The following is a 115,343-nucleotide window of genomic DNA, read 5'->3' as shown; positions in this document are numbered from 1 at the left end:
CATGAAGGACGAACGTTGCGATACGGCGCAGGAGGACAGATTGTCCGCACCGACGGCCGCCTGCAGTTCCGCAAGCGATGGTGCCGCAGTCACCAGGTCGGGTATGCCGTCAGCGTTCAGATCATTGCAAGGGATGTTGCCATTCTTGATCTTCCCCAGCGAATAGCTGGCGGTCAGGCCGAGGGTAAGGTTACGCGTGACATCGACGCTCAGTTCGCTTTCGATGCCGTTCACTTCGACCGGCACGGCACCGACGAAGTTGAAGGATGCGACCTGCTGCGCCGTCCCGGTGACCTGGCCCGCACCATTGCGGACGGCGACGGTGTTCACATAATAGACGCCATTATTGGGGACGCGGAACGGGAAATTCTTGTAGGTCTGATGGTAGGCGGTCATGTTGAAACGTGCCCGGCCACCCATCAGGGTGCTTTTGAAGCCCAACTCATAGGATTTGGAGGTTTCAGGCGGCAGGTTGAGGAAGCTGTTTTCCAGCGCCGACTTCACGATGTTGAAGTCGCCCACGACGTTGAGACCAGGCCGCATCGAGCTGCCGGTGGCGGCATAGACCAGAAAGTCGGGAGAGAAATTATGCTTCACCGACGCGCTGTAGATGAGCTTTTTGAGATCCTGGGTATCGTTGGCGATGACGTTGCCATTGACGCCCAACTGACTGAGCGAGTCATATTTGATCTGGCGCAGGCCTCCGGAGATTTCCGTCTTGTCGCCGATCTGGGCGGTCAGGTTGCCGAAGAAGGATTGTTCATGCGTGTCGTTGGCGCGCAAAATGTTGGTCGTCACGATCGACGCAATCCCGCCCCCGAACGCCGTGGGAAGACGCACGGGCGTCAGCTGGCTAAGGGCCGTCGGCGAATCGAGCTTGCTGTCAAAGAAGCCGATCACATAGTCGAATATGCCAAGAACGCGCTCCTCATTCTGGAGCCGGATTTCATGCGACGTCCCCTTGGCGATCGTGTCGGTGAGCTGGTTGATGTCGCGACCGATGAAGAAATTGCCGCGGTCCAGATTTTCCGTCGATAGATATTCCTGCTTGCTGTACTGGCCCTGATAGATCAGCCGCTGACCCCACTGGGCGAGTTCGGCGCGCCAGTTGAAGATATCGAACCGCTGATTGATGATGCGTGGCTGTTCCTGGATCGACAAGCGATCCTTCGCCGTGATCAGCACCGGGCTGGGCGCGGCCGCCGGATTGGCTTCGCTAAAGGAAATCGACTGATCATAGGTCCGCGCGTCGCGGTCCATATATTGATAGGTGCCTTCCAGCCTGATCCAATCCGCCGGTTCGATGAGACCGACGACACGATAGCTCTTGGTCCGCGAATGCGGGTCCGGCGCGCCGGCGCTGCGCACCAGCGGACGGACGCGATCGACTTCATTTTCGTCCCACACGCCCGACACGCGGATGCCCGCAATGCCTTCGATGACGGGGATGTTCAGCGCGCCCTTGAAGTTAAGGGTGCCGATATCATTGGCGGTCCAGTCCGCATAGCCGCCAAACTGGTTGAGATCAGGCTTGCGCGTCGTGATGGTGATCGAGCCGGACGGCGAAGCGCGACCGCGCAAGGTGCCCTGCGGCCCGCGCTGCACTTCGATCTGGCCGATGTCGTACATCTGCTGAATGACCACGCCCGGCGAGATTGGCGCGTCATTGAAGTAGAATTCGACCGTGCCGTTGTTGCCGGACGCACTGGCGTCGAAATTGACGCCGCGCAGGCGGGCATTGCCGCCGATACCGTTGGGGTTGGAGGTCAGTTCAAGGCCGGGTGCCAGCGATTTGACTTCGGTGAATTCGCGGAAGTTGAGATTGTCGATGGACTGGGCGGTCACGGCGTTGACGACGGCGGGAACGTCCTGAACATCCTCGCCGCGACGGCGTGCTTCCACGATGATGGTGGGCGCATCGAAGCCATTTTCCTGCGGTGCTTCCTGCGCGATGGCCGGCATCGCCAGGGTGAGAACCGCCAGGCTGGCGCTCATACTATAATAGGCTGTCTTCCGCATCCGAAAATCCTCCCCAATTTGGCGCCTCACCCGATCTAAGGCCGGGAACGGCGTGGTCATCATTGTCCTTTTGTGAGTCGCGTTATGCCCGATTAGACTGTGGCGCGAAGCCCTTAACCAACAGGGGTGTTTATATATCGCTGTCGCGATTCCGGCCTGATCGTCGCGGGTTGAGTGCTGGCTTATGAGTGGATCAGGTGTCGGGTGGCCCGTAGCAGAAGATGACGAGCTTGTTGCCGTCGAGGTCGCGGAAATAGGCACCATAGAAGCCATTGGGGTCATCGCCCCTAATGCCGGGCTTGCCTTCGCACTGGCCGCCAAGGGCCATTGCCCTGGCATGGACGGCATCGACCGTTGCGCGGCTGGCGGCCTGGATGCCGACCTGGTTGCCGTTGCCGGGCGATGCGTCGCCCGCGAAAGGCTTGCCGATGAGGAGCATGCCGCTGTCGGGGGTTTTGTAGGCCACGACGTCCGGGCGGTCGAAGGCGCGGACGGCCCCCAACAGGGCGGCCAGTTCGTCGTAGAAACTCTTGGCGCGATCGAGGTCGCGGGTGCCGAAGCGGGCCAGGCTGATCATGCGGTGCGTCCTCCCATGGCGGCCCAGCGTTCGGGGGCCATCCAGACATATTCACTATAGTGGCCGAGCCACTTGCGGGTATCGAGATAGAGGAACTGGAGCATGCCCGGCGTTCCGCCTTTCAACGCAACGGGAAAGGGCTGCCGGTCGACCTGCGCCAGGAAAGCGTTCCAATCATCGACGCGGTGGCAGACATGATGGAAGCGCAGCCGGTCGTCGGCTGGCAGAGCGTCGCGATAGAGGGCGAGGACGTCGCCCTGCCCCGGTTGGATCAACTCGATTTGCATGTCGCCGATCCAGAGGAAGGCGAGCTTCTGCGTGCCGATGCCTTCGCCATGGGGTGTCCAGAGAGTGACGGAGATTTCGGCTTCGAGGAGCTGGCGGATGTCGGCCCGCTCCTTAAACTCTGCCACGGCCTGGTCGATATTTCGGGTCACATAGGCATTTTGATAATGGCGTCCGACGATCATCCTGCCGCCCTCTCCTGCTGATGCGTTCTGATTATGCGTACAGCGACTAGGACAATGGATTGCGGTTTTTTCAAGGCAGATACTATCGTAATCAAGCCATTATATAGATAATCAGCCAGAGAATGGGGGCGACAGACGGCGCTGACGAAATTGGCGGGGGGTGGAGCCGGTCGCGCGGCGGAAGGCGTAGGCGAAGCTGGAAGGGGAGGCAAAGCCGAGCGCGAAGGCGATTTCCTTGATGCTTTGCGGGGTGGCGAGATGACGCTTGGCCATGTCGATCCGGGTCTGGGCGATATGGTCGCCGATCGAACAGCCCCGCGAGGCGCGAAAACCGCGCGTCAATTGGCGGGGGGAGAGGTTGCACAGCGCCGCCAATTCGCCAAGCGTCGGGGGTGGACCAAGCATGTGCAGCCGTTCCTCAATACGGCGCAAACGCCAGGAGGACAGACCCCCGCTGACCGGGCCTTCGCCGATCGCCTGGCAATAGCGGGCCACTTCGATCGCCAGTTGCCGGGCGATGAGTTCGGCGAGGATCGCGCTGCCGGACCCTGGATGACGGACTTCGTCGGCGAGCCGCAACAGGCAGGCGCGCATATGGGGATGGGTGATGTCGAGGCCAGCGGCGAGGCGCCGGTCAGTCCAGTCGATGCCGCCATCATCGAGCCAGCAGTTGATCGCCGCGGCCGGGATTTCGCAGATGACCGAAGCCTGCCGACCGCCGGTTTCGCTGCGGATATGGATCGCTTCGCCGGGCGGCACGAGGAAGATTTCGCCCAATGGTTCGTAGCGATGCGGTCCCCAGCGGTCGCGATAGCAGCCGCGCGCCTTTTCAGGGCGCGGGGTCAGGCACAGGTCGAGCCAATAATGGTCGGTGCGGTAGAAGAGCCGGTCGGTCGGCTGATCGAGATGCAGGCGCATGATGCGTATCAGCGCGGACGGCACGATCAGTTCCGCCTCGAACAGCGATTCGGCATAGGTTTCGGCTGGCGGCACGGGCGCTCCGGGGCATAGATGTCTTGGCTCGATATAGCGGTTATGGCCTGATCTCTACAGACAGGTCAATTGCGGCCTGTCCCATGCTGATCGACAATCGCGCGCAGCAAAGGACCGCCGTCGGGCGGCGACATTTCATAGGAGAGCGATAGGTGGCGGGTCTTTTCGACTGTTCGGACAAGGTAACGCTGGTGACCGGCGGCAATGGCGGCATTGGCCTGGGCTTTGCGCGCGGCGTGGCGAAGATGGGCGGCAAGATCGCCATCTGGGCGCGCAATGCGGACAAGAATGCAGCGGCGAAGGCCGATTTGCTGGCGGCGGGCGCGGCGCGCGTCGAAACCTATCAGGTGGAAGTGGCATCGGAGGAAGCGATCATTGCGGGCTATGCGCAATTGCTGGCCGATTTCGGCCGGGTCGATTGCGTGTTCGCCAATTCGGGTCGCGCGTCGCGCAGTCGGTCGGTGCTGACGCTGGACGCGGCCGAATGGCATGACTTGCTGGCGGTGAACCTGCACGGGGCTTTCTTCACCTTGCGCGAAGGCGCCAAGGCGATGGTCGCGCGCGCCGAAGCGGGCGAGCCGGGCGGGAGCCTGGTCTATTGCGGTAGCCTGTCGATGTTCCACGGGATGCCCGGCATAAACAATTATGCGGCGTCGAAAGGCGGCATGGGCGCAGCGGTGCGCGGCATGGCGGCGGAACTGGGCAAATATGAGATCCGCGCGAACAGCATCGCACCGGGATATGTCAAGACCGGCATCGGCGGCGATCAGGGCATGAGCGAGGAAATGAAGGCGCGCATGGCGGCGGTCGACGCACATTTTTCCGCCAAGACGCCGATCCATCGGCCCGGTGCGATCGAAGATTTCGAGGGGATCGGTGCCTATCTCTGCTCCGATGCATCGCGATTTCATAGCGGCGATACGATCGTGATCGATGGCGGCAGCCTGATCTATCCCCCTTACGCCTTTTGATCGGGAGCCGCCCCATGCGCCTGCTCACCATTCATGACGTCGATGACGTGCGATTGGACCCCTATGAACGGCCCGAAGCCGGGCCGAAGGATGTGGTCGTCAAGATGAAGGCCTGCGGCATTTGCGGCAGTGACCTGAGCTACATTAAAAATGGCGGCATCCCGACGCCGGGCAGGCGGACGGCGCTGGGCCATGAGGGCGCGGGCGAGCTGCTGTTCGTGGGCGCGGACGTGACCGGCGTTTCGGTCGGGCAAAGCGTCATCATCAACCCGATGATGACGCCCAGCTATATCGGCAGCGGCGGGCCGGAGGGGGCGTTTACCGAGGAATTGCTGGTGCGCGACGCGCGGCTGGGCGACAGTTTGCTGCCGATCCCTGAGGGTATATCCTATGATGTCGCGGCGATGTGCGAGCCGCTGTCGGTCGCGATGCACGGGGTCAATCGGGCGCAGGCGAAGGCGGGCGACAAGGTCGTGATCTTCGGCTGCGGGCCGATTGGCCTTGGTATGATCCTCTGGGCGGTGGACCGGGGGTGCGATGTGATCGCGCTCGATCTGGCGGAGGAGCGGCTGGAACGGGCGCGGGCGCTGGGCGCGCAGACGATCAATCCAGCGCGCGAGGATGCGATCGCGCGGATCAAGGCGATCCATGGCACGGTGATTGTGTTCGGGCGGGAGAAGGCGCTGACCGACGCCTATATCGATGCGGCAGGTGCGCCGTCGATCTTGCGCGACGTGGTGACGCTGGCCAAGACGCATGCGCGGCATGTGATTACGGCGGCTTACCTCAAGCCCATCGAACTGCCGGCCGGGCCGATGCTGACCACCGAGATGACGATTACGACGGCTGTTGGCTATCCGACCGAAATGCCCGATGTGATTGCGGCGATGCCGCGTTTGCAGGACAAAATTGCGGCGCTGATCAGCCATAGATTGCCGTTCGATCGGGTGATCGAGGGGCTGGATATTGCCGCACAGCCGCAATCGGCCAAGGTGATGATCGAATTTGCGGACGACGCGGCATGAGCGACACGCCGCAGACGCCGCTTGGCGCGCTCGTCATGGGCGGACAGGGGCAGACCGACGCCGAGCGGATCGGCGAGGGCATCTTCATGGTGAAGGATATTTCCAACGCCTATCTGGTGACGACGGGCGATGGGGATTTGCTCATCAATACCGGCTTTCTGGGCAATGGCGCGCGCAACAATGCGTTGTTTGCCGCGCATCGCCACGGGCCGCTCAAGCGTATTATCGTGACGCAGGCCCATGCCGACCATTATGGCGCGCTGCCCGACCAGATGGAGGACGGCACGCAAGTCATTGTCGGGTCGGGCTTTGGCGAGACGGTGGACTATTTCGAGCGGCTGGCCCCTTTTCTGGGCCGCCGGTCGGGCAAGCTGTGGGCGTCGATGACGCGGCGCGACGGGCCGCCGCCCAAGCCGCCGGTAATCGTGCCGGATGTGGAGGTCGCGACCAGCCTTGCCTTCGCGCAGGGCGGGCGCGCGTTCGAGGTGGTCAAGACGCCGGGGGGTGAAAGCCTGGATTCGGTGTTCGTGTGGATGCCGCAGGAAAAGACCGTCTTTACCGGCAATCTGTTCGGCCCGGTGTGGCGGGCGATGCCCAATCTGGTGACGATGCGCGGCGACAAGCCCCGGCTGGTGCGCGCTTACTTGCGCTCGGTCGAGCAGGTGCGGGCGCTGGGCGCGGAGCTGGTGATTAGCGGCCATGGCGATCCGATCAGAGGGGCGGCGCGCATCCGCGCCGATCTGGACGCGATGCACGCGGCGGTCAGCTATCTGGAGCGCGAGACGATCGCGGGGATGAATGCGGGCAAGACCGTGCAGGAATTGATGCGCGAAATTGCATTGCCCGATGACCTGAAGATCGGCGAATTTCATGGCAAGACCAGCTGGGTCGTGCGCGCCATCTGGGAAGAAAATGGCGGCTGGTTCCATTATGCCGATGGCACGACCGCGCTCTATGGCGTGCCGCGTTCGGCGGTGAGTGCCGATCTGGTCGAACTGGCTGGCGGTGCAGGCGCGATCGTGGGGCGGGCGCATGGGCATGTGGCGGCGGGGCGGCCGCTGGAAGCGCTGCATTTATTGGACATCGCGCTGGAAGCTGTGCCCGATCATGAAGCGGGATTGAGCGTGCGCAAGGCAGCGCTGGCGCAATTGCTGGCGGCGAGCGGCAGCACGAACCTGTCGGAAACCATGTGGCTGAAGGCGGAGATCGCCGAGACGGAGAAGCGCCTCGCCAGCCAAGCAGAAAAGGGAGAAGGATGATGACCACCACCATCGCAGGGCTGGACGCTGACGCGCTGATTGCGGCGGCGCGCGAACAGACGGGGCTGACCGATCTGGGCGATGAGGCGATATTGGAAGGGCTGTATGTCCTGATCGATGCGATCAATGGCGAGGCGAAGCTGACCGAGGCGGCGCAGGGCCGTTGGGCGCAGCAGATTACTGCCACGCTGGCGAACCGCTTGCAGGTCGAGGATTATCTGGCGAAGCATCCTGCGTTGCTGGATGCGCCGGTGGACAAGCCGCTGTTCGTATTCGGGCTGCCGCGGACCGGCACGACGCTGACGATCAATTTGCTCAATGCCGATCCGGCGCGGCGGTGCTTCCTGCGCTGGGAAGCGTTCAACAGCGTGCCGCCAGCGGCGAAGGGCGCTCTGAGCAGCGATCCGCGCTATGTGGCGGAACAGGCGCGGCTCGACATGATGCTCAAATATGCGCCGCATATTTCGGCGATGCATCATGAGGATGCGGACAGCCCGACCGAGTGCCAATTTTCGATGGCACCGTCCTTCTGCGCACAATATTATGACTCGGTGCTCAATATTCCGAGCTATCAGAAGTGGTTGTTTTCCACGAGCTACCTGCCTGCCTTCCGCTATCAGAAGCGGTTGTTCCAGATGTTGCAGGAGAATGAGGGCGGGCAATGGACGTTGAAAAATCCTTGGCATCCGTTGTTTCTGGATGATCTGACGACCGTCTATCCCGATGCGCAATTGGTGATGACGCACCGCGACCCCGCCGATGTCGTCGCGTCGGCGTGCAGCCTTGTTTATCAGGTGCGCAAGATGTTTAGCGACGATGTCGATCCGGTCGAGGTCGGCAAGTCGCAGCTGCGCACCTTCGACCTGATGATCGAACGGATGCTGGCCTATCGGGAGAAGCATGGCTGGGATTCGATCCACGATATTCAGTATGACGCGCAGGTGCGCGACCCGATCGGCGAGATGCGGCGGCTCTATGCGCGGTTCGATACGGCGCTGACGGCGGAGGCGGAGGCTGCGATGCAGGCGATGCTGGATGCCAATCCGCAGGGCAAGCATGGCAAGCATAGCTATGATCTGGCGGATTACGGGCTGGATCGCGCGGGTGTACATGCGCATTTCCGGGATTATACGGCGCGGTTTGGGATTGCGTGCAGGGCATAAGTGACCGGCCTCATCTACCCCGTTCGGGCTGAGCCTGTCGAAGCCTTGCCCTTCTGTTCAAGAAGTGCGGCCCTTCGACAAGCTCAGGGCGAACGGAGGAAGGAGGCGAAGGCAAAACGGCGAACACCTCCGTCGCGCAAAGATGAGTTTACCCCGCTCGCGCCATCTCAAAGCAATAGCGGAGATGGTCCATATGGCCGTCCGGCACGGGTGCGAAGTGGAGGGCGTTGTCGGTGGCGCGGATGGTGTCGAGATTTTCGGCGATCTGTTCGATGGTCCAGTCGGGGCGAAACGCGCCTTTGGTTTCCATCATATAGGCGCGGGCGACGCGGCCGGCCATGGCGATGAGCATTTCGCCGGTCACCGCGCACTCCTCATGCGCCAGATAGCCGACGGTGGGGGCGACAAGGTCCGGGTCCATCGGCGGGTAAGCGCTGGTGTCGAGGCCGTCGGCCATGCGGGTGACGGCACCGGGCAGGATGATGTTGCTCTTTATATTGTGCGCTGCGCCTTCGATCGCGGCGACGTTGGACAGGCCTGTCATCGCGGCCTTGGCCATTGAATAATTGACCACGCCCGCATTGCCATAGAGGCCGTTGAGGGAGCCGGTCAGGATGATGCGGCCATAGTTGGCGGCGGTCATGTGCGGGAAGGCGGCGCGCACGACGTGGAAGGCGCCGCGCAGATGGACGTCGAGGACCGTTTCGAAATCCGCATAGCTCAGCTCATTGAGCGAGCCGCGCCGGACGATGCCCGCATTGTGGATCAGGATGTCGATGCGGCCATAATGGGTGATGGCGGTGTCGATGATCGCCTGGCCGCCCTGCGACGTTGCGACGCTGTCGGTCGAGGCGACGGCTTGCCCGCCGGCGGCGCATATCTCGTCCACCAGTGTCTGGGCGGGACCGGCATCGCCCCCCTCCCCCTGCATCGATACGCCCGGATCATTGACGATGACCTTGGCACCGCGCGCCGCCAGCAGCAGCGCATAGGCGCGGCCCAGGCCCCGGCCTGCCCCGGTGATGACGGCGACCCGGCCGTCGAAGCGCATCTCGTCCATTCTACGATCCTCTCTCTCACTCTGGCCCGATCCTAGCGGCGGGCGCGCAACGCAAAAGGGCCGCCGCCGCATATCGCTGCGGCGGCGGCCCTCCTCTCCTACCCCGTTACAGGATCAGGCTGGTTTGCTCGGCAATTCGGCGATCGAGGTGCCGAAGGCGGAGACTTCGCCGCGATGGGTGGTCGCCTGCTGCTGGATCTCGACATATTTCTTGCCGCTTTCCTCGAACTTGCGGATGACACTGCCGTCGATGTAGATCGCGTCGCCATCGGGATTATGACGGCGGATCTGGCACTTGCTGCGCGTCAGGAAGCCGTCGTCACCGATCCAGTTGGTGATGTGATGGGTCAGCCAGCTGCACCGTTCCGGGCCATAATCATAGGCGCCGGGCGCGCCGACTTCGAGCGCGAAGGCTTCGTCCCAATGGACCCGCTCCGGGCAGTCTGGCACGTTGAAGCGGTTGCGGATGCCAAGGCCCGGATGCGCCTGCTGCATCTGATTGGCCAGCTTGTTGGCGCGAATATAAAGACCGCCCCAGCCCTGCGCGTAGCAGATGAAGCCGGTGACCGTCATCGGCCCCTTCATCATGCGCGGCAGTTCGTCGCCGACTTGCACGTCTTCCCAATAGCGGGGCACCGAGCCGCGAATTTCCTCTTGGCTGTAGAGGCGGGTGAATTCGGCGAGTTCTTCCTCGGTATATTGCTCCACGCGGCCACGCGCTTCGGTATATTTGGTGCCGCGTTCGCGGGCTTCGTCGCGGTCGGTGCGGAATACCCAGCTGTCGCCTTCGGCCACCTTGTCGCCCGACTGGTTGAAGAAGTCGACATGGTAGATCTGCTGGAAGCTGCGGCCAGCGAACTTGGTATTATGTTCGACCAAATCCTTGAGATAGGCTTCGGTGCGGATCGTGTCGTTGCGCAGCACCGGCTTGTGCCAGGTCCAGTCGGCCCCCGCCCACATGGCATGGACGCCCGACAGGCCGCCGCAATAGCCCGAAATGATGCGGCTGGTCGTGAACAGGAAGCTGGGCAGCGCAACGAGCGAGCCATATTTGGTCTTTTCGGCATAGGCCGGATCGCACCACAGGGGATTATCGTCGCCAATGCCATGGGCATAGTGACGGATCGCGTCGCGGGTCGCTTCATAATTCCAAGGTTCGACCGTATTTTCGATCTTAACGCCAATGCGCTTGCGCAGGTCGTCCAGGCCTTCTTCGGTGATCTTGGGGAATTTATTGGTGGGGGCTTCCGCCAGTGTTGCCATGTCTTTTCTCCTGATAATGCATAATTTTAATTCCTCCCCGGCAAGGGGAGATGGATGGCCGCAGGCCAGACGGAGGGGTGTTCCCGTCTCGATAGGGTGACACCCCTCCACCGGCTTCGCCGGTCCCCCTCCCCTTGCAGGGGAGGGTTTTTTAGATCGCGGGTTCGACCAGTTTGGCGGCCTCGCGGTCTCGAAGGATTTTGCGGTGAACCTTGCCGGCCGGGGTCTTGGGCAGGTCGGTCACGAATTCCACGACGCGGGGGAATTCATGCTGGGCGAGTTTTTCGCGGGTGAAGGTCTGGAGTTCCTTCACCAGCGCGTCGCTGCCGTCGCAATTGGCGATGACGAACGCCTTGACCACCTGGCCGCGTTGCGGGTCGGGGACACCGATGACCGCACATTCCAACACCACGGGATGTTTGAGCAGCGTGTTTTCGATCTCGACCGCGCTCATCGTCCAGCCGGCCGAAATGATGACGTCGTCGGCGCGGCCGCAGTGATAGAAATAGCCGTCTTCGTCGATCTTCGCGCGGTCCTTGGTGGTTTCCCACTTGTCGCGCCGCCACAGCATCAGTTCGCCGATCTCGCCGGGGGTGGACGGTGTGCCATCAGGGCGCTGGACTTGTAGCTTCTGGCCGGGCACGGCTTTGCCGAGCGAACCGGGCTTGACGGTGAAATCATCGGCACCCGGATAATTGACCAGCACCACGCCGATTTCGGTCGTGCCGTACATGGAGCAGGCGGGCACTTTGAAATAGGTATCGATGAAGTCGAGCGTTGCCGGGTCGATCGGTTCGCCGGTGTAGGATAGCTTCTGGAAGTGGAAGGCAAAGTCCTCCGCCTTGCCGCTATTCTTCATCATGCGATAATGGGTCGCGGCGGCCGACATATTGGTGATCTGGTAATCGTCCAGCGCTTGCATGAGGCGGACGGGATCGAAGCGACCAGCAAAGGTGCCGGTGGTCACGCCCAGCCCCAGCGGGGCGAGCGTCCCATGCCACAGGCCATGCCCCCAAGCGGGCGAGGAGGGGCAGAAAAATTCGTCGCCCGGCCGGATGCCGGTGCCGTAGAGCGCGGCGAACATCAGCGTCACCAGCGCGCGGTGGCTATGCTTGACCGCTTCGGGTAGTTCGCGGGTGGTGCCGGACGTATATTGGAATACCGCTAGGTCATTCGCCTTGGTCTTGGGCGTATAGGTCGCGGGATATTTCTCAATCTCGTCCAGCAAGCCGTCATCGGCAACGACGACGCGGGGGCCGTTCATGCTGCGGGCGAGGTCTGCCTTTTCGCTGTTGGTGATCAGGATGGTCGGCTTGCAGTCGTCGACGCGCAGGCGCAGCGCATCGGGACCGAACAGGGTGAAGAGCGGCACCGAAATTGCACCGGTCTGCATCGCCCCGAACAGGCAGACATAGAAGGGCAAAGAGGGTTCGAGCATGAAGGCGATGCGTTCGCCGGGTAGAACGCCCTCTGCATCGAGCCAATGGGCAAAGCGCGCGGCACCTGCCGAAATTGTATCGAAGCTGAGAATTTCATCGCGGCCATCGGCGTGGGCGATGCGGACGGCGGCGCGGCCGCCGCCATCGGCGTGGCGGGTGATGCATTCATGCGCGATGTTGAGATGATCGCGGTCGCCGTCGAACAGATCCCAGGGGGCGTCGGACGTCGCATGCGCCTGCGCATCGGCATAGCTGCTATAGTCGGTGAGTTTGGCCATCCGTCCCGTCCATTCACTCTGTCGAATGGCGGAAGAGCCGCCTTCGTCATGATGGGCCCTGCATGTCATGGCGACTCATTCATTGTAAATCGCGAACAATGTTCTATATATTGAACACTCTGCTCCATCGCCGGAGCGATGGAGGCCTGTTGCATGAGTGACCTGATCCGCGCGCGTTCCCCCTCCCCCGTCCGCAAGGTCGCGGCGGCGGTGAAGGACAGTAAGGCTCCTGCCATAACCCGCGCGGCGGCGATCCTGCGGTTATTGGGACGGAGCGACCGGCCTTTGGGCGTTCAGGCGATCGCCAAGGAATTGGGGCTGGTGCCGTCCACCTGCCTCTATGTCCTGCGCGCGCTGGCGGAGGAGGAGCTGGTGTCGTTCGACGCAGACACCAAACGCTATGCGCTGGAGGCGGGCGTGCTGACGCTGGCGCGGCATTGGTTGCGGCGCGATCCGTTCAACGATCTGGCGCAACCGCTGCTCGACCGGCTGGCGCAGCGTTTTGGCCTGACCATGTTGGGGGTGCAGGCCGTGGGCCTCGATCATATGATCGTCGTCGCCATGGCGCAGTCGGGCAGCGGGTTTCAGCTCAGCACCCGGGTCGGCAGCCGCTTCCCGGCGCTGATCAGCGCGACGGGGCGCTGTATTGCGGCGTTCGGCGATTATCCGGTGGCGGAATTGAAGGCGCGGTTTGACCAGTTACGCTGGGACGATCCGCCTGCGTTCGACGATTGGATGGCGCAGTTACGCCAGACCCGCGCGCAGGGTTTTGCAGTGGATGAGGGGCAATATATTGCGGGCGTGACGGTGGTGTCCGCGCCGGTGTGGAAGGGCGCGGGGCGGCCGGTTCATGCGCTGGTGGCGATCGGCATTGGGGCGGCGCTGGGGCGGGAATTGGGGGCGTTGCAGGATGCGCTGGTGGAGGCGGCGGGGGCTCTGTCCGGGCAGTTGGGCGGTGGGGCGTAACACACTATCCGTTCGTTTCGAGCGTAGTCGAGAAAACGGAGCGCGCCTGTGTCTCGACTACGCTCGACACGAACGGGGTTTATTGGGCGGGGCGGAGGGCCAGGACGCTGCCTTCGGCGTCGCCCGACAGGTAGAGCGTGCCGTTCGGTCCTGCGGTCAGGCCGCAGAAATTGATCATCGGTCCAGCCATGTCGCCGATCGGGCCGAGATAATGCGGCGTGATGCCGATCGGTGCGCCGACTGGGAGGTTGGTGGCCAATATGTTCCGATCGCCGCCGGACAGGTCGCAGCCGACCAGCGATTTGGTGCCGGTATCCACCACGAACAGGCGGTTGCCGATGATGGCGATGCCTTCGGGTTTTTCCAGCCCGTCGAGGACCGTTTCGATACGTCCGCTGATCAGTTTGATCACTTTGCCCGTTTGCGAGGCGTAGAGGATGCCGTTGGCGTCGATAGCGACGCCCATCGGCTTGTGGAGGCCTTCGGCCAGCGTCTCGGCCGACCCATTGCTGGCCGAAAGCAGGCGTCCGCTGCCCTGTTCGGCGAAGACGACTGCGCCGTCCGGGGCGAGCGCGACGCCCATGAGGCGGTCATGGCCGTGGGAGAGGAAGTCGCTGGCCCCCTCGCCCGGCCGATAGCGTGCGACGCTGCCGGTGCCGGTGGTGATGATCCATTCGCCCGATTGCGATCCCGCTGCAACGCCGCGCATATAGCCGGGGCAGCCGGGGTAGAAGATCATGCCCGCTAGTTGCGGCGCACCGCCGGGGCGGAGCGTGTAGCCGAACGTGCCGTCCGCGACGAACAGCGCGCCATCCGCACCCATGGCGAGGCCGAGCGGCCATTGCAGCGCGCGCGGGACGACCGAGCGGACCTTGCCGTCGCCGAGCAATTCGGTGATTTCGCCGGGGATGCTGGAGACGAAGATGCGATCGCCGATGAAGCTGACATTGTCGAGGCCGGGGCCAAGATCGGCGAGGATTTCGCGCGTGCCGCTGATCGGGTCGATGCGCAGCACCTGGCCGCTGGCGACCTGGGTGGTGACGATGCGGCCCTTGCTGTCGAACTTGACCGAGTCCGGCACGCCAAGGTCGCCTGCGACGACGTCATGCGCGCCGGTTTCCATGTCTACGCGCCAGATTTCATTGGCGCCCATGACGGGGACATAGAGTTTGCCGTCCGGGCCGACCTGAAAGGCGTTGGCCATGGGGATATTGTCGAGGATGAGGCGGGGCGCGCCGCCGTCGCGGTCCAGTTCCATGATGCGCGCGCCCATGCGGCACTCGCCTGCGATCAGGCGGCCCTGATGCCAGGTGATCGGGTTGGCGACGGGCATGTCGCCATAGATGACGCGCGCTTCCCCGCCGGGCGTGAGCATCGACACGCGGCCTTCGGTGATTTCGGTGAGGTAGAGATTGCCAGCATCATCGAACACCAGATCGTCGGGCGCGACGATCGCGCCGCCCATCGGGCTGATGGTCGAGATGGTGCCTGTATCGACGTCGATCGCGCTGACCTGGCTGCCGCCGACCTGGGCGACATAGAGGCGGCCGTCCGGGCCGGTGGCAAGGCCGTTCGCGCCGTAGAGGCGGCTGGGGGGTGTGAGGCGTTCGAGGCTCCACCCTTCCGCCGCGGTCATGCCGCTGGGCGCGATGCGGCTATCCATATCAGGCGTAGCCGAGCATGGATTTGACTTCGAGATATTCGTGGAAGCCATACTCGCCCCATTCGCGCCCATTGCCGCTGCGCTTGTAGCCGCCGAACGGGGCGTGGAAATCGAAGCCGCCATTCATGCTGACCCAGCCGGTGCGCAGGCGACGGGCCACGGCGTGGACCTGGGCGGTGTCCAAACCGTTGACGTATCCCGCGAGGCCGAAGGGGCTGTCATTGGCGATGGCGACGGCATGGTCGATGTCGTCATAGGGGATGATGACCAGCACGGGGCCGAAAATCTCTTCGCGGGCGATGAGCATGTCGTTGGTGCCGAGGAAGACGGTGGGGCGAACGAACCAGCCCTTCTCGATGCCTTCGGGGCGGCCGGGGCCGCCTGCGACAAGGGTGGCGCCTTCTTCGGCGCCTTTGGCGATATAGTCCTGAATGATATTATATTGCGCCTTCGACACGACCGGCCCCATGGCGACGTCGCCTGCCGGGTCGCCAACGGTGACGGCTTGTGCGGCCGACTTGGCGGCTACAAGCGCTTCGTCTAGGCGGGATGCGGGGACAAGCAGGCGCGATCCGGCGCTGCAGGTCTGGCCGCTATTGCCCATCATGCCCGCGGTTGCGCCGGTGACATTGTCCGCCAGCGCTGCGTCGTCCAGCACGATGAAGGCGCTCTTGCCGCCCAGTTCCAGGCCGACGCGCTTGACCGTGGTGGCGGCGTCCTTCTGGATCTGCACGCCGACGGGTTCGGAGCCGGTGAAGCTGATCATATCGACATCTTCGTGGGTCGAGAGCGCGGTGCCGATGACGCTGCCCTGCCCCTGGATCATGTTGAACACGCCCGCAGGCACGCCCGCCGCGTCGATGATTTCGGCGAGGATCTGCGCGGAGAAGGGCGCGAGCTGCGGCGGTTTGAGGATCATGGTGCAGCCGGTGGCGAGCGCGGGGAAGACCTTGACGCAAGTCTGGTTCATCGGCCAGTTCCATGGCGTGATGAGGGCGCAGACGCCGATGGGTTCGCGGCGGATCAGGGTGGGCCCGCGCAATTCCTCGAACGCGAAATTCTCCAGCAATTCGATCGCGGTCTGGAGATGACCTGCGCCGAGGCCGACATGGAAGCCGTTGGCAAGGACGGATGGTGCGCCCATCTCCTCGCGGATCGCCTCACCCAGGTCGGCCATGCGGCGTTGATATTCGGACTGGATGGCCTTGAGCAGATCGAGCCGCTGTTCGCGCGTGGTTTCCGACCAGGCGGGGAAAGCGCGGCGCGCGGCGGCGACGGCTTTGTCCACGTCCGCAGCGGAGCCAAGCGCGATATGGCCTGCGACAGCTTCGGTTGCGGGGTTGATGACTTCGGCCGTCTTGGGCGCGACCGGGACTACCCACTGGCCGTCAATGTAGAAGTGCAGATGGTGGCGCATGATTGTTGTCCTCTCCTTCGTTAAATCCTCCCCCATTGGGGGAGGGGGACCACTCCGAAGGAGTGGTGGAGGGGTGTCGCCCTATCGATGGCGTGACACCCCTCCGTCTGGCCTGCGGCCAGCCACCTCCCCTCACAGGGGAGGAATTTCTCCGGCTTACTGCGTGCCTTCCGCGTACCAGGTGCGGAATTCGGCATATTTGGGCATTTCTTCCGAATTGGCCTTGGGGTCGATGACGACATGAACAACGCCGACCTTGCCGCTGGCATAGGCGCGTTCGATCGCGGGTTTGATGTCCTCGGCGCGGGTCACATATTCGCCGTGGCAGCCAAAGCCTTCGCCGATCTTGTCGAAACGGACGTCCTTGCTCCAATGGGTGCCGGTTTCTTCGGTGCCCTGACCGAAGGTGCGCTTGTAGACGCCCACTTCCAGACCCCAGGCATTGTCGACGCCGACGACGCAGACCAGCGGCAGCTTGCAGCGCGCCGCGACTTCCAGTTCGCCGATATGGAAGAGGAAGCTGCTGTCCGAGGTCAGCAGCATGGCCGGGCGCGAAATGCCGGTTGCCGCCTGGTCCGCCAGCATTGCGCCGGTGGCGTAGGGGATGCCCGTGCCGATATGCCCGAAATTCTGGTTCCAGATCACGTCATGCGGTTTGCACTGCGAATAGGTCCATTGGAAGATGACGCCCGCGCCGCCATCGCGGATCATGATGCCGTCCTTGGGGAAGGCCTGTGTCGCTTCGACCGCGAGGCGCGCGGGATGGATGGCCACGTCGCCAGTGCCGTCGCTCTTGGTCAGCGATTCCGCCGCCAGTTCGTCCAGTTCCGCCTGACCGTCGCGCATGAAGGCTTCCAGCATCGGCGCCGGTGCGCGCGGCGTGTCCTTGAGCGCGGCGACAAGCTGCGGCACGACGCCGCGCAGATCGCCGACCAAGGGCACGTCGATCGGGCGGTTGACGCCGATGGCCGAGGCATCCTGTTCGACATAGATCCATTTGCGGATCGCTTCATTCTTCTGCCAGTAGCGCCATTTGCCGAAATGAACCGGTTCGCCGAGTTCAGTGCCGAGCGCCAGCACGAGGTCGGACTCGGTGACGGCCTCGATCGACGCCTTGGAGAAGACATATTGGAAGGTGCGGTCTTCGAGACCCTTGATATAGCTGGTGCCGCCCGATGTCTGGATGACGGGGCAGTTCATCAGATCGGCCAGTTGCTTGACCGCTGCGCCGGTGCGTGACGTGTGGACGCCATGGCCGACGAGAAGGATCGGGTTCTTGGCTTCGCGGATCAATTTGGCGGCTTCGTGGACCCGGTCGATGTCCGCGCCTTGATTGACCAGGCGATAGCGCTCCGGCACCAGTGGTGCTGGCAGGTCCAGCTCTTCCAGAATGATGTGGCTGGGATATTCGATATAGACCGGGCCAGGGGTGCCGCCCATCGCCTTGCGGATGCCTTCGCGGATCACTTCGTCGGTCTGGTCGGCATATTCGATGGATGCCGCATATTTCACCGAATTTTCGAACAGCGGCATTTGCTTGACGAACTGGATGCGGCCACGGCGAACGCGCTGTTCGGTGACGCGGGCGCGCTGACCCGACAGGAAGATGACGGGCGAATGTTCGACCAGCGCGCATTGGATGGCGGGCGCCATATTGGCGATGCCCGGCCCCAGCGTGCCGATGGCGACGGCGGGCTTGCCGGTGATGCGCGAGGCGGCTTCGGCCATGAAGCCTGCGGCGGCTTCATGATGGGGCGCAACCACGGTCCAGCCGCGCCGTTCGGCCTCCAAGAACATATGGACGAAGTTCGGGTCGGGAATGCCGAACAGGGTGTTGATGCCTTCGGCCTCGAACAGATCGAGGACGCGCTTATAGACTGGCGTGCCTGGCGTGTCCGATGCGGTTGCAGCGGTGGCAGGTTTGGGATCGTCGTAGCTCATTTCAATAGCCTCGGTGCGCCCGTACCCATGTACGCGGCGAGGTTGCGGTGGAAATTGGTGATCTTGCGTTCCTGGTGCGGATTGGGCAGCGGCCCGCGGAAACCGCGCGACTTCATCCCTTTCTGCACCCATTTCATGTTCGAGAAGTCCTGCGCGAGGACGGCGCCCCACCCTTCCGCCGTCGGTTCGGCATGTTCCCATTCAGTCGCCGGTTCCTGGCCTTCGGGGAACCGTTCGATCGCGTAGGATTCGAAGATGCACATGTTCGGATCGTCGCCGAAGGGCCGCGCGCGATAGCAGAGCGCGAAGGTGATCCCCTGCAACACCGACATGTTGGGAAAGACGTGCCAGGCGAGGCCGGCCTCGGCCATGACCTCTGGCGGAATGTCGGGCCAGAAGACGCCGCGTGCAGCGTCATCCGCCCGCGCCGATTTCAGCCAATGGGCGATGACGTCGGCGGCCGCCGTGCCTTCGGGCAATTCATCGACCAGACGACTAGCCGCATCGACCAGCGTTTGCGTGGACGCGGCATAGTTGAGCGTCTCGTAATTTTCCCGGATCAGCTCGTAGGTCGAGCGGCGCGGGTCGTCGCCCTTGCCTGCGCGGGTGACGCTGCTGCTCTGGCTCATGGCGAAGGCAGGATCGCGCTGGTCGAACCCGCTGACGCCGTGCAGGCCATAGGCCGCGCTATAGGCATAATAGTCGCCATAGGCGAGCAGCTGGCTATGCGTGCCCGCGACATGATAGGGTTCCATGAAGGCTTCGAGCGCAGTCTTCCAATTGGATGGATAAACCACCCATTTGCGCCATTTGTAGCGCATCTTGTCCATCTCGAAATAGGACAGGATGCGCCCGGCATCGCCCAGGAACTCGGTCACGGGTTCAGCATCCAGATCCATGTGAATCCAGATCCAGCCGCCCCACAGATCGACCTTCACTTCGGAAAGATGCGTACAGTCGGGCGTCAGGGCGCCCTGCCAGTCCTGCGGATCGAGGATATAGCTGTTATTGCCGTCAATATCGAAGGTCCAGCCGTGGAAGCCGCAGATGAAATTGCGACGCTTGTTGCCGTTGGCCGAGTGCGCGCCTTCGGGCACATCCACTAACTGCCGCCCGCGATGCGGACAGACATTGTGATAGGCCTTGAGCCGATCGGGCGCGACGCGGATGACGATGATGCTGTCGTCGCAAATATCGTAGGTCAGCCAGTCGCCGACGTCCGGCAATTCCTCGACCCGCGCGGCGACCTGCCACACTTTGGGCCAAAGCTTTTCCTTTTCGGCCAGCGCATAGTCGCGCGACAGGAAGGCCTCGACCGGATAGGTCAGCGGCTTGGTCAGATCATCGACGGTGATGGTGGTCGGGCTGTTCATGCCATGCTCCCGCAGCCTGTTCCCTGACGTTCGATTATCGCGAACAGCCGGGCCAGCCCAAGCGAAAGCGGGCAGCGCGGCGACATCATCCCCCCGGCGATCATGACCGCAATTCCATGCCCGCTAGGTCACCGCGCGCGCGCCAGTCCTGCAACAATGTCTGGAATGCGCCCCAGCCGGGGCCGTAGCTGCGGAACAGCGCCCAGGGTGCTTTTACCTGGCCTTCGTTGGTGAAATAGCTTGGCGTACATTCGATCTGGAAGGCGGAGGTGTCATATTCCACGTCGTGGAAATGCTGGACATAGGCGTCCTGTGCGTCCGCCGTAGTTTCGACCGAGGCCGCGCCCTTTGCCATTGTCGCCTGGATGATATGGGCGATATGTTCCGCCTGCCGCCCGAATTGTTCGGTGACGCTGGCGTTGAGGCCGCCCTGAATATAGCCGATGAAGAACTGGTTGGGGAAACCATGGGTCATGGTGCCGTGCAGCGTCTTTGGCCCGTTCGCCCAATGATCGTAGATGGACAGGCCATTGCGCCCCTCCACCACATCGATGCCCCAGCGGCGCTTGAGGTCGCTGGTGACTTCAAAGCCGCTGGCGAAGATCATGCAGTCAACGGCATAGTCGACGCCGTTCGAGACGAAGCCGGTCTCCGTCATCCGCTCCAACCCCTTGGCGTCGGACACGTCGACCAGTTTGACGTTGGGCTGGTTGAAGGCGGCGTAGAAGTCGTTGCTGGAGAGCGGGCGCTTGCACAGGAAGCGATACCAGGGCTTGAGCGAGGCGGCCGTCGCTTCGTCCTTGACCATTTCATCGACGCGGGCGCGCAGCCGCTCCATGACGCGATAATCCACCACTTCGCGGCGGGCCATGAATTCTTCGGGCGACAGTTCCGGCCAGCCTTCGGCTTCCAGTTCGGCGTGGAGGTTGCGCGCGATTTCGGTCCAGATGTCGCAGATCAGATCCTGCTCACCGGGCAGGAAAAATTCCATCGCGGCGCGGTGGAAATTGGCCTGGCGCTCGGCCTGCCAGCCCGGTTGCAGCGATTCCGCCCAGTCGGGATCGGTCGGCGGATTGGGCCGTTCGTCCACGGTCGATGGCGTGCGCTGAATGACGTAGAGCTGCTTGGCGTAGCGGGCGAGATGCGGGACGGCCTGGATCGCGGTGGCCCCGGTGCCCAGGATCGCGACACGCTTGTCGGCAAGCTTGTCCAGCACGGGATTTTCGTAGCTGCCGCCGGTGTAGCCATAGTCCCAGCGGGCGGTGTGGAAGATCTTGCCCTGATAGCGGTCTATCCCCTCGATCCCCGGCAGCTTGGGCATGTTGAGGACGCCGCAGCCCATGATAACGAAGCGGGCGCGGAAATGATCGCCGCGGCTGGTTTCGACATGCCAGCGCTGGAGTGTATCGTCCCATCTGAGCGCGGTGACGAGGGTGTGGAACTGGGCGCGATCGTGGAAGCCGAAGCGCTGGGCGATCTGTTTGATATAGGCTTGAATCTCCGCGCCGTCGGCGAATTTCTTGGACGGCATGAAGCCGGTTTCTTCGAGCAGCGGTAGATAGCAATAAGCGTCATTGTCGCACTGGATGCCGGGATAGCGGTTCCAGTACCAGACGCCGCCAAAGTCGCCGGCATGGTCGATATTGCGGAAATCGGTGACGCCTTGCTTGGTTAGATGATAGCCCGCCAACACCCCGGCAAAGCCTCCGCCCAGCACCAGCACGTCGAGATCCTCGACCAGCGGGTCGCGCGGGGTGACGGCCATGTGCGGATCGACATCATAGCTGTGGGTCGTGTCGTCGGTGGTCGGCTGATACTGCGCCTGCCCGTCACCACGCAGGCGCTTGTCGCGCTCCTCGCGATATTTTGCGCGCAGCGTCGGGATATCGAATGTATCGGGCGCTGGCGTCCGGGTGGGAGTGCAGCTCATATCCGCTCCATGACAGCTTGTTGTTTCCGGCAACTAATCAACAACACTGTTCATTTGCAATGCGGTCTGCGCGGTTAGCGCGGGAGCGATGTTTCGCTTTGCCCTCTGTTTAGGGCTTGGCCGCGCGGGCTAGGTTGAGCGCGTAAAAAGTGGGATGAGGATGTCGGACATGGCGCAGCAATTGATGGATTTCACCGGCCGGACGATCATCGTCACGGGCGCGGCGGGCGGCGGCATCGGCACCGCGACGACGAAGATGCTGGCGCAGGCGGGCGCGACCGTGATTGCCGCTGGGCGCACCCAGGCCAAGTTCGACGCGCATATCGCGCCGCTGATTGCGCAGGGGCTGGCGATCGTGCCGGTGATCGCCGATGTGGGAACGGACGAGGGCGTGGCGAAGGTGATGGAGGCGGCGGTGGCGGCCCCCGGCACGCTTCATGGCCTGGCCAATGTCGCGGGGGGCGCGGCTCCGCAGACCTGGATGCGGGCGGAGCGGGTGACGCGGGCGGACTGGCGGGCGCTGTTCGAGCAGAATCTGGAGACGATGTTCTTCATGAGCCAGGTGGTGGCGCGGGAATTGCGGGCACGGGGCAATCCGGGTGCGATCGTGGGAGTTTCCTCGATCAGCGGGATGAACAGCGCGCCCTATCACATCGCCTATGGCACGGCGAAAGCGGCGATCGTCGCGGCGACCCGCACGCTGGCGACCGAATTGGCGCTGGACAATATCCGCGTCAATGCGATCGCGCCGGGTATGACGATCACACCGGGGTCGGGCGCTTACATCGATGAGGATGTGGCGCGGGACCAGGCGGCGATCGCCATGGGACGGCGTGCCCAGCCGGAGGAACAGGCGGGGGCCATCGCCTTCTTATTGTCCGACCTGTCGAGATATATCACTGGGCAGACGATATTGGTGGATGGCGGGCTGAACCTCAAATGGACGCATCTGGGCGCGGACAATACGTCGCTATTCCTGAAGAATGAGGATTTCCGTGCAGCGATAAAGGCGTAACAATGGCTGGCATGAGCGCGATTGAAAGACAGACATTGCGGGGGGCGGACGTAGACCTGGCCGCCGACGTCACCGGGCCGGTGGATGGCCAGCCCATCCTGTTCCTGCATGGCAGCGGGCAGACGCGGCAAAGCTGGGGCAAGGCGCTGGTCGAGGCGGCGCGCCATGGGTTTCGCGCGCTATCCATGGATTTGCGCGGCCATGGCGACAGCGGATGGTCGCCCGATGGACGCTATGATCTGACCGTCTTTGCCGATGATTTGCGCGCGGTGCTGGCGCAATTGGACCGACCCCCGGTGGTGGTGGGCGCGTCGCTGGGTGGGATCGTCGGCATGATCGTGGCCGCCGCCGATCCTGCCGCGATCCGCGCGCTGGTGCTGGTGGACATCACCGCAACGGTGGACATGGAGGGGGCGAACGAGGTGATCGCCTTCATGAACGCCGGGTCGGACGGCTTTGCCTCGATCGAGGAGGCAGCAGCGGCGGTATCGGCCTATCTGCCGCATCGTGACAAGCCGCAGAGCAGCCGGGGGCTGGCGAAGAATTTGCGACAGCGGGGCGCACGCTGGTACTGGCATTGGGACCCGGCTTTCATGACGATGGGCGTGGATGCCAAGCAGGAGGCGGAAGGACCGACCGTGCTGGAGACGGCGGCGCGGGGGCTAACCATTCCCACCTTGCTGATCCGGGGCGGCCGCAGCCGGATCGTGACCGAAGAGGGGGCGCGCGCCTTTCTGGAGATGGTGCCGCATGCCGACTATGTGCATATCGACGGCGCGCATCATATGGTGGCGGGCGACGCCAATGATGCGTTCAACGATGCGGTGTTCCGATTTGCCGATCGGCAGGTGGAAGGATCATCGCAGGCTGACGGGTGACGCACAAAAAAAAGGCGACGCCGGAGCGTCGCCCTTATCTGGTGCGTACTGACACTTGTTAACTGCCAGACCGCGATCTCTGAGGTTTTGAGATCGCACAGGCGCCGACCGTCGTCAATAGTGACAATGATCGACAGACCCATTTCGGCGCAGAATTTGCCTTGACCTTAGCCAAGTAACTTGGCCCATTGGATTTTCTCTTCTGGGGGTCGATTGTCATGACAGGCAAAAAGCATATATATTGGCGCTTGGGCGCTGACCTGGGGGCCAATTCGCTGGGTTGGGCGGCGATCGAACTCGATGCGCGCGGATTGCCTAGAGCTATCCTCGCGGCCGGTTCGCGTATTTTCAGTGATGGGCGCGATCCCAAGTCCGGGGCGTCGTTGGCCGTGGATCGGCGCGATGCGCGGGCGATGCGGCGGCGGCGGGATCGCTTTCAGCAGCGGCAGCGGGCGTTGCTCAAATATCTCGTCGCTGACGGGTTGTTCCCTGAGGTGAAGGTGAACGCAAGGCGCTGGCCGCGCTCGACCCCTATGCGCTCCGCGCACGGGCGCTGGATGAGGCGCTGTCGCTGCATGAATTGGGCCGGGCGCTCTTTCATCTCAACCAGCGGCGCGGTTTCAAATCCAACCGGAAGGCCGATAGGAAAGCGGATGACGACGCAGGCAAGATCGCGATCGGCGTTGATCGTGCGCGTGAGGCCATGGCCGAGAATGGCGCGCGTACCTATGGCGAATGGTTGCACCGACGCCGTGCCAGCGCGACGGACGCCAATGCCATTCCCCCGGTCCGGACACGACTGCGCCCTGAAAGCGGCGAAGACGCCAAGGGCGATGGGTATGATTTTTACCCTGGCCGCGACCTGCTGGAGGAGGAATTTGCGGCCATTTGGGAGGCGCAAGCGGCGCATCATCCCGACGTGCTGACTGACGACGTGTATGAGCGCCTGTTCGAGATCGTCTTTTACCAGCGCCCCTTGAAAGCACCGCAGATCGGCATGTGTACGCTGATCGCGGGTGACCGGCGGCTGCCCAAGGCGCATCCCTTGTTCCAGCGCCGCCGCTTGCTGGAAGAACTTAATGCGCTGATGATCGTGCGGCCGGGCGAAGTCGCGCAGCGTCTGACGCGCGAGGAACGCGATACGCTGTTCCTCAAGCTCAAGGATCGCAACAAGGTCAGTTTCGAAAGCCTGCGAAAGACGCTCAAGCTAGACCCCGACGCGCGTTTTAACAAGGAGAGCGAAAACCGCACCGAGTTGAAGGGCGATGAAGTCGCGGCGGCGATGGGGAGCAAGACGCGCTTCGACAATCGCTGGGTGCATTTGTCGATCGAAGAGCAATGGGCAGTGATCGAGCGGCTGGGCGATGTCGAAAGCGACGCGGAGGATGCGGCTTTTCGCGCCTGGCTGGCCGAGCGTTACGAGTTAACGCCGGAACAGACGCGAGCCGTCACCAATGCGCCGTTGCCGCAGGGCTATGGTCGGTTCGGCGAGACCGCGACACGCAAGCTGATCGACGCGCTGCGCGACGGCGAGAAGGATGGTCGAGTGCTGGTATATAGCGAAGCGGTCACGGCGGCGGGCCTGGGCCATCATAGCGACCGGCGCACGGGCGAGGTCTTCGAGGACGAAGAGGGGCGACCGCAATTGCCCTATTATGGCGTGGCGCTGGAGCGGCACATCATGCCGGGGACGGGAGATCCGTCCGATTCGGATGAAATGCGCGTTGGTCGGCTGACCAATCCCACCGTCCATATCGGGCTCAATCAGTTGCGGCGGATCGTCAACCGGCTGATCCGCGCCTATGGCCCGCCCGCCGAAATCGCGATCGAGCTGGCGCGCGAACTGAAGCTGACGGATGAGGACAAGAAGCGGATCAATAAGGAGAATAACAGCAATCGGCTGGATGCGGAACGGCGGTCGGAAAAGCTGTTGGCGATCGGCAAGCCCGATACCGGTGCGAACCGGGCCTTGCTGAAATTATGGGAGGAACTGAATCCGGCCAATGTACTGGACCGGCGGTGCATCTATAGTGGCGTGCAGATTTCCATCGACATGCTGTTTTCCGCTGCGGTCGAGGTCGATCATATCCTGCCATTCACCGCGACGCTGGACGACAGCAATGGCAACAAGATCGTCTGCACCCGCGAGGCCAATCGGGAGAAGCGCAAACGGTCCCCCTATGAAGCGTGGGGGCATAGCGCCCGCTGGGAAGAGATTGCCGCGCGCGCCGCGCAATTGCCGCGCAACAAGCGCTGGCGGTTCGAGCCGGATGCGATGGAAAAGTTCAAGGATGACGGCGGGTTTCAGGCTCGGCATCTGATCGACACCCAATATCTCGCCCGGCTGTCGCGCGAATATCTGGCGACGCTCTATCCCGACAAGGGCGAAGGGAGCGGCCATATCTGGGTTTCGCCCGGCCGCCTGACCGAGATGGTGCGGCGCAAGCTGGGCCTCAACGACCTGTTGCCCGATCATAATTTCGGCGGCGGCGCGGATCAGGCCAAGAACCGGCTGGATCATCGCCATCATGCGATCGACGCGGTGGTGGTGGCGATCGTGGACCGGGGAATGCTGAACAGGATTGCGCGGGCTTCGGGTCAGGAAGGCGCGGAAGGACGCGAACGGATCATCATTCCCGAACCGTGGGAAGGATTCCGCGATGATCTGCGCACGGCCGTCAATGCCATTACCGTCAGCCACCGTACCGATCATGGCACGGCGTCGAAAGCGGGCCTGCCCAAGGGCAAGGACGCGACCGCCGGGCGGCTGCATAATGACACCGCCTATGGCTTTACCGGGGAAAGCGACGCCAAGGGCAACAGCATCGTGGTGCGCCGGGTGCCGTTGTCGAGCTTCAAGAAGCTGGCCGACATCGACCGTGTGCGCGACCCTGAGTTGAAGGCTGCGCTCTACCAGCATCTCGACGGGCTGGAGGGCAAGGCGTTCGAGAAGGCGATTGGTGAGTTTGGCAGTCGCGAATGGCATCCCTATGGTGGCGTCCGTCGCGTGCGCGTGACCGAACCGCTGAGCGTCATTCCCATTCGTGACCGAAATGGACACATCTACAAGGGCTATAAGGGCGATTCCAACTACAGATATGATGTGTGGGAATTGCCGGGAGGCAAGTGGGTGAATGAAGTCGTTTCCATGTTCGATGCGCATCAGCCGGGCTGGCAATCCGCCATCCGCGCCGCCAACCCCACCGCGCGCAAGGTTTTGAGTTTGCATCGCGACGATGTGCTGGCGATCGAGCGAAATGGTGCGGAGCGGGAACTGGTGCGTGTCGTGAAATTTTCCGAGAAGCAATTTGCGGTCGCGCCACCCAATGAAGGCGGAGCGTTGAAGGCGCGCGATGCCGATAAAGGTGATCCGTTCAAATATAGCTACCCCTCGCCCAACACGCTCAAGGCATTGCGCGCGCGCCAGGTTCGGATCGACGAGTTGGGCCGGGTGCTGGACCCCGGCTTTCCCGCGCGTACGAAGCAGCGCAAGACACGCAAGCCGAACTGAGCGGGCGCGGCGACAGACATGGACCGAATCGTCGATATCGCGACCGACGGCCGTCATCTGTCGGCCTATCGCGGTTTCCTGATCGTGTCGCAGGATCGGGAGGAGGTCGGCCGGATACCGCTGGACGATGTCGCCGCGGTCATCGTCCATGCCCATGGCATAAGCTGGTCCACCAATCTGATCGTCGCGCTGGCGCAGCGGGGCGCGATCATGCTGTTGTGCGGCAGCAATCATGCGCCGGTCGCCGTCTGCCTGCCGCTCGACGGGCATCATGCCCAGAACAGCCGCATCCGCGCGCAGTGGGAGGCGGGCAAACCGCTGTCCAAGCAGCTATGGCGGCGGATCATCATCGCCAAGATCCGCTGGCAGGCGGCGATTTTGGAGGCCAATGGCGTGTCTGCCTCCGCGTTCGACCTGCTGGCCAGGCGGGTCGGGTCGGGCGACCCGGACAATGTCGAGGCGCAGACGGCGCGCCGCTATTGGCCTTTGCTGATGGGCGAGAGTTTTCGTCGCGACCGGGATGCGGAGGATATCAACGCCCTGCTCAACTATGGCTATACCGTGCTGCGATCGCTGTGTGCGCGCGCCGTGGTAGCATCCGGCCTGCATCCCTCGATCGGCGTGCATCATGCCAACCGCACCAATGCCTTTGCCCTAGCCGACGACCTGATCGAGCCTTTTCGGCCGCTGGTCGATGGACTGGCGGTGCGGATGGCGGCGCGTGGCATCGATAGGGTGACGCCCGAAGCCAAGCGCGCTTTTGCCGGGCTGATCGCGCTCGACCTGCCTGGAGCGGACGGCGCGACGACGGTGGCGGGTGCCGCCAACCGGGCTGCCCAAAGCCTGGCGCGGGCGTTTCAAAGTGGGCTGGCGACCGACATCATTCTTCCGGCCCCGCCTTCTGCCCTGGAACTGGCCGGGCTCGACGCGCTGCTCCCGTGAGCGCGAGCCAACTGAGCGGATATCGCCTGATGTGGATTTTCGTGATGTTCGACCTGCCGGTGGGCACCAAGGAACAGGCCCGTGCCGCTACCAAATTCCGCGAGTTCCTGCTGGACGAAGGTTTTGAGAAAAGCCAGTTTTCCGTCTATGCTCGTTTCTGCAACGGCAAGGAACAGTTTGAAACCTACATGCGGCGAGTCGAAGCGAAGCTCCCCGATAATGGCGACGTCCACATCCTCAGTTTCACGGACCGGCAATATGAAAATATCGTGCGATTTTCAGGGCAGCGGCGCAGGCGGCAGCGGAAAAACCCCGATCAGCTGGCTTTGTTTTAGCGATTCGGGTCGTTTTGAAGGCGGGCGATCCGTCATTATCGCTTTGGTTTTCAATGCGATAATGACGGATCTATTATAACCGCTCAGAGATCGCGGTCCAGCGGCAACAAGGCGATGTCGCTGTCAAATTCCTGGCCGATTATAACCGCTCAGAGATCGCGGTCCAGCGGCAACTGACCGCCGACCCGATCGAACCTCCGGGATATTATAACCGCTCAGAGATCGCGGTCCAGCTGTGTCTATGGCTGCTTTGGTTGCATGGCCAATCCTGCCAGACCCGTGGCCGCGTCGGTCATGAATAGATAGGCGTCGGTGCCGGGTTGCCGATCCTTGTTGATCGACTTTGCCGGAACCGCGCCGCTTTTGTCCTGATGGGTGGCCAACCATTTTTGCGCGCGTTTTAGGGCGGTTGCAGTCGACGGATCGCCTGTTTCTCGTAGAATGACGGCGACCGATGCGGTGGCGTAGCCGTCGCTTTCCTGTGGCAAACTCGTTCCATCGATGCGCTGCCATGTCGACAGGCTCGGCAGGTTCCAGCCGCCATCCGGTCGCTGGCTTGCCATCAGTTCCGCGAGGATTTCGGTACGTTGCTCTGGAACCAACACATCGTCAAGCTGGCTGTCCGCCCATAGGATGAGGGATCGGGAATAGAGCGATCCGCCGCGGATGCCGCTGCGCAGATAGGCGCGGAGCGCTTCGATTTGTGGCGCAATGGCCGGGTTTGCGGCATAGCCGTCGGGCGCACGGGCAACAGCGAGCGCCGCCAGGGTTGCACCCCAATATGACGCGCTGGTCGATTCAAAGGGTTCGAGGCGGAAATTGAGCCAGGTGAAGCCGCCCTTTTGATCCCCCGTCTTCATCTGGACGCCCCACATGTTGGCGAAGGCCTGTCGCGTATCCGCGCCAAAATGCCCGCTTGCCTGATCGCGGGTGGCGAGGATCAGGGCGTTCAGGACCGCTTCGACGCCGCGGGATTCGGCAGATTTGGGCACGCCGCGCGTCTGATCAGGGTAGAAAGGCTGGACCGCGTCCCACAGATAAACGCGTTTTACCACGTCATCGAACATGGCCATTTCATCGATGCTGGTCGTGTCCCAGGAGGTGGTGTAGGTTTTGAGGGTAGCGAAGCTGACCGGACGCGCGCTCATCGATAAAGCGCTGTAGCGGCCGGTCAGTTTCGCGGGTGGTCACCGGCGAACTTCGGATAAGTTTGGGTTGCGAAGCTCAACTTACGGAGACCTCCGATGACCAATGACAAGATGGACCTGCACGCTCTGGTTGGGAAGACAGCCGACGGCGATTTTCTACGCGACATGATCGGCTTTGCCGCGCAGCGGCTGATGGAACTGGAAGTGGGCGGTGCGACCGGCGCTGCCTATGGTGAAAAAGATCCTGAGCGCCTCGCGCAGCGCAACGGCTATCGGGATCGGGACTGGGAGACGCGAGCAGGGACGGTCGAGCTGCGGATCCCCAAGCTGCGCAAGGGAACATATTTTCCAGGGTTTCTGGAGCCCCGCCGTATGGCAGAGAAGGCACTGACGGCCGTCATCCAGGAAGCTTATATCCAGGGGATCTCGACCCGCTCTGTGGACGATCTGGTCAAAGCCATGGGCATGAGTGGGATCTCAAAGAGCCAGGTCAGCCGACTGTGCGTGGAGATCGACGAGCGGGTGAAGGCCTTTCTCGATCGTCCGATCGAAGGCGACTGGCCCTATCTCTGGATGGACGCGACCTACATCAAAGTGCGGCGAGCCGGTCGCATCGTCTCTGTCGCGGTCATCATTGCCGTTGGCGTTAACAGCGATGGCCGGCGCGAAGTGCTCGGCATGGCGATCGGTCATTCCGAAGCGGAGGTCTTCTGGACCGAGTTTCTACGCAGCCTTGCTCGTCGCGGTCTGCGCGGCGTGAAGCTGGTGATCTCAGATTCCCATGAAGGCATAAAAGCCTCCGTCGCCAAAGTGTTCAGCGCCACCTGGCAGCGATGCCGGGTTCATTTTATGCGCAATGCGCTGGCCCATGCCGGCAAGAGTGGACGCCGGGTCGTGTCGGCATTCATCGCCACCGCTTTCGCCCAGGAAACTCCAGAGGCCGCAAAGGCCCAATGGCGTAGCGTCGCCGATCAATTGCGCCCTACCGTGCCAAAACTCGCTACTCTGATGGACAGCGCCGAGGAGGATGTGCTGGCCTACATGACCTTCCCAGCCCAACACCGCACGAAGTTGCACAGCAACAATCCGATCGAGCGGCTCAATGGCGAGATCAAGCGGCGCACCGATGTTGTCGGTATCTTCCCCAACGAAGAGGCGATTACCCGTCTCGTCGGCGCTATCCTTCTGGAACAGAACGACGTGTATGGACCACCCCCACCTTGCAAGGCTTTTCAACAGATTTCGACGATTTCGGATCTTGCGGTCGTGTATCCGGCCTTGTTGTGCGGCATAACACGCCGCAGGCCCCTATGGTTTCCGCGGATCGACGGCCGGACAAATGGACGAACTCAAATTGGTTCGCATCATTTCAGTGACCTTTGTCGATCCCCGGTGATACCGGTTCGCCATACTCTGTCGTTGCCCTCGCAAGTCGGCACCATCACATCGGCGCCGAACTGGTTAGGCCGCCATCGGCAAAGGCGATGGACGGCGGTATACCTCATTCCTGGTCAACATGGCCCAGATCGAGCGAGCCGTCTTGTGAGCGACGGCTGTTGAGGCTACATTCACGGGCCTCCTGTCGACCAAAGCTTTAAGCCAGGGCCGAGGTGTCACGTCCTTGCGGAACGTTGTTCCTACAACGGCCCGAGCTCCATGGATCAAGAGCGTTCGGAGATATCGATCGCCGCCTTTGCTGATCCGACCAATCTTCTCTTTTCCCCCGCTCGCTCGAATCCGTGGCGTCAGGCCAAGCCAAGCTGCAAAATGACGGGAAGACTTGAACTGACTGCCATCGCCGACGGCTGCCACAATCGCTGTCGCCGTAATTGGGCCCACGCCCGGAGCAGTAGCCAGACGCTGGCTGTCCGGGTTTGATTTGTGCCAGGCGACGATCCGCTTCTCCATCTCGCCAAGCTTATCGGTTAATGTGTCGATGTGCCGGAAAAGACATCGCAACGCTTCTCGCGCTTCGTCCGGGACGACGGTCTTGTCCGAGGTTGCAAGACGCTCGCTCAATATCGCGAGCTGTCGCACGCCCTTGCCCGCGATAAGCCCGTATTCGCCCAGCAGTCCGCGCAGTGCATTGATCGTCGCCGTTCGCTGTCGGACCAACAGGCTGCGGACACGATGCAAAGCCAGAACCGCCTGTTGCTGCTTCGTCTTGATAGGAACAAACCGCATGTTCGGCTTGGCGACGGCCTCGCATATGGCCTCCGCGTCGGCGGCGTCCGTCTTGTTCCGCTTCACGTACGGCTTAACGTACTGAGGTGGAATGAGCTTGACCGTGTGGCCGATCTCCACAAGCAAGCGCGCCCAGTGATGCGCGCTAGAACACGCTTCCATTCCGACTAGGCACGGCGGCTGCTTTTTGAAGAAGGCCGCCATATCGGCCCGAGAGAGCTTTCGGCGAAGCACGGTTAAGCCGGCCTCATCTACACCGTGAACTTGGAAAACCGTTTTGGCCAGATCAAGGCCAATCGTAACAACTGACATCGCGCTTCCTCCACTTTAATGGCACCATATAATATGATCGTTTGCATGGGGGTGGTCCATGCCATCAAATGGGCCGTCCAACGCTGCCGCTACATGACACTTGAGAGCGTCTCAGGTTTAAGCGATAATCCCATCATCACGTTGCCTGCCATGGCAGCATGATCAATCCGGCTTAGCCGGAGGTCGCTGTGGCTATCCCAGCGAACCTACACCACGCTGTGGGACACGATCTCGATGCTTTGTCGATGTTCGCCAGATTGTGCGCGCAAAGCGGGCATCGCCAGAACATGCGGCAGCGAGGTATGACATGATACGCAGCGCGTGCCATGATCCCGTTCGGATTTGGGCCATTGCCGCCACCAGGTCAGGCGACTTTCAAGATAGCGGGCGGCCGCTGCATTATCCCAACCAGGTGCCTGCGCAGGCGCGGCCTGTCCGCGCGACATCGCTGCCATCGCGAGAAGGGCGGCAGAAGAAAAAAGCAGCCAGCGGATCATGCAGCATCCTATCAAACATGCGAAAGGATAGGTGGAAGGCCTTCGCAGGCTATGGGTCGAATGACGTAGAAGTCCCTGCGGAATGGCGGTGCGCTGCAATCAGGGCGGTTTTGCGCTCAGTCTTTTTCAAGAAGCGTTCGGCAAGCGGCAGTGGATCGCGGCGCGCCATTGTGCCTGTCCAGTTCGTCCAGGGTTGCCAGCGCCATCGCCTTATAGGGCGGCAGGAGTGTCGGGCATTGTTCGCCCAGCGCTGCGAGATGTTTGGCGATCGTTTCGTCGTCGCCGCGCAGCAGCGGGCCGGAGAGGCCTGCCATGCCGTGATCGAGACTGGCGTCCAGCGCGGCGCGTACCAGGGGGGCGAGGAGTGCCGAGGGTTCGGCGACACCGGCGGCGGCGAGTGCCTGGCAGGCTCCGGCGATCAGCGTGACCAAATGGTTGGCACCGTGGCATAAAGCGGCGTGATAGAGCGCCCGCTGCGCCTCTTCGACGGGCACCATGATGCCGCCCAGCAAGGTTACGAGCTTTTGGGCTGCCGCGTTGGCTTGTTCAGTCGATCCAGTGACGGCGAAGCGGGCGCCGATCATATGTTTGACTTCACGCGTCGGGTTGCCGGTGAAGGTCATGGCGGGATGGATAGCCGCCGTCATCGACGTGGCGCTGCGCAGTGGGTCCAATATGGTCGCGCCGCTGCGCCCGCTGACGTGGAAAATGAATCGTGGCTGGTCGGTGGGTTCAGCCTGTGCCAGAGCGACGACGATGTGTGCGAGGGCATCGTCCGCGACGGCGAGCATGATGAGATCGCAGTCGCGCGCGATCTGGGCCATATCTTCGGTCGCCTGCGCCCGTCCGATGACGGCGACAGCCTCGGCGCATTTCTTAGGGCTCCGACCCCAGATTAGAAGCGGGTCTTGGGAATGGTCGGCCAGCGCGAGGCCGATGGCGGACGCGACCCGGCCTGTGCCGATGATGCCGATGCGGCGGTAGGGCGATGTGCTGACCATGATTGCCACCCTAGCCCAGGGAGGATGGCCCGTCATCGCATGGATGACGGGCCATCGCCATTTGTCAGCCGACCGCGCGGCTCATCAGTCGGTCGAGCCGGTCAGAGAAGGCGCGCGCGTCGGTGGGTTGTTCGCCATCGGCGATGCGGGCCTGGTCGAGCAGCAAATGGGCGAGGTCGGACTTGAGACCATCCGCATCGTCGCTCGACGCCAATTTCTGGATCAGGGCATGACGCGGATTAATCTCCAGCACAGGCAACGCCGCCGTCGGGAGCTGGCCTGCGCTGGCGAGCAGCTTTTCCAATTGCCGGTCCATGCCGCTTTCGGGCGCGACCAGGCATACAGCGCTGGTCGTCAGCCGGTCCGACGCGCGCACATCGGATACGGCATCAGCGAGGGTCGTCTTGGCGAAGGCGAGGAAGTCGGCGACGGCTGCATTTTCCGGCTCGGTGGGCTTGTCCGCGCCTTCGACCAGCGGAATGAGGCCCAGGTCCGCGCCGCCCTGCGTCACCGACTTGAACGGCTTGCCTTCATAATCGACGCCCATGGTGGTCCAGAAATTATCGACCTGATCGGGCAGCAATAGCACCTCGATGCCGCGCGCGCGGAAGCCTTCAAGCTGTGGCGAGGTGGACAGCCGGTCAAGGTCGCTGCCGGTCGCATAATAGATGGCGGTCTGGTTTTCTTTAAGCTGCGCGACATAGTCCTTGAGCGAGCGCCAGCCTTCACCCGATGTGGTGCTTTTGAACCGGGCGAGGCCAAGCAGCGCCTCGCGCCGTTCGAAATCCTCATACAGTCCTTCCTTGAGGACGGGGCCGAAATTTTCCCAGATGCGCTGATAGGCCTCCGCATCATTGTCTGCCAGCTTCTGCAAGTCGCCGAGCAGACGGCCGGTCACGCCTTTCTGGATGGCACCCAGCACCGGGCTGTCCTGAATCATCTCACGCGACATGTTGAGCGGGAGGTCCGATGAGTCCACCAGGCCGCGTACGAACCGCAGATAACGGGGCAGGATCGGCGCTTCGTCGGTGATGAAGACGCGACGAACATAGAGTTTGATATGCCCTTTGCGATCCGGGTCAAACAGGTCGAACGGCTTGGTTTCGGGGATGAAGGTCAGGACCGAATATTCATAGCGGCCTTCGGCCCGGTAATGGACCGTGTGTGCGGGCTTGTCATATTGGCCGGCGACGCTGCGATAGAAGTCGGCATAATCCTCTTCGCTGATCTCGGACTTGGGCTTAAGCCACAATGCGGCGCCATCGGCGATGTCGACGCCTTCCGCATCGGGCTTTTCGAACAGCATGATCGGGACCGGGACATGGCCCGACTGTGCCTTGATGATGCGCTCGACCGTATAGCGTTCGGCATAGGATTTGGCGTCTTCCATCAGGTGCAGGACGACGCGGGTGCCACGCGTGGGCGCATCGGCCGGGTCTACGGGGGCGATGGTGTAAGTGCCCTGCCCGTCCGAGGTCCAGCTGGCAGCCTCGTCCGATCCGGCCCGGCGCGAAAACACCTCGACCTGGCTGGCCACCATGAAAGCGGAGTAGAAGCCGACGCCGAATTGGCCGATCAGTTGCGAGCCTTCCTTGCCCGCTTCGGCGGCGAGGCGTTCCATGAACGCCTTGGTGCCCGACCGGGCGATCGTGCCCAGCGTCTCGCCCATTTCAGCCGCGGTCATGCCGATGCCATTATCTTCGATCGTCAGGCGGTTCTGGTCTGCGTCCAGCAGAACGCGGATGCGCGGTTGCGGGTCATCGCCCAGCAGAGATGGCGTGGCGATACCTTCATAGCGCAGCTTCTCGCACGCATCGGCGGCGTTGGAGATGAGTTCGCGCAGGAAGACGTCACGGTCGGAATAGACCGAATGCACCATCATGCGCAGCAGCTTCGAAACATCCGCCTCGAAAGCATGGGTTTCGGGCGCGGTAGCGGTTTCAGTCGTCATGGCAGGCTTACCCTTTGAATACGTCAACGGCGCGGCAAATGGCGGCTCGTCGTGCATTTTGCAAGATCGGTGCTTGGCCTTTCCTGACGCGGGCGGGGTGGCTCGGCCCCTTACTCTATCGATTGCACTTCATCGGTATGGACGTCGAACCGGACCAGATTGGCGGGGCCGAAAGCGGTAGTCAGGGCGACGTCGGTCGCATCGCGTCCCCGCGCCATGAGGATGCGGCCGATGCGGGGGCGGTTGTGACGGGCATCATAGGTGTACCAGTTGCCGTCGATATAGACGTCGAACCAGGCGCTGAAATCCATCGGCGCATCGACCGGCGGGATGCCGATATCACCCAAATAGCCGGTGCAGTAGCGCGCCGGGATATTCATGCAGCGGCACAAGGTGACAGCGAGATGGGCAAAGTCGCGACATACGCCGCGCCGTTCCTGATAGCCGTTCCAGGCGGTCTTGTCCGACCGGGCATAATGATAGCCGAACTCGATATGATTGTGGACAAAATCGACGATCGCATCGACCCGGTCGCGGGCCGAGGCATAATGGGCGAAATTGCCCCAGGCGACATCCATCAGCCGATCGGTTTCGCAATAGCGGCTGCCAAGCAGGAAGGGCATCACCGCGTCGGGCAAATCCTCGACCGGGATTTGCGGGCCATCGGGGGCGCGCACATCGGGCTCGCCACTGTCTTCGATCACGAAATCGCAGGACAGGGTCACGCCGCCGGGCGGGATCGCGAAGCGGGTGGCGACATTGCCGAACCCGTCCTCGAACTGATAAAGCGGAATATCGGGGCTGGCCATCAACCGCTGAGGCGTGCGCAGATCCTGATGCCGCGAGGGATGCACGCTCAACAGCGCGACCATCGCGGTCTTCGCATCGGTATTGAAGGCAATATCATATCCGCAGCGGATCAGCATGGACGGGTACTTTCCTTAAGCGCCGATATGTCGGCTGTTGATGGCACCATGGTTGGTCGAGGGAAACAGGCTGGGGTCGGCACGCAGCACATCGACCGACACATCCATGTTCAGGAAGCTGCCGGGCGGGCCGAACCATGTGCCCGACAGGGGCAACGCCTGATAGGGATCGCGCGCGACGGCGACGCGGATGAGGCCGCGATTGCCGATAATGCCGTTGGTGGGATCAAATTCGACCCAGCCGGAACCAGGCAGGAAGATGCGAACCCAGGCATGGGTGTTGCCGCCGCCCACCACATCTTCGGATCGCGAAGGATTATACACATAACCAGAAACGAACCGCGCGGCGAAACCCAGAGCGCGCACCGCCTCGATCATCAACACGGCAAAGTCGCGGCAGGTGCCCTGGCGCAGCTTGAGCGTTTCTATGGGCGACTGGGTGCCCTTTTCATGGCGGGGGACATAGGTGAATTCGCGCTGGATGCCCGTGGCGATTTCCGTCAACAGCGCGATCGTGCTGGTATTGCCATGATTGCTGACAAAGCTGCGCGCCCAATTATCGACGATGCGTTCGGGATCATGATATTCCCGTTCGATCGACCGAAGCAGGTCGGGCATGTCTTCCGACGAATAAGTGAAGGGAAAGAGGCGGGCATAGGGTTCAACGTCCACCTGCTTCTGCGCGAGCGGGGCATGATCCAATGTGGCTTCGCTATTGACGACCAATTGCGCAGCCCGCGCCTTGAATGTGGCGATGGCGACGGAATTGCCGAAGACGTCATGCAGCCAGCGCAATTCGCTGGGCGCAGGATCGATGTCGAGGCGTGCGGACAGCAAGCGCTGGTCAAATGCCTCGCGAGGGCGCATCATGATGCGATGTTCACCCAGGGATACCGGCTGCTGATAGTGATAGATGGTGCTGTGTCGAATGGTGAGCAACGGCATAAGGTCATGTCCTGATGGCCGGGCGCACGGCAGAAAATCTCTTGGGTCCGGGCGATCCGTTGCCGTTCGGGCTGTTCAACGCAGAAGGCGGCTCCCCGTTCCTGCTGATCGGCGATCATGCGGGGGCGGCTATTCCGGGGACGCTGGGGGATATGGGGTTGAACGCGATCGATCTGGTGCGCCACATCGCCGTCGATATCGGAGTCTATGGGCTTGGCCATGCGCTGGCGCGGCGGCTGGATGCCCCTTTTCTGCATCAGAGCTATTCGCGTCTGGTTATCGATTGCAATCGTGACCCGGCGCATGCCGAGGCGATACCCGCTTTATCCGATGGCACCGTGATTGGCGGCAATGCCGATTTGGATATGGCGGAGAAGACAGAGCGGGTGAGAGCGATCCACCGACCCTATCATCAGGCGATGGCGGACCTGATCACGGCCCGGACGGCCGCAGGACGCGAGACGGTCCTGTTGTCGTTGCATAGTTTTACCCCGGTGCTGAACGGTGATGTCCGTCCCTGGGACATCGGCATATTGCATTGGCAAGGGCGGACGGATTTCGCGCTGTCGATGCTCGACCAGTTGCGGTCGGTTGCCGGTGTCGTCGTCGGTGACAATGAACCCTATGCGATGGATGCCACCGACTATACGGTGCCCTTTCATGCTTTTCCCAACGGATTGCGCTATGCGGAAATCGAGGTGCGGCAAGACCTGATCCAGGATGCCGAGGGGCAGATGCTATGGGCCGAGCATATTGCCAGCGCGGCACAGGGGTTCATCGCTTAACGTTCCGCCTGAAAGACCCGGCCATGGAAAAAGATTCCAAGGGAACGTCCGCACTTACCGCGCATTAGCCTCCCCGATAGGAGGCCTCATGATTTATAGTGACCGTATGACCCTATTCGCGCGCATCGGCTTTGCAGCGCGCGGACTCGTCTATATCCTGATCGGCTGGTTCGCTTTGGATGTCGCATCGACGGGCGGCGAGGTGAAGGATAATCAAGGTGCGCTGGGCAGCATGGTCGATGCGCCGCTGGGCCATGTGCTGCTGGCCATCTGCGCGCTGGGGTTTGCCGGTTACGCCATATGGCGACTGACCGAAGCGGCGATGGACCCGGAAAATTGCAGCCGGACGCTCAAGGGGAAATTCAAGCGGGTGGGCTATGCCATGAGCGGCATTTCCCATGTCATCCTGGCGGTCGCCGCAGCGCGCTTGGCCTTGCGCCAGACATCGGCGCAGCAGGGCAGTCCGGGGGACGCGAGCGCCGAAAGCTGGTCCGCCTGGCTTTTGTCCCAGCCGGGCGGCGTGTTCCTTCTGGTACTGGTTGGCCTGGTTCTCTTTGCGGTTGCCGCGACTCAGGCGATCAAAGCCTATAAGGCGGAGTTTCACGAACTGGATGGCGATACCCCCGCCCCCGACTATGTGCGTTGGATCGGACGCTGTGGTTATGCCGCGCGCGCATTGATATTCGCGCTGATCGGCTGGTTCGTCATTTCGGCCGCGCTGAACCATGATCCCGATCAGGCGGGTGGGCTGGGCGAAGCGCTCAAACAATTGCGGGCACAGGAGGAAGGCACCATCATTTTGAGCGTCGTGGCCTTTGGCCTGGGGCTGTTCGGGGTCTTTAGCCTGATCGAAGCGCGCTATCGCCGGATGCGTGTCGCCAAGCCCGATTTCCTGCGATGAACCACGTGATTTTGGTTGATGTCCGGTCATGTGAACAGCCGTTCATGGACCAAAATCGCGATCAAATCGTTTCTGAAACAACCGGCTCCCTGTGAGCGCAAGAGTTTGAGGACGATATGACGGATCTGGCCACCGATGACCGCAAGGTGACGATTTCCACCGGCATTGCGGACCTGGACAATATTTTGGGCGGCGGGCTGACGGCCAATCGCGCCTATCTGCTGGAAGGAACGCCCGGCAGCGGCAAGACGACGATCGCGCTGCAATTCCTGCTGGAAGGCGCGCGCCAGGGAGAGCGCGGCCTTTACATCACCCTGTCTGAAACATCGGCGGAATTGAAGGAAGTCGCGCGCAGCCATAATTGGGTGCTGGACGATATCGACCTGTTTGAACTGGTCAGCGGCGAAGGGCTGGACCCCGACGCGGAGCAATCCATTTTGGAGCCGTCCGAAGTGGAATTGGGCGAGACGATCCAGGGCGTGATGGAGTGCGTCGATCGCATCCGGCCGGTTCGGGTGGTGTTCGATAGCCTGTTAGAAATGCGGTTGCTGGCGCAAAATTCGCTGCGTTATCGCCGCCAGATCCTAGCACTGAAGCAATATTTCTCGCAGCGCCATTGCACGGTGCTGATGCTCGATGATCGCAGTTCCGATCCCAACGACCTGCAGTTGCACAGCATTGCCCATGGCGTCATCACGCTGGAACAAGCGGCGCAGGATTATGGCACCGAACGCCGCCGCCTGCGCGTCGTGAAGATGCGCGGCGTGAAATATCGCGGTGGCTATCATGATTTCGTGATCGAAACCGGTGGTGTGGCCGTCTTCCCCCGTCTGGTCGCAAATGAACATCATGGTCAATATGTCCAGCAGTTGGTTTCCACCGGGCTGGAGCGCATGGACCAGATGTTGGGCGGCGGCATTTCGGTGGGCACCAATTTGCTGTTCAATGGACCTTCGGGCGTCGGCAAGACGACGACCGCGGTGCAGTTTGGCCTGAGCGCCATCGCGCGCGGCGAAAAGGCGGCCTATTTCCTGTTCGATGAAGGACGGCCGACGATGATCACCCGTGCCCGCGCCATGGGCATGGATTTGCAGCCGCATCTCGACAGCGGCGCGCTGACCGTCACGCAGATCGACCCCGCGGAAATGTCGCCGGGCGAATTTGCGAGCTGGGTCCGCCGCGCCGTGGAAGAGGATGGCGTTCGCTTCGTGGTGATCGACAGCCTGAACGCCTTTCTGCAGGCCATGCCGGGCGAGAAATATCTGGTGCTGCAGATGCACGAGATGTTGAGCTATCTGAACCAGCAGGGCGTTATCACCGTCCTCATATTGGGGCAGCATGGTATCATCGGCGAGGTCCGGTCCGACGTTGACCTCAGCTATCTGTCCGACACGATCGTCCTTTTCCGCTATTTCGAGGCCAAGGGCGAAATGCTCAAGGCCGTGTCGGTCGTGAAGAGCCGCACCACGCCGCATGAGGCGACCATCAGGGAATATCGCCTGGGCCGCAACGGCATTACCGTGGGCGAGCCGCTCAAGGATTTCGACGGCGTTCTGACCGGCGTGCCCACCTATAGCGGCAAGACGCCCTTGCTGGCAGCAGAGCCGGCGGCGAGCGAGACATAAGGATGGAAGATCGCATCCTTGTTCTGGCGCAGAGGGGTAGAGACGCGGCAGTGATGGAAACGCTGTTGGCGAAGCAGGATTATGCCTGCACGACCTGCACCGATGCGCGTGCGCTGAGCGACGAGCTGGTTCAAGGCGCGGCTACCGCGATCATCACCGAGGAGTCGCTGGCCGGGGCGGATCGTAGCGCACTCGACGCCTGGGTCGCGCAACAGCCGCCATGGTCGGACTTTCCCTTCATCCTGCTCGCCACGCGGCGGGCCGGGCATCGGCCCCGCGACGCCATGCTTGTGCTGGAGCGGCTGGGCAATGTCATCGTGCTGGAGCGGCCCATCCATAGCGAGACGCTGGGCAGCGCTGTGCGGTCTGCGATGCGGGTGCGGCGACGACAATATGAGGCGCGCGAGCGGCTCGCCGCGCTGCAACTGGCCGAAGAGCGGCTGACACACCTCAACGCCAATCTCGAAACGCGTATTGCCGAGCGCACGAGCGAATTGTCGCGCGCCAACAATATGTTGATGGAGGAAGTGGCCGAGCGCGAGCGCGCGCAGACGGCGCTAGTCCAATCGCAGAAGATGGAAGCGGTGGGCCAGTTGACCGGTGGTATCGCGCATGATTTCAACAATCTGCTGACCGTCGTATCCGGTAACCTCGAAATGATCGAGCGGCGGAGCGACGACGAAAGGATATTGCGCCACGCCCGTTTCGCAGCGGAGGCGACCGATCGCGCGGCGAAGCTGACGCGCCAGCTTCTGGCCTTTTCGCGCACCCAGCAATTGGCGCTCGCGCCGCTCAGCCTCAATGCGCTGGTGGAGGGCATGAGCGACCTGCTGGCCCGGACCATCGGCCCGCGCATCGACCAGCGACGGTCGCTGGCGGCGAGCCAGCCCTGGGTGATGGCCGACATGCATCAGCTCGAACTGGCCGTGCTGAACCTGGCGATCAATGCGCGCGACGCGATGCCGGAAGGCGGCATATTGACGATCGAAACGGACGCCGGGCCCTCTGCACCGGAGGGCGTGAAGCCCGGACGCTATGGTGTGGTGCGGGTGCGCGACAATGGTGTGGGGATACCCCGACCGATCCTGTCCAAAGTGTTCGACCCCTTTTACACGACCAAGCCACTGGGCAAGGGCACCGGCCTTGGCCTGAGCCAAGTCTTCGGGATCGCCCGGCAGTCAGGCGGGATCGCGCAGATCGACAGTGTGGAGCAGGAGGGTACCACCGTCAGCATCTGGCTGCCGCTCGCCGAGCAACCAGTGGTCGATACGGAGTTGGTCGCGCAAATCTCGCCGTCGGACCGGGTCCGTGCGAAGCTCAACATCCTGGTCGTGGACGATGACGAAGGCGTGCGCCGGTTCGTTGCCGAAGGACTTGAGAGTTTTGGCTATCATATCACGCAGGCGGCGTCCGGCGCGGAGGCGGTGACGATGCTGGATGCCGAGCTTCCAGACGTGATGATCGTGGACTTTGCGATGCCGGGCATGACCGGGATCGAACTGGCAGAAGACGCGCGACGCCGGGCATCCGATCTGCCGATCATCATGGTGACGGGCTATGCCGAAGAAGGCGTGTCGGCGGACACGAGCCTGATCACCCACATAGTGCGCAAGCCCTTCAAGATCGATGCGCTCGTAGGCGTGCTGGACATGTCGACGGGCATGTTGGCCAGCGCGCCGGATTGAAGGTTTGGGCCGGGGTGCCGGTTTCCGGCCGTCAGGCGACGCTGTCCAACGGTCGGGACACCAGCAGCCCCTGCATCGCGGCGAGCAATTCATCGATACGGAACGGCTTGCGCAACATGACGGCATTGCCGCCCGTGACGGAATCAATGGCGTCAGTATCGGCAAATCCGCTGGCGAACATGACGGGCAGCGACGGGCATTGCTGTGCGATCCGGGCGGCGAGTTCGGCGCCATTCATACCCGGCATGGCAAAGTCGATAACGGCGATGTCGAAGTCCTGCGCATCGAGCTTGATCAGGGCGCTGGCGCCATCAATCGCCTCGACCACATGATGGCCATGGCTTTCCAAGGCGCCCGCGACGATGGTCCGCACGCTGTCATCGTCATCCACGAGCAATATGCGCGCCGCGTCTCGCTCCGCAGCAGGCGCAAGCGCGGCAGCGGGCGACGCGGCGATGGGCTGCCACGTCGTGCAGGGGAGTAATACGCGAACGGTGGTACCTTCGCCCAAGATGCTTTCGAGGCGGACGGTCCCGCCCGCCTGTCGCGCGCTGCCATAGATTTGCGCGAGGCCAAGGCCCGTGCCCTTGCCCACCGCCTTGGTCGTGAAGAAGGGTTCCATGGCACGACGGCAGGTGACTTCGTCCATGCCCGTGCCGGTATCGCGCACGGCGATTTCGACATAGTCATTGTCGGCGATTTCGCTGTCGCCGCTGACGGTGCGGACATGGGTAGAGATGGCCAGCGTTCCGCCATTGGGCATGGCATCGCGGGCATTGATCGCCAGGTTCAGCACCATCATTTCCAGCTGGGTCGCGTCCGCCAGGACCGGCACGGGATTTGGGTTGAGCTGAAAATCGAGCCTGATCATCGGCCCCAGGGTACGCGCGAGCAGGTCGTGCAATGGCCGGATAACATCGCAGACCAGGAGCGGTTGAAGCTGGATGCGTTGCGCGCGGGCGAAGGCAAGCAGTTGCGCGGTCAGCTTGGCACCGCGTTCGGCGGCGTCGAGACCACCCTGGGCATAGCGACGCACACGATCGAGGTCGTCGGGACGGCGCAGGATCAGGTCATAGGCCCCGACGATCGCCGCCAGCACATTGTTGAAGTCATGCGCCATGCCGGACACGAGCTGGCCGATGGCTTCGAGTTTCTGGCTGTGCAGCAAGGCTTCCTGCGCATCGCGCAATTCCCGCGTGCGCGCCTCGACCCGTCCTTCGAGCGTCGCATTGAGTTCGCGCAACTGTTCCTCGACCGCGGCGCGTTCGATGACCAGCCGGGTGCGTTCGGCGATCTCCTCCATGAAGGCGGTATCGTCCCGCTGCCAGGCGCGCGCGTGGCGGTCATTCAGATAGACGATGGTTTGCAGGCGGCCGTCGCGGATGAAGGGGACGACGAGGATCGCGCGGGTATCGACCGATTTGGCGTCCGCGTGGAGGCGGGTGTCATTACTGAGGTCAGAGTGAAACAGATCATCGATGACGACCGTCTGCCCTGCCTTGAGCGCGGTGACGATTTTCGGCCCGAAGGTCTTGGCGGGGTAGCGGCCCAGCAAGGGCGGCGCAGCCCCGTCGGTCCAGCAGATATCATAATGGAAGATGTCCTCGACCGGGTCGAGTTGGCCATAGCCGGTACGGGCAACGCCGAAATGCGCGCCCATGAGCGCCGCGACCTCCTGTAAGGCTTCCTCTGTATTGCGGCCACGCAGCACGTCGGCGATCTTGAGGCGCAGCGCGATGCGCGCCTCCCGCCGGGTGATATTGCGGAACAGCCGTTCCAGCCCGGCGGCACCCAGTGCCAGCAGCAGGATCAGCACCGTCACCGCGCTGATCAACATGGCCAGATAGGTTTGTCCTAGGTTTCCGCCACCGCCGGTCATGGTCAGGCCCGTCTTTGCGGTGAAGATCGCCGCGCGCATGCCCGCATAATGCATGCCGGCGATCGCCACACCCATGATGGCGGCCGCGACCAGCCGATGCGACAATTGATGATCGCGGGCGGCGAGCCACATAGCAGCCGTCGCGGCCCCGACGGCGATCAGAACGGACAGCAGCAGCCAGAATGGATCATAGCGGAGCGTTGCCGCCATGTGCATCGCCGCCATGCCGAGATAATGCATGCCAAGCACGCCAGCGCTGATCAACAGGCCCGCCACCGCCAAGCGCAGCGGTGCCATGGCCGACCGGCTCAACATCCAGAATCCGGCCCAGGTGAAGCCCAATGCCAGCGCCAGCGACAAGAGGGTGAGCGCGAGGTCATAGCGCATCACCATGCCCGGCATGGTGAAAGCGAGCATGGCGACGAAATGCATCGACCAGATGCCGCCGCCCAGGGCAATGGCGGCGGCCGTCACCCACATATGCTGCATCCAGCCGGTCGATGCCCGCATCCGCGTCGCAAGGCTGAGCGCCGTGAACGATGCGAACATGGCGATCAGGATCGACAGGATAACCAGAGACATGTCGTGGGTGCCGCGCATCATCATGGGAGTGCTAGTCTCACAGCCCGACAAACAGCGCAATAACATGGATTTTCATGCCGACCCAAAACGTCCGGTCGCGGCCATTCTTATGTTCCGTCAAATTTCTGCCGACAACGCGTGAATGGGCAACAGCGCCGCGCCCAAGGTGATGGGCGAACTGCCGAGATTCGAGACCTGCACCGGCGGCCTGCGATGATCGAACATGGTGACCAGATGGGCGCTGCGCAGGCGATCGGCCAGGCCATCGAGAATGGCGCGCGGCAATGCCCCCGCCAGCATGATCGCGCCCGGATCGAACCAGGCAAAGGCGGAATTGCAAACGATTTCCAACTGCCGCGCGGCGCGGTCGAGCCAGGTTTCGATGATCGGCGCCTGGTCTGTGGCATCAAAATCGATTTCGGCGACGGAGGAAATATCGCACCCGCCTGCGCGCAGGACGGCGAGCAGGTCGAGCGGGCTGGGACGCGGCCGGTCACCGGGAAACAAGGCCCCGATCTCGCCCGCCGCGCCAAATTGCCCGCGCACGAGGCGGCCGTCCACGATGACGCCAGCGCCGATGCCAAACCCAAGCAGCAATATGACCATGGAGGAAAAATCGCGGATGAGGCCGCCGAGATAATATTCAGCGATCGCCGCGGCGTTGGCGTCATTTTCGATCCACAAGGGCCAGCCCATTTCGGCTGAGAATATGTCGTGCAAGGGCGCGTCCCGCCAATCGGGCAGGACATCGACCACCGCCCAACGGTCGCCCGCCAAGGACAGCGCCGGGCCAGGGACCGCGATGCCGATGCCCAGCATCCTTTGCCCCAGCAGGCCATGGCGATCGACCAGCATATGGGTGATGCGGCGGATCTTGTGCGCGAACGCCCTGGGATCGATCGGCTCGGTCGCTTCATGATGGATCGCGATCGTGGTGCCGGTGAAGTCCACCAGCGCGATCTCGATCAGCCCCTTATGCGCCGTCGCGCCGACCGCATAGCCGCCGCGCGGAGCGAGGCGGAGGGGGATGGCGGGCCTGCCCCGCCGCTGCACATCGACGTCGGGCATTTCCTCGACCAGCCCGAGCGCGAGCAGATCGCGGGACAGCCGGGTCAGTGCCGTGCCGCTGATTTCCAGCGCCGCCGACAGCGCGGATCGCGACAGCGGGCCGGACTTGCGCAGCCGTTGCAGGATGCGGCGCTGGTCCTTGTCGATGGAGGGAAATTGCATGGCCTTGGCCCTCGTCATACCGGCTCTGTCGCACGATGAGCGCCGCGCTAGGCGGATTTATTTATTTTCACAACAATAATTAAAAATGTCATGTTCATCGACCACGGGCCGCTCGACCACCACAGAGGGGCTTTTCATGATCAAGACCGTTTTTGCCACCGGCACCGCCCTTGCGGCGCTGTGTTCCACCTTCCTCACGCCCGCCTTTGCGCAGGATGCAGCCCCCGCCGAGCAGGCGGCCGAACTGGGCGGCGAACTGAACAGCGAACAGGGCGACATCATCGTCACCGGTTCGACCCGCGCCCAGCGTCGCTTCGACGTATCCTATGCGATCAACACCATCTCGGCCGAAGATGTCGAGAAGATCGCCCCCGTCAACTTCGCCGATCTGATCGGCCAGCTGCCCGGTTTCCAGACCGAAATCACCGGCGGCGAAGTGCAGAACATCTATCGCATCCGCGGCCTGCCCAATGATGGTGGCTTTGTCAGCTTCCAGCAGGACGGCCTGCCGCTGTTCCACGAAAATGATGGCGTCTTCTTCCGGGGCGACGCGATCTTGAAGCAAGACCTGATGACCGACCATGTCGAGGTCGTGCGCGGCGGCCCTGCCCCGGTCTATGCCAGCTATTCGGGCGCAATCATCAACGCGATCACCGTGACGGGCAGCGATACGCCGCGCGGCAAGGCGCAGGTGACGCTGGGCGATACCGGCCTCTATCGGCTGGATGCCTATCAGGCCGGACCGCTCGGCGAGAATACCTATTATGCGATCGGCGGCTTCCTGCGCCAGCATGACGGCTATCGCGACAATGGCTTCCCCAACGACAAGGGCGGCCAGATCCGCGCCAACATCAAACATGATCTGGACAATGGTTCGATCAAGCTGAGCCTCAATTATGTCAACGATCACAACGTTTTCTACCTGCCGATTCCTACGGCGGACCCGCGCGACCCCAGCGTTTCTCTGAACAAATATATCGACTTTTTCGAAGGGACGATGAACTCACCCGCGTTGCGCAACGTCAATCTGAAATATCGCGATGGCGCAGGCGTGATCCAGAGCGGCACCAGCGGCCTGGCTGATGGCCGCCACATGCAGATGATCAATATCGGCGCGCAATATGAGGCCGAGTTCGACGGCTGGCTGGTGTCGGCCAAGGCCGGTTACACCCAGGGACAACTGGATTTCACCGCTTTCTATTCAACCACCAATCCCACGACACTGACCGCCTTCCTCGATTCCGGTGGCGCCAACAGCATTCGCAACCGGGCGAACAGCGCGTTCGGGACGGCCAGTCGGTTAGGCCTGACGCTGGCGGGGACCAACACCATCTATGACCCCGACGCCGCCTCCGGCCTCATCATGCAGGGTCAGTATCGCGATATTCATTCCAAATATTATTCGGCGCAGGGCAATTTCTCGGTCGCCAAGAAGTTCGAGACCGGCATTGGCAGCCACGACATTAAGCTCGGCCTCTACACCAGTGCCTATGGCGAAAGCAGCCGTACCACTTTTCAGAACTATCTGATCGAAGTGGCAGGCCAGCCGCGCACGCTCGACCTGGTTGCCTATAATGCGGCGGGTGCGGAAATCGGCCGTGTCACCGACAATGGCGTGCTGAACTATGCCGCGACGCTGAGCCAAGGCGATTCGGACGCGACGATGTTCGCGCTTTATGCCAACGACACCTGGGAGATCATTCCCGGCCTGCGCATCGACGCGGGCGTCCGTCATGAACGCTACAGCTATAAGGGCTGGGCCGCGCTGACCGAGCAGGTCAATCTGGGCGATGCCACGACATTGGCCGACGACACCACGCGCGGTTTCACCGGCGTCATCGTCAATTCCAAGCGGAAGCCCAACGTCACCAACTGGACGGTCGGCGCCAATTACGACTTCAGCCAGAATGTCGGCGTCTATGGCCGCGCGTCGCATCTTGAAACGCCGCCCAATGTGCAGACGGTGATGAGCATCAATCCCACGATCATCACGACAGTCGCCGACCAGTTCGAGGTCGGGCTGAAGCTCGCTTCGGGTCGTTCCTACCTCTATGTCACGGGCTTCTACACCAATTTCGATCCGCTCAACGCCTCGTTCCTCGCCTTCGACCCGACGACGGGCCGCAACGATGTGAACATTCCCTTCATCGGCGAAGCGCAGGTGAAGGGCGTGGAGTTCGACGCGTCGGTTGCGGTCACGCCGTGGTTCTCGCTCAACGGGGCGCTGACGATCAGCGATCCGAAATATAAGAATTTCCAGAGCGCGACCGGTGCCGACCCGGAACAGGCCGAGGGCAACCAGATCGTCCGCCAGCCGAAAATCTATGGCAATATCCGTCCGAGCTTCGACTTCCAGACGGGCGAAACGGATATCTCGGTCTATGGTCGCTATACCTATATGGGCAAGCGCTTCGTCGATCTGTACAACAACACCGCCCTGCCCGCTTATGGCACGATCGGCGCGGGTGTGACGGCGCGCCATGGTAGCTGGCAGATGCAGATTGTGGGTGACAATCTGTTCAACGCCCATGGCCTGACCGAAGGCAATACTCGTACCGACTCGCTGAGCGGCCAAGGCAGCGCGGAAGCCATTTACGGTCGGCCGATCTTTGGCCGTAACTTCCGCCTCGTCATCAGCAAGTCCTGGTAATGATGCGCACCGTGGCACGGATGGCGACCCTGTTCGCCACTATGGCTGCGGTTGCGATCGCGACGGTCCCGGCACAAGCCGGGGCCGTTCGCGATGTCGTGACCGAACGGCTTTCGCAGCGGCTCTTTCCGCTTTTCGACGGGATGGCGCGCGACCCGACCGCTGTTCGGACACTTGTTTCCAAGGCGGACATCGCTGCCCTGTTGGACAGTCGGCAGCGGCGCGTCGCTGGCTGCGCGCAGGATATGTTCTGCGTGGCGCAGGCGCTGATCTGGACGGAAACGGACATCGACGCCGTGGCCAAGTCGGTGGCTGCGCCTGCTGGCCTGACCGCCCCCGATGATGGGGTGGCCGCGCAGGCCAAGCGCGAGATGGAAGGCATCAACATCATCTTGCGCACCTATGGCCTGGGCGCGCCAGCCGCCTATGCGCAGATCGACGGGGCCGGCACGATCGATCCGCAAGAGCGCCAGGCGCGGCTTCAGGCCGCTTATTGGCTGTCACGCACCCCACGCGACACATCGGCGCAGGCGCTGGACCCCAGCATCGACTATGCACTGGCGCTGCTGGACGGTAGCGATCGCGCCGATGCGATCGGTTTCGAACCGCTGACCGGTGGCGCGAATGCGGCCGCCATGGCGCGCGCGACAGGTCTCGATTGGAGCCGCTATCGCTATTCCGCATTGATCGTCACGGGCGTCGGGCCGGAAGTGCCGGACATGGCGATCAGCCCCTTTGGCAAATATCATCTTCGGCTGGCCGCCAGCCGCTTCGCGCAGGGCGACGCGCCCTTTATCATCGTGACCGGAGGCAAGGCGCATCCCCGCGCGACCCGCTTTGCCGAGGCCGAGCAGATGCGCAACGCGCTGATCGACCGCTATGGCGTGCCGGCCGACGCGATCCTGATCGAACCCTATGCCCGGCATACGACCACCAATTTGCGCAATGCGACACGCCTGTTGATGGCGATGGATGCGCCGATGGATCGCGATGCCGTGATCGTCTGCAACCCCGGCCAGAGCGCTTCGATCGAAAGCCCGCAATTCGCCACGCGCAACCAGCGGGAGCTTGGCTATCAGCCGGGGCAAGTCGGTCGCCGCCTGTCGCCAACCGAATTGCTGTTCCGCCCCTCCCGCGTATCGGCGCGGATCGATCCGCGCGACCCCCTCGACCCCTGATTTCGGAGTTCAGACGATGCGAACCCTCCTCCTTGCCCTCACCACGATAAGCGCACTGGCGTTGCATCCGACCGCCGCCCATGCTTGGGGCCAGACCGCCCATGCCGTGATTGATCGGGCGGCGATAGAGGCCATTCCGGAGGATGGGCCGGTCTTCCTGCGCAAGCATGTCGATTATATTGCAGCCTCGGCCTCGCTGCCCGACAGTTGGCGCGGAGACGCGGAGAATTTCTCCAAGATGGAGGAAGACCCCAATCATGGCTGGTTTCGGGAACAGTTCACCTTCGTAAAACCCATCCCGCGGTCGCGCCATGAATTCGTCCTGGCGCTCTACAAACAGTATGAGGCGATCAAAGATAGCGACCCGCAGACGGCGCAGCGAACCAATATACGCTGGACCGGCACCCTGCCCTATGCGGCGATGGAAGCCTATGAACGGTTGATCACCTGCATGCGCTACGTTCGCAAGGCCCAGGCGGAGGGCGGCGATGCGTCGATCCCGGAACAGCATTGCGCTTTTCAGGTCATACGGCTGGGCCATTATATCGGCGATGGGGCGCAGCCGCACCATGACTCGATTCATTCCGACGGATGGCGCGGCGACAATCCCAAGGACTATACCACCGACCGGTCCGTTCATGGCCGGTTCGAAAGCCGGTTCGTCGACGGGATGGGCCTGACGGTAGCGGACATCGCGCCGCGCATCGGGACGCCGCGCCGCCAGAGTGGCGACATGTTCGATGCGGTGCTGGGCTTTCTGAACGAAGCGGGCGACCTGGTGGAAAATCTGTACAAGCTCGAAAAGCGCAACGGCTTTGCCGATTTTGCCGACAAGGATGTGCGCGCGTTCGTCTATGACCGGACGAGTGCCGGCGCCGCGATGCTGCGCGACATGCTGTGCCGCGCCTGGGCCGAAAGCGCGACGCCGCCCGCCAAAATCACACCCTCGCCGCTCGACGCCAACAATCCGCGCTTCAACCCGGAAACCGGATCGGCACCGAGCTGAGCGGATTTCACATTCATATCGAACACTATGCCATCAATTGCAGTTAAAGCGTGATATTATTAAAACGATTTTGCCATATTCGATATATTCATTAACTAATTTGGCGCATCATTCTGACAGCGTAATAATCTGACAGCGTAATAATATGTCTTCGGATATGGGGTTAGATATGAGGGGGTGGGATTTTTTCTACTTTTCGCGCCGCAGCCGAAAGCAGCGATCAATGGCTATCACCGCGCATTCTCCAGAATGCGAGATGACATATTCTCTTTTAGCGGAAGAATATGCGGACCAGGCCTCACTCGCGATGGTCTGCGAAAAGGCGATCGCGGCACCGCCGTCTAGCACCATCTTTGCTGGTCGCCTTGAACGGTTCCGCAGATTGATGAAAAAAAGCCTCGTCTAGCGCGGACCGTCCTTGATCATGGAAACGACACCATGCCAATCCGACTGGCTTGGACGCCTCGATTACAGCGCTGATAAATGCCATCCTACTCCAACAACAGCCGATTTGCTGGAGATAGCTGCGCTATAACGCAAACATCGGATGATCCAATTCAAGCTGTCGGTTGGCATGGCCTCTCGAAGTTACCAGGTAAGAGGATGCACATAGCGCGCAACTTCGCCGCTGCCGGTCGAATGACCGATGTAGACAGCATCCTCAAACCGAGATGTTCGACGACGGCAGACCCATCCGCAGCATAATGGTCCATGTTGTGCCCCGTGGCGACCTGCGCCGAACGGCCAGGACCGCAACGATCATGCGCGACAAGGCGATAGTTATTGGCCAAGAAAAACAACATCTGCGCATCCCAATCATCCGACGACAAAGACCAGCTGTGATGGAACATGACCGGCTGCGCGTCCTTTGGACCCCAGTTGCAGTTATTTGCCGGTTGCCGACCGAACGACCCGACCTGGTCGGTGGAGCGTCTGCGCTTGGGGAACGAAAAGCTGGCTTTGAGTGAACGGCGGGGAGTGAAGATGGGCCTGGACTTTCACCGATAGCTTTGGAACGGAGCCGCCGATACCCCGACGGCTCTGGTCGCGCTGGTTTCAGGCCAGGATGTCCGCGCCACCAAAGACAATCTGGTTGCGAACTTGCGGTTGAAACAGCCCATAGAGAAATTTCCCACTGTCTGCGCTGACTGCATCGAGCGCCGCAACATGCTTGTCTGACAAGTGAAGCTTGAGCGCTGAGATATTGTCCGTCACCTGTTCGGCACGACTGACGCCCATCAAGGTTGTCAATCGGCGTGCAAACGGGACCCCTTATCGGCGCGCAAAAGGGACCCCCTGTCAGGATGGCGGAGCGTTGATGTGACGGGCTTCCTTGCGCTGCGCGCGGCGTAGGGAGGGCGTAGCCCGACCGGAGGCGCGCGCAGCGCAAAACATCTTCTAATTGATCGGTGCTGGGGGGGATCAGCTGCGGTTTTTGAAGCGCCAGCTGTCATTGCCGGTCTCGACGATGTCGCAATGATGGGTGACGCGGTCGAGGAGCGCGGTGGTCATCTTGGGATCGCCGAACACGGTGGGCCACTCGCCAAAGGCGAGGTTGGTGGTGATGATGACGCTGGTCTGCTCATAGAGTTTGCTGATCAGGTGGAACAGCAGCTGGCCGCCTGATCGGGCGAACGGCAGATAGCCCAGTTCATCGAGCACGATCAGATCGAGGCGGGATAGCTGGGCGGCGAGAGCGCCACTCTTGCCGATCCTGGCCTCCTCTTCGAGGCGGGTCACCAGATCGACCGTGTTGAAGTAGCGGCCTCGGGCGCCGGAGCGCACTACATTGGCGGTGATGGCGATGGCCAGATGGGTCTTTCCTGTGCCTGTGCCGCCGACCAGGACGATATTGCGCCGTGCGGGCAGGAACGCGCCGCTGTGCAATGAACGCACAAGCCCCTCGTTGATCGGGGTACCCTCGAACCGGAAGGCATCGATGTCCTTTACGACTGGCAGCCTGGCAGCGGCCATCCGGTATCGGATCGACGCGGCATGACGATGCGTCGCCTCCGCTCGCAGGAGATCGGTCAGTATCTCCATGGTGGTGCGCTGGCGCTGAAGGCCGGTGATGACGGCATCGTCGAACGCGCCCGCCATGCCCTTGAGTCCAAGCCCGCGCATGGCCTCGATCATATCATGCCGCTGCATCGAAGGTCCTCAGCTGGTCGTAACGGGCACAGTCGGCGATCGGGGGATGGCGCAGAGCGCTATCCTCGGAGGTGATGATCGTCAGCGGACGCGGCGGTTCCCGGCGTCGTGCCAGGATGTTGAGGATCAGGTCGTCGCTTGCCGTGCCCGTCGCCAGTGCCTCATGCACAGCGGCTTCGACAGGCTCCAGGCCATCGGTCAGTACGGCCGACAGTACACGGACGAACCGGCGATCGGCATCGTCGCCATTACCCAGCTTGCGGCGCAGGCGGGCAAGCGCCGGTGGCAGATCCCAGTCCTGGAAGGGGGCACCGTTCCGCAGCGCGCCAGGCTTGCGGGCCAGCACTGGCAGATAATGCCAGGGGTCATAGATCGTGCGGTTGCGCCCAAAGTAGCGAGGATGTTCAGCGACAACCTCTTCGCCGCAGCGAACGACGATGCGATCGGCATAGGCGCGGACCTGCACCGTGCGTCGTGCCACCGTCGATAGCACCGAGTAGCGATTGCGGTCGAAGCTGATCAGGCAGGTGCCGGTCACAGCATGCTCGCTCTCATTGAAGCCGTCGAACGGTCCCAGCATCGGCTGCAGCGCAGATCGTTCGATCTCCAGCATCTGCGCCACGGTCAGCTCTCCCTGTTCGGGATGGGGCTGCCGTTCCGCCCAGCGCCGACACTCGGCCTCCAGCCAGCCATTGAGCTCTTCGAGACTGGCGAACCGCAACCGGGGCTGGAAGAAGCGACCCCGGATCGTCTGCACCTGGTTCTCGACCTGACCCTTCTCCCATCCCGCCGCAGGCGAGCAGGCCGTGGGCTCGACCATATAATGGTCGGTCATGATCAGGAACCGCCGGTTGAAGACGCGTTCCTTGCCGGTGAACACGCTCGTCACAGCCGTCTTCATATTATCGTAGATGCCGCGCCCTGGCACGCCGCCGAAGAAAGCAAAGCCGCGCGCATGCGCGTCGAACAGCATCTCCTGGCTCTCACGAGGATAAGCCCGGACATAGACCGCGCGTGAGGCACACAGTCGCATATGCGCGACCTTCACCCGCATCGGTGCCCCGGCGATCTCAACATCTTCATGGCTCCAGTCGAACTGGTAGGCCTCGCCTGGCCTGAACATCAGCGGGATGAAGGCCGTGACACCATCGCCGGCATCTTTGCGCCGCTCGATCTTCCAGCGCGTCGTATAGCGCCGCACCGCATCGTAAGAACCCTCAAAGCCTTCGCGCACCAGCAGGTCATGGATCCGCGTCATCCGCAGCCGGTCACGCCTGCCGCGCAGCTCGTTCTCTTCCAGCAGCGTGTTCAGGCGCTCCTGAAACGGACCGATCCTGGGCAGCGGCTGAACCTTGCGCTGATAATCAAAGGCGCCCTCCGGCGCTCGGACCGCTTTGCGGATGACCTTCCGCGACACATGCAGATCCCGTGCGATCGCCTTGATCGCCTTGCCTCCGGCATACTCGCGCCGGATCCGTAAAACTGTCTCCAAAACCAACATCCCGATCTCGCCGCCTGAAAATCCAGCCGGCTGCTTAAACCATCGAAATGAGGGGTCCCTTTTAGACGCCGATCACCCCGCTAACGGGGTCCTTTTTGCACGCCGATCCACACTGACGATAGGCACCATGATGGTCAATCGCCGCACAGCAGCCATCGCAATCGGCATGATCCTGGCCCTGCCCGGCTTGATGGGCTTGGATGCTGTTTACTCGTCAAGCTTTACATTTTTCGCCAACGCCGCAATCGCGCAAGTGGTCGGTGCGCTGCTAGCGGTGCTGGTTCTGGAGGCCGTCCGCACGATTGGAGCTGAAAAGGCAAGCTTGCGTTTGATGCGCGCCGGTTGGCGCGATCTTGCCGGGCGAGCAGGTTTGCGCCACATGCCCGACACCGCCAAATGGATCAACACGATGCTGGATCGTATCGGCCTGCTGACACCCAGGCTAATAGAGATCGGCGGCGATACGTCAACTCCTTTGCTTGAGATTTTGCGCGACACACGCGTCGGAATTTCTCTCGACGAACTGCAAAGACTACGGCGTATCGCGAGCCCTAAAGATGCCCGTCTCCTTTCGCTTGTTTTGGGGCGAGTAAGGCAGCACTACGCGCGCAAATCGACAGCGGCAGATCGCACTGACGACGCGCTTGTCCGCACCATAGATTTGGCCATGAGCAAGTTTTCCGGCAATGGCGTAGGCGAAAAGAGGCTCGCCACACTCGCATTGACGAGCTTGCGTCGCAATGTCGTCTCCTGATTTCAGCGAAAACACGGAACTGGAATGCAAAGGAGCGCTTGGCCTGTTCGTTCTGGCAGTCGGCGCGATTATGCTCCGCCGCCGTCGCCGGGCAATCGGTTGATCGGGAAGGAGCCCATCAGTGCAATTCGACCATGCATATCGATGGGGTCTGAAGGCCGCACAGGCCGGCTTGCCGCGTCACGCCAATCCCTACCGTGCCTCCCATGTTCGGGCAGCATGGGAGATTGGTTATGCAAGCCACGCAAGTGGCGGTCTCGAGCGATACCGCCACCGATAAATCCAGGAAACTTGGAGCCTGATGCCCGTAAACATCTGGGTGTAAAGAACGTCATGTGGCAAGCGGCCAAATCCCCTTCCCGCCTTCTCCATAAATCGGGGCGAGTTCCACCGTGTTGCGACCTGCGGCCTTGGCCCGATAGAGTGCCTCATCCGCGGCCTTGATCAGGAATTTCTGATCGGGATGGCCGGAATGCAGGGCAATGCCGATCGACGCGGTGACACTGAGGCCGCCCGAGCTTCCCGTTTCGAAAATATGGCCCTCCATATCTGCCCGAATGCGCTCCGCTATGTTGGCCGCAGCCTCGATGCCTGTCTCGACTAGGACGATCAGGAACTCCTCGCCCCCGTACCGGAAAACGAAGTCCGTCGCCCGGACATTCCCGACGATCACTTGTGCCACCTGCCGGAGGACTTCATCACCGACCTGATGGCCGTGCCGATCATTGATCGCCTTGAAGTGGTCGATATCGACCAGCATGACGCTGAGCGCTGTCCCGTTCTCCTTCGCGAATGTGACCTCGCGGCCAAGTATGGCAGGCAGGAAACGGCGGTTAAGGGCACGGGTCAGCGGATCGCGTCCTCCTTCCATGGTGCTTAATGTCTGGAAGAGATCAGCGACCAGGAAGGAAATTTCGTCAACTGCGGCGCGCAAATCCGCCAAGGCGGATGAGCCATCCTGACGCTTACGGGGAGCATCCAGCTCTGGCAGGAGCATCTCATCGATGCGCTCGACAAGTCGGACCACAGTGCTGAACTGCGCCGATTGCTCAAACATGAACTGTGCCCGATGCCGAAGCCAAAGTCCGAAGGCGGAATCGCCCAAGCGGAGCAACCCGCCACCAGGGCCAGCTTGCAGAAGCGCGAACAGTGTGTTCTGGCTCCACTCCATCAGGCTGGCGCGCTGCGTCTCTTTGTCGACTGCAGCGTCCTGATCCAGAGAGAAGAGCCGATAGGCTTCATCTAGTCTCGCTCTTGCCGTGGTGTCCTTTACATAGGACTGGCTGATGAGCATGACGGCCGTGTCCATTCGCGCATCAGCAAGTTGAAGCGCGCGAATGCCTACCAACGGATCGACTGCCTGACCCTGCAGCAATTCAGCGAGCCGTGTCTTGATCACCAGCGCGCCTGTCATTACGAGATGGACCGGAATCTTGATGCGAGCGTGGACTTCGCCAATGATCTTCTGGCGGGCCTGCTTTTCGGGGGAGTCGCGAATGTCCTGTCCGGAAAACAACTGCGTGAGCCACTCAATGAGGGAAGAGCTGAGCCTCTCCTGCACCACAGCGTGGTTCAGGAACTGGGCAGCCTCCTGGTCACGAAGCAGCGTATCGTAGAACAAAGCGACGAGTTCACGGCCATGTTCGGCAGCCATCTCCGCGAGAAGTTTGAGCGGCGCATGGGAGTGCCGGCTATGGGCGGGCAGCTTCGCCGACCCTTTGATCCGCTCTTCGTCCGTAAACATCAATGTGATCCCTTCCGCGCCCCTTTAAGGGCGATGCCTTACCCAGTCGACGTCCAATAGAATTGAGAGAATGCGCAGAACGTCAATCATGAGAAGGGCGCCCGGCAATTCTCGTCGTCATCGACCGAACTGCAGTATTTCGTGGCGATCGCTAGAGCACATACCCGCCATCGATCGTCAGACTGGCACCCGTCATGTAACCAGCCGCCGGGCTAATCAGATAGGAAACGAGCGACGCGACCTCCTCCGCTTTGCCGACCCGCCCAAGTGGAATGAGGTCGCGCAGGCGCGGAACCATCGCAGCCGTCAGATCGGTTTCGATCGGTCCCGGCTGGATGTTGTTGACCGTGATACGCCGGGGCGCGAGGTCGAGAGCGACGCCCTTGACCATGGTCGCGACGGCGGCCTTGGTCATGGCGTAGACGCTGCTGCCCTGCGAGCCAGTTCGAATAGCGGTGTTGCTGCCGATCGTGATCACGCGCCCGCCATCGCGCATCCGCGCGGTCGAAGCCTGGATGGCGAGGAAGACGCCGCGCACGTTGACGTCGAGCATCAGGTCGAGATCCTCGAGCGTGAACGCCTCGATTGTCGCGCGGCGAAGGACGCCGGCATTGACAACCACGACGTCGAGCATGCCCAACCGATCGACCGCATGCGCCACTGATGCGGTGATAGCATCGGCATCGGCGCTATCAGCCTGAATCGCGATGGCGCTGCGTCCCAGGCCGTTGATCGCTTGGACAACCTCAGCGGCGCGATCAGGTTGCGAGACATAGGTCAGCGCCAGATCGAAACCATCTCCGGCGAGCCGGTTTGCGATGGCGGCGCCAATGCCACGCGATCCCCCGAACACCATGGCGACCCGAGCGCTCACGGGATCAGCACCAACTTTCCGGTGGTCCTGCGGCTCTCCATATCCGCGTGGGCCTTCGCCGCATCCGCAAGGGCATATTCGCCGCCGATCCGGACCTTGAGCCTGCCGTCCGCGACCCACTGGAAGAGCTGCGCGGCATGCTTGCGAAGCAGTTCCGGGGTATGGATATGGTCGAAGAAGACGGCGTAGCCGATCTTGATGCTCCTGGGCAGGCTCATGATATCGAGTGGCCCTGGCCCACCCAGCACCGGGCCATACCAGCAGAAGGTGCCCGACCGGCGCAGGACGTCGAGTGAACCCTGAAACGTTGTCGGTCCCGATCCATCATAGACGACATGGACGCCCTCTCCATCGGTCAGGCGCAGGGCCTCTTCGGCAAATCGCCCTTCCGTATCGACAATGACGTGGTCGGCGCCCGCCTCCCGGGCGGTGGCGACCTTTTCTTCAGATGAGACCCGACCGATCACCTGGCCGCCGCGCAACTTGATGATCTGGGTCAGGAGCAGGCCAAGACCTCCTGCCGCAGCGTGAACGAAGGCGATATCACCGGGCAGGACCGGATAGAAGTCGGTCGCGAAATGGCTGGCGGTCAGCCCCTGCATCATGATCGAGGCCGCCGTTCGATCGTCGACCGCATCGGGAACCGGCACCAGCGACGTTGCCGGGATCGCGACCCGCTCAGCATAACTGCCGGGCGCATAGACCCAGGCGACACGCTGGCCGGGCTGAACAGCCTCGACGCCTTCGCCGACTGCCAGAACTCGACCGACGCCTTCGACGCCCAGGATCTTGGGATTGGGCATGTCAGTCCAGGCAATCCCCTGACGCACGCCGATATCCATGAAGTTGACCCCGGCAACCGCGATCTCGACCAGCGCCTCGCCCGGCCCGGCGACAGGCTCCGGTCGCTCGATCTGCTCCAGCACCTCGCGGCCACCGGTCGCGGTCATCACCACTGCTCGCATGTCTTTCTCCTATCTTGAATGATCGTTCAGTAATTGGTCAAAAAAGGGGTCAGCGCAGCGCGCGCATGACCATCTCCTGCAGGGCAGCCAGGGTTGATCGGTCGGCGCCGCCACGCCCGGCGACGCGGATCCCGGCGATATTGGCGATCAGGAATTGCGCGAGAGCCTCGGGATCGAGGCTGGCTGCAACATCGCCCTCACGCTGCGCGTCGCGCATGCGCGAGGCGATGGCCATGTGCAATGTCCTGCCCAGTGCTGCATGGATATCGACAAGGTCCGGCCGCGATGCGCCGAACTCACAGGTCGAGCCGACGCCGAGACAGGGCGTGGCTGCTGTCTCCACGACGCGCCGCAGCATGGCCCCGATCCCGTCAATGGCGCGCGCGCCGCTGCGAAGCGCCTCGAAATGCGCCGCGCATTCGCCCATGCCGTAGCGCCGCACCGCCGCGCAATAGAGCTGCCACTTGTCGCCGAAGGCCGCGTAGAGGCTCTGCCGCCCAATGCCCATGGCGTCCACGAGCATCTGCGCCGAACTGCCCTCATATCCATGCTCGCTGAACACGGTGATCGCACCGTCCAGGGCAGCATCCGTGTCGAATTCCCGAGGTCTTGCCATAGGTCATGTATAGCGATTCGGGAACGATCGTTCAAGTATGGATACTCGGTTTCCGTGCGACACCCTCAGCGGGAAGCAGCGACCGTGGCGCCTCCCGAGACGGACGAGAGTCGGCTAGTTTCGCTGGGCTTGGGTTCGCCCGGTCGCCGCGAGGATGAACGGATAGCCCGATGACCTCGGCCGCTGCGTTACCTCTTCGAGCGAGGCGAAGCTCGGGGCGTGCGGGCTTCAGCTTCCGCAGCCTCTCCACTCTGTTCCATATTCTTGAGATCGCGCTCAATGCGGAGCCGCGAGGCGCTGCAGTTCGGTTATGAACTCGTCGCCCCGGCGGCCCGGTTGTGATGGGAGCGAGCACTGCGTGGTAAAGGTGTCTGATCGACGCCAGGCGTCGCGATCACTCACCAGCGGGACTGCCGTATTTTCAGAGGCGCTTCGCCCATCCTCTGCTGATCGTTCGATTTTTCGGCCGAACAGGCATTGTGCAAGTGCAACCCATAATATATGTTCAATTGAACATATCATGGAGTCTACATGCCGACAGAGGTCGCCATTCATCCTCTCCCGTCGCCCCGAGGCCGCAGGCAGAAGGATATGGTTGGTGGCAGACAGGAATTGCTGGCGGCTGCCATCTGCGCATTTTCGCATGACGGGTTCGAGCGCGCAGATCTGAGAGGAATCGCATCGGCCGCTGGCGTCAGTCAAAACCTCATCCGCGTGCATTTCGGAAGCAAAGCTCAACTCTGGAAAGCCTGCCTGGAAGCGATAACACAGAGCACGACCGGAATAATCGCGGAAATTTCCAAGATTGCCTCAGACGATAGCCGTTCGGTTCATGACCGACTTTGCGACGCGATTACGCGCATAATCTATTTTTATTCGGACCATCCCTATGTGAGGGATTTTGTCGTTCGGCACGCAGCGGATAGGTCTGAGCGGTCGACATTGGTTACGGAACAACTGATCCATCCTGCCTATGAAAGTTGTCGGACGCTTTACGAGGCCGGAATCGCTCAGGGCATAATCAGGGCCAGTCACCCTGCGCTCTTTTTCGCGTTGCTGAGCGCCGCTGCCAATCAACCCGCCAGCTTTCCTACTGTCCTGCGATCGCTTGCTCCCGAGATCCCTGAGGACGCCGCCCGAATTCTCATCGCAGAGACCATCGTCGAGACTTTGCTCCACGGCGAGCCATGCGCTCCGCCGCGGTGAACCTCAAAGGGGAGGTACTTAACCTTTCTGCAGGCTGCCGAGCGCCTGCGCAAAGAAACACAGCAGAGGGACTCGCCTGCTCGCAGGCATTGCCGCTCTGCCGCCGCAGGAGATTGAGCATGTCGATCGATGAACACCAAACCGACCCCCTCGACGGCCTCGCCGAGACGCTCGATCACGCAGCGGCTGCGATGGTGGCTCAGGCAACGCATGGCCTGTCTCCCGCAACGCTTGTTCAGGCATGGTCGGACTGGGCGCTCCATCTCGCCATCTCTCCGGGCAGGCAGTTGCAACTGGCTACCAAGCTGGGTCGCAAATATATGCGACTGGCTGATTATGCAGCCCGGCGCGCCGGCGATCCCGACACCCTTCCCGCAATCGAGCCGCTGCCCCAGGACCGCCGCTTCGACGACCCTGCCTGGCGGGAACAGCCCTATGATCTTCTCGTGCAGGCATTTCTGCTGACCCAGCAATGGTGGCACGCCGCCACGACGGGCATAAAGGGCGTGGACCGTCATCATGAAGACATGGTTGCGTTCGCGGCCCGCCAAATCCTCGACATCGTCGCGCCGACGAACATTATCGCGGCGAATCCCGTGCTCCAGAAGCGGATCGTCGAAACAGGCGGGCGCTGCCTCATCGACGGCATCGAGCATCTTTTCGAGGACATGAGCCGCCTTGCACGAGGGGAATCACCGGCGGGAGTTGAGGCGTTCCCGGTTGGCGAGACTGTTGCCGCGACGCCAGGAAAGGTCGTCTATCGCAACGAACTGATCGAACTGATCCAGTATGAACCGACGAGCGGGATGGTCCATCCGGAGCCGGTGCTGATCGTGCCCGCCTGGATCATGAAATATTATATTCTCGATCTTTCGCCGGACAATTCGCTGGTCCGCTGGCTGGTGGGCCAGGGTTACACGGTCTTCGCCATCTCCTGGCACAATCCGGGCAGCGCCGACCGCAACCTCGACATGGACGCCTATCGACGGCTGGGCGCGATGGCAGCGATCGATGCCATCCACGCGATCTGCGGCGACGCGCATATCCACGCGCTGGGTTATTGTCTCGGGGGCACATTGCTGTCCATCGCCGCAGCCGCAATGGCGCGCGATGGCGACGACAGGCTGGCGAGCGTCACCCTGCTCGCGGCCCAGACCGAGTTCAGCGAACCCGGAGAACTTGGCCTTTTCATCGATGAGTCCCAGCTCAATCTGCTCGAGAACATGATGTGGAGCCGGGGCTATCTCGACAGCAGCCAGATGGGCGGTGCGTTCGAGATTCTGCGTTCGAACGATCTCGTCTGGTCGCGGATCCTCACCGAATATCTGATGGGCGAGCGTGCGCCCATGAACGATCTCATGGCGTGGAACGCCGACGGCACGCGCATGCCTTATGCCATGCACAGCCAGTATCTGCGCCGTCTGTTTCTCGATGATGATCTGGCCGAAGGCAAATACAAGGTCGACGGCCGGGCTATTTCCCTGTCGGCGCTGCGCAAACCGATGTTCATCGTAGGAACCGAACGCGACCATGTCGCGCCGTGGAAGTCGGTCCACAAGATCCACATGCTCTCCCCGGCCTCCATCCGCTTCGTGCTGACAAGCGGCGGTCACAATGCCGGCATTGTATCGGAGCCGGGCCACAGGGGGCGTCGCTACAGCGTGCTCGATCGTGTGGAAGACGGCCCCGTGCTCGACGCGGAGGAATGGCTTACGCGCGCCGAGCCGCATGAGGGAAGCTGGTGGACCGCCTGGGGCGAATGGCTGGTCGACCATTCGAGCGAGCCCGTCCCGCCTCCCCCGATGGGATCGCCCGACAAGGGATATCCCGCGCTCTATCCGGCACCTGGCCACTATGTGAAGGAGCGTTGAGCGATGGCCGGTCCAGCGATGATCGAAAACCGCACCTTCGATGAAATCGAAGTTGGCGACACCGCATCGGTCACACGAACGCTCGAGCCGGAAGACATTCAGCTTTTCGCCCTGGTGTCTGGCGACGTCAATCCGGCTCACCTCGACGCGCAATATGCCGCGACCGACATGTTCCGCCACGTCATTGCCCACGGCATGTGGGGCGGCGGCCTCATCTCCGCCGTCCTCGGAACGCAACTACCCGGTCCTGGCACCATCTATCTGGACCAGTCGTTGCGCTTCCGCCGCCCCGTCGCACCGGGCGACACGATCACCGCCTCGGTCACCGTCGTCGAGAAGCGTGCGGAGAAGAAAATCCTGATCCTCGACTGCCGCTGCGCCAACCAGCATGGCGAGGATGTCATCACTGGCCAGGCCCAGGTGATCGCGCCCGGCGAAAAGGTGCTGCGCCCGCGCGCGGAGCTGCCGGACGTTCGCCTCAACGATCATGACAAATATCGCCGGCTGATGGAGCTTGCCGGTGGTAGCGATCCGGTCCCGACGGCGATCGTGCATCCTTGCAGCGAAGCCGCCATCACTGCGGCGCTCGATGCGGCGCAAGCCGGATTGATCGCCCCGATCCTCATCGGGCCCGATGCGAAGATCAAGGCCGCAGCCACTGCGGCCTCGCGCGCGATCGACGGTTTCCGGATCGTGCCGGTGGCGCACAGTCATGCCGCAGCGGCCAAGGCGGTGGAACTGGTGCGCACGGGCGAAGCGCAGCTCGTCATGAAGGGATCACTGCACACGGATGAACTGATGGGCGCGGTAGTCTCTTCCGCTACAGGCCTTCGCACCGAACGACGGATCAGCCATGCCTATGTCATGGACGTGCCTGGCCGGCCGACACCGCTCATCATTACCGATGCCGCTATCAACATCGCCCCCTCCCTCGAGGAAAAGGCCGACATCATCCGCAACGCCATCGATCTCGCGCATGTGATCGGCATGGAGGCGCCCAAAGTCGCGATCCTCGCTGCGGTCGAAACCGTCAACCCGGCAATGCCTTCGACGCTGGATGCGGCGGCGCTCTGCAAGATGGCGGATCGCGGGCAGATCAGCGGCGGCATTCTCGATGGACCCCTCGCCTTCGACAATGCGGTCAGCGAGGCCGCGGCCAGGGAAAAGGGTATCGTTTCCGAAGTTGCGGGCCATGCGGAAATTCTGGTCGTGCCCAACCTCGAAGCCGGGAACATGCTGGCCAAGCAGCTCACATTCCTGGGCGGCGCCGACGCGGCCGGTATCGTGCTTGGCGCGCGCGTGCCGATCATCCTGACGAGCCGTGCCGACAGCCTGCGCACGCGTCTCGCGTCCTGCGCAGTGGCGGTGCTGATGGCGCGCGCCGTGACGCCGGCAGCCCCTGGATTGCCCGGGGGCAAGAGTGCATGAAGGCGGTCGTCAGCCTCAATTCCGGCTCGTCGAGCATCAAATTCTCTCTCTTCGCCATGGAGCCGGGAGGCAGCCTCCAACTCGCGGCCGGCGGAAAGATCGAGAAAATCGGGATAGTGCCAGCGCTGAAGGCCCGAAGGACGGACGGTACGATCCTGCTCGATCGCACCTGGCCGGATGGCGCAGGCCTTACCCACGCCGACTTGCTGGCCGATCTTTTTTCCTGGGCGATGCAGCATCCACTTGAAGGCTATGAGATCGCCGCCATCGGACACCGCATCGTCCATGGCGGCACAGAATTTTCCGTCCCGCGGCGCATCGATTCTGAATTGATCGACAAGCTGGAAGCACTTTGTCCGCTGGCGCCCCTGCATCAGCCCCATAACCTGGCTGCCGTCCGGGCGATCACCAAGCTTGATCCCGACCTGCCTCAGGTCGCCTGCTTCGACACCGCTTTCCATCATGACAAGCCAGCCCTCGCCTCTCGTTTCGCAATCCCCCGTGCGCTTCACGACCAGGGCATCCGTCGCTACGGTTTTCACGGCCTTTCCTATGAATATATCGCCCGGCGCCTCGCCGCGATCGACCCGGCGCTGGCCTCGGGCAAGGTCATCGCCGCACATCTGGGCAATGGCGCGAGCCTTTGCGCCATGGCGGCGGGGCAAAGCGTCGACACGACCATGGGGTTCACCGCGCTCGACGGTTTGATGATGGGCTCCCGCTCGGGCAGTCTCGACCCCGGTGTCGTGCTGCATCTCATGACGCAGATGGGCATGGGCGCCAAGACGATAGAGGATATGCTTTACAGGCAATCGGGCCTTCTGGGCGTGTCGGGCATTTCCAGCGACATGCGCACGCTTGCCGCGAGCGACGCACCCGAAGCGAAAGAAGCGATTGATCTCTTCGCCTGGCGGGTAGCCCGTGACACCGGCGCCCTTGCCGCTTCGCTGGAGGGTGTGAACGGGATCATCTTTACTGCTGGCATCGGCGAAAATGACGCGGGCATGCGCAGTCTTATTGGTCGCCGGCTCCAATGGCTGGGCCTTGAGATCGATGATCGCGCCAATGCTGCAGGTGAGACGCTGATCAGCGCCCCCGAGAGCCGGATCAAGGCCCTCGTCATCCCCACCGACGAGGAACGCATGATCGCAATTCACACGCTCAGCCTGCTGCAGGAGACCGCCCAATGACACCGCTTGTAGATCTGACCGGCAAGCGCGGCCTCGTCATCGGGATCGCAAACGAACATAGCATCGCGGCAGGATGCGCGGAGGCATTTGCCCGGTGCGGCGCCCGGCTTGCCGCCACCTATCTCAACGAAAAGGCAAAGGACTGGGTCCAGCCTGTCGTCGACCAGCTCGGCGTCGAATGGACTGCGCCGTGCGATGTACGCATCCCCGGCGAACTCGAGGCGCTTTTCGGCCAGGTGCAAGAACGCTGGGGTGGCCTCGATTTCCTGCTGCACTCGATCGCCTTCGCGCCGAAGGAGGATCTCCACGGTCGGGTGGTCGACAGCAGTGCGCAAGGCTTCTCGACGGCGATGGACGTGTCCTGCCACAGTTTCCTTCGCATGGCGAAGCTCGCCGAACCGCTGATGGCAACGGGCGGATGCCTGCTTTGCGTGACCTTCTATGGTTCGGAGCGGGTGGTCGAACACTATAACCTGATGGGTCCCGTCAAGGCGGCCCTGGAAAGCGCAACGCGCTATGTCGCCGCGGAACTGGGCGCCAAAGCCATTCGGGCACACGCTATTTCACCAGGGCCGATTGCCACCCGCGCCGCAAGCGGAATCGACCGGTTCGACGAATTGCTCGATCGGGCTGCCGCGCAGGTTCCCGCAGGAAAATTGGTTGACGTAAGCGACGTCGGCGCGCTGGCCGCCTTCCTCGTCAGCGATGCCGCGAAGCGGATCACCGGCACGATCATTCCGGTCGATAACGGGCAGCATCTTTTCGCGTGATCGTTCGGGCTGCCCCTCTTGCCCTCGCAGCCAGCGCCGTACTGGCGTCGCAGGCGCACGCGCAAGCTGCTCTGGAGTATGTCGTCCAGCGCGCAGGCAACCGCGATCAGAGCGGACATATCCTTGTCGATGTGCGCGTTCTCAATGCCGGGGCGGCCGCGCAGGAGGTTCGCCTTCCCGACGAGGTTGCGGCCGATCTGGTCAGCAACGGCACGTATCGAAAGGTCTGGCTGCAACGAGGCGAAAAACAGGCTGCGGTTCTGACGATCCGGGCCAATGGCTTTGCGGCGGCGCGCTACCGGATCGACTTTCAGGACGTCATGGACGGCGCGGCCTTGTCCATTCCCTCCTGGTCAACGCAGCAAATCCTCCTGACGATCGGCGTCGATCCTGAGGCCGACCGCTCTGCCCCGGTCGCCCTGACTGCCGCGCCCTCGCTCACGCCTCCGACCTCTCCGCAGATATCGCCAGACTCCGTCACACCATCGCCGACAGACCGAACCCGGGGCAATGCTTTCATCCCCAATCTCTCGGTCTACGAACCGATCTATGCGGTCTATGGCCCCGGCACCAACACAGACGCACGCATCCAGATCAGTTTCAAATATCAGCTGTTCGGAAGTCGAGCGCGGATGGACCGCTCTCCCTCGCTGATCGACGGCCTCTATTTCGCCTATACCCAGCGCATGTTCTGGGACGTGGCGGCGAAATCCTCGCCCTTCCGCAATATCGATTATCAACCCGAGCTCTTCTATCTCTCGCCTGCCCTGCCCGTGTCAGATAAGGCCACGATCAGCGGCCAGATCGGCCTTCGCCATGAGTCCAATGGACGCGATGGCGCAGCCTCGCGCAGCCTCAACATGCTCTATCTGGCCCCGATGGCCGGCTTCTCGCTCGGCGAGGACCGAAGGCTGACGATCGCGCCGCGGCTGTGGCTCTATCTCGGAAACCTTTCGGACAATCCTGACATTCGCCGATATCGCGGCAATAGCGGGCTTTTCATTGAGGCCAGCGAGGATGATGGGCTGCGCGTCTCGGCTTCTACCCGTCTCAACCTGGGTAGCGGCAAGGGAGCTCTGACCGCCGAGCTCTCCTACCCGTTCCGGCGTATCCTGGGCGGAGGCCCGGACTTCTATCTCTTCGGCCAGGGCTTCACCGGCTATGGCGAAAATCTGCTCGACTATAACAAGCACGTGACGCGCCTGCGGATCGGCGTGGCGCTCGTGCGATGAACGCTCAAGGAGGTATAGCGTGAAGCTGCGGGGCCCTATCGTCATTCCCATTCTGGCCGTCGTCCTCATCGCCCTGGCTTTCGGGCTGTGGTGGATGTTTGGACGCACCGACAAGCTCCCCGATACCATCGTGCGCGGCAACGGCCGTCTCGAGATGACGCGCACCGATATTGCCGCCAAATATCCTGGCCGCCTGATGTCGCTTGACGTCCATGAAGGTGATCTCGTCGGGGCGGGTCAGGTCATCGCCCGGCAGGATGATGTAGACCTCAAAACCCAACTCGCCGGAGCGCTTGCCAAGCGCGAACAGGCAGTATCCGCCCTCATGCGCGCGCAAGGGGAGCTCGCCGCGCGGGACAGTCAGGCTCAGCTCGCCCGCATCGACTGGGTCGAGACCGGCAAGCTGCGGGAGCGTGACATGGTCTCGAACGTCGAGCTGGAGCAGCGTCGCCTGGCCTTGGGTGCTGCGCAAGGTGGCGCCCAGGCGGCGGGCGGCGGTGTCGGCGAGGCACGCTCGGCCATTGCCCAGGCCGACGCCCTGATCGCGCAAACCAGAGCCGGCCTTGCCGACCTGCGGATCATCGCACCGACGCCCGGGCGCGTCGAATATCGGATCGTCGAGCCTGGAACCATGTTGCCACCGGGCGGCAAGATCGTGTCGCTGGTCAATGCCGAGGATGCCTGGCTCACCATCTTCCTGCCCGCTTCGGTCGCCGGCAAGATCAGGATCGGCGACGAGGCACGCATTCTTCCGCAGGGTTTTGGCGACGCCATTCCCGCGCGCGTCAGCTTCGTGGCGCCCGGTGCGCAGTTCACGCCAAAATTCGTCGAGACGGCCAGCGAACGCGAGAACCTGTCCTACCGGGTGAAGCTGCAGATCGCGCCTGATCTCGCCCGTGGCCTGGACGGAAGGCTGAAAGCCGGCATGACGGCGGACGGGTTCGTGCGCACCGATACGCGCCAGCCCTGGCCCGACCTCACCAAGATCGACAAATGATCCCGCCCGCTCAGATCCTCCCCGAAGAGGCGATACGGATCGAAAGCCTTTCGCATCGATATGGCGGTATCATCGCCCTGAACGAGGTTTCGCTCTCCCTGCCCAAGGGGAAGACCACCGCGCTGGTCGGGCCCGATGGCGTAGGCAAGTCGACGCTGCTCGGCCTCATATCCGGCGTGAAAAAGCTGCAAACGGGACGTCTTTCGGTTCTCGGCTTCGATCTCACCGAGCGTCGCAAGCGGGAGGAGTTCCTTTCCCGCGTCGCCTATATGCCCCAGGGGCTTGGTCGCAATCTCTACCCGACGCTTTCCGTCCGCGAGAATATCGACTTCTTTGGTCGCCTCTTCGGACTGTCTGCAGTCGAGCGGGAAGCGCATATGCGGCGCTTGCTGGACGCGACGGGGCTTGCACCCTTTCCGGACCGGCCCGCCGGCAAACTTTCGGGCGGCATGAAGCAGAAGCTGGGCCTGTGTTGCTCGCTGGTGCACGATCCGGATCTGCTCATCCTCGACGAACCCACCACGGGGGTAGACCCTCTTTCACGACGGCAGTTCTGGGAACTGGTGGATGCGATGTGCGCGGAGCGGCCGGACATGACCGTGCTGGTCTCCACGGCTTACATGGAAGAGGCAGAGCGCTTTGGCCACCTCGTGGCGATGGACGATGGCAAGGTGATCGCGCAAGGGGATACGCGCGAGATCATGCGTGACGCGGGCGCGGATACGCTCGAAGCCGCCTATGTTCGCCTGCTTCCGCAAGACAAGCGGCCATCGGGCGACGCGCTGGTCGTGCCGGCCTGGCAGGACAAGGGCGAAGCGCCGGCAATCGAGGCGCATGATCTGACGCGGCGCTTTGGTGATTTCGTAGCGGTCGATCATGTGAGCTTTCGCATCGGACGCGGCGAGATATTCGGTTTTCTGGGCTCGAACGGCTGCGGCAAGACCACGACCATGAAGATGCTGACCGGCCTGCTCGATGCGACGGACGGAACGGCCAGCCTTTTCGGGCGGCCGATCGCCCCCGGAGACATGGAGACGCGCATGCGCGTGGGCTATATGTCGCAGGCCTTCTCGCTCTATGAAGAGCTTTCGGTTCGCCAGAACCTGGTCCTTCATGCGCGGCTCTATCGCGTGCCACGCCAGCAGGCAGGCGAACTGGTTTCGGCCGCGCTTGCCCAGTTCGAGCTCGAAGCCCATGCCGATGCCGTTCCCGCCGCTCTGCCGCTCGGCATACGGCAACGCCTGCAACTCGCCGCCGCCTGCCTCCATCGACCCGAGATCCTGATCCTGGACGAGCCCACGTCCGGCGTCGATCCGGCGGCGCGCGACATGTTCTGGCGCCATCTGATCCGCCTCTCGCGCGATGAAGGGGTAACGATCTTCGTCTCCACCCACTTCATGAACGAGGCGGAACGGTGCGACCGCATATCGCTGATGCATCGCGGGCGGGTTCTGGCGGTCGGCGCGCCGACGGAACTCACACAGCGATATGATGCGCAGCGGCTCGAGGATGCTTTTATCGCTGTCCTCGAGAAGGATAATGACGAAGCGCCGACTGCTTCCGCCCATCTGCCGGTCGATGCTTCGGTCGCTTCGTCCACTCCTGCCGCCGGTGCGCGATCGACGGCTCCCGGCCGGCCGCGATTACCAACCGCTGCCGGCAGCTGGCCGGGCTTCGCCTGGGCCTTTGCCCGGCGCGAAGCGACCGAACTCATGCGCGATCGCATCCGGCTCGCCTTCGCGCTGATCGGCCCGATCATCCTGCTGTGCATTGCAGCCTACAGCATTTCCTTCGACGTCCAGAATATCCGCCTTGCCGTTCTCGATCATGACCGCAGTGCCGCCAGCCGTGACCTGCAACTTTATTTTGAAGGGTCACGCTATTTCCGGGTTGAGCCCGAACTTGCGAGCGACGCGGCCGCCGATCAGGCGCTGCGCGAGGCATCGACCAAGATGGTGCTGGACATACCCCCCGGCTTCGGACGCGATCTGACCGCAGGGCGGCGGCCCGCGGTCGACGTGCGGATCGACGGCGCGAGTCCTTTCCCCGCGTCGAACGCCCGCGCTTATGCCGAGGCTGTTCTCCTTCGCTACGCAATGGACCAGTTGCGGTCCGCGCAGCCCTTCGCTGTGCCTGATCTCTCGTCCACAATCGAACCGCGCTTCATCTACAATCAGGAGTTTCGCAGCATCTACGCCATGGCGCCGGGCGTCCTGATGCTCTGCATGATCCTCATTCCCGCGATGCTGACGGCCCTTGGGGTCGTGCGCGAAAAGGAAATCGGCTCGATCACCAATCTCTACGCTTCGCCGGCGAGCCTGGGCGCATTCCTGGTCGGCAAGCAGATGCCCTATGCCCTTCTTGCGATGATCAGTTTCGTGACGCTGATCCTGGTGACTGTCTTCATTTTGGGAGTACCGCTCAAGGGGTCCTTGCCGGCCCTTCTGATCGGCGGGTTCCTCTTCATTCTGTCTGTCACCGGGCTGGGGCTGATGATCTCGGCCTTTGTGCGCTCGCAGGTCGCCGCCATCTTCGCGACATCCCTCATCTGTCTTATTCCGTCGGTGAACTTCTCCGGGCTCCTTTACCCCGTTTCCACCCTGACAGGCCCGAGCCATATCATCGGGCTGACCTTCCCCTCCTCCTGGTTCCAGATCGTCAGTCTCGGCACATTCACCAAGGGTCTGGGCATGGCCAGTTTCGGCCAGGCCTATCTGGCCCTGATGGCGCTCGCATTCCTCTTCGTGGGCGGCGCACGCCTGATGCTGGGAAAGCAGGAGAAATGACGCGCTGGATTCTCAACGTTGCGCTTCTGAGCGGCAAGGAACTGCGCAGTGTCATGAAGGATGTGACGCTGATGGCGCTTATCCTCTTCGCTTTCACCGTGGCGATCCAGCTTGTTGCGAACGGGGTACGCGCAGAGGTCATGAACGCTTCGGTCGCGATCATGGACGAGGATCATTCCGAACTGTCGCGCCGGCTGCGCGATGCCATCCAGCAGCCCTATTTCAAACCACCCGAGGACATCGAGCGATCCGCGATCGGCCCTGCGATGAACAGCGGAAAATATATCTTCGTCATCGAAATCCCGCCCCGCTTCGAAGCCGATACGCTCGCGGGCCGGTCGCCTTCCGTCCAGATTCTCGTCGACGCGACCGCCATGACGCAGGCAGGTCTGGGCGCTGCCTATTTCCAGCAGATATTCGCGCAGGAAACGCTCGACTTCCTCCATGCCCGGGGCCTCCTGGAGGCGCTGCCGGTCCAGGTCGAAAGCCGGATGCATTTCAATCCCAACGCCCAGTCGGCCTGGTATACCTCGGTCATGCAGATCGTCACCAACGTGACGGTGCTCTCGATCATCCTCGTCGGCGCGGCGGTGATCCGTGAGCGTGAGCATGGCACGATCGAGCATCTGCTGGTGATGCCCGTGCGCGCCAGCGAGATCGCCTTCGCCAAGATCCTTGCCAACGGCCTCGTCATCCTGCTGGCCTCGATCGCGTCCCTCTGGTTCGTCGTTCATGGCGTTCTGGGCGTGCCGCTGACCGGATCTCTCCTGCTCTTCACTGCCGCGATGTTTCTCTACCTCTTCTCGGTCACCTCGCTCGGCATGTGGATGGCAACGCTCGCGCCATCCATGCCGCAGTTCGGGCTCTTCGCAGTGCCCGTCTACGCCATCGCTTATCTGCTCTCGGGAGCGGCAACGCCGCTCGAGAGCATGCCCTCGGCGATCCGGACGATTGCGCTATGTCTGCCGACCACCCAGTTCGTCAGCCTCTCCCAGGCGATCCTCTATCGCGGCGCGGGCGTGCGAACGATCCTGCCGGAACTCGCGATCATCTGCGGCTCGGGCGTGTTCTTCGTGGCGATGGCCGTCAGCCGCTTCCGTTCGATGCTCTCAAGGCAGGGCTAAAGGTCATGGATGACATCACCCAGGAAAATCAGAATGCATAGCCAATTGCTTCCTCCATCGCTCGCGCTGCTGCTCACCGCTTGCGCCAGCGTCCCGAACACGCCCGCGCACGCGCCACGCATCACTCCGCCCAATCGCCTGGATGCGGCGGCGGCGAACGACGCGGCAATAACCGGGACAGACCGCTGGTGGACGGCGTGGGGCGATCCCGCTCTTGATGCGCTGGTCGAGAAATCGCTCGAAGCAAACGCCGATATCCGCGCTGCAAAGGCCCATGTCGCCGCCGCGCGTGCGCTAGTCACTGTCGCGGAATCGGCGCTTTATCCTACCGTTGCCGCAAATGGCACAGCGTGGGCCAGTCAGAGCGATGCCGGGATCGATGACAAGTGGCAGGCCATGCTGCCGTCGCTGTCCGGAAACAGCGGCAGTGGATATCTGGTGGGTCTTGGAGCCACCTGGGAGGCTGACCTGTTCGGTGGACGCCATGCCGACGCCGAAATGGCGCGCGCGCTTTCCGAAAGCACCGCACGAACGGCCGATGGCGTCAGGCTCATGGTCGCCGCCGATGTCGTCGAAAATTATCAGCAGCTGCAGGGGCTGAGGCGGCGCCTCGATGTCCTCGATCGCAGCGAGGCTACGGCCAGTCGCCTTGTCGATTATGCGGCCGCCCGGCAGCGGACGGGCGCCGCGACAGCGGCCGATGTCACCCGCGCCCGCAATGGACTGGAGGCGCTGCGCGCCTCCCGCCCGGCCCTCACATCCCTCGTCGATGCGCGCAAGCGGCGACTGGCCGTGCTGGCGGGCGACGTCCCCGAACAGGCGCCGGATATGGTCGCCTCCGCCACTTTTGAGACGCCAGATGCGCCCACCGGGCAACTTCCTTCCGACATTCTTGATCGCCGGCCTGATGTCGCGGCGCGATCATGGCTGGTGAACGCGCGTGCGGCGCGCCTCAAGAGCCTGAAGGCCGATCTGCTTCCGCGCTTCGCCATCCATTTTCTGGGGCAGAACGGGCATATCGAACTGGGCGGCCTGCCGGGCTATGGCGGAACCGGAGGTCTGGTCGGCCTTTCCGCATCGATGCCGCTTTTCAATGCCGGAAGGTTGCAGGCCAGTGTCAAGGCGGGCGATGCCGAACTTGAGGCTGCTCTCGCCAATTATGACCAGGCCATGCTGTCGGCGCTCGAGGAAGTTGAATCCGCTTATGGTTTTCGGGCGGGGCTGGACGAACGCCTGGCCGGGCTTATCCGTACATCCGACATGGCCCGCCGACGCGCCGACCAGCTGGCGATATTGTACGATGCCGGACGCACGCAGTTGGGCGATGTGTTGCAGGCCCGATTGGATGCGCTCTCGGACGAGGACAAGATGGAACAGACCCGCATCGCACAAGGAACGGCAACCGTTCAGCTCTATCGTGCGCTGGGGGGCGGCTGGTAAGGTTGCGCCGGGCCGCTCGGCCAGCGTCGAGGTCTGCTTTTCCGCCTTTTGAGGGCCACGCAGATCGACGAACTCAGCTGACCGATCACGACAAAATGCAGGTCGCTGAGTGACGCTGCAGGATCAACCTCATGATGTGACTGGGAAAAATGCGGCCTCGTATCAATTTTCCAGTCATCAATTAGGTGCCAGGCACAGTGGAATAAAATCTAAAGGTCAACTGTGCTATTCCTGCTTTAGAGCTATGAGAGCGCGCATGCGCCGAACAGAATAGGTGAGCCATGAAGGAGTTTCTCGAACGTGCGGCTGATCTGCCCCCACCGAGTGGCCCGATTGGTTTGTTAGTGGATTAAGCCCATCGCCGCCATATCCGGACGGAGGTGGAGCGAAGCGGAACCGGAGGCCGGATATGGCGGTGTCGCCGTTTCCGGTGCCGGCGGTCGGTAGCCCAGGCTGCTGTGAGGGCGAACGGTGTTGTAATGCCGCCGCCATGCCTCGATCAGCACCTTGGCCTCAGCGAGGCTGTAGAAGATCTCGCCGTTGAGCAGTTCGTCGCGAAGCGATCCATTGAAGCTTTCGTTATAGCCATTCTCCCATGGTGATCCCGGCGTGATGTAGAGCGTTGTCACGCCGATCTGCCCCAGCCATTTCTGGACGGCGGTCGCGATAAACTCGCTACCATTATCGGATCGTATATGCGCTGGCGGCCCACGCGAGATGAACAGGTCAGCCAACGCCGCCAGCACATCCTCGTGTTTGAGCTGCCGGGCAACGATGAGTGCCAGGCACTCCCTGCTGGCCTCGTCGATAATGGTCAGAATCCGGAACTTGCGGCCATCGTGCGTGCGCCCTTCGACGAAGTCGTAGGCCCACACATGCCCGGGATACTCAGGCCGTAGGCGGATACATGATCCGTCGTTGAGCCACAGGCGTCCCCGTTTGGGCTGGCGCAGCGGGACCTTCAATCCTTCGCGTCGCCATATCCGCTCGACCCGTTTGTGGTTCACCGTCCACCGCGCATGGCACAGCAACGCCGTCACCCGGCGGTAGCCATAGCGACCATATTGCTTCGCCAACGCGATGATGTCCTCCGTGAGCGCCTGTTCGTCATCTGCCCCACGCGGCACCTTGCGCTGTGTCGATCGATGCTGCCCCAGCACCCGGCATATCCGTCGCTCGGACACCCGGATCGGCAAATCTCGTCGCAACTGATCGATGCAGCGCCGCCGCCGCGCGGGGCTCAGAAGTTTCCCTTGGCAGCTTCCTGCAATATCAGCTTGTCCAGCGTCAGGTCCGAGATCGCCCGGCGCAGCCGTTGGTTTTCCTTCTCCAGATCCTTCATCCGCCGTGCCTGGTCGGTCTTCAGCCCGCCATATTCCTTGCGCCAGCGATAATAGGTCTGCTCGCTGACTGCGATCCGGCGGCACGCCTCTGCTGTCGAGGCTCCCTGCGCCAGAAAAATCTCAACTTCACGCAGCTTGCCGATAATTTCTTCCGGCTTGTGCTTCTTGCTCGGCATTCATCGTCCCTTTCGTGGTCCAAACTATCATAGTCTCTGGGCCACTCAGCGGGGGGCAGATCATGCTTTGGGTGTCAAATTCATGATCAGCATATATAACGAATAATAGACCAGTCGTCTATATGGCTATGGCGTCACCACCTACGCGGGCTCATCGGCATAGCCAATGGGAGGCATACATGAGCAACGTCGGGCGGCTCGCCGACAATATCGGCAACTTCAGCGCTGGCCGGCGCGGAGCGCCCCTGCGTGGCGCAGCGATGCTTCAAGGCATCGTGGTCTGCGGGATATGCGGACACCGCATGGGTCTTCACTCACTCTGCCCATAAGAAGACCCCCGTCTATCACTGCATCGATAGCGAGCAGAGCGGGCACTGCCAGAATGTGCGCGCAAACCAGGTTGATGCAGAGGTCGAGCGGCTGTTGATCGAAGCTCTACAACCCGATCGCATCGACCTTGCGCTTGCGGCTCATGAACAGATGAACGGCGAAAACCGGCTGCTGGAACGTCAATGGGCGCTGAATCGGGAGAAGGCGCATTACGAAGCGGAGCGTGCACGCCGACAATATGATGCCGTGGAGTCGGAAAAGCGGCTCGTCGCACGTTCGCTGGAAACGTTGTGGGAAGAGAAAATACGCGAAGCCGACGCGTCGAACAGGATTACGCGCGGTGGCATGTCGAGCAGGTTAACGCCCTGGCCGCCGCCGCGCGAACGCGTATCCTGACCATTGCCGACCCTGTTGCCCGCGTTCTCGAAGCGGGCTGGCATCGACGAACGCAAAGAGATGATGCGGCTCGTGATCGATAGCGTGACGGTCGACAAGAGCCGTGCGCAAGGCCGTATCTGGTTCGCGATCCTGTGGCAGACCGGCGCGCGAACAGAGCATGTGATCATCCGCAATACCGCCAACTATGACGATCTGGCTCACTTCGCACGCATCGAGGAGATGGTGCGAACGCTCAATGCTGTGGGATCACTCGACCGTCAGATCGCGGACGCCCTGACAGCCGAGGGCATCATGAGAAGATCGGCGCTCTGATCTATGCCAACCTCTTCGACAACGAGGGCGAAGACACCTTCTCGCTGATCTGGTCCCGCCCCAACGGCAGGCGCGCCGACTAAGACCCCACGCAAGACCCCGCCACAAGGTCGGGGCCTTGGTCCGTCATGCCTTCACTGTCCGGAGCCGCAGCGAATTGCCGATGACGCTGACGGACGACAGCGCCATCGCGGCAGCAGCGATGATCGGCGACAGCAGCAGCCCAAACGTGGGATAGAGCGCACCGGCCGCAATCGGTACGCCTGCCGCATTGTAGATGAACGCGAAGGCGAGGTTCTGGCGGATGTTGGCCATCGTCGCCTGCGACAGGCGTCGCGCGCGGACAATGCCGGTGAGATCGCCCTTGAGCAGCGTCACGCCCGCACTTTCGATCGCAACGTCGGTCCCCGATCCCATGGCGATACCAACATCGGCGGCGGCAAGCGCCGGCGCGTCATTTACGCCGTCACCCGCCATCGCCACCACCTTGCCCTGCGCCTTCAGGCGCTCGACGACCGCGGCTTTCTGGTCCGGCAGCACATCGGCCTCGACCTCATCGATGCCGAGCTTTCTCGCAACGGCTTCGGCTGTGGTGCGATTGTCACCGGTCAGCATGACGATGCGGATGCCTTCCGCATGCAGGGCCTTCAGTGCCTCAGGCGTGGTCGCCTTGATCGTGTCGGCGATGGCGAAGATGCCGCCGATGGCTTTATCGATGCCGATATAGATGGCGGTTGCGCCGTCGCGGCGTAGCTCATCGGCCTGTGCCGCGAGCGGCGCTGTATCAACCCCATGTTCGGCGAGGAAGGTGGTGCTGCCGAGCACCACATGCCGGCCCTCGACACGACCGATCGCCCCCTTGCCGGTCGGCGAGTCGAAGTCGGCGACATCGGGGATGGTGATCTTTCGCTCGTCGGCAGCCGCCACGATCGCCCGCGCAAGCGGATGCTCGGACGCCTTCTCCACGCCGGCTGCAAGCCGCAGGATGGTCTCCTCGACAAATCGCGGGGCCACGACGATCCGGGTAACGGCCGGTTTGCCTTCGGTAAGCGTCCCGGTTTTGTCGACCACCAGAGTATCGATCTTCTCCATCCGCTCGAGCGCCTCCGCGTTCTTGATCAGAACGCCGGCGGCCGCCCCCTTGCCGATACCCACCATGATCGACATCGGCGTCGCGAGCCCGAGCGCGCAGGGGCAGGCAATGATCAGCACGGAAACGGCCGCGATCAGGCCATGCGCCAGCCGCGGCTCCGGCCCCCATACACCCCAGGCCGCGAAGGCGAGCAGCGCGACGGCGATGACGACCGGCACGAACCAGCCCGACACCTGATCAGCCATGCGCTGGATCGGCGCGCGCGAGCGCTGGGCATCCGCGACCATCTGGACGATGCGGGCGAGCATGGTGTCGCGCCCGACTTTTTCAGCCCGGATGACGAGCGCGCCGGTCTGGTTCAGCGTACCTCCTACGACCGCTTCGCCGACTACACGCGTCACCGGCATGGATTCGCCGGTCACCATCGATTCATCGATCGATGAGCGACCCTGCTCGACCACGCCGTCAACCGGCACGGTTTCACCGGGCCGGACCCTGAGCCGATCACCGATGACGACGGCTTCGACAGGAATATCCTCTTCAGCATCGTTCCGCCCGATCCGCCGGGCGGTTTTCGGCGCGAGATTGAGAAGCGCGCGGATTGCGCCGGAGGTCTGCTCCCGGGCGCGCAGTTCCATGACCTGACCGAGCAGCACCAGCACGGTGATCACGGCCGCGGCCTCATAGTAGACCGCGACCGTGCCATCGGCGCCTCGGAAAGCCTGCGGGTAGAGCTGCGGCGCGAATGTCGCGACGATGCTGTAGCCCCAGGCGACCCCGGTGCCCATCGCGATCAGCGTGAACATGTTGAGGCTGCGGTTGACGATCGACGCCCAGCCACGTTCGAAGAACGGCCATCCGGCCCACAGGACCACCGGCGTCGCCAGCGCGAACTGGATCCAGATCGAGATGCGCATCGGCACCAAATGGTGCAGCGCCGGGATCAGGTGACCGCCCATCTCCAGCAGGAACACGGGCAAGGCGAGCACGAGGCCGATCCAGAAGCGTCGGGTCATATCGGCGAGTTCGGGGCTTGGTCCGGCATCCGCCGCCGCGATCAGCGGCTCCAGCGCCATGCCGCAGATCGGGCAACTACCCGGCGCATCCCGGCGGATTTCCGGATGCATCGGGCATGTCCAGATCGTCCCTTCCGTTGCGGTTGCCGTTACTGCCGCAACGTGGTGATGCTCATGGGTATCAGGTCCATGCGTGTGGCTATGGTGGGAATGATCGCCATGGGCGGCAGCACCCTCATGGTGATGTGCAGCATGCGCTGCCAGTGCCGCATAATGCACGGGGTCGGCGTCGAACTTCGCCTTGCAGCCGGCCGAGCAGAAGACGTAGCGCTCGCCTTCATACTCAGCATTGTGAGCGGTCCTGGCGGGATCGACCACCATGCCGCAGACCGGATCATGGTCGACGTGACCGGACGGCGTTTCGCCGTCCGGCTCATGATGGTGATGATGGCCGTGCGCCCCAGTCACCTCGGCGGCGCGTTCGCTCTTCTGATCGTCGTCGGCCATTCATCACCTTTCACACGCCGCGCGTGCCTTCCGGTCTTTGTTCACTCCTCGATCAGATGGAACTCTTCGAGCAGCTTGGCGATCTCGGTGCCTTCGAGCTTCTTCATCAGCAGCTTGCGCAGGAAGGCCGGCCCGGGAAGATCGATGCCCTTGCCGTCCCGCAGCGGACCGATCGCAGCAAGAAGTGTACGGATATCATAGGTCGAGTTGAAGACCTCGGGCACGCCGCGCTCGACATTCATCAGCGTGTAGACGGCCTCCATCGGGGTTCTCACCGAATATTCCGTGGTGAAGATGCAGTCCCGCTGTTTCGATTCCGCGAACTGGCCGATGAAGGCGAAGTTGACCGCGCCCTCCGGCACCACGTCCGGCCGGTCGCCCGCCTGGCGCGGCATGAAGAAGGCGGTGATATAGGGCATCATCGTGGGAACGGTGCTCGCGCCGGAGGCTGCGAGTTGCGGAATGTCCTCGACCGGCACGCCGAGGTGATAGAGCCATTCCTGGGTGATCTCCTCGCCGGTGCATTCCTGCATCGGCTTCTTCACGAAATCACCGGGCTTGTCGACGAAGAGCGCGTAGAACCAGGCGATCATCTGATCTTTGGGCTGCTTCTTGAAATGCGGCTGGCGATGGACCGTCCAGCTCAGCAGCCATGCGGAATCCTTCACGGTGACGATACCGGCGGAGACGATCTTGCCGGTAAAGGGGTTCCGCTTCGTGATCTTCTCGACATAGGCCGGAATGCGGGCGTCGAGGGCAGTGATCGACGCGGAGGCCCATTTCGTCTCCGGGATATGGGCGCCGAATACGTCCGGGCGGCCGAAGGCCGGATCCTTCGCCGCGATCCGCCGCCACAGGTCCCAGGCCGGCGCCGGTCCTTCGTTGAGCTTCGCCGGTGTCCTGTGGTCGCCATTGTCGGAATTCTCGGTCAGCGAGCCGATGGTAACGAAGACGAGATCGTCGGGCCCGAGATCAATGCCGCCTTCGACGCCGCGCTCCTTCCAGTGGATGCGCGTCGCCTGCTTGGAGCCGGGCTGGATGTCGAAATCGACATCGGTGACCTCGACGCCGTAGCGGAATTTAACCCCGTGATCGGTCAGCCACTTCACCAGCGGCAGGACCATCGATTCATACTGGTTGTAGCGATTGAACTTGAGCGAGGAAAAGTCGGCGAGACTGCCGATGTGATGGATGAAGCGGTGCAGGTAGAGCTTCATCTCCAGCGCGGAATGCCATTCCTCGAAGGCGAACATGGTGCGCCAGTAGAGCCAGAAATTGCTCTTGAGGAAGTCCTCGCCGAAGACCTCGTTGATGCGCTTGTTCTCCATCTCCTCCCGCGTCGCAAGGAAGACCGAGAGGAGATCCTTCTGCGCCTTGTCGTTGAGCGTTAGCAGCGCCTTGTCGGGCACGTCCTGACCCTGGTTCTGCGTCGTTCGCTGCAGCGAAAAGTTGGGATCGTCCTTGTTGAGCCGGTAGAACTCGTCGAGCACGCTGGCATCCTCGATCTCCAGCGAGGGGATCGAGCGATAGAGGTCCCACAGGCACTCGAAATGCTCCTCCATCTCGCGGCCGCCGCGAATGACGAAGCCCTTTTCGGGCACGTCCAGACCATCGAGCGCGCCGCCGGGGATTTCCAGCTCTTCCAATATGGTGATGCGGTCGCCCGAAACGCCGCCGTCGCGGATCAGGAAGGCGGCGCCGGCGAGCCCCGCGAGGCCCGAGCCGACGAACCACGCCGTCTTTTTGTCGGCGCCTTCCGGCTTGCGTGGACGGACAAAGGCTTCATAGTTTCCACTGCTATAATGCATGGCAAACTCCTGTTTTTCTTGTTGGGATCAGTCGGCGGGCTTGTAGCTGTAGAAGCCTTCGCCCGACGCGATGCCGAGCTTGCCCTTGTCGATGTAGTTTTCCTTCAGCCACGCGGCGAGCGACTGTGCGTGCTCATCACCGTGCGACAGGATGTTGTAGGGGGTGTTCAATCCGATGATGTCGTAGATCTGGAACGGCCCCATCGGCGCGCCGGTGGCGATCCGCCAGACCTTGTCGACATCTTCCGGCTCGGCATAGCCGCCGGCAGCCAGATCGGTGGCCGCGTTCAGGAACGGCACCAGCAGGGAGTTGAGGACGTAGCCCGCTTTTTCCTTGCGCACCGGGATCGGCACCATGCCGATCGCGGAGGAGAAGGCGATCAGGGTATCGAACACGGCCGGATCGGTGTCGTCCGTACCCATCACCTCGGCAGTGTTGAACTTCCAGATGCTGTTGGCGAAGTGCAGCGCCAGGAAACGGTCCGGGCGGCCGGTGAAGGCTTTGAGGTCGCTCGGCAGCAAAGTCGAGCTATTGGTGGCGAAGATCGTTCTGTCAGGCGCGAGCGCCGCCAGCTTCTCGTAGAGCGCCTGCTTGATCTCGAGCACTTCCGGAACCGCTTCGATGACCAGATCGGCATTCGCAACCGCAGCCCCAAGATCGGCGGTGAGCGTGATGCGTCTCGAAGCTTCGGCTGCCTTGCCGTCAGCCGCACCCGTCACCTCTTTCACGTAGGTTTCTACAAGCGTTTCGAACCGATGCCTCGCCTGGTCGAGTGCTTCGTCGCTGATCTCATAAGCGGTAACGTCAAAGCCACTATAGGCGGCCTGGAAGGCGATCTGGCTGCCGAGGACACCGGTGCCTAGCACCGTCACTTTCAGGATGTCGCTCATTCATTCTCTTCCTTGCGTCGGGTTTCATAGAGAAACGGCGCAGCGACTTCGGCGGGCACGCGAACCAGCTTGCCGGTAGCTTTCTCGATGAGCACCCATTGCGACAGGGCCGCGACGAGCGTCTGACCGTTACTGTCTTTGAACTCGACGCGCCGGGCGTATCTCGCTCCGCGCGGCTTCCCTTCGACCCAGGTTATGGCAAAGGTCTCTTCGCCCGCCCGGATATTGCCGCGGTAATCGACCTCGTGCCTGAGCACCATAGCAACATAGGTGTCGGCATCCCTCGGACGCGCGGCTGTCAGCCAGTGCGCCACCGACACATCCTGAATCCAGGTCACCCAGACCGCATTGTTGACATGGCCGAGTTCATCGATGTCTTCTTCGGTTGCCTGGAAACGGATATGGAAGCGCCGACGTTCGTCCACTTTTCCAGCCAAGGGCACGCCTGAAGCATCGCAGCCGATCCTGCGGCGTCCTTCGCCAGGAAGGCTCATGACCGGGTGGATGGCGCATCGAGGCCTGCCATCGCGCGAAAGAAGCCGACAAGCATTTGCTCTCGGGGAATAGCGCCTTCGACATCGCCCTGGACCGCCAGTCCCATCCACAGTGCATAGAGGCCGATCCCGGTCTGCAGCGGCGGCAAGGCAGGCCGAAGCGCAAAGCGCCGCGTCAGATCCGCCACAAGTTCTCCGAACAAATGGTGGCAGGCGGCCTTTCCTTCGCGATGCCGTTCAGCGAACGCGGGGTCCCGCCGCGCATGAAGCTGCAATTCGATCGAAAGCAGCGACCAATGCTGTTCGTCAGCCAGCTTAGCCAGCCGCGCCGCAAGCACTTGCAGAGTCGCCTCGATATCATCGCCGGAGCAGTGGGCGACCAGATCGCGCAGAAGCACGACCTCGTCCTGGATATGAGCCTGCAGAATCTCGACCAGCAGATCGTCCTTGCTTGCAAAATTCGAATAGAAGGCCCCCTGCGAATGACCCGCTGCACTACAGATGTTGCGGATCGACATGGCTGCCACCCCTTCTTCCACAATGGACGAATGTGCTGCGGCGAGCAGCTTATCCCGCGTCTGGCGCTGCGTTTCCTCTCGCGTGAGGCGCATGAGCGATCGACCTCCAATTCAGCACGGCATGGAAACCTTTTACCCATGTCGGCGTTCACCGTAAAACCAGATATCACCTGATATCTCGAATGCAACGAAAATCCGGTTCGAAGGATCGCCCTTGGCTGAGACCTATATCCCCTACTCCACCAGCGTCGAAGTGCTCGGCGAAGACGAGGAGCGGCTCACCGCCGAAATCCTCGAAATCATGGCGAGCACCAACCGCAAGGCGTTCGAGCGCCATCGGCATGCGGTGCGCGACGCCCATGCCAAGAGCCACGGGTTCCTGAAGGGCGAACTCGTCGTCCCGGAACTGCCGGAGCATCTGCGCCAGGGGCTTTTCGCTCGCCCGGCCACCTATTCCGTGGTGATCCGCCTCTCATCAGCGCCCGGAGATATCCACTCGGACACCATCCCCGCCCCACGCGGCATGGCGATCAAGGTCATCGGCGTGGAGGGAGAGCGGCTTCTGCCCGACGACCAGGGCCGCAATCAGGATTTCCTGCTGGTCAACATACCGGTCTTGAGCTTCGGCACGATCGGCAAATATCGCCAGCTCATTGGCCTTCTGGAGAAGAATGCGCAGAACCCCGCCTTCCTCCAACGCGCCATGGCCGGGGTGGCGCGTGGCGTGGAAGCCGCGGTCGAAGCGGTCGGCGTCGAGCCCGGCGCGACGCTGCGCGGGCTCGCGCGCGACAACGACCATCTGCTCGGCGAGACCTATCACTCGATGGCGGCGATCCGCTTTGGCGATCACATCGCCAAGATCAGCGCCGCGCCGCTTTCCGACAATGTCCGCGCGCTCACCGGCAAGGACGTCGGCACAGTGGAGGATTCCACGATGCGCGATCTGGTTGTCGAGCATTTCCGCGACCAGGGTGCTGAGTATCAACTGCGCGCCCAACTTTGCGCTGATCTCGACAAGATGCCTGTCGAGGACGCGGCGGTGCTCTGGCCCGAAGAGCTGTCGCCACACCAGCCGATCGCCACGCTGCGCATCCCGCCGCAGGACGCCTATTCGCCGGCGCGGCGGGTCTATGGCGATGACGTGCTGTCGTTCAATCCCTGGCACGGTATCCGCGAGCACCAGCCGCTCGGATCGATCATGCGGGTGCGCATCGCCGCCTATGAGCGATCCACCCGCTACCGCCATGAGATGAACGCGCAGCCGCGTGTCGAGCCGACAAACATCGACGCCATCCCGGACTGACGCACCGATCGACACACGAAATCACGAAAGGAGGCCAGTCATGGCCGAGACCGAAGAAAACCCGCAGATCGACGAAACCCGCCTTCAGGCCATCCGGCGGCGGATCGAGGAAGTGGCCGGCGACGCGCCGCAGCTCGCCAAGCTCGCGCTCGAGCAGATGGTGACGAAGCACAATCCCGACCTCAAGGGCACGGCCGGCTCGGCCGGTCGCGTCGGCGCGCAGTCCGGCAATGTCTCCGAGCTCACCGCCATCGCCAACCTCAAGCCGGGCGGCGCGGACCGGCTGAAACGCATCTTCGGACTCGTGAACGGCAATTTCGACGGGGCGCAGAAGGTCGGCACCCTGCACAACATGCGGTTCGTCTTCTTCGACAACGACACCCGCATCCTGTTCGCCACCGCCTATGACGGCGACTGGGACACCTATATCAACGACTTCGCCACCAAGATCCCTGACCTGATGGATTTGCTCTTCGCCTCGGTCGAAGGCTGGCCGGGCATCGCGAGCCCGAAGGTCAAGGATTTCATCGCCGAACATCAGATCACCGCCGCCGGATGGTTCGTCGCCAACCCGCAGGTCACGGTCGTCGACGTGCGTCGGCTTCAGCGGATGGAACATGCCGTCAACGAATTCCTGGACAAGGTGGGCTGAGCGATGACGATCCTTCAAAAGCTGAAAGAGCGCTTCTCGAGGGACAGCGTTACGCTCGACCTGCACGATATCCAGGCGCTGATCCTGCGAAGCCGGCCGGAGCCCTATGTCGGCATCCATGCGATGCTCCATTTCGACGAGGCCGAGGGCGCGCGCGCTTTGCTGGGCCGGCTCGCGCCCCATATCGCATCCGCCGACAACTGGAACGAGGATCTCGATTTCTGGATAGGCGCTGCACTCAGCTTCGAGGGACTAAAGGCGCTCGGCGTTCCTGAAGCGCAGCTCAAGACATTCCCGCTCCCCTTTCAGCAGGGCATGGCGGCGCGCTCGGAGCAGCTCCGCGACTTAGGACCCAACGCGCCGGAAAACTGGGAGGACGTGTTCAAGCCGGGCAACTGCCATCTCGCGCTGACCATCTACGCGGTCGACGATGCGGAGCTCGACAAGGCGCTGGCGACCGCGCGAACCGAACTCGACCAGAGCAGCGGCGTCACCTTGATCGGCGAGCATCGCTTCGGCGCGCCGGACGGCGCGAAAAACCCGTTCGGCTTCCGGGATTCGATCTCCCAGCCCGCCGTCGAAGGCAGCGGCGTCGATCCGCTGCCCGGCGAGGAACGCGCGATCAAGGCGGGCGAGTTCATCCTTGGATACGAGAGCGAGAACGGCCAGCCGCTCGGCATGCCTGAACCTGCGGCGCTGGGAAAGAACGGCACCTTCGTCGTCCTGCGCAAGTACAACAGCCGGGTCGGCTGCTTCAACGCCTTCCTCAAGGCCCATGGCGAGACGGCGGAGGACCGCGAACGTCTTGCCGCCAAGATGTTCGGTCGCTGGCGGTCAGGCGCTCCACTGACGTTGTCGCCGGATCATGACGACCCGGACCTCGGCGCCGATCCGCAGCGCAACAACGACTTCAATTTCAAGGACGACCCCAAAGGCCGCGTCGTGCCGCTCGGCTGTCATATGCGCCGGCTCAATCCCCGCGATTCCGAGCTGACACTGCTCACCGACGTCAACATTCACCGCATCATCCGCCGTTCCTCGACTTTCGGGCCGGTTTATTCCGAGGATGTGGCGCCGAAAGACGATGCCAAAGGCGATCGCGGCCTGTTCTTCATCTTCATAAGCGCGCGCGCTTACGACACGATCGAGTTCATGCAGCAGGAATGGATCAACCGCGGCAATTTCGTCGACCTCGGCGAGGAGCGCGATCCAATCGTTGGTCTGCATGAGGAGGACGGCCGGTTCACGATCCCGCAGGCGCCTGCGCGCAAGCGCATCGACGGTGTGCAGACCTTCAATGTCATGAAGGGAGGCGAATATCTGTTCATGCCAAGCCTATCGGCGCTTAAGTGGTTGGCAGAACGACGCTAAAGCTATTCACCTGATTGTCGGTTGAGATTTGAAGTGTGCAGAGTGACCCGGAAAGTGCGGGGCTGTGCGGAAGGTTAAGTGAGTGGGAGTTGAGTTTCGGCAAGGCTGGGGATGGTTGGTCCTTGTGGCGCTTACGATTTCGACGACCGGCGATGAAATCACGTTGCTGACGTTGATGTTCCGCACTGCCGAGAACGCATCCGGCTATGCGGTGCCGACGCTGCTGACCGCGGAGCTGCTACCCGGTCTGATCGCCGCACCCTGGGCGGGCCGCTTGATCGACCGCCGGGAGGCGGCCCGCATTCTGGTCATGGTGTCAGTTCTGCAAGCGGGCGTGATAGCATTTATCGCCTATTATCCCATGTTCACGCTCGCCGGGGCCGCGCTGTTGAGCGTGCTGTTCACGATCAGCAGCGCCGCAACATTCGCGTTGATTCCAGTGCTGGCGAGCGGCTTGGAATGACCTCGCACTCGCCAATTCCCTTATGGAAATGGTTCGCAGCCTTGGAATGCTCGCTGGTCCAGTCGCTGGGGGCGTACTGGTGGGATGGATCGGATCGCGCAATGCGCTTTTAGCCGATGCCGCCAGTTTTGCCCTTTTGGCCCTCGTCGTGATGGCGAGCAGGCTTCGCCGCAAGCCACAACGGGACGATCAGGAGGAAGAGACCCTGTTCGCGGACTACCTGCCGCTGCTCCGCAATCGACGGTTGATGGTGGTTACGGGTGCGCTCAGCCTCGAAGTGTTTGCGACCGCCATAGCCGACGTTGCTTTCGTGTTTCTCGTGATGGTGACGCTGGGAGCGGGCCGACCGCGTTTGGAATGCTGACGGCACTATGGGCGGTTGGGATGTTGATCGGCGCTGGGCTGGCCGAAAGGGTTATTGGCCATAGGGTCGGACTGGCGGCGTTCGGCACGGCCGCTGTCATGGGCGCGACCATGCTGTGGATCGGCCTTGCGCCGATCGGGCTGGCAATCGTTGCCGTCGCCTTCATCCTAGGCGGCGGCGCAAACAGCATCCACAACGTCGCTGTCCGAACCTTGTTCCAGTCGGAATGCCCGCCCGCCGATCATGGCAAGGTCGCCGCGATCTATGGTGCGGTGACACGCACCGCCGTAATCGGCGGCTATGTTGCTGGCGGCTTCTTTTTTGTGCCGAATGATGCGCCAACCGCCTATCTCGTGGGCGGCCTGCTGGGCGTTGTCGCGGGCTTAGTCGGATGGCGGATATTCAATCGTAGATGGAGCGCAGCACCAATCAAAGCATCGACGCGCCAAGATTGACCTGATTGTCGTGCCCCTCCGCTAACGGCTATACCAATCAGGTGGCGTGATTGAGGCGCGGTGCGGAACGGACACGATAGCGACGCCCTAACGATGTAAGGCAGAAAATATATGACCTTTCAGTTTGATCCATCATTCGATGCAGAATCACTGTAAGCGGTGTCCTGCCCCCACCTTGCGCAGTTGAAGCGCAGCGTTGAGTTTCCTGGCCCTGAACGGGCTGGAGAGCGCTGCTACTATGATAGTCTCGGGTGATGATCCTGTGAGCAAAGGCGCGCATCGGTTTGAGGTGTTCACGGGCGCCGGCAAGCGGCGGGATTGGCCGCCGGAAGTGAAGGCCTCGATTGTCGCGGAGTGTTATACCGGCCGCGAAGGCGTCAGTGCCGTGGCGCGTCGGCATGGACTGGATCCCTCGCAAGTTTACGCGTGGCGGCGGGATTTGCGCAAGCAGCTCGAGGCCGAGGGGGTAATCGTACCGCCGACGGAACCGGGAGCGCCGTCGTTTGTGCCCGCCGTGGTCGAACCGAGCGTGGCGGCGGATACTGTTGCCAAGCGTCGCCCTCGTCGCCGACGCCGCGCGACCGAAGCCGCCGTAGAGTTGGAGATCGATGGTGTCGCTGTGAAGATCGGCCGCGGCGCTGACGCGGGCACGATTACCGCGGTGATCGAAGCGCTCAGGACGCCCCGGTGATCGGACCTGGCGCCGGGGCGCGCGTGATGGTGGCGACACGACCTGTGGATTTTCGCAAGGGTGCGGATTCGCTCGCGGCGCTGGTCGGCGCCGAGTACGGCGGCGATCCCTATTCGGGGGTGATCTACGTGTTCCGGGCCAAGCGCGCAGACCGGATCAAGCTGGTGTGGTGGGACGGCACCGGCCTGTGCCTGATGGCCAAGAAGCTGGAGAGCGGCGGGTTCAAGTGGCCGGGCATCCAGGACGGCGTGATGCGCGTGACGGCGGCGCAACTTGGCGCTTTGCTGGAAGGTCTGGACTGGCGCCGGGTGCATGGCGGACGTCGCCCCATTGCCCCGCAGATTGCTGGTTGACGGGGCATTCTTCTGCTGATTCACTACTGTCATGCTGATGGAAGCGGACCTTCCCGATGACGTCGAAGCGCTGCGTGCGCTTATCCGCGAACAGGCCCGCGAACTCGATGCGCTCAAGGTTTTCCAGGCTGAGGTCGAGCGCCTGAAGGCGATTATAGAGGCCCTCCAGCGTCACCGTTTCGGTCGTCGCTCGGAGCAGCTGGATCCCGACCAGCTTCAGCTTGCCCTGGAGGAAGTCGAGACGGCCTTGGCCGAGGCGGAGCACGCGCACGACAAGGCAAGCCGGAGGCAAGCCGCTCGTCCGCGCAAGACCAACCGCGGTTCACTGCCGGCTCATCTCGAACGGATCGAGCAAGTCGTCGACGTCGAGGACAAGGCCTGTCCGTGCTGCGGCGACGCGCTCCACCAGATCGGCGAGGACGTGGCCGAGCGCCTCGACGTCGTGCCCACCACTTTCCGCGTCCTCGTCACCCGCCGGCCGCGCTACGGCTGTCGTTCGTGCGAGAGCGCAGTCGTTCAGGCCCCGGCACCAGCACGGATCGTCGAGGGCGGTATTCCCACCGAGGCGCTGATCGCCCAGGTGCTCGTCGCCAAGTACGCCGATCACCTGCCGCTCTACCGGCAGGCCCAGATCTACGCCCGGCAAGGCATCCAGCTTGATCGATCCACCCTGGCTGACTGGGTGGGTCGGGCAGCCTGGTATCTGCGCCCCTTGCGTGATCACATCCTCGAACGGCTTCGACGATCCGAACGGCTGTTCGCGGACGAGACGACTGCGCCGGTGCTCGATCCGGGGCGTGGGCGGACCAAGACCGGCCAGCTATGGGCCTATGCCCGCGACGACCGACCTTGGGGCGCCGATGATCCGCCGATGGTCGCCTATGTCTATGCGGCCGATCGCAGGGGCGAACGGGCAGAAGCGCATCTCGGCGATTTTGCAGGTATCCTGCAGGTCGATGGCTATGGCGGCTATGCCGCGCTCGCCAGGCGTCGTCAGCAGATCAGCCTTGCCTTTTGCTGGGCACACGTCCGGCGCAAGTTCTACGAGCTGGCCGACAGCTCTCCGGTGGCAACGGAAGTGCTGCGTCGCGTCGCCTTGCTCTATGCCATCGAAGATGAGGTGCGAGGATCATCGGCGGAGCAACGCCGGGCTGTACGCCACGACCGCAGCCGCATCATCGTCGATGACCTTCGCCAATATCTCGATGCCCGCAATCGCCAGGTCAGCGCCAAGAGCAAGATCGGCGAAGCGATCCGCTATGCGCTCAACCGCTGGGATGGCCTGTCGCGCTTCCTGGACGATGGTCGCATCGACCTCGACAGCAACACCGTCGAACGCTCTATCCGCCCCCTCGCGCTCAATCGGAAGAATGCGCTGTTCGCCGGCTCCGATGAAGGCGGCGACAACTGGGCGGTGATCGCCACGCTCATCGAGAACTGCAAACTCTCCGGCACCAACCCGAATATCTGGCTGACCGAAACCCTCACCAGCCTGGCCAATGGTCATCCCGCAAACAGCGTCGGCGACCTCATGCCATGGAGTGCCGTGGGCTGAAAACACCGCTTACGAATCACTCCACATGCCGGGAGATTCTTTGATCGAATTAGACCAGATAGAGAGTTCATTAAGAATATTGCTGCCGTCTGAGCTTCGTGATTTATTTATTGAATTCGGATCAGCGATAGTTTTCAATAAGGATGTTGAATTTCCTGCGGAAAAATGCGCCTATTCCGATGATTCAGGAAGAATTGGCGTTTCAGTTATATATGGCCCTGTTGACGGAAGCTTAGGAATAATTCGCATAAACGAACAATTATCCATGCAGATTCCAAAAACATCTGTGGTTTTTGCGGAAATCGGTCTGGGTAATATGCTGTTAATTGACAGAATTGATGGAAAGATATCCGTATGGCTGCACGATGAAGCTCTGCCTTCTAGGGCGATAACCCCCGTATACGACAGCTTTCATGACTTTATCGATGCACTGGTAGCCTTCGATCCTCCTCCCCTGCCCAGTTTAAAGGAATTGGGATTGGACTTGAAAGCGATGGGGATAGAAGAGGAGTAGCTAGAGGTTACGGTTCGGCGCTGACGGAAACCATACGATAACCGATAGCCTAACTATCTAAATTAACGTGGCTTTTCCTGCCTTCTGGCGGTCGCCAGCATCTCACGGCGAAGTATGGCGTTCATGCGGGCTTGGTAGCCCTTACCCTGCGATTTGAGCCAGGCGAGCACATCAGCATCAAGGCGTGCCGTCACCTGCTGCTTGATGGGCTTATAGAAGCGCCCACGCTGCCCGTTCCGCCAGAAATCCTCTGTCAGCGCCGGAGAGTCGCTATAGTCGATCCCGCTATCCGGCATCGCCTGCAGGGCATCCAGTTCGGCCTGTTGCGCTTCGGTCAACGGCGGCAGATTGTCCGGATCGAGTTGGAAACGGACGGTATCAGCGTCTTTCTTCTTCATAACGTCGCCTTTCCGTTCGATCGGCCTTTCGAGCCGAAATGATATGAATGATCTCTACATACTCGCCGTCATCGTCTTGCTCGACGACAGTGTGGGCCACGAGGAGGAGCAGATGCCCTTCCACGAGGCCCAAGGTTTGCCATCGTCGCTCGCCACCTTCGATCCGATCCTGATCGCTCAGCGCGAAAGGATCTGTGAACGCACGAGTAGCGATCGCAAAGCTGACGCCGTGCTTCTTCAGATTGCTCTCGGCTTTGGCCGGGTGCCAGGAGAAGCGCATGGATGGCATTACGGAAATATAATTATGTTTTTGTCGTTACGCAAGGCGCGGCGGTTTGAGCCATCCGGCCCGCGCGAGCGTATCTGCGAGGGTCGATCGGGGCACGTTGAACGTGCGGCTGATCGACGACTTGCTAGCGCCACCGGCAAGGGCGGCGGTGATCTGATCGAGCTTTTCCGCATCGATCGTTCGCGGGCGGCCACCGCAGCGCCCGCGCCGTCTGGCGGCCGCAAGGCCTGCCATGATGCGCTCGCGCGTCAATGCCCGTTCATACTGGGCCAGCGCGCCGAACAGCGAAAACAGCAGCTCGCCATGCGGCGTTCCCGTGTCCATCTGCTCGGTCAATGACCGGAATGACACGTCACGCTCCCTGAGATCGGTCAGGATCGACAGCAAATGCGGCAGGGAGCGGCCGAGCCGATCCAGTTTCCACACGACCAGCGTATCGCCGGCTGCGAGATATTCGAGGCAGGCCCGCAGGCTCGCCCGGTCCTCGCGAGCGCCGGATGCCTTGTCGGAATAGAGATGCCGGCTATCGACGCCGGCTGCGATCAGCGCATCGCGCTGAAGATCGACCGATTGCCGGTCATCTGTGGAAGAGACGCGCATGTAGCCTATAAGCATGTCGGAAAACCCCTGATAGCTTGTTGTGGGACAGTCCTCCTTTCCGGCAGAGTTTATCGGACGCTACGGATTTTGGGCGTGCGTAGATTGCTGGAATTTCCGGGGGGATGCCTGCTAGCGGCGGAATGGGTCGTCGGGCGCATCAGGCGGGGCGCTTATCGTGTGATTTCCATTAGGTTAATCTGTTCGTGCAGCCGCTGCCGCAGCGGACCGTCTTCTGGCCGCGACGATCAATAACGGATTATCCGCCTGCTTACGCTGACCAAGTCGCATGCCCGTCGCCGAATTGATCCCGTGGCGGCTGCACACATCGCTGTCGCCATGCCCGCTTCCTGCTCCGCGCCTCTTCAATTTATCGTAGAAGCTTTTGATGTGTCTTATTAAAATCCTTGGCTTGCCGCTCTCGGTCAGACGATGATTGGACGGATTTCAGTTCACTTTCGTCCATATCTGCGATTTGCACATGATCCGCCCTGTCAGGCACCCCTTTCCCTCCATCCGCCGATCGTCGAGCGTGGTGATTGTTCCAGAGAAGGTTTGGCCGATGTCGGGTACAAAAACACTGCCGCGCCACACGCCCTTCTTTTCAGGAACAAAATCGCGAAACAGGATCAGACCTACCAGATCGTTTGTCCCGCCGCGCCGCGCATCCGCCTTGGCTTTGTCACTTGCCCAGACCACGACCCCGCACATTCTGCTTCCGCACGGCTGGGCTCGCACATGTACGCTGTCCTGCGGATTCTTCCACACTCCGAAAGAAGCGCGCTGTGCCTCGACGGACGCAGATGCTGCAAGTAGCAGCATGGCTGCCAATACGAAACTGAACCTCATCGCCATTCTTCCTCAAGGCCGGATCATCATTTGCGCGACATTTTCCGCGATCGCCATGGTAGGCGCGTTAGTGTTGCCCGACACGATCGACGGCATGATCGATGCATCGACCACGCGCAAACCGTCAATGCCACGTACACGGGCTGCCGGATCGACCACGGATGCCGAGTCACTGCCCATGCGGCATGTTCCTACCGGATGATAGATTGTTTCAGCGCGCGCGCGGATGTCGTCGATCAGAGCCTCGTCGGTCTGGACCGCGGGTCCCGGTCGCACCTCCTCGCGCAAGTGACGGGCGAGCGCCGGCGCATGAAGGAGCTTGCGGGCTAGCTTCGCGCCATTCAGCAAGACGCCCACATCATCGGGATGACTGAGATAATTGCCCTCTATGCGCGGATGAGCCGTGGGATCGGCGATCTTGAGCCCGATCCTGCCGCGGCTCTTCGGTAGAAGGTCGCAGACATGCACGGTCATTCCGTAGCCGAAGGCTGTCTTGCGGCCATGGTCACGCAGGATCGCCGGCAGGAAATGGAATTGAAGATTGGGCCGCTCCCGGCCGGCGTCGGATTTGAGGAAAGCGCCGCCCTCCGAGGCATTTGACGTCAATTCGCCTTCATGATGAAGGAAATAGCTCCATGCGCCGCGTATCGCACGAGGCAGGAAACTGGGCGCCACCCCAAATCCTTCGCGATCGGCCGTGGTTGCCACAGCCGTATAGTCGTCCTTGAACAGTATCCGTTCGACGAGGCCGTTCGTTTCGATGGCGAGATTCTTGCGCGAGCGAGCCGGATCGAGAAACGCTCGCGCCGTGCTGAACCGTTGCCCGTCTTTCTGGGTCACCTGATAGACACCAAAGCCTTCCTGGCTCACGCCATTGAAGTCGGGATTTCGCGGGTAGTGCAGTTCCACCCCAGCTTCGACGAAGTCTTCCGTAAGTGGGTTCACTCGCCCAAGATTGGAGACGCAAAGTGGCCCGGCATTGCCATGATGCTCGTCGTGGATAGCCTGATTGTTTTCGAGCGCGATAAAAAGCTCGCGCATGCGCGGCCAGTCCCAGTCAGCTCCGGCGGCCGCCCCCCAGCCCTCATAGTCCGCCCGATCGCCGCGAATGTAGACCATTGCATTGATCGAGCTGCTGCCACCCAGCGTCTTGCCGCGCGGCCAATAGAGCCGCCGGTTGTTAAGGTGAGGCTCGACTTCGGTCTCACAGTTCCAGTTCACCCATCCCGTGCGGGCAATGACGCCGACGCCAAGCGGCATGTGAATGAAGGGATTGCGATCGCGCGGCCCCGCCTCGATGAGGCAGACAGCTTTATCCGAATCAGCAGAAAGGCGGTTGGCCATGACGCAGCCGGCCGAGCCGCCGCCAATGATGATATAGTCGTACATGGATTTACCCCAGAAAGCGTTTGGCAAGTCGGATCAGACGCGCTGCCCGGCCCGAATAGGGAGGAAAGACGAGAGGCAGAGCGGAGAAGCGGTTCTGGAGAACGGCGCGCTCATGACTGAAAGTCCGGAACCCGTGATGGCCATGTGCCGCCCCGATCCCGGAATTGTTCACACCGCCGAACGGCAGATGATCGTGGACGTATTGGACGATGGTAAGGTTGACGCCTGCACTGCCGGAAGTCGTGGCCGCCAGGATATGATCCACTCTCGCCCGGTCACGATCGAACACATAAAGCGCCAGCGGCTTGGGTCTTGCGTTGATCCGACCGATCACGGTTTCAATGTCATCATAGGTCAGGACCGGCAGGACGGGACCGAATATCTCCTCATGGTCGATCGCCGCCTCGGGAGCGATCGCCTCCAGCACTGTGGGCGCCAGCGCCCTTCCCTGCCTTTCGCCGCCGACAATGATCCGCCCGCCCGTGGCCAGGGCATCCGCAATCAGGCCCCCCAGTCTGTCCGCATGGCGATCATTGACGATCCTTGCGAGATAGGGGCTCGTCATGCCCGAACCATAAGCGGCGGCGATCCGGCGGCGCAGCGCTTCCACGAACCGGTCGCGGATCGAAGCGTGGACGAACACATGATCGGGCGCGATGCAGGTTTGACCGGCATTGGAGAATTTGCCGAAGGCGATCCAACTGGCGGCCGTCTCTATGTCGGCATCCGGTCCCACGATCGTGGGCGACTTGCCACCCAGTTCCAGCGTAACGGAGGTCAGGTGGCGGGAGGCTGCCTGCATTACGACTTTCCCGACCTCGGGGCTGCCGGTGAAGAAGATATGATCGAAGGGCAGCGCGAGCAGGGCCTGAGACATCTCCTTCCCGCCGAGGGCGACGGTAACCAAGTCTGGCGGAAATGTGTCGGCGATCAGCCGCGCGATGACGCCCGAGGTAGCAGGTGTCATCTCCGAAGGCTTCAGGATAGCGCTGTTGCCGGCAGCAAGGCAGGAGACAAGCGGCCCCAGGCAGAGATTGAATGGGTAATTCCAGGGCGCGATGATAAGGCACACGCCGCGTGGCTGCGGCACGATCCGTCCGGCCGTGCCGAAACCGATCAATGTCGGTCCGACATGGACTGGCCGCATCCATCGGCGCAGATTACGACGGCTGTGGCGGATTTCCTGCATGACCGGAAGAATTTCCGTCAGAAACACTTCGGCCTCCGGCTTGCCGAAGTCGGTCGCCATGGCCTGGACGATCTCCCCTTCGAACTTTCGTATGGCAGCCGCGAGGCGCGCCAGCGCAGCGCGTCTTTCAGCAAGGCCAAAGCGCATCCGGCGCTCGTCCGACATTGCCTTTTGCGCGGTGAAGAGCATTTCCACCGGGCGGCCATCACAGGGTTCCTGCGAAATCGAATGGCTCTCTTCAATCATTTCATTCTCGTCGAAAACATGACCTTCGCGCGAGTCTTACGAGCGCAAAAGCAATAGGGAACTACACGAACATGTAGTATCGACCCGGCATGGGCCTGGGAACCGAATGGACTCCAACGCTGCTTTCGCGACTGGCGGAAACGGCACTTCGCCGTGTGGAATTGACCGCGCGCGTCAGCCTGCTGCGCGCACCTTGCGGCTACGGCAAATCGGCGACGCTCGCGGCCGGTTGGAAGGAGGCGGCGGACACTGGTCGCCCGGCGCTTTGGGCAAGTCTTGCAAGCGACGACACAAAGAAGGGCACCCTGCGTCGCCTCGCCTTTCAGGCCGGAACCGCCGCGGACATCGAGTCCATTCTCCAATGGATATGGCATCAGGACAGGCCCGGGATTATTTGCCTCGATGATGTTCAGGAAGCGCCGCATCTCGAAACGCTGACAAGAGACATGATGGATGCTCTTCCCGATGATTGGCGAGCGGTCCTTGCAACCTCCGCCCCCTGGGGATTTGGCGTCCTCAACGCTGACTGGCAGGAAGTCGGCCCCGATGCCCTGGCCTGCCGCGCCCAGGATCTGAAGGAATTGATCCGGGTCCCTTCAGCCCTCGACCGGATCATATCGGACACACAGGGTTGGCCCGCATTGTGCCGCATCGCGGGCCGTGTATCCCACCGGATGCAGCCACTGCATTTATGGCCCGAGATCATCTGTTATCTCGATCAGATGGTGTTGGCGCCCTTATCGCCCGCTCTGCGCACATGGCTGAAAAAGGCGGCATTAATCGCTCCCCTCGATGCCGAAAGCCACGATTTTGCCCTGCGCGTCCACGACGGCGCGCAATGGATCGCACGTGCGCAACGCGAATGCCTCCTATTGAGGCCGGACAGTGACGGAATGTTTGCGCTCAATCCGGCGCTGCGACACCATCTTGCCTTGAGCGGACAGTCGCAGCTTCGTTCCTCTCCAAGCCATCTTCTAAAACATGCGGCTTTTCATCACTGGCGCGCCGGCCGGCCAGCGCAAACGATAGCGCTTTCGCTGCGGGCCGGCGATCCGGCCTGGGCGCGGGGGCTGGGCGGTGAGATCGTCATGGATGTCGCCCTGCGACAAGGCCGTATCGATGAGTTGGCCCATTGGCTCGAGGGCGTGCCCGACACAGCGTTGCTGACCAATCCCATGGCTGGCCTGGGAAAGATATGGGCCCTTTCCTTCCAGCAGCAGCATGCAGGGGCGACGCACCTTTTGAAGTTGCTGTCACGCACGGATGCGCATGAGGAATTGCTGACGCTGCTCGGTGCGACGACAGCGGCGCTGAGGGACGATGTCGTCCGGGCGGAAATGCTCTGCCGGCAATGGCTCGAGCTGCACGCCCGGGAAAATCCGATGATGAAGGCCTCCGCCCTGGCCTGCCTCGCGAGCATCGTGGCGAGCCAGTCGAACGCGGCCGAGTTCGCGGCACTACGTCCCCTACTGGATCAAGCCTGTGCCCTGGCCGATCAGGGCTTTGCCCGCGACTGGGCAAAGATTGCCGAAGTGCTGCTCCTGCTGACGCAGGGGCAGATCATTCCCGCACGAAATAGGATCGACGCGCATCTGACGGATATGGTCTCCCCGGTCGCCGAGCAGACGCTGAAAACATTGCGCCTCGCTGTGCTGGCCGAAAGCGGCGTGCCTCTGGCAGAACTGGAATGGCCGTTGCTTTTCTGCGACCAGATCGTCGACGTCCGCATTCATACGGCACGGGCCATATTACGGGCCGCTCGTCTGGCCGGAGATGCGGACCTCTGCGAAAAAATCCTGACCGAACTGGACGTGAAAGCCGTACGCGACCACATGCCGCGACTGCAACTCATGGCCGATATCCTGACTGCGGAACATGAAATCGCGTCGGGTCGATCGGTCACCATCCCCAATATTCCCAGGAACGACGCCATCACTTCGGCTCACCTCGCCATTGCGGACGTCGAGTGCATGCTTCTGTCTGCGACGCGGGCGCTTGCCGACGGGAAGGATCACCTCGCGCGCCAATTGACGGACCGTATCCTGGCCCGCATCCGCAGGGCAGGATGGCAACATATCATACTCAAAACCCTCATGCTGCGTTCGGTGCTGCATCTACGTAAAGAGGCGCTGCAACTTTCCATACGGTCAGCGGAAGAGGCCTCGGAAATTCGCGACAGCACAGGACTGAAGGAAACAGCGCGGGAGTTCCGGAATATCCTGGAGCATATTCACGCGGGATGGGCCGTAAAGGCGAGGTTTGATCGGTCCGCAGCACAACATCACTTGCCGAGTTCACAACATACCGAAGGATCCGACCTGTCTCGCCGCCAACTCCATATCCTCGGCCTGGCGCGGGATGGTCTTACGAGCGCGGAGATCGCCAACATATTGGGTATCGGCGAAGATGGCGTAAAATGGCATTTTCGCGCGATCTTCAAGTGTCTCGCTGTCAACAGGCGCACCCAGGCCGTCGCCACGGCGATACAGCGCGGTCTCCTTCACTAAACGATCTCCCACGTCACAAATAGAGGCAGGCATGCTGTTGCGCGGCCTCCCGCAAGGCAAGATCAGCAATCCATTCTTAGTCGACTCTCGTTGCCGCCCTCGCCAGCATGAGATCCACGAGAAAGTCCAGAAGCTCTCCGCTTGCGACCTCGTGCGGTTCGAGCAGGCCCTGGAACATGCTTCCCTCGTGGACAGCCAGGATCAGTCGCGCGATGCGCGGGAGGCCCCGGGCAACGATGCGGGAGTCCTCGCGAAGGATGTCGGCGAGCGCGCCCTCGATGATGGCGAGGATCCGTCCTTGCCGTTCGGCATAGTGGCTCGCCATGGCAGGATGGCGTAGGACATAGAGGCCGAACTCGGCCTGGAGCAGATACCAGTCCCGATCGAACGGATAGCTGGCGATAAAGGCCTTGAGGAAATTGTCGGCCGTCGAGCCGGGCATGGACAGGGCGCAAGCGGTCGCCTCCTCCAGCCTCGACTGCAAGCGCTCGATCACCCGGTCATAGAGGGCGAAGAACAATTCGTCCTTGGATCGGAAGCTGGAATTATAGGCCCCCCGGCTCAGACCGACGCGCTCGCAAATATCTTCCTGGGTGGAGCCATGGAAGCCACGTTCGGCGAAGGCCTCGAGAGCGCCATCCAGGATGCGCTCCCGGGTCTGCGCCCGGGTCGGGCGCGTTCGTGCCGGGCGGCGGCTCACGGGATCACGGGCGGGAGCATTTCGATACAAATATGTATTGAGTCGGTTGGATGTCAACGTTACCGTGCGGGAGCAGGAGACGTTCTTCATGACCTTGCGATGTTCGATGCTGGTTGCCGCGCTGGCGACTGCGGTCTGTCAGGGCGCGCAGGCGCAAACGATCGACAGGCTTGATCTCGATTATCGAAGCGCCCAGGCGAGGCTGCTCGAGCGGTCGGACGCGATCCAGGGCGCCGACGCCGATGTGCGCAGCAAGGAGGCCCAGAAAGGCTCCACGAGCACGTTGCGGCGTCCGACCGTCGAGTTCGAAGGACAGATGATCCGCTATCAGAAAACCCTCTATCTGCCGCTCGGCCCGCTGGCGGACGTGGCCCAGGATTATTCCATCTCTGACCCCCTGCGCTTCGAGATCGAGCGCACCAGCACCCGGCCGATCGTGACGGCGACGCTGCCGCTCTATTCCGGCGGCCAGATTCCCGCCGCCCAGGCGGGCGCCGCGGCGCAACTGGGACAGTCGCGCGCCGAACGCCAGATCGTCATCGACAACGGTCTGTTGCAGATGACCCAGCTCTATTTCGGCCAGCAGTTGCTCGAGCGCGTGCGCGATGTTCGCCGTGATGCGCTTGCGGGATTAGAGCGGCATGTCGCGGACGCCCTCAAGCTCGAACAGGAAGGGTTCATAAGCCGGGCCCAACGCCTCCAGGCGCAGGTAGCGCGCGACGACGCCGCGCGCGAACTGGAAAAGGCGCAGGCCGATCTCGCGAGTGCGCAGGTAGCGCTTGCCGGCGCGCTGCGGGCGCCGTCCGGCGTCGATCCCGTCTCCCCGATCTTCGTGATCCGTCAGCCGCTCCGTTCGCTCGACACCTATGTGGACGCGGCCCTGCGCGCCCATCCCCAACTGGATCGGCTCGGCGCGCTGGAAGACCAGGCTGAAGCGGGGGTGGCCCTTCAGCGCGCCAAGCTCCGGCCTACGATCTATGGCTTCGCCCAGTATAATTTCGATCGGCGCGACACGCTGTTGACCGATCCCGACTGGTCGGTGGGCGTCGGGCTGCGCTACACGCTCTTCTCCGGTGTGGGCCGCTCGCAAGCGGTGCAGGCCGCGCGGGAAACGGTGACGCAAGCCAATGCGGGCCTGCGCGAAGCCCGCACCCAGATCGAAATCGGCGTCACGCGGTCCTGGAACGATGCGGAAGCCGCGCGACGGCGGTTTGAGCTGACCGACACGGCCATCACTGCGGCGCAGGAGAATCTGCGGGTCCAGACCCTCGGCTATCAGGAGCAGCAGACAACCTCGCTCGACGTGATCGATGCGCAGCTCGGTCTTGCCCGCTCCCGGATCCAGCGCGCCCAGGCCGGATATGATTTCGTTGTCGCGCTCGCCCAGCTTCTCCACGTCAGCGGTCAGATCGCCACATTGCCGGACTATATCGACCAGGGTGAAAGGGTCACGCCATGACCGCCACATCGGAAACCCTGGTCACCCCGGACGAGACGGCTCCGCCGGTTCCGACCGGGCGGAAGCGCAAGTTGCTGCCGCTCATTGCTTTCCTCGTCGTGGTCATTCTCGGCCTCGGTCTCTGGCTGGCCTATCGCCCGGTTCCCGATCAGCTCCAGGGCATGGTCGAGGCCCGCGAACTGCGGATCACGAGCAAGGTCTCGGCTCGGATCACGGCCTTTCATGTCGAGGAAGGCCAGCCGGTGAAGACGGGACAGCTGCTCTATACGCTCGACAGTCCCGAGGTCGAAGCCCGCTCCGAACAGGCCGGCGGCGCGCTCGCCGCCGCGCAGGCGAATGCGGACAAGGCCGATGAAGGCGCACGGCCGGAGGATATCCGGGCTGCCGAGGCCCAGTGGCGACGCGCGCAGGCGGCGGCGGACCTCGCCCAGACCACCTATCAGCGCACCGAGCGCCTCTTTGAACAGGGTGTGCTGGCGGGGCAGAAACGCGACGAGAGCCGCGCAAACGCCCTGGCCTCCAATGAAGCGGCCCGAGCGGCGCGCGCGCAATATGATCTGGCGCTGGCCGGGGCGCGGCGACAGGATCGGCAGGCCGCGAGCGGACAGGTGCGCCAGGCGCGCGGCGCCCTGGCCGAAGTCGAGGCGGCCGAGAAGGAAACCCGGGTGTTCGCGCCGTCGGACGGTGAGATCGGACGCAGGCTGGCGCAGTCGGGCGAACTCGTGCCGCAGGGATTTCCCGTCTTCGTCCTGACCGACATCGATCATCCCTGGGTGACGCTCACCCTGAGAGAAGATCAGTTCAGTGCGATCCGCCGGGGACGGGTCCTGACCGGCCGCATACCTGCGCTCGGCGATCGTTGCGCCCAGTTTCGGGTCTTCTACATCGCGCCCGCCGGCGATTTCGCGACATGGCGCGCGACCCGCCAGTCGAGCGGCTTTGACGTGAAGAGCTTTGACGTGCGCCTGTCGCCCGTGTCGCGGGTCGATGGGCTGCGCCCCGGCATGACGGTCCTGTTCGACTGGCCGCAATGATCCGGGCCTTCGTCGATAGCGCCCGGCGCGAAACCGCCTTCCTGCGCGGCAGCGTCTGGGATCTGGCGCTGGTCACCTGGCTGCCTCTGCTGCTGCTGGCGATCGTCGCGGTCCAGTTGTCGGCAGGCGTCATGCGGAACCTGCCGATCGTCGTGGTCGACGAGGACGGCGGCGGCGTCGCGCGCGACCTCACCCGCAAGCTGGAGGCGTCACCCGGGCTCAAGGTCGCGGCGCGGCCACCGGACATGGCACAGGCCGAGCATCTGGTCCGCTCCAACGCCGCCTATGCCGTGGTCCTGATCCCGCGTGATCTCGAGCGCACCGTGCTGCGCGGCGAGACCGGCAAGATCCTCCTCTTCTACAATGCGAGCTATTCCACGCCCTCGGGTTCGGTGTTGCGTGAAGTCGGCACCGTGGTCCAGGCCCACGCAAAGGCCTTGGCCGGGGAGCAAAGCGCCGCGATCGCCGGTCCCGCGCGTGTGCGGCCGCAGCCGGTGAGCGTGCAGAGCCGGATCCTCTACAACCCGCAGGCCAGTTACGAGCTGCAACTCGTCGCCCTGATCCACCCCGCACTCCTGCACCTGCTGTTCATGATCGCGGTCGTGAGCGCGCTCGGTCGCGAGCTGCGGGACGGGACCATCGGAGCATGGCTTGCAGGGCCTCGAGGCGAGGCGGTCGCCGCCGTCGCCGGCAAGATCGCGCCCTATATCCTCATCTTCCTGCTCTGGGGGGCGCTTGCGACCGGCTATCTCGCGGTCTACCGGGGCTGGCCCGTGCAAGGGAGCGTGGCGATGCTGATGGGCGGCTATCTCGCCCTCTATCTCGCCTATGCGGGCATGGCCTTGTTCATCGTCGGGGCCACCCTTTCCATGGGGCAGGCGCTGTCGATGACCGCCCTCTATGCGGGCGCTTCCTTCGCCTTCGCCGGGGCGATCTTCCCGATCGAGTCGGCCTCCGCCTTCGCCCGGCTATGGAGCGCGCTGCTGCCTTTTACCCGCTTCGCGCGGCTGGTCGCGGAGCAATGGATGATCGGCGCACCCGTGCTCGCATCTCTTGGATCGATCCTGGCGCTGTTTGCCTTTCTCGTCGTCGGCTCGGGCGCCGGGCTGCCGCGCTATGTCTCGGCGCGGATGAGCCCGGAGGTCTGGGGACGACGATGATCGGCCGCGCCTTCCTCGCTACCTTCCGCGCCGTTCTCTCCGACCGCTCCGCCTTCATGCTGATCGTCGTGTCGACGATCCTCTATTCCTTCTTCTACCCTTCAGCCTATTCCGGGGAGGTCGCGGTCCGCATTCCGGTGGCCGTCGTCGATCTCGACGACAGCGGCGCAAGCCGCAGTCTCGTGCGCCGGATCGCAGCGCTCCAGCAGGCCGATCTTGCCGCGCGCCCGGCCTCTCCAGGAGCCGCCCGGCTCTGGCTCGAGACGACCGGCGCAGGGGCCGTGGTCATCATCCCCGAGGGGTTCGAGCGACATATTCTGAACGGCGCCCAGGGCACGGTCGCGCTCTACGGCAACGGCGCCTATCTGCTGCGCAGCAGCACGGCGCTGTCAGGCATCGGCCTGGCGGTCACCACGATCGCCGGCGAGGCGGCGAGCGATCAGGCCATGGCGCAGGGCGCACCCGCCCGCCCTGCCCTGTCGCTCGTTCAGCGCCCGCTGTTCAACACGCGCGAAGGCTATGGCAGCACGGTGTTCCCCGGGGTCGGCTTCCTCATCATTCACCAGACCCTGCTGATGGGCCTGACGATGCTCGCCGCCACCCTGCGCGAGACACTGGGACGCTTTCGTCTGCCCTCGCGCACCCTTATCGGAATTGCCCTGGCCTTCTTCGTGATCGGCTGGGCCGACGTGGCCTATTATGCGGGTTTTGTGTTCTGGTTTCAGGACTATCCCCGCGCCGCCGGCTCTCCTGGCGCCTTGATCGTGGGCGGCAGTTTGTTCGTGGGCGCGACTGTGGCGGCGGCGCTTGCGCTGGCCAGCCTCTTCCGGACACGGGAACGACCCCTGCAACTGTGGATGGGCACGTCGCTCGCCATCTTCTTCCTCGCGGGTCTCTCCTGGCCGGCGGAGGCGACGCCGGCCTGGCTGGCGCTCCTCGCGCGCCTCCTGCCAACCACCGCGGGCATTCATCTCATGGTCGGGCTCAATCAGATGGGCGCGAGCCTTGCCGAGCAGACGCGGGAGGTGCTCAACCTCGCCATCCTCATTCTGGTCTACGGAGGCCTGGCCTGGTGGCGCTTCACGAAGATTTCCGCGCCGGACCTTCAGCCCCTCAAGCCTGACTGACGCCTCAATGGAACGAGATCGTCAGGGGCACCCCAAGTGCAACCCTCTCGCTCCGGCCGACGCGACCTTGGCGCAACCCAGGGGGAGGTGTTCGAAGCGGACCTCTGCAGGGCTTCATCAGATAGAGATCACCGAGATGGGGATAAACTGGAGGCTGCCTCGACTATTGCTCTGCTTTCGCCGCCGCGAGGATCGCGGCCTCTACCGGCGCCCAGGTGGGGTCCGCAGGCGAAAGCATGTTGAAGTGGCCCGCATTCTCCAGGGTGATCACCGTCGCCTTATCGCCGGCCGACTGTGCGGCTGCTGCATAGGCTTGCGCGGCTGAAGGCTCCAGCACGACGGAAGCGACCATGAATTGAGGCACGGCCAGAGGCAGCCATTCGATCGGATTTGCCTGACGGTAGCGGCCCGCCTGTGCGTCAGGAGCGCCCCCGAACAGGTTGACGAAGATCGGGCGGCCGCAAATATCCTTGTCGAACCCGTACAGGGTTCGCAGGTCGCCTGGGCCGTCGATGGCGACCGCGGCGGAAACCTTCAGTGGATCAGCGCCGCGGACCTCGCTGTCGGCAGGCAATCTGGGACGGGCCGCCAGCCACAGGGCAGCGTGGGCGCCGGCCGAATGTCCCACCGTCACCACATGCTTCAGGTCCAGAGGCTGGGTTCGTGCCAGCACCCTCAAGTGATCGAGCGCCGCTCCCCAATCCTGGAAGGTCCCAGGCCACCCGCCGCGGGTGTCACCAACCTGTCGATACTCTATATTCCATGTCGCCACGCCCTTGTCCGTCAAGGCGCTCGCCAACGGCGCCGTGCCTGCCAGTGTCTCATAGCCTTTGGTCCAGCAGCCACCGTGAATGACCATGACGACGGGAAACGGGTCAGGACCTGCAGGCAAGCGCAGTTCACCGATCTGCAGAGGATCAGGACCATAGGCCTCGACGAGCGTCGGAGCGGTGACGGGAAGGGCGTGGAGTTGGGGCGGTCCGATCAGCGCATGTTGGTTATCCGACGGCGTCTGCGCCCAAGCGGTGCTCGTGACAATCAAGACTGTAGCCAGGCCTAATGAACGGTATCGCATGATCTACCTCTTTCATGCATCTTCCCGCTCCGACGTTACCAGCCAGTTCGTCAAATGTGAGAAGACAGCGATTCGTCATTAGATAACATGGTTCGCTATATTCTTTTCGGAAACACCATTCCGTCATCGAGTGGGCAAAGCGATAGATGAAATCCCGTTTCTGGCGCAAAGCATATGGCGGCTATGCGCGATCACGGTAGCCTTGATCATGGAAGTGATACGTCAGGCGACCAAAGAGCTATCTAGATTTCATTGTCGTCGTGAATTGCGGTTTCAGAGGATCGTGGGTTTTATCTCACTTGGCTATCCATGCTTCGACCAGCTTGACCGCATCCTCTACTGTTTTGACCTCACCGGCGGCTTCATCCGGGATAGTGAGTCCGAATTCGTCTTCAAGCGCCATCACAACTTCCAGCACATCGAGACTATCCACGCCGATGTCATCGTAGAAAGACGAAGCAAGGGCAATCTGATCCGGATAGACGCCGAGCTGACGGCTAATGATCCTGAAAACTCGGGGAGCGATTTCTTCCATCACAAAGCCCTCGCGCGGACACTATCGGCTAGGAAACAGGGCAGATTCTCGTAAACTCAATCATCGCAGAGCAACGATATTGTCCTGCGGCCAGTAAATTCATCATGCCTTGCTGAGCATTTTCTCGGCGCTCGTTTTCACAAAATCCGAAATCTGTCCTGACATCATTTTGAGGAACAGCGGTACGCTGACGTCGCCGCGAATCTCGCTATCCTCAATGTCGAGTTGCACCGGGATATTCTGCCCCATCGCCCCGATGACCAAGTGTAGTGCGTAGTCCGATACCCACTCGGAACTGAGCGAACCGCCTCCCGGGATATGCGCTGCCAGCTTGGGCAGGCCGGCCTCGATCCTGCTCTTCGCTTCGATTTTACCAAGGCTGTGCGGGATAACGACTTCCATATCTTCTTTCCTGTTCAGGCCGCCCGATCGACGAGCAGCAAGGTCGATGTCGCGGAGGCATAGAGTTTGCCGGCCATGTCGATCAGACGCGCCTCGGTATGCGCCACCCTCTTGCCCATCGACACCACCTGGCCGATTGCACGGACCATCCCGACCCTGTCGGTCAAGGGCGCATGATAGGCGACCTTGAGTTCGAGCGTGACGCAGTTGATGGGCACTTGGGCCGCGGAGTTCGCCGCGATGCCGCAGGCCGAATCCAGCAGCGTCGCGGCATAGCCACCATGGGCGATGCCCATGAAATTGTAGGTCTGCGAGGTGGGCGTCGCGACAAAGACGACCTTCCCCTCCTCCGCCTCAAGCAGATCGATGTCGAACAGGTCCATCATGGGCGGCCGGGTGCCGGCCGCCATGAACTGTTCGATCTCTTCCAGACCGGTCATCGCTTACCTCAAAGCTTTTCGGTCAGTTCAGGAACGATCTTGAAGAGGTCGCCGACCAGGCCGATATCGGCGACCTGGAAGATGGGCGCGTCCTCATCCTTGTTGATCGCGATGATGGTCTTGCTATCCTTCATGCCAGCAAGGTGCTGAATCGCACCCGATATGCCGACGGCGACATAGACTTCCGGCGCCACGATCTTGCCGGTCTGGCCGACCTGAAAATCGTTGGGCGCATAGCCAGCATCGACCGCCGCGCGGCTTGCGCCCACACCCGCGCCCAGCTTGTCGGCCAGCGGATCGATCACGCCATGAAACTGCCCGGCCGAGCCCAGCGCTCGCCCGCCCGAGACGATGATTTTGGCCGAGGTGAGTTCCGGGCGCTCGGACTGGGCGATCTCGGCACCCACGAAGCTGGAAAGTCCCGCATCCGTGCCCGTCGCAGCCTCGATACTGGCCGAGCCACCCTCGCGGGCCGCCTTCTCGAAGGCTGTGCCACGCACCGTGATAACCTTCTTTGCATCAGACGACTGGACCGTCGCGATCGCATTTCCCGCGTAGATGGGACGCGTGAACGTGTCAGCGCTTTCCACCGACAGGATGTCGCTGACCTGCATCACATCAAGCAAGGCCGCCACGCGCGGCGCGATGTTCTTGCCATTCGAAGTGGAAGGCGCCACGAACGCGTCATAGCCGCGCATCAGGTCCGCGACGGCCGGCGCGACATTCTCGGGCAAAGCGTGTTTGAACGCCGCATCGTCGAACGTTACGACTTTGGCGACACCCGCGACCTTCGCAGCAGCCTCGGCCACGCCGCCGATGCCCGCACCGGCAACCAGCAGATGGACCTCACCAAGTTTGGCAGCGGCGGTGACGGCCGATAGCGTCGCATCCTTGACCGACGCATTGTCATGTTCAACCCAGACGAGCGTATTCATAACTTATTCTCCGAGAAATCCGCCCCCGCTTCATCTCTGTGCGCACAGGATGAAGCGGGGTGCGCCGTCACTTGCATGGGAGAGGTTCGGCAAGTTCGGCGCGTTTGAAAGTTTATCAAATCGCCATTTCCTTGAGCCTGGCGACCAATTCATCGACGTCGGCCACCTTGATGCCCGCCGAGCGCTTGGGGGGTTCGGTCACCTTGAGCGTCTTGAGGCGCGAGGCGATCTCAACACCGAGATCGGCCGGCGTCTTCGTCGCCAGCGGCTTGGATTTGGCCTTCATGATATTGGGCAGGCTCGCATAGCGCGGTTCGTTGAGACGCAGATCGGTCGTCACGATCGCCGGCAGTTTGAGGCTTACGGTCTCCAGACCGCCATCCACCTCACGGGTCACCGCGACAGTCTCGCCCGATACTTCGACCTTGCTGGCGAATGTGCCCTGCCCCCAACCGAGAAGGGCTGCCAGCATCTGGCCGGTCTGATTGGCATCATCGTCGATGGCCTGCTTGCCGAGGATCACCAGGCCCGGAGCCTCCTCGGTGGCGATGGCCTTCAGGATCTTGGCGACGGCGAGCGGCTCGACCTCATCGTCAGTCTGGACGAGGATCGCGCGGTCGGCCCCCATGGCGAGCGCGGTGCGCAGCGTTTCCTGCGCCTTGGCGACGCCGATCGACACCACCACGATTTCGGTCGCGACTCCCTTTTCCTTGAGGCGGATAGCCTCTTCGACGGCGATCTCGTCGAACGGGTTCATCGACATCTTCACGTTCGCCAAATCGACGCCCGTCCCATCCGCCTTCACGCGCGGTTTCACATTATAATCGATAACCCGCTTGACGGGCACAAGCACCTTCATGGATCAATCCTACTCTGATTGTAATGCCGCCTGATATTCGGCAATGAGTCTCTCACAGATGGATCGGGCCGGTTGGACGGCAGTGGTAGCGCCGACACCGTGGCCTGCCGACCAGATCGTCTTCCAGGCCTTGGCCTCCTCCGAAACCGAAAGCGCGCCATGTGGCTCAGGGAGAGTCGCGGCTTCCAGCGAGGGCCGGAGAAAATTGGCCCCGACGCCGGTGACCCGGTCCGTATAGACGATATCCGCTGGTCCGGCCCCGATCACCATGTCTTTCTGTGCCGGCGAGGCGAGACTCTCTTCCGACGCGATGAAGTGGGATCCGATATAGGCAAGATCGGCCCCCATCATCTGCGCGGCCGCGATCTGGTGGCCGCGCGTGATGGCGCCGGAAAGCGCCAGCGGCCCCTGGAAGAAGCGCCGTATCTCGTCAACCAGTGCGAACGGGCTCATCGTGCCGGCATGTCCCCCCGCGCCGGCAGCGACCGCGATCAGACCGTCGACGCCAGCTTCGAGCGCCTTTTCCGCATGACGCACGTTCGTCACGTCGTGAAAGACCAGCCCGCCATAGCCCTGAACCACCTGGACAAGATCCGCGACGGCGCCGAGCGAGGTGATGACCAATGGCACATGGTGCCGAACGATCAGTTCCAGATCGGCGTCGAGCCTCGGATTGCTCTTATGGACGATGAGGTTGACGCCGAAGGGCGCCGCTCCCGGCATGGGAGCCAGCCGCTCCTCGATTTCATCCAGCCATTCACCGAAACCTTGACTGGTGCGCTGGTTGAGCGCCGGGAAAGTACCAAGCAGTCCCGCCTCGCAGCAACTGACGACTAGGTCCGGTCCCGACACAAGGAACATCGGCGCAACGATGGCTGGAATGGCCAGCCGCTTTTCGAGGCTTGCCGGAAGCGTCAAAACACGTCGTCTTCCAGCGCCATCAGCGACTTCTTGCCCGCCTTGATCGCCAGGAAGCTGGCGGTCGCCTGAGGCAGGATACGCTCGAAGAAGAACGTCGCCGTCTTGATCTTGGCATCGTAGAAGCGCTTGTCCTCGCTGCCGAAGAAGAGCTGCAAGCCTGCGATCTTGGTCGCCTTGGCAAAGCAATAGCCCATGGCCACCAGGCCCATCAGACGCAGATAGTCCGCCGACGCCGCGCCCGCCTCTTCGGGATCCTTGAGCGCCCGCTGCGCGACCGTGGCCGTCGAAAGCTGCAGCGCCCCGAACGCCTTGGCGAGCGCCTCGATCATCGGCTTCATCGGTCCGTCGACGTTGTTTTCCTCGATGAAAGCCGACACCGGATGGAAGAAGCTGCGCAGATAGCGGCCCATATGGGCGCCGAGCTTGCGGCCGACGAGATCGAGCGCCTGAACGCCGTTCGTCCCCTCATAGATCATGGTGATCCGGGCATCGCGGGCATATTGCTCGACGCCGCTTTCGCGGATGTAGCCGTGGCCACCATAGCATTGGACCGCAAGGTTCGCGCTGTCGAACGCAAGGTCGGTGAAGAGCGCTTTGACGACGGGGGTCATGAGCGCAATGAAGTCACTCGCACGCTGGCGCACTTCGGGTTCGGGAGAATGTTTTTCCGCGTCCAGGGCGCGCGAGACCCAGGCCGAGAGCGCCCGGCATCCCTCATTATAAGCCCGCATCGTCATCAACATGCGGCGAACATCGGGGTGAACGATGATCGGATCGGCTGCCTGATCGGGATATTTGGGTCCCGAGAGCGCCCGACCCTGAATACGATCTTTCGCATACCAGGCCGCCGCCTGATACGCCGCCTCGCCCACACCCAGGCCCTGGATGCCGACGGAGACACGCTCCGTGTTCATCATCGTGAACATGGCGGCCATGCCCTTGCCAGGCTCACCGACGATCCAGCCGATCGAATCATCGAAGTTCATCTGGCACGTCGCCGACGCCTTGAGACCCATCTTGTGCTCGATCGCGGCGCAGGCGACGCCGTTCGATTGACCGGGAGTACCGTCCTCCCTGGGCAGATATTTGGGGACGAGAAACAAGCTGATGCCCTTCACGCCCTTGGGGGCGTCGGGCAGGCGGGCGAGCACGAGATGGATGATATTCTCGGTCAGGTCATGCTCACCGGCGGAGATGAAGATCTTGGAGCCGGTGACCTTGTAGCTGCCATCGCCCTGCGGGACCGCGCGGCTGCGCAGGAGCCCGAGATCGGTACCGCAATGAGGCTCGGTCAGGCACATCGTGCCGGACCACTGGCCGCTCACCATCTTGGGCAGGTAGGCCTGCTTGAGCGCGTCACTGCCATGGCCCTCGATCGCAGTGGTGGCACCATGGGTGAGGCCCGGGTAGAGGCCGAAGGAGAGGTTGGACGAGCAGATCATCTCCTCGACCAGCTTGTTGACCGCTTCCGGCAGCCCCTGCCCACCCCATTCCGGATCGGATGCGAGCGCGGTCCAGCCACCTTCGGCGAACTGCTTATAGGCTTCGGGGAACCCCGCCGGCGTCCGCACGACGCCGTTTTCCAGATGACACCCCTCCTCGTCGCCCGACCGGTTGATCGGCAACAGGACGTCGCGACAGAAGCGCGCCGCCTCCTCGAGGATCGCATCGGTGAGATCCGGTGTGAACTCCGACAGTGCGGGAATATCCCCGAAGCCGTCATCGGCATGGAGTTCGTTGAGCACGAAGCGCATGTCGCGCAACGGGGCGTCATAGACTTGCATATTTATATCTCCTGACCGGTCGGCCATCCGGCCGCCGGCCGCCAATCAGTTACGCAGCGGCTTGCCGGTGACGAGCATCTGCTCGACGCGCGCCTGGGTCCGCGGGTCGCGCACCAGTTGCATGAAGGCCTTGCGCTCGAGCGCCAGCAGATCCTCTTCGGTCACGATGTCGATGAGATCCTTCTCGCCGCCCGTCAGGACGTCGGCGAGCGCGCCGGATACGACACCATCGTAAGATGTGGCGAGGCCACGGGCCTGGAAGCCTTCGACAGCCATCGAAAGAACGGACTTGCCTCCCGCGCCAGGCAAGCGGAATTCCGGAGCCACAGGCGGTTTGTAACCGTCGGCCAGTTCCAGTGCCTTCGCCTTGGCGTCCGCCAGCAGACGGTCCCGGTTCATCGTAATGCCGTCCGAGGGACGCAGGAAGCCATGCTCCTTCGCCTCGGCGGCCGACTTTGCCACAGTGGCTGTCGATACCGTCTCGAAGACCTTGGCTACGGCCGGCATCGGCCCCTTGGGCATGCCGGGACTGGAGCGCCAGCGATCGATCATTTCACCGCATCCGCCCCAGCCAGGGATCAGACCCACGCCGCACTCGACCAGACCCACATAGCTTTCGGCATGGGCCTGCACGGCATCACTGTTGAGCAGGATCTCGCAACCGCCGCCCAATGCCATGCCGGCCGGAGCGCTCACGACCGGGAACAGCGCATATTTGAGCGCCTTGTAGGCCTGCTGCCCGCCCGCGACGAGCTTTTCGATCTCGCCCCATGCCGCGATGTTCAGTGCGAACAGAGCAAGACCGAGATTGGCGCCGGCGGAGAAATTGCTGCCCTCATTATAGACGACGAGCGCCTTGAACTTGTCCTGCACGACCGGGATCGCCTGACCGATCAGCTTCATCACATCGCCGTCGAGCGCGTTCATCTTGCCGGTGAACTCAAGGCAGGCAACGCCGTCGCCGACATCCCAGAGTGCCGCCGAACCATTTTTGAGGATCGGCTGGCTATGGAGCTTGATGTCTTCCAGCAGCAGCACGCCCTCGGGCCGCACGACATCATGATAGTCGCCGGCGGCATCGAGATATTGCCGACGGCCGTCCTGCACCCGGTAGAAAGGCCGATCTCCGGCTACCTTGAGGATCGCGGGAACATCCCGCCCCTCGGCGGCCAGCCGTTCGGCGAGCTTGCCCGGCCCGAGGCGATCGATCAGTTCGAACGGCCCGAACTTCCAGTTGTAGCCGAGCTTCATCGCGTCATCGATGCCGACGATGTTGTCCGCAGCTTCACCGACCAGACTCGCGGCATAGGAAAGAACCTTGCCGAGAATTTCCCAGGCATAGGCCCCGACCTTGCCGGGCGCAGCAACCAATGCTGCCAGGTCCTTCTCGGCCCGGCCCGGCAAGGAAGCCGGCTTCACCGATACGCGATATTCGCCGGTCGCGAGATCGAGCGCTTTCTTGGTCTTCGTCGCCTTGTCGAACGCGTAGAAACCGCCCTTGCCCTTCCGCCCGGTAAAGCCTTCCGCGATCATCCTGTCGACGAGCGGCATCGGCCTCACCGTGTCGAAATAGGCGTCACCTGCCGGCAGCGTCGAGGACAGGCTCTTCGTGAGCAGCGGCATGAGGTCGACGCCAACGAGATCGACAAGGCCGAAAATGCCGGTCTTGGGCACGCCCATCGGCTTTCCGCCGATCTGGTCGGCTTCCTCCACCGTCAGCCCCTGGTCCATCGCGGCATTGATCGCGACGGCCAGCCAGTAGGTACCGATGCGATTGGCGATGAAGCCCGGCGTGTCCCGCGCCGGCACGATGCGCTTGCCGAGCTTTCGATCGACGAAATCCGAGACGCGCCTCGCCACAGCCGTATCAGTGTCGGGGCCGGTCACGATTTCGATGAGCCGCATGTAGCGCGGCGGATTGAAGAAATGGGTGATCAGGAAGTCCTGTTTGAACTGATCGTCCCGCCCCTCGACCAGATGGCCAAGCGGAATCGTCGAGGTATTGGACGATACCGCCGTGCCCGGACGCTTGAGCTGCTCGAGCTTGGCGTAGAGCGCCTGCTTGATGTCGAGCCGTTCGACGATCGCCTCGACGATCCAGTCGCATTCGGCCACCCGCTCGAGATGGTCGTCGATATTGCCCGTTTCAACGAGCTTCGCCGCAGCCTTCGACATGAAGGGCGCCGGATCGGTCTTCAGCATCTTCGCGACCGCACCCTTCGCCACGGCGTCACGATCGCCGCCCTCCTTGGGCACGATATCGAGCAGCAGCACCGGCACGCCGGCATTGGCGACCTGCGCTGCGATGCCGGCGCCCATGACGCCTGCGCCGATCACGCAGACCTTTTTGATGGTTTCCGGCGGGGCGCCGACTGGCTTGATGGCCTGCTCGCTCATTCCGCCGCCTCCAGCACGGTGGCGATGCCCTGACCGCCGCCGATGCACTGGGTGGCAAGCGCATAGCTGCCGCCTTCGCGCTTCAGCAGAGCCGCGGCCTTGCCCACGATCCGCGCACCGGTCGCCCCCAGAGGGTGGCCTATCGCGATGGCGCCGCCGTCCAGATTGACCTTCGACTGGTCAAGCCCCAGGTCGCTGATGCAGGCCAGTGACTGGCTCGCAAAGGCTTCGTTGAGCTCGACAACGTCAAGCTGGTCCACACTGAGCCCCGCCCGCTGCAGCGCCTTGCGCGAGGCCTCGACCGGTCCGATGCCCATGATCTCCGGCTGGCAGCCAGAGACAGCAACCGACTTGATGCGGGCAAGGATCGGCAGTCCATGCGCGCGCGCATAATCCTCGCTCGTGACCAGGATTGCGCTTGCGCCATCGGTCAGCGGCGAGGACGTTCCCGCCGTTACCGTGCCGTCCTGGCTGAAGGCCGGCTTCAGCCCGGCGAGGGTTTCCGTCGTCGTGCCGGCACGCGGCGTGCCATCCTTGTCGACCACGCCCGCCTTGGTCGTGATCGGCACGATCTCGGCCTCGAGCTTGCCGGCCGCGATAGCCGCGGCCGCCTTGTCCTGACTGGCGACCGCAAAGGCTTCCTGCTGGGCACGGGTGATCTGATATTTGGTCGCGACATTCTCCGCCGTGTCGCCCATGCCCATATAGGCGGCGCTCTTCTTCGCGAGCTCGGGGTTCGGCAGCGGATTGAACCCCATCATCGGCACGCGGCTCATCGACTCCACGCCCGCGCAGATGAAGGCCTCGCCGGCGCCAAGCTGAATCTGGCCCGCAGCGATGTGGACCGAGCTCATCGACGATCCGCAGAAGCGATTAACGGTCATGCCGCCGACAGAGAGCGGCAGGTCGGCAAGAAGACCGATAAGGCGCGCGATGTTGAAGCCCTGCTCGCCTTCAGGAAAAGCGCAGCCCAGCACGATATCCTCGATATCTTCGGCCTTCACGCCGGTCTGCTGAATCAGTCCGCGAATGACCTGAGCGGCCAGATCGTCAGGGCGGACGCGCGCCAGCGCGCCCTTGCCTGCCAGGTGAAAGGGGGACCGGGCATAGCCCGCAACAACCACATTACGCATCGATGATAGCCTCTCCAGGGAATCGGACATCTGATTACCTAATGGTGCGTGAAATGACGTTTACGTCAACTAAAATCTTTGGCACTCTTCTCACGCCGTCGAGGGAATCGTCATGCACCGGTTCCCGGGAGGCTTGATATCGGAGGTCTTGGCCGAGGAACGTACGGATGCTCGCCAGTGAAAAACCGCGCACTCTCATCCCGGCGATGATGCTCGCGCCCGTCTTATCGACGGCTGCGCCTCTCCCCAAGCGCCACTGCACCTGTTTTCGAAGGCGCACACATGCGATTTTCTGAGCATCCCCTCCGGCGTCAGATCGTCGGCGAAATGCATCTGCGCCGTTTTCCTGCACTCGAATTGCCCGCCATGGCATTTCAGACGGTTCGCCTGGTCGATGAGAATGACCGGGAGAAGGAATGGCTGATCCTGGAGCAGCGATGTGCCTCTGGACTCGATCGCAACCTGCGCCACCTGGAAACGGAGTGGTCCGCCAACGGGCGGCTGGCCTGGGAAAGGCACAGTGAAGCGGTCACCACGACGCTAACGTCAACCTCGGTCAGCGCGGACGCGCAGTTCTGGTCTGCTCCCGAGGTCGGCCCCTTCAGTGATACCTTGCAGTGGATGGAAACGCTGCCGGGCCTGGTCATCCGCGCAACCCACATCGTCGTTGTGGCGAACGATAGCTACGCCGAGCCGGTTGTCGATCGGGCCGACTTCCATCCGGGCCATCTCGTCTCCTGCATCATCGGGGATAGCGTCCGGATCTGGAGCGACTTTCGCATTCACGCCGGCGGCTACGGGCGCCTGGTCGTTGCCGCGAACGGGGCGGCTGACGGCGAAGTGTCGCGTTCCATCCAGCGCATTCAGGAACTGGGCAATTATCGCAATCTTTCCTTTCTTGAAGGCACGCACAGATCAATAGCTTGACGGCGTCACACACGAACACGCCCGAACCCTGACGACGGGGCCAGCAGCGCCTGACCCCTCCAATTCGCACACAACCTAATAGGCATTTTGATGACGCATTGAGCTATTGACTTACCTATACGTCATCGAGATGGTTATGGGACGCTGATTTGCCGCATATTGGCTCCAGACGTGAAACAGACGGTCGCCTGAAGGCGCGCGGAGAGGAACAATGTCGATCATTCTGACACTACTGGCTTCGAGCACTGCATTGCCCGCCGACACCGTTGTCGGTCGCTGGCAAACCGAGAGCCGTCATGGCGTCGTGGAAATCACCCGCTGCGGGCAATCGATCTGCGGTGCCTTGATCAGTTCCGACGGGATCAAAGCCAACCCCGAACTACGTGACGAAAAGAACAAGACCGCTGCGTTGCGCAGTCGTCCGCTTCGTGGATTGCAGATTCTGCAGGGTTTTACGTGGAAGTCGGGCAGTTGGTCGGGTGGTTCCATCTACAACGCTGAGGATGGCGGTACATACAGCGCGACGGTCACGTTAGCCGATCGGGATCATTTGCGCCTCAAGGGCTGCATCGTCTGGCCCCTGTGCAAGACGCAGACATGGACGCGCCTCCGATAAGCACGAGGAATTTGACAATCACGAAAGGGGAGATGGGCGTGGCAGGCAAAAATTGGAAAGTTGGGATCGCAACATCGGCCGTGGCGGCTGGATTGCTCGCGCCGCAAGCCGCGAGCGCGCAGGCCTTTTACCTTCAGGAACAATC

100 protein-coding genes and 3 pseudogenes (2 of these 103 only partly in view) are annotated in these 115,343 nt (G+C 62.4%); 51 read left to right on the top strand and 52 right to left on the bottom strand.

Annotated features, from left to right (window positions below; all coding sequences use genetic code 11):
• From OVY48_RS03855 to OVY48_RS03840, 4 genes are all read right to left on the bottom strand, one after another.
• A protein-coding gene (locus OVY48_RS03855) for a TonB-dependent receptor (RefSeq protein WP_037480416.1) crosses the window boundary here: on the bottom strand, nt 1–2,019 show its 5' portion. 402 nt of this gene lie to the left of the window's left edge; only the first 2,019 of its 2,421 coding nucleotides appear in the window; its start codon is at nt 2,017–2,019; the stop codon falls past the left edge of the window.
• Nucleotides 2,020–2,212: 193 nt separating this feature from the next.
• Nucleotides 2,213–2,596, bottom strand: coding sequence for a VOC family protein (locus OVY48_RS03850; protein ID WP_037480419.1), 384 nt, complete (start codon nt 2,594–2,596; stop codon nt 2,213–2,215).
• A complete protein-coding gene (locus tag OVY48_RS03845) occupies nt 2,593–3,066 on the bottom strand; it encodes a VOC family protein (RefSeq protein WP_313921874.1) in 474 nt (157 codons plus the stop codon). The genes OVY48_RS03850 and OVY48_RS03845 overlap by 4 nt, the downstream gene beginning before the upstream one ends.
• 111 nt (nt 3,067–3,177) lie before the next feature.
• A complete protein-coding gene (locus tag OVY48_RS03840; RefSeq protein ID WP_313921873.1) occupies nt 3,178–4,059 on the bottom strand; it encodes a helix-turn-helix transcriptional regulator in 882 nt (293 codons plus the stop codon).
• A 152-nt stretch (nt 4,060–4,211) separates the two neighbouring features.
• Here OVY48_RS03840 and OVY48_RS03835 point away from each other — a divergent pair, with 152 nt between their 5' ends.
• Genes OVY48_RS03835 through OVY48_RS03820 form a run of 4 tightly spaced genes read left to right on the top strand, consistent with a single transcriptional unit; the run spans nt 4,212 to nt 8,477 of the window.
• Nucleotides 4,212–5,030 (top strand): SDR family NAD(P)-dependent oxidoreductase, encoded by an 819-nt coding sequence (locus OVY48_RS03835; RefSeq protein ID WP_037476194.1) that lies wholly within the window; start codon nt 4,212–4,214, stop codon nt 5,028–5,030.
• 14 nt (nt 5,031–5,044) lie between these two features.
• The gene (locus OVY48_RS03830) at nt 5,045–6,055 is read left to right on the top strand and encodes a zinc-dependent alcohol dehydrogenase (RefSeq protein WP_037476197.1); all 1,011 of its coding nucleotides are present in this window, start codon (nt 5,045–5,047) and stop codon (nt 6,053–6,055) included.
• Nucleotides 6,052–7,314, top strand: coding sequence for an alkyl sulfatase dimerization domain-containing protein (locus OVY48_RS03825; RefSeq protein WP_313921872.1), 1,263 nt, complete (start codon nt 6,052–6,054; stop codon nt 7,312–7,314). Before OVY48_RS03830 ends, OVY48_RS03825 begins: the two co-directional genes overlap by 4 nt.
• Nucleotides 7,314–8,477, top strand: a complete 1,164-nt coding sequence (locus OVY48_RS03820) for a sulfotransferase family protein (protein ID WP_037478629.1) — start codon at nt 7,314–7,316, stop codon at nt 8,475–8,477. Before OVY48_RS03825 ends, OVY48_RS03820 begins: the two co-directional genes overlap by 1 nt.
• A 148-nt stretch (nt 8,478–8,625) precedes the next feature.
• Here OVY48_RS03820 and OVY48_RS03815 read toward each other — a convergent pair whose 3' ends face one another.
• The 3 genes from OVY48_RS03815 to OVY48_RS03805 all read right to left on the bottom strand — a co-directional run bounded on the left by OVY48_RS03815 (nt 8,626) and on the right by OVY48_RS03805 (nt 12,517).
• A complete protein-coding gene (locus tag OVY48_RS03815; RefSeq protein ID WP_037476203.1) occupies nt 8,626–9,537 on the bottom strand; it encodes an SDR family NAD(P)-dependent oxidoreductase in 912 nt (303 codons plus the stop codon).
• A 114-nt stretch (nt 9,538–9,651) separates the two neighbouring features.
• A complete protein-coding gene (locus OVY48_RS03810) occupies nt 9,652–10,800 on the bottom strand; it encodes a MaoC family dehydratase N-terminal domain-containing protein (RefSeq protein ID WP_037472286.1) in 1,149 nt (382 codons plus the stop codon).
• Between the two features lie 151 nt (nt 10,801–10,951).
• A complete protein-coding gene (locus tag OVY48_RS03805; RefSeq protein WP_037472284.1) occupies nt 10,952–12,517 on the bottom strand; it encodes an acyl-CoA synthetase in 1,566 nt (521 codons plus the stop codon).
• Between the two features lie 153 nt (nt 12,518–12,670).
• On the opposite strand from OVY48_RS03805, the gene OVY48_RS03800 reads away from it, so the two are divergent.
• Nucleotides 12,671–13,483, top strand: a complete 813-nt coding sequence (locus tag OVY48_RS03800) for an IclR family transcriptional regulator (RefSeq protein ID WP_313921871.1) — start codon at nt 12,671–12,673, stop codon at nt 13,481–13,483.
• Between the two features lie 79 nt (nt 13,484–13,562).
• Here OVY48_RS03800 and OVY48_RS03795 read toward each other — a convergent pair whose 3' ends face one another.
• The 5 genes from OVY48_RS03795 to OVY48_RS03775 form a co-directional block, all read right to left on the bottom strand.
• Nucleotides 13,563–15,146 carry an SMP-30/gluconolactonase/LRE family protein gene (locus tag OVY48_RS03795; RefSeq protein WP_037480315.1) on the bottom strand — a complete coding sequence of 528 codons (1,584 nt, stop codon included), beginning with the start codon at nt 15,144–15,146 and terminating at the stop codon, nt 13,563–13,565.
• Between the two features lies 1 nt (nt 15,147).
• Nucleotides 15,148–16,563: an aldehyde dehydrogenase family protein gene (locus OVY48_RS03790; protein ID WP_313921870.1), complete on the bottom strand. Its 1,416-nt coding sequence runs from the start codon at nt 16,561–16,563 to the stop codon at nt 15,148–15,150.
• 156 nt (nt 16,564–16,719) lie between these two features.
• Nucleotides 16,720–18,504, bottom strand: coding sequence for a thiamine pyrophosphate-binding protein (locus tag OVY48_RS03785; RefSeq protein ID WP_037480319.1), 1,785 nt, complete (start codon nt 18,502–18,504; stop codon nt 16,720–16,722).
• Entirely contained in the window at nt 18,501–19,877 is a 1,377-nt protein-coding gene (locus OVY48_RS03780) for an aromatic ring-hydroxylating oxygenase subunit alpha (RefSeq protein WP_037480321.1), read from the bottom strand. The genes OVY48_RS03785 and OVY48_RS03780 overlap by 4 nt, the downstream gene beginning before the upstream one ends.
• A gap of 100 nt (nt 19,878–19,977) precedes the next feature.
• Complete coding sequence (locus OVY48_RS03775) at nt 19,978–21,807, bottom strand: flavin-containing monooxygenase (RefSeq protein ID WP_037480322.1); 1,830 nt, start codon at nt 21,805–21,807, stop codon at nt 19,978–19,980.
• A 169-nt stretch (nt 21,808–21,976) separates the two neighbouring features.
• Between OVY48_RS03775 and OVY48_RS03770 the strand changes: the two genes are divergently transcribed.
• The 5 genes from OVY48_RS03770 to cas2 all read left to right on the top strand — a co-directional run bounded on the left by OVY48_RS03770 (nt 21,977) and on the right by cas2 (nt 28,488).
• Nucleotides 21,977–22,822 (top strand): SDR family NAD(P)-dependent oxidoreductase, encoded by an 846-nt coding sequence (locus OVY48_RS03770; protein WP_156106334.1) that lies wholly within the window; start codon nt 21,977–21,979, stop codon nt 22,820–22,822.
• Nucleotides 22,823–22,824: 2 nt separating this feature from the next.
• A complete protein-coding gene (locus OVY48_RS03765) occupies nt 22,825–23,700 on the top strand; it encodes an alpha/beta fold hydrolase (RefSeq protein WP_052027833.1) in 876 nt (291 codons plus the stop codon).
• A gap of 514 nt (nt 23,701–24,214) precedes the next feature.
• Nucleotides 24,215–27,211, top strand: a complete 2,997-nt coding sequence (gene cas9, locus OVY48_RS03760; RefSeq protein WP_409592952.1) for a type II CRISPR RNA-guided endonuclease Cas9 — start codon at nt 24,215–24,217, stop codon at nt 27,209–27,211.
• 18 nt (nt 27,212–27,229) lie between these two features.
• Nucleotides 27,230–28,153 (top strand): type II CRISPR-associated endonuclease Cas1, encoded by a 924-nt coding sequence (cas1, locus tag OVY48_RS03755; protein ID WP_037480332.1) that lies wholly within the window; start codon nt 27,230–27,232, stop codon nt 28,151–28,153.
• A gap of 29 nt (nt 28,154–28,182) precedes the next feature.
• A complete protein-coding gene (gene cas2, locus OVY48_RS03750; protein WP_037480334.1) occupies nt 28,183–28,488 on the top strand; it encodes a CRISPR-associated endonuclease Cas2 in 306 nt (101 codons plus the stop codon).
• 239 nt (nt 28,489–28,727) lie between these two features.
• On the opposite strand, the gene OVY48_RS03745 is transcribed toward cas2, so the two are convergent.
• Nucleotides 28,728–29,636 (bottom strand): hypothetical protein, encoded by a 909-nt coding sequence (locus OVY48_RS03745; protein WP_313921868.1) that lies wholly within the window; start codon nt 29,634–29,636, stop codon nt 28,728–28,730.
• Between the two features lie 96 nt (nt 29,637–29,732).
• On the opposite strand from OVY48_RS03745, the pseudogene OVY48_RS03740 reads away from it, so the two are divergent.
• Nucleotides 29,733–30,836, top strand: a pseudogene (locus OVY48_RS03740) (IS256 family transposase); the annotation flags it as partial.
• A 261-nt stretch (nt 30,837–31,097) separates the two neighbouring features.
• Here the strand turns inward: OVY48_RS03740 and OVY48_RS03735 are convergent.
• The 6 genes from OVY48_RS03735 to OVY48_RS03710 all read right to left on the bottom strand — a co-directional run bounded on the left by OVY48_RS03735 (nt 31,098) and on the right by OVY48_RS03710 (nt 37,452).
• Entirely contained in the window at nt 31,098–32,132 is a 1,035-nt protein-coding gene (locus tag OVY48_RS03735) for an IS110 family transposase (protein ID WP_107126479.1), read from the bottom strand.
• A gap of 206 nt (nt 32,133–32,338) precedes the next feature.
• Entirely contained in the window at nt 32,339–32,629 is a 291-nt protein-coding gene (locus tag OVY48_RS03730; RefSeq protein WP_313921867.1) for a hypothetical protein, read from the bottom strand.
• A gap of 116 nt (nt 32,630–32,745) precedes the next feature.
• Nucleotides 32,746–33,630: a Rossmann-like and DUF2520 domain-containing protein gene (locus OVY48_RS03725; protein WP_313921866.1), complete on the bottom strand. Its 885-nt coding sequence runs from the start codon at nt 33,628–33,630 to the stop codon at nt 32,746–32,748.
• A 64-nt stretch (nt 33,631–33,694) separates the two neighbouring features.
• Entirely contained in the window at nt 33,695–35,581 is a 1,887-nt protein-coding gene (htpG, locus tag OVY48_RS03720; RefSeq protein ID WP_037480336.1) for a molecular chaperone HtpG, read from the bottom strand.
• A gap of 110 nt (nt 35,582–35,691) precedes the next feature.
• Nucleotides 35,692–36,507, bottom strand: a complete 816-nt coding sequence (locus OVY48_RS03715; RefSeq protein WP_037480338.1) for a transglutaminase-like domain-containing protein — start codon at nt 36,505–36,507, stop codon at nt 35,692–35,694.
• Nucleotides 36,508–36,522: 15 nt separating this feature from the next.
• Nucleotides 36,523–37,452, bottom strand: coding sequence for a transglutaminase N-terminal domain-containing protein (locus OVY48_RS03710; protein ID WP_069064262.1), 930 nt, complete (start codon nt 37,450–37,452; stop codon nt 36,523–36,525).
• Between the two features lie 14 nt (nt 37,453–37,466).
• Here OVY48_RS03710 and OVY48_RS03705 point away from each other — a divergent pair, with 14 nt between their 5' ends.
• The 4 genes from OVY48_RS03705 to OVY48_RS03690 all read left to right on the top strand — a co-directional run bounded on the left by OVY48_RS03705 (nt 37,467) and on the right by OVY48_RS03690 (nt 42,448).
• Entirely contained in the window at nt 37,467–38,237 is a 771-nt protein-coding gene (locus OVY48_RS03705; protein ID WP_037480342.1) for an N-formylglutamate amidohydrolase, read from the top strand.
• A gap of 88 nt (nt 38,238–38,325) precedes the next feature.
• The gene (locus OVY48_RS03700) at nt 38,326–39,138 is read left to right on the top strand and encodes a DUF1206 domain-containing protein (protein ID WP_052027834.1); all 813 of its coding nucleotides are present in this window, start codon (nt 38,326–38,328) and stop codon (nt 39,136–39,138) included.
• Between the two features lie 116 nt (nt 39,139–39,254).
• Nucleotides 39,255–40,763: an ATPase domain-containing protein gene (locus OVY48_RS03695; protein ID WP_313921865.1), complete on the top strand. Its 1,509-nt coding sequence runs from the start codon at nt 39,255–39,257 to the stop codon at nt 40,761–40,763.
• A gap of 2 nt (nt 40,764–40,765) precedes the next feature.
• A complete protein-coding gene (locus tag OVY48_RS03690; RefSeq protein ID WP_313921864.1) occupies nt 40,766–42,448 on the top strand; it encodes a response regulator in 1,683 nt (560 codons plus the stop codon).
• 31 nt (nt 42,449–42,479) lie between these two features.
• On the opposite strand, the gene OVY48_RS03685 is transcribed toward OVY48_RS03690, so the two are convergent.
• Together OVY48_RS03685 and OVY48_RS03680 are read right to left on the bottom strand one after the other, a co-directional pair.
• On the bottom strand, nt 42,480–44,909 hold the full coding sequence (locus tag OVY48_RS03685; protein WP_313921863.1) for an MHYT domain-containing protein: 2,430 nt from the start codon (nt 44,907–44,909) through the stop codon (nt 42,480–42,482).
• 117 nt (nt 44,910–45,026) lie between these two features.
• Nucleotides 45,027–46,139 (bottom strand): ROK family transcriptional regulator, encoded by a 1,113-nt coding sequence (locus OVY48_RS03680; RefSeq protein ID WP_037480778.1) that lies wholly within the window; start codon nt 46,137–46,139, stop codon nt 45,027–45,029.
• Nucleotides 46,140–46,275: 136 nt separating this feature from the next.
• Here OVY48_RS03680 and OVY48_RS03675 point away from each other — a divergent pair, with 136 nt between their 5' ends.
• The 4 genes from OVY48_RS03675 (at nt 46,276) to OVY48_RS03660 (ending at nt 51,379) form a co-directional block, all read left to right on the top strand.
• Nucleotides 46,276–48,789, top strand: coding sequence for a TonB-dependent receptor (locus OVY48_RS03675; RefSeq protein ID WP_037480350.1), 2,514 nt, complete (start codon nt 46,276–46,278; stop codon nt 48,787–48,789).
• Nucleotides 48,789–49,967, top strand: a complete 1,179-nt coding sequence (locus OVY48_RS03670; protein ID WP_409592852.1) for a YdcF family protein — start codon at nt 48,789–48,791, stop codon at nt 49,965–49,967. The genes OVY48_RS03675 and OVY48_RS03670 overlap by 1 nt, the downstream gene beginning before the upstream one ends.
• A 16-nt stretch (nt 49,968–49,983) precedes the next feature.
• On the top strand, nt 49,984–50,973 hold the full coding sequence (locus OVY48_RS03665) for a nuclease (RefSeq protein WP_037480352.1): 990 nt from the start codon (nt 49,984–49,986) through the stop codon (nt 50,971–50,973).
• A 223-nt stretch (nt 50,974–51,196) separates the two neighbouring features.
• Nucleotides 51,197–51,379, top strand: coding sequence for a hypothetical protein (locus OVY48_RS03660; RefSeq protein ID WP_156106335.1), 183 nt, complete (start codon nt 51,197–51,199; stop codon nt 51,377–51,379).
• A gap of 200 nt (nt 51,380–51,579) precedes the next feature.
• Here OVY48_RS03660 and OVY48_RS03655 read toward each other — a convergent pair.
• The 4 genes and pseudogenes from OVY48_RS03655 to istA all read right to left on the bottom strand — a co-directional run.
• Nucleotides 51,580–51,824 (bottom strand): annotated as a pseudogene (locus OVY48_RS03655) (alpha/beta fold hydrolase); the annotation flags it as partial.
• Nucleotides 51,825–52,029: 205 nt separating this feature from the next.
• Complete coding sequence (locus OVY48_RS03650; protein WP_313921862.1) at nt 52,030–52,212, bottom strand: hypothetical protein; 183 nt, start codon at nt 52,210–52,212, stop codon at nt 52,030–52,032.
• A 183-nt stretch (nt 52,213–52,395) separates the two neighbouring features.
• Entirely contained in the window at nt 52,396–53,124 is a 729-nt protein-coding gene (gene istB / locus OVY48_RS03645) for an IS21-like element helper ATPase IstB (protein ID WP_313921616.1), read from the bottom strand.
• Nucleotides 53,111–54,625 (bottom strand): IS21 family transposase, encoded by a 1,515-nt coding sequence (gene istA, locus OVY48_RS03640; RefSeq protein ID WP_313921615.1) that lies wholly within the window; start codon nt 54,623–54,625, stop codon nt 53,111–53,113. Before istA ends, istB begins: the two co-directional genes overlap by 14 nt.
• Between istA and OVY48_RS03635 the strand changes: the two genes are divergently transcribed.
• Entirely contained in the window at nt 54,525–55,379 is an 855-nt protein-coding gene (locus OVY48_RS03635) for an FUSC family protein (RefSeq protein ID WP_313921861.1), read from the top strand. The genes istA and OVY48_RS03635 overlap by 101 nt on opposite strands.
• 331 nt (nt 55,380–55,710) lie before the next feature.
• On the opposite strand, the gene OVY48_RS03630 is transcribed toward OVY48_RS03635, so the two are convergent.
• The 4 genes from OVY48_RS03630 to OVY48_RS03615 form a co-directional block, all read right to left on the bottom strand.
• Nucleotides 55,711–57,123 (bottom strand): diguanylate cyclase, encoded by a 1,413-nt coding sequence (locus tag OVY48_RS03630; protein WP_036526763.1) that lies wholly within the window; start codon nt 57,121–57,123, stop codon nt 55,711–55,713.
• 151 nt (nt 57,124–57,274) lie between these two features.
• Nucleotides 57,275–57,997, bottom strand: a complete 723-nt coding sequence (locus OVY48_RS03625; protein ID WP_232016162.1) for an SDR family oxidoreductase — start codon at nt 57,995–57,997, stop codon at nt 57,275–57,277.
• The gene (locus OVY48_RS03620; protein ID WP_004207066.1) at nt 57,994–58,962 is read right to left on the bottom strand and encodes a quinone oxidoreductase family protein; all 969 of its coding nucleotides are present in this window, start codon (nt 58,960–58,962) and stop codon (nt 57,994–57,996) included. Before OVY48_RS03620 ends, OVY48_RS03625 begins: the two co-directional genes overlap by 4 nt.
• 49 nt (nt 58,963–59,011) lie before the next feature.
• Nucleotides 59,012–59,578: a TetR/AcrR family transcriptional regulator gene (locus OVY48_RS03615; RefSeq protein ID WP_004207065.1), complete on the bottom strand. Its 567-nt coding sequence runs from the start codon at nt 59,576–59,578 to the stop codon at nt 59,012–59,014.
• A gap of 531 nt (nt 59,579–60,109) precedes the next feature.
• On the opposite strand from OVY48_RS03615, the gene OVY48_RS03610 reads away from it, so the two are divergent.
• The 10 genes from OVY48_RS03610 to OVY48_RS03565 all read left to right on the top strand — a co-directional run bounded on the left by OVY48_RS03610 (nt 60,110) and on the right by OVY48_RS03565 (nt 73,622).
• The gene (locus OVY48_RS03610) at nt 60,110–60,784 is read left to right on the top strand and encodes a TetR/AcrR family transcriptional regulator (RefSeq protein WP_017503672.1); all 675 of its coding nucleotides are present in this window, start codon (nt 60,110–60,112) and stop codon (nt 60,782–60,784) included.
• A gap of 119 nt (nt 60,785–60,903) precedes the next feature.
• Nucleotides 60,904–62,655 carry a PHA/PHB synthase family protein gene (locus OVY48_RS03605; protein ID WP_004207062.1) on the top strand — a complete coding sequence of 584 codons (1,752 nt, stop codon included), beginning with the start codon at nt 60,904–60,906 and terminating at the stop codon, nt 62,653–62,655.
• Nucleotides 62,656–62,658: 3 nt separating this feature from the next.
• Nucleotides 62,659–64,083 carry a bifunctional enoyl-CoA hydratase/phosphate acetyltransferase gene (locus tag OVY48_RS03600; protein ID WP_004207061.1) on the top strand — a complete coding sequence of 475 codons (1,425 nt, stop codon included), beginning with the start codon at nt 62,659–62,661 and terminating at the stop codon, nt 64,081–64,083.
• Nucleotides 64,080–65,273, top strand: coding sequence for an acetate/propionate family kinase (locus OVY48_RS03595; RefSeq protein WP_313921860.1), 1,194 nt, complete (start codon nt 64,080–64,082; stop codon nt 65,271–65,273). The genes OVY48_RS03600 and OVY48_RS03595 overlap by 4 nt, the downstream gene beginning before the upstream one ends.
• Nucleotides 65,270–66,043, top strand: a complete 774-nt coding sequence (fabI, locus tag OVY48_RS03590) for an enoyl-ACP reductase FabI (protein ID WP_004207059.1) — start codon at nt 65,270–65,272, stop codon at nt 66,041–66,043. The genes OVY48_RS03595 and fabI overlap by 4 nt, the downstream gene beginning before the upstream one ends.
• Nucleotides 66,040–67,275, top strand: coding sequence for a phospholipase A (locus tag OVY48_RS03585; RefSeq protein WP_036526765.1), 1,236 nt, complete (start codon nt 66,040–66,042; stop codon nt 67,273–67,275). Before fabI ends, OVY48_RS03585 begins: the two co-directional genes overlap by 4 nt.
• A 19-nt stretch (nt 67,276–67,294) precedes the next feature.
• Nucleotides 67,295–68,272 carry an HlyD family efflux transporter periplasmic adaptor subunit gene (locus OVY48_RS03580; protein ID WP_313921859.1) on the top strand — a complete coding sequence of 326 codons (978 nt, stop codon included), beginning with the start codon at nt 67,295–67,297 and terminating at the stop codon, nt 68,270–68,272.
• On the top strand, nt 68,269–71,058 hold the full coding sequence (gene rbbA, locus OVY48_RS03575) for a ribosome-associated ATPase/putative transporter RbbA (protein WP_037475047.1): 2,790 nt from the start codon (nt 68,269–68,271) through the stop codon (nt 71,056–71,058). The genes OVY48_RS03580 and rbbA overlap by 4 nt, the downstream gene beginning before the upstream one ends.
• Complete coding sequence (locus OVY48_RS03570; protein ID WP_017503204.1) at nt 71,055–72,182, top strand: ABC transporter permease; 1,128 nt, start codon at nt 71,055–71,057, stop codon at nt 72,180–72,182. Before rbbA ends, OVY48_RS03570 begins: the two co-directional genes overlap by 4 nt.
• 33 nt (nt 72,183–72,215) lie before the next feature.
• A complete protein-coding gene (locus OVY48_RS03565; protein ID WP_004207053.1) occupies nt 72,216–73,622 on the top strand; it encodes an efflux transporter outer membrane subunit in 1,407 nt (468 codons plus the stop codon).
• 341 nt (nt 73,623–73,963) lie between these two features.
• Here OVY48_RS03565 and OVY48_RS03560 read toward each other — a convergent pair.
• A protein-coding gene (locus tag OVY48_RS03560; RefSeq protein WP_156106327.1) for an IS3 family transposase occupies nt 73,964–75,141 on the bottom strand; the annotation gives its coding sequence in 2 pieces (ribosomal slippage) (nt 73,964–74,877 and nt 74,877–75,141; 1,179 coding nt in all).
• Between the two features lie 249 nt (nt 75,142–75,390).
• Between OVY48_RS03560 and OVY48_RS03555 the strand changes: the two genes are divergently transcribed.
• The 3 genes and pseudogenes from OVY48_RS03555 to OVY48_RS03545 all read left to right on the top strand — a co-directional run.
• Nucleotides 75,391–75,867, top strand: coding sequence for a hypothetical protein (locus OVY48_RS03555; RefSeq protein WP_037479890.1), 477 nt, complete (start codon nt 75,391–75,393; stop codon nt 75,865–75,867).
• Between the two features lie 3 nt (nt 75,868–75,870).
• Complete coding sequence (locus OVY48_RS03550) at nt 75,871–76,182, top strand: hypothetical protein (protein WP_099232143.1); 312 nt, start codon at nt 75,871–75,873, stop codon at nt 76,180–76,182.
• Nucleotides 76,176–76,265: pseudogene (locus OVY48_RS03545) on the top strand (DUF736 domain-containing protein); the annotation flags it as partial. The gene OVY48_RS03550 and the pseudogene OVY48_RS03545, both read left to right, overlap by 7 nt.
• A 43-nt stretch (nt 76,266–76,308) precedes the next feature.
• On the opposite strand, the gene OVY48_RS03540 reads toward OVY48_RS03545, so the two are convergent.
• Genes OVY48_RS03540 through OVY48_RS03520 form a run of 5 tightly spaced genes read right to left on the bottom strand, consistent with a single transcriptional unit; the run spans nt 76,309 to nt 82,602 of the window.
• Entirely contained in the window at nt 76,309–78,798 is a 2,490-nt protein-coding gene (locus OVY48_RS03540; protein WP_043152851.1) for a heavy metal translocating P-type ATPase, read from the bottom strand.
• Nucleotides 78,799–78,839: 41 nt separating this feature from the next.
• Nucleotides 78,840–80,606, bottom strand: a complete 1,767-nt coding sequence (locus tag OVY48_RS03535) for an oleate hydratase (protein WP_313921858.1) — start codon at nt 80,604–80,606, stop codon at nt 78,840–78,842.
• A 27-nt stretch (nt 80,607–80,633) separates the two neighbouring features.
• A complete protein-coding gene (locus tag OVY48_RS03530; RefSeq protein WP_043152852.1) occupies nt 80,634–81,497 on the bottom strand; it encodes a 3-hydroxyacyl-CoA dehydrogenase in 864 nt (287 codons plus the stop codon).
• Nucleotides 81,494–81,991 carry an acyl-CoA thioesterase gene (locus OVY48_RS03525; RefSeq protein WP_081912824.1) on the bottom strand — a complete coding sequence of 166 codons (498 nt, stop codon included), beginning with the start codon at nt 81,989–81,991 and terminating at the stop codon, nt 81,494–81,496. Before OVY48_RS03525 ends, OVY48_RS03530 begins: the two co-directional genes overlap by 4 nt.
• On the bottom strand, nt 81,988–82,602 hold the full coding sequence (locus OVY48_RS03520; RefSeq protein ID WP_037474329.1) for a TetR/AcrR family transcriptional regulator: 615 nt from the start codon (nt 82,600–82,602) through the stop codon (nt 81,988–81,990). Before OVY48_RS03520 ends, OVY48_RS03525 begins: the two co-directional genes overlap by 4 nt.
• Before the next feature lie 121 nt (nt 82,603–82,723).
• Here OVY48_RS03520 and OVY48_RS03515 point away from each other — a divergent pair, with 121 nt between their 5' ends.
• From OVY48_RS03515 to OVY48_RS03470, 10 genes are all read left to right on the top strand, one after another.
• Entirely contained in the window at nt 82,724–83,812 is a 1,089-nt protein-coding gene (locus tag OVY48_RS03515; RefSeq protein ID WP_066764021.1) for a catalase family protein, read from the top strand.
• Nucleotides 83,813–83,852: 40 nt separating this feature from the next.
• Nucleotides 83,853–84,464: a hypothetical protein gene (locus OVY48_RS03510; protein ID WP_004207013.1), complete on the top strand. Its 612-nt coding sequence runs from the start codon at nt 83,853–83,855 to the stop codon at nt 84,462–84,464.
• A 3-nt stretch (nt 84,465–84,467) separates the two neighbouring features.
• Entirely contained in the window at nt 84,468–85,835 is a 1,368-nt protein-coding gene (locus OVY48_RS03505) for a peroxidase (protein ID WP_313921857.1), read from the top strand.
• 124 nt (nt 85,836–85,959) lie between these two features.
• A complete protein-coding gene (locus OVY48_RS03500; RefSeq protein ID WP_017503244.1) occupies nt 85,960–86,298 on the top strand; it encodes a hypothetical protein in 339 nt (112 codons plus the stop codon).
• A 22-nt stretch (nt 86,299–86,320) separates the two neighbouring features.
• Complete coding sequence (locus OVY48_RS03495; RefSeq protein ID WP_017503245.1) at nt 86,321–86,662, top strand: MFS transporter; 342 nt, start codon at nt 86,321–86,323, stop codon at nt 86,660–86,662.
• 20 nt (nt 86,663–86,682) lie between these two features.
• Nucleotides 86,683–87,117 carry a hypothetical protein gene (locus OVY48_RS03490; RefSeq protein ID WP_025290603.1) on the top strand — a complete coding sequence of 145 codons (435 nt, stop codon included), beginning with the start codon at nt 86,683–86,685 and terminating at the stop codon, nt 87,115–87,117.
• A gap of 238 nt (nt 87,118–87,355) precedes the next feature.
• Entirely contained in the window at nt 87,356–87,808 is a 453-nt protein-coding gene (gene tnpA / locus OVY48_RS03485; protein WP_104959618.1) for an IS66-like element accessory protein TnpA, read from the top strand.
• A complete protein-coding gene (tnpB, locus tag OVY48_RS03480) occupies nt 87,805–88,161 on the top strand; it encodes an IS66 family insertion sequence element accessory protein TnpB (RefSeq protein ID WP_313921856.1) in 357 nt (118 codons plus the stop codon). The genes tnpA and tnpB overlap by 4 nt, the downstream gene beginning before the upstream one ends.
• 31 nt (nt 88,162–88,192) lie before the next feature.
• The gene (gene tnpC / locus OVY48_RS03475; protein WP_313921855.1) at nt 88,193–89,716 is read left to right on the top strand and encodes an IS66 family transposase; all 1,524 of its coding nucleotides are present in this window, start codon (nt 88,193–88,195) and stop codon (nt 89,714–89,716) included.
• Nucleotides 89,717–89,756: 40 nt separating this feature from the next.
• Nucleotides 89,757–90,230 (top strand): SMI1/KNR4 family protein, encoded by a 474-nt coding sequence (locus OVY48_RS03470; RefSeq protein WP_313921854.1) that lies wholly within the window; start codon nt 89,757–89,759, stop codon nt 90,228–90,230.
• 62 nt (nt 90,231–90,292) lie between these two features.
• Here the strand turns inward: OVY48_RS03470 and OVY48_RS03465 are convergent, their stop codons facing one another.
• The 6 genes from OVY48_RS03465 to OVY48_RS03440 form a co-directional block, all read right to left on the bottom strand.
• Nucleotides 90,293–90,628: a BrnA antitoxin family protein gene (locus tag OVY48_RS03465; RefSeq protein WP_004206995.1), complete on the bottom strand. Its 336-nt coding sequence runs from the start codon at nt 90,626–90,628 to the stop codon at nt 90,293–90,295.
• Nucleotides 90,609–90,908, bottom strand: coding sequence for a BrnT family toxin (locus OVY48_RS03460; protein ID WP_228221671.1), 300 nt, complete (start codon nt 90,906–90,908; stop codon nt 90,609–90,611). Before OVY48_RS03460 ends, OVY48_RS03465 begins: the two co-directional genes overlap by 20 nt.
• Before the next feature lie 36 nt (nt 90,909–90,944).
• Nucleotides 90,945–91,532: a recombinase family protein gene (locus OVY48_RS03455; protein WP_037474513.1), complete on the bottom strand. Its 588-nt coding sequence runs from the start codon at nt 91,530–91,532 to the stop codon at nt 90,945–90,947.
• 429 nt (nt 91,533–91,961) lie between these two features.
• Nucleotides 91,962–92,363: a DUF2147 domain-containing protein gene (locus OVY48_RS03450; protein WP_004207001.1), complete on the bottom strand. Its 402-nt coding sequence runs from the start codon at nt 92,361–92,363 to the stop codon at nt 91,962–91,964.
• Between the two features lie 12 nt (nt 92,364–92,375).
• A complete protein-coding gene (locus OVY48_RS03445; RefSeq protein WP_313921853.1) occupies nt 92,376–93,752 on the bottom strand; it encodes a GMC oxidoreductase in 1,377 nt (458 codons plus the stop codon).
• Between the two features lie 4 nt (nt 93,753–93,756).
• Nucleotides 93,757–95,187, bottom strand: a complete 1,431-nt coding sequence (locus tag OVY48_RS03440; protein WP_037474520.1) for an aldehyde dehydrogenase family protein — start codon at nt 95,185–95,187, stop codon at nt 93,757–93,759.
• Between the two features lie 89 nt (nt 95,188–95,276).
• On the opposite strand from OVY48_RS03440, the gene OVY48_RS03435 reads away from it, so the two are divergent.
• Nucleotides 95,277–97,694, top strand: coding sequence for a helix-turn-helix transcriptional regulator (locus OVY48_RS03435; protein ID WP_037474523.1), 2,418 nt, complete (start codon nt 95,277–95,279; stop codon nt 97,692–97,694).
• 76 nt (nt 97,695–97,770) lie between these two features.
• Here the strand turns inward: OVY48_RS03435 and OVY48_RS03430 are convergent, their stop codons facing one another.
• Complete coding sequence (locus OVY48_RS03430) at nt 97,771–98,484, bottom strand: TetR/AcrR family transcriptional regulator (protein WP_313921852.1); 714 nt, start codon at nt 98,482–98,484, stop codon at nt 97,771–97,773.
• Between OVY48_RS03430 and OVY48_RS03425 the strand changes: the two genes are divergently transcribed.
• Genes OVY48_RS03425 through OVY48_RS03410 form a run of 4 tightly spaced genes read left to right on the top strand, consistent with a single transcriptional unit; the run spans nt 98,483 to nt 103,174 of the window.
• Nucleotides 98,483–99,853, top strand: coding sequence for a TolC family protein (locus OVY48_RS03425; RefSeq protein ID WP_025290596.1), 1,371 nt, complete (start codon nt 98,483–98,485; stop codon nt 99,851–99,853). The two genes, OVY48_RS03430 and OVY48_RS03425, sit on opposite strands and share 2 nt — an antisense overlap.
• Nucleotides 99,850–100,887: an HlyD family secretion protein gene (locus tag OVY48_RS03420; protein WP_004206989.1), complete on the top strand. Its 1,038-nt coding sequence runs from the start codon at nt 99,850–99,852 to the stop codon at nt 100,885–100,887. The genes OVY48_RS03425 and OVY48_RS03420 overlap by 4 nt, the downstream gene beginning before the upstream one ends.
• Nucleotides 100,884–102,047, top strand: a complete 1,164-nt coding sequence (locus OVY48_RS03415; RefSeq protein WP_004206986.1) for an ABC transporter permease — start codon at nt 100,884–100,886, stop codon at nt 102,045–102,047. The genes OVY48_RS03420 and OVY48_RS03415 overlap by 4 nt, the downstream gene beginning before the upstream one ends.
• Complete coding sequence (locus tag OVY48_RS03410) at nt 102,044–103,174, top strand: ABC transporter permease (protein WP_004206985.1); 1,131 nt, start codon at nt 102,044–102,046, stop codon at nt 103,172–103,174. Before OVY48_RS03415 ends, OVY48_RS03410 begins: the two co-directional genes overlap by 4 nt.
• A gap of 163 nt (nt 103,175–103,337) precedes the next feature.
• Here OVY48_RS03410 and OVY48_RS03405 read toward each other — a convergent pair whose 3' ends face one another.
• The 10 genes from OVY48_RS03405 to OVY48_RS03360 form a co-directional block, all read right to left on the bottom strand.
• Nucleotides 103,338–104,249: an alpha/beta hydrolase family protein gene (locus tag OVY48_RS03405; RefSeq protein WP_037474527.1), complete on the bottom strand. Its 912-nt coding sequence runs from the start codon at nt 104,247–104,249 to the stop codon at nt 103,338–103,340.
• Nucleotides 104,250–104,544: 295 nt separating this feature from the next.
• On the bottom strand, nt 104,545–104,784 hold the full coding sequence (gene acpP, locus OVY48_RS03400) for an acyl carrier protein (RefSeq protein WP_004206981.1): 240 nt from the start codon (nt 104,782–104,784) through the stop codon (nt 104,545–104,547).
• A 102-nt stretch (nt 104,785–104,886) separates the two neighbouring features.
• On the bottom strand, nt 104,887–105,186 hold the full coding sequence (locus tag OVY48_RS03395; RefSeq protein ID WP_004206980.1) for a polyhydroxyalkanoic acid system family protein: 300 nt from the start codon (nt 105,184–105,186) through the stop codon (nt 104,887–104,889).
• A gap of 14 nt (nt 105,187–105,200) precedes the next feature.
• On the bottom strand, nt 105,201–105,626 hold the full coding sequence (locus OVY48_RS03390; RefSeq protein ID WP_004206979.1) for a PaaI family thioesterase: 426 nt from the start codon (nt 105,624–105,626) through the stop codon (nt 105,201–105,203).
• A gap of 8 nt (nt 105,627–105,634) precedes the next feature.
• Complete coding sequence (locus OVY48_RS03385) at nt 105,635–106,561, bottom strand: electron transfer flavoprotein subunit alpha/FixB family protein (protein WP_004206978.1); 927 nt, start codon at nt 106,559–106,561, stop codon at nt 105,635–105,637.
• A gap of 115 nt (nt 106,562–106,676) precedes the next feature.
• Nucleotides 106,677–107,420 carry an electron transfer flavoprotein subunit beta/FixA family protein gene (locus OVY48_RS03380; RefSeq protein ID WP_004206977.1) on the bottom strand — a complete coding sequence of 248 codons (744 nt, stop codon included), beginning with the start codon at nt 107,418–107,420 and terminating at the stop codon, nt 106,677–106,679.
• A 9-nt stretch (nt 107,421–107,429) separates the two neighbouring features.
• The gene (locus tag OVY48_RS03375; protein WP_164523917.1) at nt 107,430–108,338 is read right to left on the bottom strand and encodes an NAD(P)H-dependent flavin oxidoreductase; all 909 of its coding nucleotides are present in this window, start codon (nt 108,336–108,338) and stop codon (nt 107,430–107,432) included.
• The gene (locus OVY48_RS03370) at nt 108,335–110,125 is read right to left on the bottom strand and encodes an acyl-CoA dehydrogenase C-terminal domain-containing protein (protein ID WP_017503705.1); all 1,791 of its coding nucleotides are present in this window, start codon (nt 110,123–110,125) and stop codon (nt 108,335–108,337) included. Before OVY48_RS03370 ends, OVY48_RS03375 begins: the two co-directional genes overlap by 4 nt.
• 45 nt (nt 110,126–110,170) lie before the next feature.
• A complete protein-coding gene (locus tag OVY48_RS03365; protein WP_313921851.1) occupies nt 110,171–112,522 on the bottom strand; it encodes a 3-hydroxyacyl-CoA dehydrogenase NAD-binding domain-containing protein in 2,352 nt (783 codons plus the stop codon).
• A complete protein-coding gene (locus tag OVY48_RS03360) occupies nt 112,519–113,655 on the bottom strand; it encodes a thiolase family protein (RefSeq protein ID WP_004206969.1) in 1,137 nt (378 codons plus the stop codon). The genes OVY48_RS03365 and OVY48_RS03360 overlap by 4 nt, the downstream gene beginning before the upstream one ends.
• 282 nt (nt 113,656–113,937) lie before the next feature.
• Here OVY48_RS03360 and OVY48_RS03355 point away from each other — a divergent pair, with 282 nt between their 5' ends.
• The 3 genes from OVY48_RS03355 to OVY48_RS03345 form a co-directional block, all read left to right on the top strand.
• Entirely contained in the window at nt 113,938–114,582 is a 645-nt protein-coding gene (locus OVY48_RS03355; protein WP_037479961.1) for a DUF3422 family protein, read from the top strand.
• Nucleotides 114,583–114,793: 211 nt separating this feature from the next.
• Nucleotides 114,794–115,198, top strand: a complete 405-nt coding sequence (locus tag OVY48_RS03350) for a DUF2147 domain-containing protein (protein ID WP_037479959.1) — start codon at nt 114,794–114,796, stop codon at nt 115,196–115,198.
• 32 nt (nt 115,199–115,230) lie between these two features.
• A protein-coding gene (locus OVY48_RS03345; RefSeq protein ID WP_036526777.1) for an OmpP1/FadL family transporter crosses the window boundary here: on the top strand, nt 115,231–115,343 show its 5' portion. The gene runs 1,195 nt beyond the window's last position; 113 of the gene's 1,308 nt are visible here — the first part of the coding sequence; its start codon is at nt 115,231–115,233; its stop codon lies beyond the right edge, outside the window.

This window comes from Sphingobium sp. SA2, from assembly GCF_032227065.1.
Taxonomy (GTDB): Bacteria; Pseudomonadota; Alphaproteobacteria; order Sphingomonadales; family Sphingomonadaceae; genus Sphingobium.
The sequence above is the reverse complement of the archived record's forward strand: the minus strand, read 5'-3'. Positions and strand labels throughout refer to the sequence as shown.

What these genes read in the sequence shown, in the direction of transcription:
- OVY48_RS03850 (WP_037480419.1), bottom strand. Translation starts at nt 2,596, where the DNA reads ATGATCAGCCTGGCCCGCTTCGGCACCCGCGACCTCGATCGCGCCAAG.
- OVY48_RS03845 (WP_313921874.1), bottom strand. Translation starts at nt 3,066, where the DNA reads ATGATCGTCGGACGCCATTATCAAAATGCCTATGTGACCCGAAATATC.
- OVY48_RS03830 (WP_037476197.1), top strand. Translation starts at nt 5,045, where the DNA reads ATGCGCCTGCTCACCATTCATGACGTCGATGACGTGCGATTGGACCCC.
- OVY48_RS03825 (WP_313921872.1), top strand. Translation starts at nt 6,052, where the DNA reads ATGAGCGACACGCCGCAGACGCCGCTTGGCGCGCTCGTCATGGGCGGA.
- OVY48_RS03820 (WP_037478629.1), top strand. Translation starts at nt 7,314, where the DNA reads ATGACCACCACCATCGCAGGGCTGGACGCTGACGCGCTGATTGCGGCG.
- OVY48_RS03815 (WP_037476203.1), bottom strand. Translation starts at nt 9,537, where the DNA reads ATGGACGAGATGCGCTTCGACGGCCGGGTCGCCGTCATCACCGGGGCA.
- OVY48_RS03810 (WP_037472286.1), bottom strand. Translation starts at nt 10,800, where the DNA reads ATGGCAACACTGGCGGAAGCCCCCACCAATAAATTCCCCAAGATCACC.
- OVY48_RS03805 (WP_037472284.1), bottom strand. Translation starts at nt 12,517, where the DNA reads ATGGCCAAACTCACCGACTATAGCAGCTATGCCGATGCGCAGGCGCAT.
- OVY48_RS03800 (WP_313921871.1), top strand. Translation starts at nt 12,671, where the DNA reads ATGAGTGACCTGATCCGCGCGCGTTCCCCCTCCCCCGTCCGCAAGGTC.
- OVY48_RS03795 (WP_037480315.1), bottom strand. Translation starts at nt 15,146, where the DNA reads ATGGATAGCCGCATCGCGCCCAGCGGCATGACCGCGGCGGAAGGGTGG.
- OVY48_RS03790 (WP_313921870.1), bottom strand. Translation starts at nt 16,563, where the DNA reads ATGCGCCACCATCTGCACTTCTACATTGACGGCCAGTGGGTAGTCCCG.
- OVY48_RS03785 (WP_037480319.1), bottom strand. Translation starts at nt 18,504, where the DNA reads ATGAGCTACGACGATCCCAAACCTGCCACCGCTGCAACCGCATCGGAC.
- OVY48_RS03780 (WP_037480321.1), bottom strand. Translation starts at nt 19,877, where the DNA reads ATGAACAGCCCGACCACCATCACCGTCGATGATCTGACCAAGCCGCTG.
- OVY48_RS03775 (WP_037480322.1), bottom strand. Translation starts at nt 21,807, where the DNA reads ATGAGCTGCACTCCCACCCGGACGCCAGCGCCCGATACATTCGATATC.
- OVY48_RS03770 (WP_156106334.1), top strand. Translation starts at nt 21,977, where the DNA reads ATGGCGCAGCAATTGATGGATTTCACCGGCCGGACGATCATCGTCACG.
- OVY48_RS03765 (WP_052027833.1), top strand. Translation starts at nt 22,825, where the DNA reads ATGGCTGGCATGAGCGCGATTGAAAGACAGACATTGCGGGGGGCGGAC.
- cas1 (WP_037480332.1), top strand. Translation starts at nt 27,230, where the DNA reads ATGGACCGAATCGTCGATATCGCGACCGACGGCCGTCATCTGTCGGCC.
- cas2 (WP_037480334.1), top strand. Translation starts at nt 28,183, where the DNA reads ATGTGGATTTTCGTGATGTTCGACCTGCCGGTGGGCACCAAGGAACAG.
- OVY48_RS03745 (WP_313921868.1), bottom strand. Translation starts at nt 29,636, where the DNA reads ATGAGCGCGCGTCCGGTCAGCTTCGCTACCCTCAAAACCTACACCACC.
- OVY48_RS03735 (WP_107126479.1), bottom strand. Translation starts at nt 32,132, where the DNA reads ATGTCAGTTGTTACGATTGGCCTTGATCTGGCCAAAACGGTTTTCCAA.
- OVY48_RS03730 (WP_313921867.1), bottom strand. Translation starts at nt 32,629, where the DNA reads ATGATCCGCTGGCTGCTTTTTTCTTCTGCCGCCCTTCTCGCGATGGCA.
- OVY48_RS03725 (WP_313921866.1), bottom strand. Translation starts at nt 33,630, where the DNA reads ATGGTCAGCACATCGCCCTACCGCCGCATCGGCATCATCGGCACAGGC.
- htpG (WP_037480336.1), bottom strand. Translation starts at nt 35,581, where the DNA reads ATGACGACTGAAACCGCTACCGCGCCCGAAACCCATGCTTTCGAGGCG.
- OVY48_RS03715 (WP_037480338.1), bottom strand. Translation starts at nt 36,507, where the DNA reads ATGCTGATCCGCTGCGGATATGATATTGCCTTCAATACCGATGCGAAG.
- OVY48_RS03710 (WP_069064262.1), bottom strand. Translation starts at nt 37,452, where the DNA reads ATGCCGTTGCTCACCATTCGACACAGCACCATCTATCACTATCAGCAG.
- OVY48_RS03705 (WP_037480342.1), top strand. Translation starts at nt 37,467, where the DNA reads ATGGCCGGGCGCACGGCAGAAAATCTCTTGGGTCCGGGCGATCCGTTG.
- OVY48_RS03700 (WP_052027834.1), top strand. Translation starts at nt 38,326, where the DNA reads ATGATTTATAGTGACCGTATGACCCTATTCGCGCGCATCGGCTTTGCA.
- OVY48_RS03695 (WP_313921865.1), top strand. Translation starts at nt 39,255, where the DNA reads ATGACGGATCTGGCCACCGATGACCGCAAGGTGACGATTTCCACCGGC.
- OVY48_RS03690 (WP_313921864.1), top strand. Translation starts at nt 40,766, where the DNA reads ATGGAAGATCGCATCCTTGTTCTGGCGCAGAGGGGTAGAGACGCGGCA.
- OVY48_RS03685 (WP_313921863.1), bottom strand. Translation starts at nt 44,909, where the DNA reads ATGTCTCTGGTTATCCTGTCGATCCTGATCGCCATGTTCGCATCGTTC.
- OVY48_RS03680 (WP_037480778.1), bottom strand. Translation starts at nt 46,139, where the DNA reads ATGCAATTTCCCTCCATCGACAAGGACCAGCGCCGCATCCTGCAACGG.
- OVY48_RS03675 (WP_037480350.1), top strand. Translation starts at nt 46,276, where the DNA reads ATGATCAAGACCGTTTTTGCCACCGGCACCGCCCTTGCGGCGCTGTGT.
- OVY48_RS03670 (WP_409592852.1), top strand. Translation starts at nt 48,789, where the DNA reads ATGATGCGCACCGTGGCACGGATGGCGACCCTGTTCGCCACTATGGCT.
- OVY48_RS03665 (WP_037480352.1), top strand. Translation starts at nt 49,984, where the DNA reads ATGCGAACCCTCCTCCTTGCCCTCACCACGATAAGCGCACTGGCGTTG.
- OVY48_RS03660 (WP_156106335.1), top strand. Translation starts at nt 51,197, where the DNA reads ATGGCTATCACCGCGCATTCTCCAGAATGCGAGATGACATATTCTCTT.
- OVY48_RS03650 (WP_313921862.1), bottom strand. Translation starts at nt 52,212, where the DNA reads ATGGGCGTCAGTCGTGCCGAACAGGTGACGGACAATATCTCAGCGCTC.
- istB (WP_313921616.1), bottom strand. Translation starts at nt 53,124, where the DNA reads ATGCAGCGGCATGATATGATCGAGGCCATGCGCGGGCTTGGACTCAAG.
- OVY48_RS03635 (WP_313921861.1), top strand. Translation starts at nt 54,525, where the DNA reads ATGACCTTCCGCGACACATGCAGATCCCGTGCGATCGCCTTGATCGCC.
- istA (WP_313921615.1), bottom strand. Translation starts at nt 54,625, where the DNA reads ATGTTGGTTTTGGAGACAGTTTTACGGATCCGGCGCGAGTATGCCGGA.
- OVY48_RS03630 (WP_036526763.1), bottom strand. Translation starts at nt 57,123, where the DNA reads ATGTTTACGGACGAAGAGCGGATCAAAGGGTCGGCGAAGCTGCCCGCC.
- OVY48_RS03620 (WP_004207066.1), bottom strand. Translation starts at nt 58,962, where the DNA reads ATGCGAGCAGTGGTGATGACCGCGACCGGTGGCCGCGAGGTGCTGGAG.
- OVY48_RS03615 (WP_004207065.1), bottom strand. Translation starts at nt 59,578, where the DNA reads ATGGCAAGACCTCGGGAATTCGACACGGATGCTGCCCTGGACGGTGCG.
- OVY48_RS03610 (WP_017503672.1), top strand. Translation starts at nt 60,110, where the DNA reads ATGCCGACAGAGGTCGCCATTCATCCTCTCCCGTCGCCCCGAGGCCGC.
- OVY48_RS03605 (WP_004207062.1), top strand. Translation starts at nt 60,904, where the DNA reads ATGTCGATCGATGAACACCAAACCGACCCCCTCGACGGCCTCGCCGAG.
- OVY48_RS03600 (WP_004207061.1), top strand. Translation starts at nt 62,659, where the DNA reads ATGGCCGGTCCAGCGATGATCGAAAACCGCACCTTCGATGAAATCGAA.
- OVY48_RS03595 (WP_313921860.1), top strand. Translation starts at nt 64,080, where the DNA reads ATGAAGGCGGTCGTCAGCCTCAATTCCGGCTCGTCGAGCATCAAATTC.
- fabI (WP_004207059.1), top strand. Translation starts at nt 65,270, where the DNA reads ATGACACCGCTTGTAGATCTGACCGGCAAGCGCGGCCTCGTCATCGGG.
- rbbA (WP_037475047.1), top strand. Translation starts at nt 68,269, where the DNA reads ATGATCCCGCCCGCTCAGATCCTCCCCGAAGAGGCGATACGGATCGAA.
- OVY48_RS03570 (WP_017503204.1), top strand. Translation starts at nt 71,055, where the DNA reads ATGACGCGCTGGATTCTCAACGTTGCGCTTCTGAGCGGCAAGGAACTG.
- OVY48_RS03565 (WP_004207053.1), top strand. Translation starts at nt 72,216, where the DNA reads ATGCATAGCCAATTGCTTCCTCCATCGCTCGCGCTGCTGCTCACCGCT.
- OVY48_RS03540 (WP_043152851.1), bottom strand. Translation starts at nt 78,798, where the DNA reads ATGGCCGACGACGATCAGAAGAGCGAACGCGCCGCCGAGGTGACTGGG.
- OVY48_RS03535 (WP_313921858.1), bottom strand. Translation starts at nt 80,606, where the DNA reads ATGCATTATAGCAGTGGAAACTATGAAGCCTTTGTCCGTCCACGCAAG.
- OVY48_RS03530 (WP_043152852.1), bottom strand. Translation starts at nt 81,497, where the DNA reads ATGAGCGACATCCTGAAAGTGACGGTGCTAGGCACCGGTGTCCTCGGC.
- OVY48_RS03525 (WP_081912824.1), bottom strand. Translation starts at nt 81,991, where the DNA reads ATGAGCCTTCCTGGCGAAGGACGCCGCAGGATCGGCTGCGATGCTTCA.
- OVY48_RS03520 (WP_037474329.1), bottom strand. Translation starts at nt 82,602, where the DNA reads ATGCGCCTCACGCGAGAGGAAACGCAGCGCCAGACGCGGGATAAGCTG.
- OVY48_RS03510 (WP_004207013.1), top strand. Translation starts at nt 83,853, where the DNA reads ATGGCCGAGACCGAAGAAAACCCGCAGATCGACGAAACCCGCCTTCAG.
- OVY48_RS03505 (WP_313921857.1), top strand. Translation starts at nt 84,468, where the DNA reads ATGACGATCCTTCAAAAGCTGAAAGAGCGCTTCTCGAGGGACAGCGTT.
- OVY48_RS03495 (WP_017503245.1), top strand. Translation starts at nt 86,321, where the DNA reads ATGGAAATGGTTCGCAGCCTTGGAATGCTCGCTGGTCCAGTCGCTGGG.
- OVY48_RS03490 (WP_025290603.1), top strand. Translation starts at nt 86,683, where the DNA reads ATGTTGATCGGCGCTGGGCTGGCCGAAAGGGTTATTGGCCATAGGGTC.
- tnpA (WP_104959618.1), top strand. Translation starts at nt 87,356, where the DNA reads ATGATAGTCTCGGGTGATGATCCTGTGAGCAAAGGCGCGCATCGGTTT.
- tnpC (WP_313921855.1), top strand. Translation starts at nt 88,193, where the DNA reads ATGCTGATGGAAGCGGACCTTCCCGATGACGTCGAAGCGCTGCGTGCG.
- OVY48_RS03465 (WP_004206995.1), bottom strand. Translation starts at nt 90,628, where the DNA reads ATGAAGAAGAAAGACGCTGATACCGTCCGTTTCCAACTCGATCCGGAC.
- OVY48_RS03460 (WP_228221671.1), bottom strand. Translation starts at nt 90,908, where the DNA reads ATGCGCTTCTCCTGGCACCCGGCCAAAGCCGAGAGCAATCTGAAGAAG.
- OVY48_RS03455 (WP_037474513.1), bottom strand. Translation starts at nt 91,532, where the DNA reads ATGCTTATAGGCTACATGCGCGTCTCTTCCACAGATGACCGGCAATCG.
- OVY48_RS03450 (WP_004207001.1), bottom strand. Translation starts at nt 92,363, where the DNA reads ATGAGGTTCAGTTTCGTATTGGCAGCCATGCTGCTACTTGCAGCATCT.
- OVY48_RS03445 (WP_313921853.1), bottom strand. Translation starts at nt 93,752, where the DNA reads ATGTACGACTATATCATCATTGGCGGCGGCTCGGCCGGCTGCGTCATG.
- OVY48_RS03440 (WP_037474520.1), bottom strand. Translation starts at nt 95,187, where the DNA reads ATGATTGAAGAGAGCCATTCGATTTCGCAGGAACCCTGTGATGGCCGC.
- OVY48_RS03435 (WP_037474523.1), top strand. Translation starts at nt 95,277, where the DNA reads ATGGGCCTGGGAACCGAATGGACTCCAACGCTGCTTTCGCGACTGGCG.
- OVY48_RS03425 (WP_025290596.1), top strand. Translation starts at nt 98,483, where the DNA reads ATGACCTTGCGATGTTCGATGCTGGTTGCCGCGCTGGCGACTGCGGTC.
- OVY48_RS03430 (WP_313921852.1), bottom strand. Translation starts at nt 98,484, where the DNA reads ATGAAGAACGTCTCCTGCTCCCGCACGGTAACGTTGACATCCAACCGA.
- OVY48_RS03420 (WP_004206989.1), top strand. Translation starts at nt 99,850, where the DNA reads ATGACCGCCACATCGGAAACCCTGGTCACCCCGGACGAGACGGCTCCG.
- OVY48_RS03415 (WP_004206986.1), top strand. Translation starts at nt 100,884, where the DNA reads ATGATCCGGGCCTTCGTCGATAGCGCCCGGCGCGAAACCGCCTTCCTG.
- OVY48_RS03410 (WP_004206985.1), top strand. Translation starts at nt 102,044, where the DNA reads ATGATCGGCCGCGCCTTCCTCGCTACCTTCCGCGCCGTTCTCTCCGAC.
- OVY48_RS03405 (WP_037474527.1), bottom strand. Translation starts at nt 104,249, where the DNA reads ATGCGATACCGTTCATTAGGCCTGGCTACAGTCTTGATTGTCACGAGC.
- acpP (WP_004206981.1), bottom strand. Translation starts at nt 104,784, where the DNA reads ATGGAAGAAATCGCTCCCCGAGTTTTCAGGATCATTAGCCGTCAGCTC.
- OVY48_RS03395 (WP_004206980.1), bottom strand. Translation starts at nt 105,186, where the DNA reads ATGGAAGTCGTTATCCCGCACAGCCTTGGTAAAATCGAAGCGAAGAGC.
- OVY48_RS03390 (WP_004206979.1), bottom strand. Translation starts at nt 105,626, where the DNA reads ATGACCGGTCTGGAAGAGATCGAACAGTTCATGGCGGCCGGCACCCGG.
- OVY48_RS03385 (WP_004206978.1), bottom strand. Translation starts at nt 106,561, where the DNA reads ATGAATACGCTCGTCTGGGTTGAACATGACAATGCGTCGGTCAAGGAT.
- OVY48_RS03380 (WP_004206977.1), bottom strand. Translation starts at nt 107,420, where the DNA reads ATGAAGGTGCTTGTGCCCGTCAAGCGGGTTATCGATTATAATGTGAAA.
- OVY48_RS03370 (WP_017503705.1), bottom strand. Translation starts at nt 110,125, where the DNA reads ATGCAAGTCTATGACGCCCCGTTGCGCGACATGCGCTTCGTGCTCAAC.
- OVY48_RS03365 (WP_313921851.1), bottom strand. Translation starts at nt 112,522, where the DNA reads ATGAGCGAGCAGGCCATCAAGCCAGTCGGCGCCCCGCCGGAAACCATC.
- OVY48_RS03360 (WP_004206969.1), bottom strand. Translation starts at nt 113,655, where the DNA reads ATGCGTAATGTGGTTGTTGCGGGCTATGCCCGGTCCCCCTTTCACCTG.
- OVY48_RS03355 (WP_037479961.1), top strand. Translation starts at nt 113,938, where the DNA reads ATGCGATTTTCTGAGCATCCCCTCCGGCGTCAGATCGTCGGCGAAATG.
- OVY48_RS03350 (WP_037479959.1), top strand. Translation starts at nt 114,794, where the DNA reads ATGTCGATCATTCTGACACTACTGGCTTCGAGCACTGCATTGCCCGCC.